A 114,421-nucleotide genomic window follows, 5' to 3' on the forward strand; every position below is an offset into this window, starting at 1 on the left:
TCTGGATGTGGCCGCCGGCAAGCCGAGCGAGTGGCCGGATGTCAGCGACGAAGCCTTGTTGGCGAATCTGGAAGACTGGCTGCAGCCCTATCTGGGCAAGGTTTCGCGCCTGAGTCATTTTGCGCAGTTGGACCTGTCCTCGATCATCCGCAACCTGCTGCCCTGGCCGTTGCCGCAACGCCTCGACGAGCATGCTCCGCAGCATCTGTCGGTGCCGTCTGGCTCGTCTGTGCGTCTAGACTACAGCGAAACGCCGCCGGTGTTGGCGGTGCGTTTGCAGGAACTGTTCGGGCTGGCGCAGACCCCAAGCGTGGCTCAGGGCCGGCAGCCGGTGCTGTTGCATCTGCTGTCCCCGGCACGGCGGCCGGTGCAGGTGACGCAGGATCTGGCGAGTTTCTGGGCCAATACCTATGAGCAGGTGAAGAAGGATTTGAAGGGCCGGTATCCGAAGCATTATTGGCCGGACGATCCGTTGGTGGCTGAGGCGACCGCGCGGATAAAACCGCGGAAATAACCGTTTGAGCTGTAGCGAGGGGGGCTTGCCCGCGAAAATAGGGCCAGCCCCTTCTGCAGGGTTGGCACGCCGAATCGGGCACCCTCAATGAGCACGGCTGACGGCCGTCGCTTATGTTCTCAGTGATCAGGTGCGGATCAGTGGAACCACCTCTGTTAACTATTTATTTATGCACCCTCTGCTTAAGATTCACGAGTCGCGGCCGATTATATTGGATTGCTGAGCTTTAATTGGCTCTGATCGTTTGGTTAAAGTCAGTGTAAATTTGGAGTTGACAAGTGAACTTGCGCATAAACTGCAAAGCTATAATTATCGCGTTGTCTTGTGTTTTTTCAGATGTGGCTATTTCTGAAAATCTCAAAGTATACAATTTTTCGCCTGTTAATCAATACAATCTCAATCTGTCAGCCAGTTTTTGGAATCCAATCATAAAGTATGTGTCCGAAAAAAGCGGAGTTAATCTTACCCTGAAATTAGGTCGAACATCCTCTGATACAACTAGTTATGTGCTCGCCCAAGAAGTTGATTTCGCCTTTACCAATCATCTGTTTAGCCCGGAGCGTGACAAAATGGGCTGGAAGGTATTTGGTCGCCGTGACGCGCCTTCCCTCGAAGGACAAATCGTGGTGCCTGCCGACTCGCCAATCCATAGCCTTTCGGAACTGGAAGGCAAGGAAGTCGTTTATCCGGGCCCAGAAGCGTTCATTGCTTATAAAGTCACAAGCTCGGAATTGGTAAAGGAAGGGATCAATACGTCTACTGTGTTTGCGGGAAACATGGATGGCGCTTTCAGCCAACTGCTCAGTGGCAAGGCCCAAGCGATGGGGGTCAACTCCCAGCTTGTAAGTGGCTACACTGAAAGAGAAGGTAAGTCTTTCCGCGTACTTTGGAATTCTTCCCCGTTCAATGATTTAGCTCTCATGGTATCACCTCGGGTTTCTGAAAAAGAGCTTGATGCAGTAGCGAACGCATTTTTTAATATGCAGTACGATACCTACGGTCGCAAAGTTCTTCATGAGGCGACCGAGTTAGTCCATGCCCCTGTACCTATTACTTTCATTCCCGCGACGGCAGCGGATTATGCTTCCTATCGTGATTTCTATAGTGGCTTGCCAGCGAATCTTAAGTAAATAATCCAACAATTAGCTGGAGAGGCTGTTAATGAATTTTTTTAAAAGCCTGCTACCCAAATCACTGACGTCGCGCATATTGGGGATGTTGTCCATTCTGATAATGGCTTTTCTGACGACTGGGCTGGGTCTGTTTTATAAAAATCAGCTGCTTCAGCATATTGAAGAGATACAAGACACCGCTAACATGTTGATCGAGGTTGCCGCACAAGCGGTAGAGGAAAGTGTAGTCATCGGCGATTACGATACGATCCAGAGAACCCTCGAAAAAACCTTGGCTCGCTCGCCGTTCAACTCGGCCATGTTTATTGACCTGTCAGGTGGAGTGATTCGCCTGCAGGCACCGAGTGCTCCTTTTGGAAGAGCCCCGGCGTGGATAGAGTCTCAAGTCGCTGCAAGATTATTCGATGTCAATCGTCCGATAACTATTGGGGGGAAAGATTATGGCGTGATGCGCCTGTCTTTCAATGCCGAGAAAATTGCTGCCGAACTCTATAATCTGGTAGTACAAGCTACGCTATTGGCAGTGTTTTTTCTAATTATAAGCTTGATGTTGATGGGGTTCATGATCAAGCGTTCGCTTGCCCATCTAGGCAAACTTCACTCTTATGAGGCGGAAATCGCGTCAGGCGCAGTGGCAGCAGAAGCTATGTTGGTCGCTGATGCTCCCATGGAAATACAAGAGGCTATAAAGGCAGTAAACCGTACTGCAGCGAGCATGCGCAATCACTTTGGTCAGCGCATCGAATCGTTGATGAATACCTTGGTGCAACATAAAAATGCCTTGGATGAGGTTTCAATCGTTTGCGAAGTTTCGGCCTCCGGCCGTATCACCTATGTTAACGAACGCTTCGTGACAAGCTCACAGCATTCGCGAGCAGAGCTTTTAGAGTTGACCATCGATGAAGTCTGGACAGGCATGTCTTCAGCTAATCAGCCGTGGCAGTGGGCACCTGAAAATGACGTGTGGAACGGTGAGGTCAGGCTCTCAGGTCGTGCCGGCACGGAACAATGGCATCGACGCACTATCATCCCCATTCTCGATGATGGGGGCGGCGTTGAAAAATATATTTGCATCGATATCGATATTACCGATCGCAAAGAGTTTGAGGTCGCGATTCTGGATAACTCCAGGAGGCAAAATTTGATCGCCTTGTTTGGCCAGCAGGCACTGACAGTAGAAAACATCAGTGCCTTAGGTAAACGAGTAGCATTAACCGCGGCGCATGGATTGAAATTAAGCACGGCGGCTTTATTGGTCGTTGACCGAGTGAGTCACGGGGTCATCCTCAGCGCTGAGGTTGGCTTGACCGACTTTGACATTCATGATGGCGATCATAATGACTTTTTGAACGGTATTGCTTCTTCTGTTGGGTTTAGCATTACTCCGGACGGGCCTGATGCTGTCTACAAGCTGCTCACTGGTGATACAGTGGACGCTTTCAATATTAGAAGTGGTATAGAGGTTGATATATCTTGTAGAGAGGTCTTCAAGGGCGTTCTTGGGGTTTATGCCTGCACCGATCACCCCTTTACAAGTGAAGATATCAGCTACATTCAAACACTGGCCAACCTGTTGGCAGCTGCCCTTGAAAGAGATGACGCAAAGAAAAAGCTGACCTATCTAGCCGAAAATGATTCTCTCACCCATCTGCCTAACCGCTGGTTTCTTAACAATTATTTACGCGATGCAATCAGTCGGGCAGCGTCCGCGTCAGATGCAATAAGCGTCATATTCATCGATTTGGACAGATTCAAAACCGTGAACGACACCATGGGGCATTCGGTAGGCGATGAATTGCTTATCCAGGCGAGTCGGCGCCTTGAAGATTGCATTGATGAGAACAGTATGGTTGCACGACTGGGAGGTGATGAATTCTCGATCGTGGTCACACACCATGTTTATTCTGAGCGTTTTATCAAATCGCTCGCGACCCGTGTCGTTGATGCGTTGGAGAAGCCGTTCAGCCTTCGCGGCCAGGATATATTCGTTTCAGCGAGTGTAGGTATCGCAAATTATCCGTTTGATGGGGGTGACGCTGGCGTTATCCTCAAGAATGCTGATACAGCCATGTATCACGCAAAAAAAAGTGGCCGCAATAATTTCAAGTTTTATAATTCCGAGATGAACGAAAGTGCAATCAAGCGCTTACAAACCGAAACGCTATTGCGCGGGGCGCTTGATCGCGATGAGTTTATTCTGCATTTTCAGCCAAAGGTAAGTCTCGAAAATGGCGGGATCAGTGGTTTGGAGGCGTTATTGCGGTGGCATCATCCAGTGCAAGGTCTGGTTTCTCCCGCTGATTTCATCCCTATGCTTGAGGACACTGGCCTGATAATTCCTGTAGGTGAATGGGTTATCCGGAAAGTCTGTGAAACCATAAAAAGCTGGGAAGAAAATAATCTAAGAGTGGTGCCGATCGCCATCAATCTGTCAGCCAGGCAGCTTCAGGTAAAGGGCTTGGCTAAAATCGTCAAGCACATTTTGGAAGAGTACGGCGTCGATCCTGCTCTTTTAGAATTCGAGCTTACCGAATCAGTGCTGATGATTGATCCCGAGTCGGCAGTGGAAATACTTCGAGATATAAAGTCATACGGTATCAGTCTTTCGGTCGACGATTTCGGCACTGGCTATTCCAGTTTAGCCTACTTGAAGCGATTTCCTATTGATACCTTGAAAATCGATAGGATGTTTATAAAAGATATAATGAGCAATCATGAGGATGCCGCCATCACCAGAGCGGTAATAGTATTGGCGCACGAGTTGGATCTTAAAGTAATTGCCGAAGGTGTAGAAACAAACGAGCAACTAGAACTGCTCGTCAAGCATGGCTGCGATCAAATACAGGGTTATCTTTTTAGCAAGCCTTTGCCCAGTGATGATTGTGCTGCCCTGATTAAATTGTCACATAGTTTGAATATGAGGTTTGCTGAAAATGGTTTCGCGTAACTTCACCCGCGCCTACCGAGGTGGCAACTGAAAGGTTGCCAACACCGGCAAATGATCGGATATCTCCAACGTATCATCCTGCCTCACCATCGCCTCCTGGCGCGTAATCCGTGGGCTATGGAACAGATAATCCACTGTCCGATCCGGGCTATCCCCCGTCTGACCGTTGGGATAATGCGTCAGCCATTGCGCGCGATCGACACTGCCGACCTCGGCATTGCTGGGGATCATCGGGTACTTGTCCCACAGCAGGTGCAGATCGGCGTCCGCTGAATAGCGTTGCTGTTGGTCGGGTGCCAGGCGTTGACGCTGGCCCAGTGGCAGCAGCTCGAAATCGCCGCCGATCAGCCAGGTTTCGCCATGGGCTTCCAGTTGATCGAGCTGCTGGCTGACGGCCTGCAGTTGACGCAGTTGCGTATCCCGCCCGGTGGCATAGCGATCGAGGCGCGTGTTGAGCACCGCCAGTTGACCACCGCTCTGGATCGGCAGGTAGACTTTGAGCAGCGCCCGTTGGGGCGCGAACGGCAGCTTGAAGGGATTGCCTTCGGTGCGTTGCGGCAGTTGCAGGCGTTCGGCGTGCTCGATGCGGTAGCGGCTCAGGGTCGCCAGCGTGCGGCCGACGCTGCCGAAGACGTGCGTACTCGGGTCGAAGTCGGCCTTCCACTCATAGGCCTGGGCGGAACAGGGATAGAGGTCGGCGAGGCGTTCACGGATCAAGGCCAGTTGATCCTGGTAATCGCTGGACTTGGCGCCCTTGTCCACGGCCTGCAGCAGGACCACGTCCGGTTGCTCGTCGCGGATGACGCGCGACACTTCATCAAGGTTATAGGCGAGGTCGGCGCTGGTGGCGCGATCATCCGGGCCGCGGTCGTCGGCCAGCTCGTACCAGAACACATAGCGCTTGCCGGCCAGGAACTGCACGTTCCAGGTCATCACCTTGAGGCCTTGGCCTGCGGCCAGTTCGGGGGCGCCAGCATGACACTGCACGGCGATGTTCTGCCGTGCCGGCGGTCGCCAGCTCACTGCGTGTATGGCCAAAAACACCAGCAGTATGGCCAGGGCAATCAGGATCAAGGTGTAGCGCAGCAGTCGGCTCATGGGCGAGGCAGGTCGGTCAAGATCATCTCCCGAGCATAACCGACGCTGGGGCCCGCTGCACACCCGTGCTTCACGCGGTGCTGTTGTCCAGGTCGGGTTCGGTGACCAGCATGAACAGGCGGAACATCACCACGCTGGTGAACAACTGCAAAAAACTGTTGAGGCTGTCGATGATCAGGTCCACCAGCGGGTTCTGGCCGGCGGGGTAGAGCATGCCGCTGGCGTCGTCCAGCAACCACAATGGGATCAGCGCCGCGAGGATGCAGGCCATGATCTGCCAGAAACGCCCGCGGCTCAGTTCCAGACTCTGCTTGATGGCAGCCAGCGGCGTCAGCCCGCGCAGCACCAGCAAGTACTCGGAAAACGCCAGCTTGGCCATCACCCACAACCCCGGCAGGATGAACAACGACATGCCGAGCATGATCAGCAGCGTGCTGATGGCGGCCAGCAAGGCGTAAGGCGGCCAGATCCGCAGGGCAACGGCCATCAGGTCGCGATGGCGCGGCGTGTCGCCATTGCTGCGCGCATCGAGAAACAGGATCAGCGCCCCGGTGTACAGCGGGTAGAACAGCAGCCCGACCATGACCTCGAACACGGGCGAGCCGTCCGGACCGACCAGATGCCCCACCAGTTGCCGGCCCAGCGATTCAAGCACCAGCAGCGGCAGGCACAGTTGGGCAATCGCCCACAGATTGCGTTGGGAGAAGTAAAGCGAGTCGCGCAGAACGCTGAGTGGATTCATGGGTCAAAAAATTCAGAGTCAAAGCAATTGCACACTGTAGACGATGCGCCAGAGCCCTCCAACCGCTGTCACCTGTGCAGTAAATAATCTTTCATGGGGCCGGGCTATTGAATCGGTGCCCATGCTGCCCCATTAATCCTCTGTACCCGGTTCACCGTGAACCCGGTCGGATCAATTCCGGCAATCTGACGAGGTCGCCATGAACAGCGATGAACAAACCCTGATCGATGGACTGTTTTCCCGGTTGCAACAAGCCGAAAAGGACTCAGGCCCGCGCGACGCACAGGCGCAGGAGCGGATCAAGGAACACGTGGCCGCCCAGCCGAACGTGGCCTATTACATGGCCCAGTCGATTCTGGTGCAGGAAGCGGCCATAAAGCGTCTCGATGAGCAGAACAAAAAGCTGCAGGCCGATCTGGCCCAGGCTCAAGCGCAGCTGCAGGCTCAGACCGCCCCGGCGACGAGCAGCGGCGGTGGTGGTTTCCTGTCGAGTATCTTCGGCAGCGGCTCTCGTGATTCGGCGCCTGCCGCTCCGGCGCCCTCGACCGGCGGATGGCGTGAGCCGGCGCCGCGTTATGCCGCGCCGCCGCCTCAAGCTCCGCAGCAGCAATATGCCCAGCCAGCGCCTGCGGCCGCGCCGGCGGGTGGCGGTTTCATGCGTGGCGCGCTGCAGACGGCGGCGGGCGTGGCCGGTGGGGTGATGCTCGCTGAAGGTATCAGCAGCCTGTTCCATCACAACTCCCAGCCTCAGGAAATTGTCGAGGTGTTGCAGGAGTCGCCTGCCCAGTCCAACGACTGGGGCGGTGGTGGCGGTGAAGAACAGCAACGCCTGAGCAATAACGACAGCTGGGGCAACAACGACCAGGATGGTATTGCCGACAGTGGTTACGATGATGGCGGCAGCGGCTTCTTCTCGGATGACGATGATAGTTTCGTCTGATTGATTGCCTTGTTGCACAGGACCGGCCTCTAGATGAGGCCGGTTTTTTGTGTGGGTATTGGTGTCAGGCATGCAGCCGTCTTCGCGGGCAAGCCTTGCTCCCACAGGCGTACACCGCACCATTGTGGGAGATGAGGCCGGTTTTTTGTGTGGGTATTGGTGTCGGGCATGCAGCCGTCTTCGCGGGCAAGCCTTGCTCCCACAGGCGTACACCGCACCATTGTGGGAGCAAGGCTTGCCCGCGATGAGGCCATAACAGGCGCCCGATAAAACTGCCGATACCCAGCAGCGAATTCACAGCAACCCTCCCCAGGCTGGCATACTGGCGCCTCTTTCGGGCATTGGTTGCAATGCTCGCCCCAGCGGTCAATGTTCACGAGGACGAGCGGTGAAGAGAATCGCGGTGTTCGCCGACGTACAGAACCTCTATTACACGGTGCGTCAGGCATACGGTTGCCATTTCAACTATGCCGCCCTGTGGGCCGATATCAGCCAGCACGGCGAGATCGTCGAGGCGTACGCCTATGCCATCGATCGTGGCGACAGCAAACAGCAACAGTTCCAGCAGATCCTGCGCAATCTGGGTTTCGTGGTGAAACTCAAGCCGTATATCCAGCGCAGCGACGGTTCCGCCAAAGGGGACTGGGATGTGGGCATCACCATCGATATCATGGACGCCGCGCCTCATGTCGACGAGGTGGTGCTGGCCTCGGGCGATGGTGATTTCGACCTGCTGCTCGAACGTATCATCGGCAAGCATGGGGTCAATGCGGTGGCCTACGGCGTGCCGGGGCTGACCGCCAATTCGCTGATTCGCGCCGCCAGCCGTTATGTGCCGATAGACGGCGGGCTGCTGCTGCGAAATTGAAAGCCTTGAAATTGATTCTGCTGGAGCTGTTGTGGACCGTATAGCCGTCATCGACTTTGAAACCACCGGGCTGTCGCCGGGTGCCTGCCGCGCCACCGAAATCGCCGTGGTGATGCTGGAGCGCGGGCAGATCGTCGAGCGCTATCAGAGCCTGATGAACGCTGGCGTGCCGATCCCGGCGTTCATTACCGGCCTGACCGGGATATCCACGGCCATGGTGCGCAAAGCCCCAGCTGCGGCGCAGGTGATGAACGAAGTTGCCGAGTTCGTCGGCGATGTTCCGTTGGTCGCGCACAACGCTTCGTTCGACCAGAAGTTCTGGGACTACGAGCTGGGCCTGGTGCGTCGTCGTCGCGCGCAATCGTTCGCCTGCTCGCTGTTGCTGGCGCGACGCTTGTTGCCGGCCGCTCCCGATCACAAGCTTGGCACGCTCACTCGCTGGGCCAACCTGCCGCACACCGGCCAGGCTCACCGGGCCATGGCTGACGCCGAGATGGCCGCCAACTTGCTGCAGCACCTGGCCACCGAACTGCGCCAGACCCACGGTTTGAGCAACGTCGGCCATGAACTGTTCTGCTCTTTGCAGAAAGTCCCCAAGGCGAAGATCGCCGAGGTGCTGCAAAGGCATCGCGGGTAAGTCAGCATTGATGCGGCGCACATGTACCCCAAGACACACGAAACGCAGCCTTACAGGTAAACTGCGCGCCATTGCTGAAATTTCTGACGGTAGACCCATGACATTCGCCTCCCTCGGCCTGATCGAACCCCTGTTGCGCGCCCTTGAAACCCTCGGTTATCAGACCCCTACGCCCGTCCAGGCGCAGGCGATACCCGCAGTGCTGGCCGGCCGCGACCTGATGGCGGCGGCGCAGACCGGCACCGGCAAGACCGCCGGTTTCGGTTTGCCGTTGCTGCAGCGCCTGACCCAGGAAGGCGCCGTGGTCGCGCCCAACTCGGTCCGCGCGCTGATCCTGGTGCCCACCCGCGAGCTCGCCGAGCAGGTCCACGCCAACATCGCCGAATACGCCGAACACCTGCCGCTGCGCACCTACGCGGTGTACGGCGGGGTCAGCATCAATCCGCAGATGATGAAGCTGCGCAAGGGTGTCGATCTGCTGGTGGCCACCCCTGGCCGTTTGCTCGACCTGTTTCGCCAGAACGCCGTCAAGTTTTCGCAACTGCAGACGCTGGTGCTGGATGAAGCCGACCGCATGCTCGACCTCGGGTTTTCCGAAGAGCTGCGCGATATCTACAAGGCGCTGCCGAAAAAACGCCAGACGCTGTTGTTTTCTGCGACGTTCTCCGAAGCCATCCGGGCGATGGCCGGGCAAACGCTCGACAACCCGCTGAGCATCGAAGTCAGCCCGCGCAACGTGGCTGCCAGTACGGTCAAGCAGTGGATCGTCACTGTGGATAAAAAGCGCAAGCCGGAGCTGTTCATCCACTTGCTCAAGCAGCAGCACTGGAAACAGGTGCTGGTGTTCGCCAAGACCCGCAAGGGCGTCGATGAACTGGTGGACCGCCTGCAAGGGCTGGGCATCAACGCTGATGGCATCCATGGTGACAAGCCGCAGGCCACTCGCCAGCGCGCGCTGGATCGGTTCAAGGCCAGTGAAGTACAGATTCTGGTGGCTACCGACGTCGCCGCCCGCGGGCTGGATATCGAAGAACTGCCGACAGTGGTCAACTTCGATCTGCCGATCGTTGCCGAAGACTATGTGCATCGCATCGGCCGAACCGGGCGCGCGGGTTTGAGTGGCGAGGCGATCTCGCTGGTCTGTGCCGATGAAGTGCAATTGCTGGCGGCCATTGAAGCGCTGACTCGTCAGACGTTGCGACGCATCCAGGAGCCGGATTTCGAACCCGACCACCGCGTGCCGGAAACCAGCGCCAGCGGTGAAGTGGTGAAAAAACCGAAGAAGCCGAAAAAGCCCAAGGCCAGCAGCGGCAAGCGCAACCTGGGCAAATGGGTGGATAGCGGTGACAGTGAGCCGGCGCCTGCGGCCAAGCCTGTGCGCAAAGTCCCGGTGTTCAATACCGGACCGCGCAAGCGCAAGCCTTGAGATGATATACAAGCAGTGCCGGCCGCTAAGAGGCCGGTACAGCCGCCACTCAATCTATGAGACTGGTCTCGTCGAAACGACTTGGCCTACTCCCTCAGCGTGACCACAAACCACCTCCTCATGATCCACCCCAATCGGGCTCTCGCCCCGGTGAGTCACGATGAACAACGTCGTTTGCGGGCTGATATGGGCAAGCAGATACTTCCACACCTGCGGCTCGGTCCGCACATCGAAAGAGTTGGTAGCCTCGTCCAGAAACAATACCCTCGGCCCGCGCAATAAACTGCGCACTATCGCCACCCACTGCCGTTCCCCAGCCGACAGATCCTCCATCGCCTGATCCAGCCCCAACGCTCGATTGCCGAAGCCATAGCGCCATTGATCCAGTACCCGCTGAACGTTTTCAGTGCCGATGTCCGGATGCTGCAGCGCGATATTGTCGAATACCGACCCCTTGATCCACTCCACTTGGGCGCTGAGATAGTGAATGCGTTGATGATCAATCTGATTGCCATCGATCAAGTGTTTATAGATCCGCCGCAGACAGGTGGACTTCCCTGCACCCGAAGCGCCCGTCAGCCGGATATGTTTGCCCATGCCGATATGCAGGCTGTCGTCTTGCACCTCGAATATAGCTACATCGCTGAGCAACACCCGTTTCCAGCGCTGCTGACCATGCATAAAGGGCTCATCGCCCGACTTGCGCAGCAGATCATCCAGCAGGTCATAGCCCGCGCGAATGGAAATCAGCCCGTGCTGGATATTGTTGATCGCCGACGACGCGCCAGTGATGGGCGCCAGCACCCGGTCCAGATAGACCACCAGCAAAAACAGCTGGCTGGCCACGATCGCCTGCTGCTGAATCAACCATCCCGCCCAGGCAAAGACAGCCGCGTAAGCGAAGCAGACCGCCAGCGAGAGATATGTGGCGCGAACATATTTTTGTGTGAGCAGTAGCTGATGTTGCTCCAGCGACGAATGAATCAATCCATCCAGTTGGGTCTTGAAGTAAGCGTCGGCGCCCATTTCGCGGTTGAGCTTGGAATTGGCCAGAATTTCACCGCAATACATCAGTACTTCATTGTCGCAACGGTAGGAAGTGCCCCCTAATTGCACTTCCCGTTCTCGTCCAAGGTGGGTGGCGATGTACAGGATGACTGCGGCTATCAAAAAATAAGCGATGAATGTCGGGCCGATGAACCAGTAGATAATGCCAAAGACGATAGCGATCTCTATGAGCGCCGGGAATATGATCACAAACAACCCATGCATGACCGACATGGAACCGACGTTCATCTTGCTGAGAATGGCGGTACGTTCAGAAACCTGAATCGCACTTTCCGCAAAACCGTTATTAGCCTTATAGGTCGCATTGATGCGCTGAACAATCGTGCCGCAGTATTGATAAGTGGCCGTGTACAGCAGCGGGTTGACCACCCGCCACCGTACATCGCTCAACGCCCTGCCCAGCAGCTTCAAGGCTATAAAGGCTGCAATATAAAAGGCCGGCTGTGAGTGCGGGTTGGCAATGCCCGAAATCACCTGTGCCATGGCAAGGGGGGCGAGTGCGGCAAAAATGACCGCACCCACGATGACAGCGATGCTGATCGACAGGGCGCCGAGATGATTGCGGGCGAAATCTTGAGTCAGGTCTTCATGGATTTTTTTAAGTAAGACTGAGTCGAGCACAATGGCCCCTTTTAATATATGACTTTTAATTAGGTGTACGGCGGGAGTCGAACGGCCTGTTCAGTCGAGCAGCGGTGCTGAACTTAACATCTGTGATTGAAGTGTCCAGTAGGGGGTTCTGGATTACATGTCTTGTATCAAAAAAATCACGGACTTGTAGGAAGTTTCTGATTTTGATGTAGGGGGGTTGGAAACAGCATGTTGTCGATCCATTCGACATTGAAATTGTCGACGTTCTCTGTAGCGAGGGGCTCGCCCCCAATACGTCGTGTCACTCGCATCTGTTCTGTCTGGCACACCGTAATCGGGGCAAGCCCCCTCGCTAGAGGGTTGTGTTGGCGCGAAGCCAGCTCAGAACACCCTGGGCCGCCCATCGCCCACTGGCGAAACACGCCGTCAGCAAATACCCCCCAGTCGGCGCCTCCCAATCCAGCATCTCTCCCGCACAGAACACCCCCGGCATGGCCTTTAGCATCAACCCCTCATCCAGCCCCGCAGCCATCACACCACCGGCGGTGCTGATCGCCTCATCCATGGGCCGCGCTTTCACCAGTGTCAGCGGCAGTGCCTTGATCGCCTGTGCCAATGCCTGCGGATCGGCAAAATTGTCCTTGCTGGTCAACTCTCGCAGCAAGGCCGCTTTGACCCCATCGATATGCACCTGCCTATGCAGATGCTTGGCCATCGAGTTCGCGCCCCGCGGCCTGCCCAGCAGGCTGGCGATTTTATCCACAGCCATACTGGGCAGCAGATCGATGTGCACAGTCGCCGCACCGTCAAGGTTGATCGCCTCGCGGATAGCCGACGACAGCGCATAAATCAGGCTGCCTTCGATACCGGTCGCGGTGATCACGCACTCGCCTAAACGCATTGAATCGCCAGCCAAGCCTATAGCGACGTTCTTCAGCGGCGCTCCGGCGAACTTGTCCACAAGCAGCGGGGTCCAGGCGACCACATCGAAGCCGCAGTTGGCGGCCTGCAAAGGGGCGACCTGTACGCCCTGGGTCTGCAACCATGGCAGCCACGCGCCGTCGGAGCCGAGCCGCGCCCAACTGCCACCACCCAGCGCCAGCACCACAGCGCGTGGCCGCAGCGCCAGCTCGCCCTGTGGATAACTGATCTGCAGCGCCCCATCGGCCGACCATCCCTGCCAGCGATGTCGGGTGTGGATAACTACTCCCGCATCGCGCAGGCGCTTGAGCCAGGCGCGCAGCAGGGGCGCGGCTTTCATGTCCGTGGGGAACACCCGGCCGGAAGTGCCGACGAAGGTCTCGATCCCCAGCCCATGAATCCAGCCCCGCACTGCATCGGCATCGAAAGCCCGCAGCCACGAAGCGACCCAATCCGACTGCCCGCCATAGCGGCCGACGAACGCCGGGTAGCTTTCGGAATGGGTAATATTCATGCCGCCCACGCCGGCCAGCAGGAACTTGCGCCCCACCGATGGCATGCCGTCGTACAGGTCGACGGGTACCCCGGCCTGGCTGAGGACTTCGGCCGCCATCAGGCCGGCGGGGCCGCCGCCGATGATGGCGACGCGAGAGGAGGACGGGGCAGAAGTCATGGCGCGCAGGTATCGGCTGGAAATAGCCGGGCATTCTACCTCAGCCATCCGGGGGAAGTGGCTGTACAAAAAACGTACAGCACTCTCTGGGCCTTGCCCTGCTTGGGCGTAGTGGCCTTGCGCTCAGGTTATCCACAGGCCGTTCCACAGCCAATGTGAGTAACTAATTGTTTTCCCAAACCCTTTTGGCGCTGTGGTGGAGGATGCCGTGGCGCCGCGCCAGCGCTTCGCGGTCCTTGCTGTAGCCGCCGCCGATTACTGCCATGACCGGAATATCGCGGCCCAGGCAGTGGCGCAGGACCCGCTCGTCGCGCGCGGCCACCCCTTCATCGGTCAGTTTCAAGTAGCCCAGGGCATCGTCCTTGTGCACATCCACACCGGCATCGTACAGCACCAGGTCCGGCTGATACAGCGGCAGCAGGTAGTTGAGCGCGTCATCGACCACCTGCAGGTACTCGGTGTCGCCCATGCCCATGGCCAAGGGGATATCCCAGTCGCTTTGCGCCTTGCGCGCGGGGAAATTTTTTTCGCAGTGCAGCGACACGGTGATGGCCTCGGGGGTGTCGGCGAGAATCCGCGCGGTGCCATCGCCCTGGTGCACGTCGCAATCGAAAATCAGCACCCTGGAGACTTTGCCTGCCGCCAGCAGGTAGCGGCTGATGACTGCCAAGTCATTGAAAATACAGAAACCCGCCGGGTAATCGTAATGCGCGTGGTGGGTGCCGCCGGCCAGGTGACAGGCCATGCCATGGGCCAGCGCTTGCTCGGCGGTCAGCAGCGAGCCGCCCACGGCGCGTACCGTTCGTCGTGCCAGCGCTTCGCTCCAAGGCAACCCGAGGCGCCGCTGGTCTTCGCGGGACAACTCGCCACTCATGTATCGCTCTATATACTCAGGCGCATGGGCGAGGGCGAGGATCTCGGCCGGGCACAACGGCGGACGCAGCAAGTCCTCATCGCGGGTCACGCCGCTGGCGATCAGGTGATCGTGCAGCAAGCGAAACTTGTCCATGGGAAAACGGTGATCGGGCGGGAAGTCCGGGCTGTAATCTTCGTGGTAAATAAGGGGCAGGTGCATGGGCGCGTCGATTGGCGAGGATGACCCATCTTGCCAGCAGCACGGCGCTCGCGACCAGCCCCGTTCGGATCAACCAGGCACCACAGGGAGGGGATGATGGCGATTACAGAGCTCGAAAGCGCGCGCCTGCTGATGCGTCAGTGGCGCGATGCCGACCTTGATACCTTTGCCGACATGTGCGCGGATGAACGGGTGATGAAGTACTTTCCCGGCACGCTCAGCCGCCTCGAAAGCGCGGGCGTGATCGGGCGTATCCGTGGACATTTCGCCGAATTCGGCTTTGGCCTGTGGGCGCTGGAGCGCAAGGATACCGGCGCCTTCATCGGCTTTACCGGGCTAAGCACCGTGAGCTTCGACGCGCATTTCACCCCGGCAGTGGAGATTGGCTGGCGCCTGGCCTACGACCATTGGGGCCTGGGGTTCGCCAGCGAAGCAGCCTGGACCGCGCTGCGTTGCGGTTTCGGCAAGCTGGAGCTGGAGGAGGTCGTCGCGTTTACCGCCGAACTCAACGTGCCATCGGAGAAAGTCATGCAGGCAATCGGCATGCGCCGCGATGCCGACGACGATTTCGACCACCCCGCGCTGGCCGAGGGGCACCCGTTGCAGCGGCAACGCTTGTACCGTATCACCCGCGAGCAGTGGCAGGCGACACTCTGAGTGTGGTTGGCCACTGCCATCGTTCACCCTGTATGATTTCCCTCTTGAATTCGCTGTTGGAGTGAGACATGAGCCATGTGCTGGAAGATCTGGTCGACATGCTGTCGCTGGAGCCTGTTGAAGAAAGCATCTTCCGTGGTCGCAGTCAGGACCTGGGGTTTCGCCAGTTGTTCGGTGGCCAGGTGCTGGGTCAATCGCTGTCGGCGGCCACTCAAACGGTAGATCCCGAGCGCCAGGTGCACTCGCTGCATGGCTACTTTCTGCGCCCCGGCGATGCTTCGCTGCCGGTGGTCTACATGACCGACAAGGTCCGTGATGGCGGCAGTTTCAGTACTCGGCGGGTGACCGCCGTGCAGAAGGGCAAGCCGATCTTCTTCTGCTCGGCGTCGTTCCAGAGCGCCGAGGAGGGCTTCAACCATCAGGCGCAGATGCCCGAGGTGGTGGGGCCGGACAACCTGCCCACCGAGCTGGACATGATGCATCAGGTCGCGCACTTGATCCCCGAGCACATGCGCGAAAAACTGCTGTGCGCCAAGCCCATCGAGGTGCGCCCGGTCACTGAGCGCGATCCCTATAACCCCAAGCCCGGCGACCCACTCAAATACGTGTGGTTCCGCGCTGATGGCGCGTTGCCGGACACCGCGGCGCTGCACAAATACATCCTCGCCTACGCCTCGGATTTCAACCTGCTGACCACCTCGTTGCTGCCCCACGGCAAATCGGTGTGGCACCGCGACATGCAGCTCGCCAGCCTCGATCATGCGCTGTGGTTCCACGGTCCGCTGCGCGCGGACGAATGGCTGCTGTATGCCATGGACAGCCCGTGGGCCGGCAATGGCCGCGGTTTCGCCCGTGGCAGCATCTATAACCAGGCGGGCCAGTTGGTGGCCTCATCCGCGCAGGAAGGCTTGATTCGTCATCGCGAGGATTGGTCATGAGTCTGGCCGATGTGCGCCACTGGGTGTTCGACATGGACGGCACCCTGACCATCGCCGTGCACGACTTCGCGGCCATTCGCCAGGCCCTGGCGATCCCTGCCGAGGACGACATTCTCACCCACCTGGCGGCGTTGCCGGCCGAAGAGGGCCGCGCCAAGCACGCCTGGTTGCTGGAGCACGAGCGCGAACTGGCCGTAGCCTCGCAACCGGCGCAGGGTGCGGTGGCACTGGTGCGCGAGCTGGCCGCGCAGGGTTGCCGGTTAGGCATTTTGACCCGCAATGCCCGCGAGTTGGCACACATCACCCTGGCGGCGATCGGCCTGGACGAATGCTTCCCGGTGGCCGATATCATCGGCCGTGACGAGGCGCTGCCCAAGCCCGATCCAGATGGCCTGTTGCAGCTGGCGAGCCACTGGGGCGTGGCACCGAGCGAGATGGTGATGGTGGGTGATTATCGCTTCGACCTGGACTGCGGTCGCGCTGCCGGCGCGCGCACGGTGCTGGTCAATGTCCCGCAAAACCCCTGGCCGGAATTGACCGACTGGCATGCTGAAGATTGCCACGCGCTGGCGCGGTTGATCTCTCGGTAGCGAGGGGCATGCCCCCTCGCTGCAGTCGGCGCTGATGCCATGTAAATAAATTAACCAGTCGGAACATTCCGTCATGTTTCGGCAATAATCATTTTCACTTCGCCCGCTTAATCCCGCCCCTCGGTGTCTCTATCATGCCGCGCACCAGAGCCCTCCCTGCGACGGCTTGTCACATGATTTGTCTAAAGAGACCTATGCCTACTTTTGCCCCTCGTTCCCTGATGCCCTCCAGTCTGGTCGCCGGCCTGTCCCTGAGCGCGCTGTTGATCAGCCCAGGTGCATCCGCTGCCGATGACGACTTTTACACCCGGCCCTACATGACCGGTGATTGGGGTGGCGAGCGTCAAAAGCTTGAAGATGAAGGCGTCAAGCTCAGCGCCGACTACGTCTCGGAAACCTTCAACAATCTGCATGGCGGTATCAAGCGCAGTACCCGCTACGCCCAGCAGGTCCGCATGGGCGCACGCTTTGACCTGAGCAAGTTGCTGGATACGCCGAACGCCGGTGTCGTACAGGTGACCATCAATGATCGCCGCGGCAACAGCGCTTCTGACGATTTGGTGGGCAACCGTCTGGCTGTACAGGAAACTGCCGGCTACAACTACACCCGTATGACCGAACTGAGCTACGCCCGCTCCTTGTTCACTCCGGACCTGGAAGCCAAAGTCGGTTATATGGCGATGGGCAACGATTTCGGCGGCATGGGCATCCTCACCAGCTTTGTCAGCGCCGGTTTCTGCGCGCACCCGTTGTCGATGTCCGGTGGTAGCGGCTGGGGCAACTACCCGAACGCGCATTGGGGCGCCGAGCTCAAGTATCAGCTGACGCCGGAGTGGATGGTGCAGGCTGCGATCTTCCAGGTCGATGCGGCCAGCAACAGCCAATCGCGCTATGCATGGACCATGAAGTCCTACGGCGCCACCGGTAATATCCTGCCGATCGAGGCGGTGTATACCTACCGCGGCGCGCTTGAAGGCCAGTACAAGTTCGGCTGGTACTACGACACGTCCAATACCACGCGTATCGGCAGCAGCCATGAAAACAGTGGCCGTAGCGGCGCCTATGTATTGGCCGACCAGACCGTGTGGCGTGACAGCGGTGATTCGACGCGCAATCTGCACGTGTTCGCTCAGGCCACGCAGACCGACAAGGCGACGTCGCCGTTCAGTCACTGGTACTCGGCCGGCGTGGTGCTGCACAAGACCTTCGCCAACCGCGAGCACGACACCCTGGGCTTCGCTTACGGCCGCGCGGTGCTGAACCCGCGGACCCGCGACGTGCAGGAGCAGCAGGCCGCCGACCTGGCCCGCGCCAACAATATCGACAACCTCGATAGCGGCGAGCAACTGCTGGAAGCCAGCTACGGCGCGCAGATCACCCCTTGGCTGCTGGTGCGCCCGGATGTGCAATACGTGATCGAACCCGGGGCGTTTTACGGCACCCATCAAGGCAACGCGCTGCTGGTGGGGTTGCAGGTCAAAGCGACGTTCTAGGTTGGGTCATTGATATCTGCGGTCGCAGGGCGGTCCTTTTCGCGGGCAAGCCTTGCTCCCACAGGTGTACGGCGCTGGAACCGTATTGTGGGAGCAAGGCTTGCCCGCGAAGAGGCCGGGAGCAACGCCGCATAACTAAGCTACAAACTCTTCGCCTTGAACGTATCGCACTGCCCGATCTGCCCCTGCGCAAACCCCGCCTTGAACCAGCGCACCCGCTGCGCCGAGGTACCGTGGGTGAACGAATCCGGCACCACGCGCCCTTGACCCTGCTGCTGCAGCCGATCATCACCAATCGCATTGGCGGCATTCAGTGCTTCTTCTATATCCCCCGGCTCCAGCCAGTTCAGACGCTGTTGAGCGTGGTTGGCCCACACCCCGGCCAGGCAGTCAGCCTGTAGCTCCTGGCGCACCAGCAAGCCACCATCGCCTTCCATCCGTTGCCCGCGTTGGCGTGCCGCATCGACCTGGGCGGACACCCCGAGCAACGTTTGCACATGATGGCCGACCTCATGGGCGATCACGTAAGCCTGAGCGAAATCCCCGGAGGCCGAGAACCGCCGAGACATTTCGTCAAAGAACGACATGTCCAGATACACCTGCTGATCGGCCGGGCAATAGAACGGGCCAGTAGCCGAGCTGGCCAGCCCGCACGCTGAGTTGACGCGCCCGCTGAAGAGCACCAGCTTGGGATCGCGGTACTGCTTGCCGGCTTGCTGGAAGATCGCCTGCCACGTGTCCTCGGTATCGCCAAGAATCGAGCGCACGAATTCGGCCTGCTGATCGTTGGCCGGCGGTGCGCTTCGTGTTTGCGGGGCTGGGGCGCTCTGCTGCTGGGTCATCTGCCCGGTCAGTTGGCCGAGGATCTGCATCGGGTCCTGCCCGGTCAACAGGCCGAAACCGACGATCAACACCACTGCGCCCAGGCTCAGGCCCTTGCCGCCCATGCGAAAGCCGCCACCACCGCTGCCGCCGCCATCGTCGCCGCGCTCGTCCACCACATTGTCGCTGCGCCGGCCTTTTTTCCAGAGCATGGCTAGATCCTTTTATTTCGGGTTATCCATAACCATACGGTTATGTATGCGAGGGTTATTTTCAGTATCGGCCCAGGATGTTTTCCCTGAGACTAGTACCAAGCCTGACCGTGGGCTTTGTATGACAGCAAAAGCTCTCAATAAATCAAATAACAGGAGATCGACATGTCTGATCAAGACACTAGTCGTTTCGTTATCCGTGACCGTAACTGGCACCCCAAAGCCTTGACCCCCGATTACAAGACTTCTGTGCCGCGTTCACCGCGCCAGGCCTTGGTCAGCATCCCGCAAACTGCCAGCGAATCCACCGGCCCCGACTTCTCGCACCTCAAGTTCGGTGAGCACGACCACGACCTGCTGCTCAACTTCAACAATGGCGGCCTGCCCATCGGCGAGCGCATCATCCTTGCCGGCCGCGTGTGCGATCAGTACGGCAAGCCGTTGCCGCACACGTTGGTCGAGATCTGGCAGGCCAATGCCGGCGGGCGTTATCGCCACAAGAACGACCGCTACCTGGCGCCGCTCGATCCTAACTTCGGCGGTGTCGGCCGCATGCTCACCGACAGCGAAGGCTATTACAACTTCCGCACCATCAAGCCGGGCCCGTACCCGTGGCGCAACGGCCCGAACGATTGGCGCCCGGCGCACATTCACGTGTCGGTGAGCGGCCCGTCGATCTCCACGCGTCTGATCACCCAGCTGTATTTCGAAGGTGATCCGCTGATCCCGATGTGCCCGATCGTCAAGTCGATCGCCAACCCTGAAGCGGTACAGAGTCTGATCGCCAGGCTCGACATGGCCCACGCCAATCCGATGGATTGCCTGGCCTATCGCTTTGATATCGTGTTGCGCGGTCAGCGCAAGACGCACTTTGAAAACCGTTGAGGGGGACACGCTCATGCCTATTCAACTGCTGAATGAAACCCCTTCGCAGACCGCCGGCCCCTACGTGCATATCGGCCTGGCCCTGGCGGTCGCCGGCCTGCCACCGCGGGAGCAGGAACTGTGGAACCGCCTGGCCAAGCCCGAGGCGCCCGGCGAACACATCCTGTTGCTGGGCAACGTCTACGACGGTAATGGCCACCTGGTGCGCGATTCGTTCCTGGAGTTCTGGCAGGCGGACCATCAAGGCCGCTATCAGCCCGAATACAACCAGGAAAACGCTTTCAACAGCTTCGGCCGCACGGCGACCACCTTCGATGCCGGTGAGTGGACGCTGAACACCATCAAGCCGGGCGTGGTCACCACCAGCGCCGGTGTACCGATGGCGCCGCACATCAACGTCAGCCTGTTCGCCCGGGGGATCAACATCCACCTGCAAACGCGCCTGTACTTCGAGGATGAAGCCGAAGCCAACGGCAAATGCCCGATCCTCAACCTGATCGAGCAACCGGCCCGCCGCGAAACGTTGATCGCCAAGCGTTGTGAAGTCGACGGCCAACTGGCCTATCGTTTCGATATTCGTATTCAGGGCGAAGGCGAGACTGTGTTTTTCGATTTTTGATCGATGATGTCGCGAGGGGGCAAGCCCCTCGCGGCAGTCAATGCTGTCAGGCATCCCACTGCGGCGCGAAATCCGGGTTCACCAGCCGCTGATTCTTCGGCAACCCTGCAATCAGCGCCCGATCCTCATCATCCAGCTGCACCTTCAACGCCTCAAGATTGTTCTGCTGGTTGGCCTGGCTGGCGGCCTTCGGAATCGCCGCCACATTCGCCTGATCCAGCAGCCACTTCAACGCCACCTGCGTCGGCAGCACCCCATGCTTGGCGGCGATCTGCTGTAGCTCGGCGATGTGCGACACCTTGTTGCGCACCAACGGGCTATACGCGGTCAGCGCCATATCGTGCTGGCGGGCGTAGTCGAGCAGCGCGGTCTGCCCCAGCGTCACGTGGTACTCCACCTGGATGGCGGCCAGCGGCGCATTCAGCTCCTCGACTACCTTTTTAAGCAGCGGCAGCGGGAAGTTGGCCACGCCGATATTGCGCGCCCTGCCGTCTTCCTTGAACGACACCAGCGTCTCGATGGTCTTGGCCAGGTCCCAGTCCTTGCCCGGCCAGTGGATCAGGAACAGATCGACGTAATCGCTGCGCAGGGCATGGAGGGTGGCCTCGAACGAAGCGCGCATGTCGGCCGGCTGCAACTTGTCCCACCACACCTTGCTGGTCACGTGGATCTGCTCGCGCGCCACCCTCGACTGCTCCAGCGCTTTGCCCACTGCGGCTTCGTTGTTGTAACCGGCGGCGGTGTCGATGTGCCGATAGCCGAGTTCCAGCGCTTGCACCACGGCATCGGTGCATTCATCGCCGAGCATGGGCCAGGTGCCGAGGCCCAGCTTGGGCATTTTCAGGTTCAGCTTGTTGGTGATGTTGTCCACGTTGATCTCCTTGTGACGGGTAACGGGCACCGGCGGCTATTCATAAGCACAAACGCCGGCGATATGGCGTGCTGCGATGTAGCCGAAGGTGAGGGCCGGGCCGAGATTGATACCGCCCGCCGGGTAGTGGCCGCCCATGACGCTGGCCATATCAGTGCCGGCGGCGTAGAGGCCGGCAATGGCCTGGCCGTCGGCATCCAGCACCTGCGCGTGCGCGTTGGTCTTGAGCCCGGCGAAGGTGCCGAAGCTGCCCGGCCGGACCTTGACTGCATAGAACGGCCCTTGCTCGATAGGCGCGACGCAGGGATTGGGTGTGTGCAACGCGTCACCCTGCTTGCGGTTATAGGCTGTGCTGCCGCGGCCGAATTCAGGGTCTTCGCCCAGCCGGGCGTGGCGGTTGAATTCACTGACCGTGGCATTCAGGCCCTCGGCATCGATACCGCAGGCGTGGGCCAGCTCGGTGATCGTGTTGCCGATCTTCAGGTAGCCGGAGCGCACATAAGGGGCCACCGGAATGGGGAAGGGCCGCGAGATACCCAGCCCATAACGGCGCTGGAACGGCTGGCTGCAGATCAGCCATGAGGCGACTTCTTCACCGGGCGCGGCCTCGACCATGGCCTTGGCGTAATCGTAGTAGCCGCCGGCTTCATTGACGAAACGCTTGCCGTTGGCCAGCACGCCGATGATCCCCGGTTTGCCACGCTCGATGATGTGCGGGAAATGCCCGACACTGCCATCGGCGTAGGGCACCGCCGAGACCGGGCACCAGGCCACGGGCGAGGCGAGGTCGGTGGCCACTTGCGCGCCGACGCTTTCGCCCAGGCGCAGGCCGTCGCCATTGGCGCCCAACGGCGGCAATGCCAAGTGTTCTGCACCGGTCGGCGTGCGGGGGAACAGTGCCTTGCGCCGCTCGATATCGTTGGCGAAGCCCCCGGTTGCAAGGACCACGGCCTTGCGCGCGCGGATCGCCACGGGGCCTTTTGGCGTATCGATGTGGGCCCCGGCGACACGGTTTTGTTCGTGGATCAGCTCGGTAACCGGCGCCGATTCCCACAGCAGCACGCCCAAGTCCTCAGCCGATTTGGCCAACCGCGCCACCAGCGCCACACCATTGACCAGATGCGTGGCCTGACCCTTGATGGCCAGGCCCAGTAGATGCCGAGTCAAGCGCTTGCCCACGTGCAGCGCCGAGCGCCACGAGCGGGTCAGGGTCAGGAAGGCGGTGAGGTCGGCGCCGGCCATGATCGGCATGCCCAGGAACGAAGTCTCGCGCATCGTGCGGCGCAGCCGTTTGAGCAGGCTGCCCAGCTGATAGGCGTTGTAGGGCGCGGCGATCACCGAGCGGCCTCCGGTGCCGGCGCCGGGCGTATCGCCATGGATGTCGGCGATACCGTTACCATCGGCGAATTGCAGCGCGGTGTGGCGCTCGAAGAACGACACCATGTGCGGCGCCGCTTGCAGAAAGGCATCGACCCGCGCGGCGTCAAAATGTTCGCCAAGCTCGTGTTCGAGATAGGTGCGAGGCGCGGCCGGGTCTTCGTTGATGCCGGCGCGTTGCGCCAGCGGATTGCGCGGCACCCACATCCAGCCACCGGACCAGGCGGTGGCGCCGCCGAACACTGGGTCTTTCTCGACCAGAATCACCTTTTGGCCATGCCAGGCGGCCGTCACGGCGCAGGCCAAGCCGGCGGCGCCGGAACCGATCACCAGCACGTCACAATCGACGGTGGCGCGTATCACTGGGCGGGCAGACATCAACATTGCTCCTCGCGCTCGGTTCGGCTTGGGGGCGGATGTTGTAGTATTGTGGAACCGAGTTCCATATTCTATGGTTGCGAGTGGCCGATCGCCAAGAGGCGGGCCGCCGCAAGTGTTCGAAGATCGCACATCACTTGCCTCTCACCTCTGCAGCGAGGGGTTATTCATCATTGACCGGACTCCGTTGAACCATGGCTGGTAGTCAAATAGAACGCGCCTTGAGCCTCCTGGAAAGCCTGACGGGTGATGCCCGCGGGCTGCCGATGCAGGCCCTCGCCGAGCAGTTGCAGATACCCAAGAGCGCCGCTCATCGCATGCTTGCCGAGCTGATCCGCCTGGGGTACGTGCGGCAGAATCCGGATAACAGCCGTTATCAGCTGTCGACCAAACTCGTGGCCCTGGGTTTTCGTTATCTGGCCAACAGCGGCGCCGACATCGTCCAGCCCATTCTCGATCGCCTGGCCCAGGAAACCTCCGAGCTGGTACGTCTGGGGGTGGTGGAGGGCGACCACCTGACCTGGATTGCCAAGTCCCAGGGCGCGCGCTCCGGCCTGCGGTACGACCCGGACATGGGGCGCGATGCGCCGCTGTTCTATACGGCGTCCGGGCACGCGTGGCTGGCGCACCTGAGCGATGCCCAAGCGCTGGCGCTGGTCGAGGCTCAGGGCATCGCCGACCCGGCGGACTTCGGCCCTCAGGCACCGCGCAACAATATCGAGCTGCTCGATCGCTTGCGCTTGGCCCGTGAGCGCGGCTATGCCTGGGTGGTCGAAAGCTCGGCGGTGGGCATGTCAGCGTTGGCGGCGGCGGTACGCCATCCGCTCAGTGGCCAGGTAGTGGGAGTGCTGAGCGTGGCGGGGCCGACTGCGCGCCTTGCGGAGGCGCGCATGCATGAGTTGTCCGCGGTGCTGGTGGGGGCGGCGGCAGAACTGTCGAATGCCAGCCCGGCGTCGGAGATGTTTGGTTGAGGTGTGAACGGGCAATAAGGCCCTCAGCAGCGACCGCTACTTCCCAGTTGCAAAAAAACTGGAACTAGGTTCTAAATAAAAAATATTCGCCGTTCGAGACTTCCATGAGCCAACGCATCATCTCCCTCGCCGCGCTCACCGTGCTCGAGCTGTCCCCTCCCGACATGATCGAAGTCGCAGCGCGGGCCGGTTACAGCCATGTCGGTCTGCGCACCGAGCCGGCGACCCTCGAAGAACATCATTTCCCTCTGCTGCGTGACGCCGAGCTGCGCCGCCAGACCCTGGCACGCCTGCGCGACACCGGTATCAAGGTGCTGGACATCGAAATCCTGCGGCTCAAGCCCGACACCCGTGTCGCCGACTTCGCGGTGCATCTGGCGGCCGGCGCGGAGTTCGGCGCTGGCGAGTTGCTCGTGGCCGGCAACGACCCCGACGAACAACGCATGACCGAGCGCTTCGCCGAACTCTGCGACCTGGCCGCGCCCTACGGCATCCATCCGCATCTGGAGTTCATGCCCTGGACCGACTGCAAGCGTTTCACCGACGCGCAACGTGTCGTCGAAAACGCCGGCCGCGAAAACGGTTGCGTGCTGATCGACGCCTTTCATTTCGATCGCTCGGGCTCGCGTCCTGAACAGATCGCTTCACTGTCGCCCTCGCGCATGCGCTATGCGCAATTATGTGATGTGATTGGCCCCAGGCCCGATGACATGGCCGAGATCCTGCGCCAGGCGCGGCAGGAGCGGCGTTTTCCGGGGGAGGGCGACTGCGACCTTGTCGGCTTGCTGCGCGCGCTGCCGCCAAGCCTGCCATTGAGCCTCGAGATCCCTACGCAACGCCTGCTGGAGCAAGGTGTCAGCGCGCTGCAACGTGCGCAAATGGCCATCTACCACACTCGCCGCGTACTGGAGCGTCTATAGCCCCATGAGTACAACCAACACGTCGTTGACCGCCACCAGCCAGCCTTTCAAGGGCATTCTGGTGATGTTGTCAGCGACTCTGCTGTTCGCTGGCCACGATGTGTTGTCCAAGTACCTGTCGGGCTTTTACCCGGTGATGCTGGTCATTTGGGTGCGTTACCTGATCCACACGCTGTTGATGATGGGCATCTTCCTGCCGCAGTCCGGCTTGCGCGTATTGCGCACCAAACGTCCGGTGCTCCAGGTGGTGCGCGCGCTGTGTCTGCTCGGCACCAGCATGCTGTTCGTCACGGCCCTGCAATACATCCCGCTGGCAGAGGCGACTGCGGTCAACTTCCTCGCGCCCTTGCTGGTGACAGCGCTGTCGGTACCGCTGCTCAAGGAGAACGTCAGCACCGGCCAATGGATCGCCGTGCTGGTGGGCTTTTGCGGGGTGATGGTGATCGTGCATCCCGGCGGAGAACTGTTCACCCCCGCGATCCTGCTGCCGTTCTGTTCGGCACTGTGTTTCAGCTTCTATCAACTGCTGACCCGGCTGGTGGCGCGGGTCGACAGCCCGACCACCAGTAATTTCTTTGCGGGCATTTTCAATACGCTGCTGATGAGCGCTATCGTGCCGTTCTACTGGCAGTGGCCGACGTTCTGGCACGGGGTGTTGATGCTGGCGCTGGGCGGCTGCGGGATGGGTGCCCATTTGTTTCTGACTCAAGCCTTCCGCCACGCGCCGCCGGCGGTATTGGCGCCCTTTGGTTATGCGCAGATCGTCTTCGCGGGAATCCTGGGGTATCTGATTTTCGACCACACGCCGAGCCTGACCGCGCAGATCGGCATTGCGGTGATCTGCGCCAGCGGTATCGCCGCGGCATGGTTGCAGCGGCGGGCATCGCGCAAGATGTGAGCGGTGTGACACGTCCTTCGCGGGCAAGCCTTGCCTCCACACGGGTACACCTGTGGCAGCAAGGCTTGCCCGCGAAGAGGCCCGCGAGACTGCCGCAGAATCAGGCCTGATCCAGCACCGGCACCTTGCGTGGCGCCATCAGGTACAGCCAGCTCAGGGCGATGAAGTACATCACCGGGATCAGCGTGAACAGCAACGCGTAGTTGTTGTTGGTCTTGGTCAGCACATAGCCGACGATCTGGGTCATGAACATCCCGCCCACTGCCGCGCACATGCTGCCGAAACCGAACACGGTGCTCATCATGTGCTTGGGCGTGTAGTCCATCACTACGCTCCAGATATTCGCGGTCCAGGCCTGATGCGCGGCGATCGCCACCGAAATGGCGGCGACGGCGACCCATAGGCTGGTGGCGCCGGCGGCGAAGATCACGCTGATGATGGTCAGGGCGAACACCAGCATCGACACCAGGCGCGCCTTCACCGGCTGCATGCCGCGGCCGATCAACCAGGAAGACAGAATCCCGCCGCCGATGCTGCCAAAGTCCGCCGCTACATAGATGATGATCAGCGGAATGCCCATCTGGGTCACGTTGATGCCCAGGTTGTATTGCTGATTGAGGAACGGCGGCAGCCAGTACAGGTAAAACCAGAACACCGGCGCCGTGCACATGAAGGCCCCGGCGAATGCCCAGGTGCCGCGCATGCGCAGGATGCGATGGAAGGGCACGCCTTGCTGATCCGGCTCGGGTTCGCCCATCACGTAGGCGCGCTCGGTTTCGCTGAGGCGCGGGTGATCTTCGGGATTGAAGTATTTCAGGCCCCACAGCACTGCCCAGAACAGCCCCAGGAAGGCAATGCACAGGAACGCCGCCTGCCAACCCCACACACTGAGGATCAGCGGCAGCATCAGCGGCGTCAGCAGGGCGCCGACGTTGGTGCCGGCGTTGAAGATACCCGTGGCGATCGCCCGCTCGCCGGCCGGGAACCACAGCCGCGTGGTCTTCACGCAGGCCGGGTAGTTGGCGGCTTCGGTCAGGCCGAGGATGAACCGGCAGACCATGAAGCCCGCCGCCGAAGTGGCCAGCCCGTGGGCGCCGGTCGCCAGGCTCCACAACAGTACGGCGCAGAAGAACACCCGTTTCACGCCGATCTTGTCGATCAACCGCCCTTGCAGCAGGAAGCCGACGGCATACCCCACCTGGAACCAGAAGTTGATGTTGGCGTAGTCCATCGCCGTCCAGCTCATTTCCTTGGCGAGGATAGGCTGCATGACGCCCAGGGCGGCACGGTCGATGTAGTTCAGGGTGGTGGCAAAGAACACCAGGGCGAGCATGCCCCAGCGGGTTTTGCCGACGGCCAGGCCACTGCGGATTTTTTCACCGATACCTGGCGTCGCGGCCTTGTCGAGTGGACGGGCTATCGCAGACATGAGCATTTACCGTTTGTTGAAATTTTTATGGGCGACTCTCAGGGTCTATGCACTGAGTAGGAGTAACCTGAGGCCCTGGCTGGCATTTAACACCTGGAAGGGCTTCACTAAGGGGGTGGATGGTGCTGATCATCAAAGGTATCGTCAATTAACAACGCGGTGGTCTGGCCGATTATCGCACACAAAACTAACCGGTTCGTACGCACTCAATTGCGCTATAGAATCGTCACCAACAGAATTCTCGCCCAAGATCGGCCCGCACTTTCAACCTGCGGGCCGGCGTGTCCGAAACCTGGCGCGCACTGGAAACAGGGCCTGCAGCAAGGCCGTTTCAGCCGCCATTTGGAGTGGAAACATGCACCGTTCGATTGCCACCGTCTCCTTGAGCGGTACCCTGCCGGAAAAACTCGAAGCCATTGCCGCTGCGGGTTTCGATGGTGTCGAGATCTTTGAAAACGACCTGCTGTATTACGACGGCAGCCCGCGTGAAGTCCGGCAGATGTGCGCCGATCTGGGCATCGACATCACCCTGTTTCAACCCTTTCGCGATTTTGAAGGTTGCCGCCGCGACAAGCTGGCGCGCAACCTGGACCGGGCCGAGCGCAAGTTCGACCTGATGCAGGAGCTCGGCACCGATCTGGTACTGGTGTGCAGCAACGCCTCCGCCGATTCGGTGGGCGACCAGCAGATTCTGGTAGACGACATGCGCCTGCTCGCCGAGCGCGCCGGCGCCCGCAATCTGCGCATCGGCTACGAAGCGCTGGCCTGGGGCCGCCATGTCAATACCTATGAGCAAGTCTGGGACATCGTCCGGCAGGCCGATCACCCGAGCCTGGGCGTATTGCTCGACAGCTTCCACACCTTGTCGCTCAAGGGCGACCCGAGCGCCATCGCCAATATCCCGGGCGACAAGATCTTCTTCGTACAAATGGCCGATGCACCAATCCTGGCCATGGACGTGCTGGAATGGAGCCGCCACTTCCGCTGCTTCCCGGGGCAGGGCGAGTTCGACCTGGCCAACTTCCTCGCGCCGATCATCAAGTCCGGCTACACCGGCCCGCTGTCGCTGGAGATCTTCAACGACGGTTTCCGCGCTGCACCGCCGCGCGCCAACGCGGCCGATGGCCTGCGTTCGCTGCTGTACCTCGAAGAGAAAACCCGCAAGGTGCTGGAGCAGGAAGCCGAGCCGGTACCGAACATCGATATCCTCTTCTCGCCGCCCGAGGCCAGCACCTACGATGGCGTCGAATTCCTCGAGTTCGCCGTCGACGAAGCGCTGGGCGCCAAGTTGGGCCACTGGTTCCAGCGCCTGGGCTTTACCGCGTCGGGCAAGCACCGCTCCAAGGCCGTCGAGCTGTATCGCCAGGGCGATATCAACCTGATCCTCAACTCCGAGCCGTACTCCTTCGCCCACAGCTTCTTCGAATCCCACGGGCCGTCGCTCTGCGCCACGGCGATCCGGGTCAAGGATAGCGCCAGCGCGCTGCAACGGGCCATCGACTACCGCGGTCAGCCTTATCGCGGCCTGGTCGGCCCCAACGAGCGCCATCTGGCTGCCGTGCGCGCCCCCGATGGCAGCCTGATCTATCTGGTCGATCAGGACGCCGACGGGCGCACCATCTACGACACCGATTTCGACATCAAGCCATTGCCGCCGAGCACCGTCGGCCTCAAACGCATCGACCACATGGCCATGGCCCTGCCGCCAGACAGCCTCGACAGCTGGGTGCTGTTCTACAAGAGCCTGCTGGACTTCAAGGCGGACGACGAGGTGGTGCTGCCTGACCCGTACGGGCTGGTCAAGAGCCGTGCGATCCGCAGCCGCTGCAGTACCATTCGACTGCCGTTGAATGTCTCGGAAAACCGCAATACGGCGATTTCCCATGCACTGTCGACCTACCGCGGTTCGGGCGTGCATCACATCGCTTTCGATTGCGACGACATCTTCGCCGCCGTCAGCAAAGCCAAGGAGTCGGGCGTGGCATTGCTCGATATCCCGCTCAACTACTACGACGACCTGGCAGCGCGCTTCGATTTCGATGACGAATTCCTCAGCGAACTGGCGTACTACAACGTGCTTTACGATCGTGACGCCAACGGCGGCGAGCTGTTTCACGTGTACACCGAACCGTTCGAAGATCGCTTCTTCTTCGAAATCATCCAGCGTCGCGGCGATTATGCTGGCTACGGTGCGGCAAACGTAGCGGTGCGCCTGGCTGCCATGGCCAAGGCCCGCGCCGGTGGCATCCGCCACGCAAAACTCTAAGTCGAAGCGACAGCCTGCGGGGCGACGTCTGATTCAGGCGCCTGCAGGCTTCCCTTACCCCGGCCACGGACTTCATAATTGGAGCTGATTCACGTCGGCCACGAGCGCCCCATGACAATAATTCAAGACCCTGGCGTCGAGCCTGCCGCGGCTCCGCGCAAATCGCGCAAGAACAACCCTGAAAAGACCCGTGAGAATATTCTGCAGGCGGCCATCACCGAGTTTGTCCTGCAAGGCTTGGCGGGCGCCCGCGTCGATGCCATCGCCGAGCGCACGCAAACCTCCAAACGCATGATCTATTACTACTTCGGCAGCAAGGAGCAGCTCTACGTCGAGGTGCTCGAGAAGCTCTACGGTGATATCCGCAACACCGAGAACGACCTGCACCTGGCCGAACTTGATCCTGTCGAAGGGATTACCCGGCTGGTGGAATTCACCTTCGATCACCACGATCGCAATGTCGATTTCGTGCGCATCGTGTGCAACGAAAACATGCACAAGGGCGAATACGTCAAACAGTCCGAGACGATCCGTTCGATGAACAAGAGCGTGTTGCTGGCGCTGGACGAGATATTGCTGCGAGGGGCCAAGCTGGGGGTCTTTCGCGGTGGTTTGCAGGCGATCGATGTACACCTGCTGATCAGTTCGTTCTGCTTCTATCGAGTGTCCAACCGCCACACCTTTGGCGAGTTGTTCCAGGTGGACTTCGGCGATGCGCAGTTGCGCCAGAGCCATCGGCAGATGATCTGCGATTCGGTGCTGCGGTATTTGCTGGTTTAGTCCGCCAATCTACGATGATGCGGCGGGCCCATGCGCGGGCAGAGCCCGCTCCCACAGGTGCACGCGATACCCTGTGGGAGCGGGTTCTGCCCGCGAAAGGGATGATCAGCCATTCATGCTATTGAAGTGCTCGACCATCCGTTGGGCATCGGGCTCGATGCCACTGAACAGCTCGAACGCCTTGACCGCCTGGAACACCGCCATGGTGCCGCCGTCGAGGGTCCGTGCACCCAGCGCCCGGGCTTCGCGCAGCAGTTCGGTTTCCAGCGGGAAGTAGACGATCTCCGCTACCCACAAGTCGGCGCGCAGCAACGCCTTGGGTACTGGCATGCCCGGCAGTTTGGCCATGCCCATGGGCGTGGTGTTGACCAGGCCGTCGGCGGCGCCGACGCTGGCGCTCAGGTCGGTGCCGAGCACCGCGCGCTGGCCGCTGAAATGCTCATTGATGTTGTCGACCAGTGCCTGGGCACGGCTGGCTTCGACGTCGAAAATCGTCAGTTGCTGCACACCTTCGGCGATCAGCGCATGAGCCACGGCCGCACCGGCGCCGCCTGCGCCCATTTGCACCACGCGTTCACGGGCGACACCGGCCATGCCGCGCTTGAAGCCTTCGCCAAAGCCGAGGCAGTCCGTGTTGTGGCCGACGCGTTTACCGTCCTTGAGCACCACGGTATTGACCGCGCCGATGCCGCGGGCTTCGGCGGACAGGTCGTCGAGCAGGGGGATGATCGCCTGCTTGCAAGGGAAGGTGATGTTCAGGCCGGTATAGCTCATGCGCTCGGCGGCGGTGAGCAGTTCTTCGAGGTGACTGGTGTCGAGTTGCAGCTTGTCGAGGTCGATCAGCCGATACAGATAGCCCAGGCCCTGGGCGGCACCTTCCTGCTCGTGCAGGGCAGGGGTACGGGACAACTGGATGCCGGCGCCGATCAGGCCGGCCAGGACGCTGGCTTTTTTATTCTGGGACATACACGAATGCCTTTGTTGGTTCCAAGTGGCCGGCCGGCGAGGGCCGTGGGAGTGCCACACGAGCGCAGACGGACGAGCGTCCACGCCATTGTTATTTTGGGTTCCTGCGGACAGGTTCACGGGCGACAAGGCGCTTGCCAGTAAATTGTACTAACCAGTTAATTTGGTCAAATGATTTCGTGTGAATTCGGAGTGGGCTTTGATGCGATTGGCTTGTTCGGCCGGTATCCATTTGGTATGACCCCGGATATCACGTTGGTCATGCAAGCCGCACCGTACGGAGTCACAACTGCCAGTCGAGTTGCCGGCGATCGGGATCGGTGTGTTCTCCGGGCCAGGTGCTACGGATGTCGATCTGCCGACCTTTGCTTGAATGCCCGCTAGGTTGAATGCGGGCAGGGGGCGGATGATGCTCGACAGGTCGTTGCTGGGTGGGCATTATTGATGTTGTTGGCGGTGAGGACCGACATGCTCAGAGTTCGCTCATTTCCAGTTATCCCATTGTGGTTTTTAATTTCAAGTGATGGAAGTGATGTCGAGTGCCGATGCGCTGCTAATCAAGAATTCCGGTCTCCGATGCCACGCACAAAGCCGTTGCTGCACCAGATAAAAATCCTGAGAGTACCTTGTTACCACACCTCCGTTATGGTTTTTTAGTCGTATAAGTCGAAACCGTACTTCCCCACTAAGTAGGTCAATATAAGGCTGAAGATCAGTCCTATACGAGTGCAGTACAGTATTTTTAATAGTCGTTTGATATGCGGCGGCAGATTCTGTAGGTCCTGATCGTTTATTTCGGCTCGGTCAACGTGCCCAGACGGGAAGGTCACGCATGCTGCTAATGTGCCGATATACCGAAAATACTTAATAATGATGTCATGTTTGGAGGGGGTATTTAATTTTATCAGTGGTGAGTTGGGAAAGTAATCGGCAAGTTCAGTGGTTCTTGTTTTGGCTATGTAGAGTGCTATTGCCAGCCAAATTAGCATGCCCAGTAGTATGATGGCGCCAATGCAAGCATGAATGAGATACGGGGTACTCATTTGGTTGTCCTATAGATGATATCACCGGTAGCGGAGCCAATTTTCTCACCAAACAAACCGAGTCCGTAAGTTGCGCCGCCTACCACTACTAGCGCGCATGCTATACCTCCCGCCGTCGCCGTAGCAGCGCCAATTCCAATACAGAGTGTGGTTGCTTCGGCTGAAATGCCTGTGGCAGCAATGACACCAGCTAGGGTACCTCCTATAAAGCCACCGGTTTCAGTAAACTTGATTCGTTCACACGCTGCGGACTCTCCAGCAGTGCAAACGGCTTGGACTTTGCTATAGGATGCGCCTGCTCCTACCGCGACGCCGATCCAGCCACCGGCCTGGATTATTTTTGTGGCAGTCGCTACTCCTTGTAGGTGCGTCGCATACCCAGGAATTTGTCCTGGGGCGCCCACCTTGGTCCAGTGATGCACCAAACTACGGGTAGAAATTCCGAGCGCAGCCTTAAGATTTTGATGCTCGGAAAATCCCGCGATGTTACGAGTGAATAACCCCAAGCGAGAATGAAGTTGTGCCATTAAAATCTTTCGCTCGGCAAAAAATGCAGAAGAGCGTAGATGACCGTCACGCAGGAATGCGTCCTGATGGAGAGTCTCAATTTTTTTGAGTAGCGCCGCAAGCTCCTGAAGATACTTGGCATACATTGCTGTGCCCGCGCTCACCGATGTCGAGCTATAACTCAAAAACGTAGCGATCTCTTCTCTGTGCTTCATCATGAAATTGGCGTCTTCCGGGCTTAGCCTTTCGAGCACCTCATTGGCACTGGCCGCCGCGCTCATCAGCACGGCCTCTTCCCGAGTACAGCGATGATTGTTGGGATCACTCAGGACTATGATCGAACCGGCCTTGACCAGATACGGCCCGGAATTAAGCGCGTTGAACTTGTCCAACACTGCCTTGCTGGGCGAGGTGAGCAGTCGCGCCCCTAATAAATGTCGGGGGATGTTGGTTTCCACAATGTGAAAGCCCGGCTCTTCGCCTGTGCCTGCGCCAGTGGCAACGGGGGGCGCGACAGTGCTGTGAGGTGTTTGGGCGTTTGCAGCGTATACCCGTGAGCCGACAGACTCGGCAACCGCAGGTGCCGCCAGCCGGACTCCCGGCGCAGCGCTGTAATCAGACTCGTAGCGAACATCCTTTGAGGGGTACAACGTCGCGCGGCATGGGCAGCCGCTGATGCTGTCGAGGTTGCCAGCCACAAGCTTGCCGCTGCTGGTCATGTAGTGTATGCCGCCCAGTATTCGGTAAACCTTGCCGTCCTTGCCGCACGAGACTTGATCGCCCTCACGGGCTCGGAGGATGCCGAACATGTTGACCAGGGAATCCCCCTCAAGAACCCGCCCACCACAGCTGGTCTTGTCGCCCACACCGATCATGAATCCGGTCGCCATGAAATCCCTCTCTCGCTTTTGGGTTTTTAGAGGGACAAGGCTAGAAAAATCTGCAGGGCGTTGATATGAGAACAATCTGATTTTTGCGGGGATTTTTCCTGTTTGTTCAGGCGATCCAGCAGGTAGACGGCTGCGCACGGCTTCCACGATCAAGCCCGCTGACCATTGATGCATCCTCGGGCCCATCGCACAGCGCTCGCCTTCACCTTTTCAATCAGCAGCTTCAGTAAGGCGAGCGGGGGCCGGTATTGGATCACTGACCGGGGTCACAGTGCCCGTATCGCTGTCGTATCCAAACGCAGAATTTATCGGTATCAACTTCGCGTCACATGGACAGCCGCTGAGGCTATGCAGCGTGCCAGCGACGTTCGTACCTGCGACCTTGATGCCGGAATAACCACCGGCGATCGGATAAGTCCTACCGTCTTTGCCACAAGAAACTGGGTCCCCCTCACGTGCCAGCGGCGCACCTTCCATCAACCAGCCGTGAAATCCATCCAGTACTCGACCGCCGCAGGTCGTCTTGTCACCTGCGCGAAGACAATGTCCCCATTCCATGATGTTTCCCTCTGATCTTTATTTATGCAGAGACCAAGGCTAGGAAAGTTGGGCAGAGATGACTATGAGAACAATCTGATTTTTGCAGCGGAAATTGACGCGGAGATATCGAGTAGAACCGGCCTGATGGGCGAATCATTTGAGCCGCAGGCCAGCGCGGATTCATGACCAGCGTTGCAGGCAACCGTTGCAAGGGCGCAGTCCTCGCAACGGCATTCGATCAACGCCTGACCAGCATCACGCCCGATTCCATATGGTGGGTATACGGAAACTGGTCAAACAACGCACAGCGCTCGATCCGATGGGTGTCGTGCAGTTGCGCGATATTCTGCGCCAGGGTCTCCGGGTTGCAGGAGATGTACAGGATGTTGTCGAAGCGCCGGGTCAGCTCGCAGGTGTCCGGATCCATGCCGGCGCGGGGCGGGTCGACGAATACGCTGGCGAAGTTGTAGCTCTTGAGGTCCACGCCTTCGAGACGGCGGAACGGCCGCACTTCATTCAGTGCTTGGGTCAGTTCTTCGGCGGACAGGCGTACCAGGGTGACGTTATCCACGCCATTGTCAGCCAGGTTGTGCAGCGCGGCGTTCACGGACGTCTTGCTGATTTCGGTGGCCAGCACTTTACCCACTCGGGTCGCCAGGGGCAGGGTGAAGTTGCCGTTGCCACAGTACAGCTCCAGCAGGTCATCCTGGCGCTCGCCCAAGGCATCGAAGGCCCAGCTCAGCATCTTCTGGTTGACCGTGCCGTTGGGCTGGGTGAACGCGCCTTCGGGCTGGCGGTAACGGAAGGTGCGACCACCGACCTGCAGCTCCTCGACCGCGTAATCGCGGCCGATCACCACACGTTTGCCTTTGGAGCGGCCAATGATGCTGACGTCCAGTTCCTGCGCGAGTTGCTCGGCGGCGGCGTGCCAGTGCTCGTCGAGCGGGCGGTGATAGCACAGCGTGACCATGGCATCGCCGGCCAGTGTAGTGAGGAACTCGACCTGAAACAGTTTGTTGCTCAGCGCTGCATTGCCCTGCCAGGCCGCCTTGAGGCGCGGCATCAAGTCGTTGATGCGCAGGCTGGCGATGGGGAACTGTTCGAAAAAGATCGGCGTGTTTTTGTCGCCCGGCGCGAACATCGCGTACAGGCGCTGGCCGTCTTCGCGCCACAGGCGAAACTCGGCGCGCAGCCGATAGTGCTCGCGCGGCGAGTCGTACACGCTCGGCTCGGGGGCATCGAAAGGCGCCAGCAGTTCACGCAGGCGCGCGACCTTGGCCTGCAGTTGGGCGTCGTAGCTCGAGGGATCGAAGACAGCACTCATGCGTTGTACCAGCCCAGCTTGATGACGAACAGAATGGAGAGAATGATCAGCGCCGGGTTGAGGTCCTGGCGACGGCCCGACAGCAGCTTGATCGCCGTCCAGGTGATGAAGCCGAAGGCGATGCCGTTGGCGATCGAGTAGGTGAACGGCATCGCCAGCGCGGTGACCACGACGGGTGCGGCTTCGGTAATGTCATCCCAATTGATCTCGGCCAGGCCAGAGCACATCAGCACTGCTACGAACAGTAGCGCCGGTGCCGTGGCGTAGGCCGGCACGCTGCCTGCCAGCGGGGCGAAGAACAGTGCCAGCAGGAACAGGATCGCTACCACCACCGCAGTCAGCCCGGTACGGCCACCGGCGCTCACGCCTGCTGCCGATTCGATATAGCTGGTGGTGGTCGATGTGCCGAGCAACGAGCCGGCCATGGCCGCCGTGCTGTCAGCGATCAATGCGCGGCCCATCTTCGGCATGTGGCCGTCCTTGCCCATCAGGCCGGCGCGTTTGGCGACGCCAATGAGGGTGCCGGAGTTGTCGAACAGGTCAACGAACAGGAAGGCGAAAATCACGCTGACCAGGCCGATATCCAGCGCGCCCTTGATATCCAGTTGCAGGAAGGTCGGCAGCAGCGACGGCGGCATGGAGACGATACCGCCGAACGGGCTGAAGCCCCCGACGATCGAGACGATGGTCACCGCCAGAATGCCGATCAGCACCGCGCCACGCACCTTCAGCGCTTCAAGGCCGACGATCAGGAAGAAGCCCAGAATCGCCAGCACCGGCCCAGGCGCCCTGAGGTCACCGATCCCGACCATGGTCGCCGGGTTGCCGACCACGATCCCGGCCTCATGCATGCCGATCAATGCCAGAAACAAACCAATGCCGGCGGCAATCCCCGAGCGCAGCGGAAGCGGGATGCTGTTGACGATCCACTCGCGGATGCGAAAGATCGACAGCAAGAAGAAGCACACCGCCGAAATGAACACCGCCCCCAGCGCCACCTGCCAGGTATGGCCCATGTGCAGGACCACGGTGTAGGTAAAGAAGGCGTTGAGGCCCATGCCCGGCGCCAGGGCGATCGGGTAGTTGGCGATCAGGCCCATCACGGTGGAGCCGATGGCGGCGGCCAGGCAGGTGGCGACGAACACCGCGCCCTTGTCCATGCCGGTCTCGCCGAGGATGCTCGGGTTGACGAAGAGGATGTAGGCCATGGCCAGGAACGTGGTCACGCCCGCCAGGATTTCGGTGCGCACAGTGGTGTTGTGCGCCTTGAGTTGAAACAGCCTTTCCAGCATGCCTGCCCCCGCAATGGATGTAACGACCCGTAGAGCACAGCACAGCCTGCGCCAGGTCGCAAAAAAGCCGGGCATGATACCAGTACCGGCCCGAAAACAAGAGCCCGTTCAGCCCCCTTGCCTATCCCTGTGGGAGTAGGCTGTGGCCGCGAAGCTTTTCCAGGCGCCGCCTGCGCAGCAACAGTCAAGAACTTCGCGGGCAGAGCCCACTCCCACGGGGCGATTGAGTGGATTTACTGTTACTGATTCTGCAACACAGTTCCCATCGGGTGAGGCAATTGGCCACGCGGCAATAGACCACGCGGTCCGTCGCAGGGAATGGGTCTACTCTTTTACAGATCATTGATCCAGGTCAACGCTTGCAGCCTGCAAGCGGGTCGTGGCCATTGCTCGCAATCCCTGCGTATTCAGACCCTGAAATTGCCGTGCTCCCTATGCGCAGGGGCCGTTGGCCTGGTTAGCCGCCAGTCCGCATTACCCTGATAGAGGAAGCTATATGTTCGGTTTAGAGGCAATAGATCTCGCCCGAATGCAGTTTGCGTTTACGGTTTCGTTCCACATTCTCTTCCCTGCCATCACCATCGGTCTGGCCAGTTTTCTGGCAGTGCTCGAAGGTCTCTGGCTGAAGACCCATGACGACACCTACCGCGATCTGTATCACTTCTGGTCGAAGATTTTCGCCGTCAACTTCGGCATGGGCGTGGTCTCGGGCCTGGTCATGGCGTACGAGTTCGGTACCAACTGGAGCGGATTCTCCGACTTCGCCGGTGCCATCAGCGGTCCGCTGCTGACCTATGAAGTACTCACCGCATTCTTCCTCGAAGCAGGGTTCCTCGGCGTCATGCTGTTCGGCTGGAACCGCGTCGGCCGTGGTCTGCACTTTTTCGCGACCGTCATGGTGGCGATCGGTACGCTGATCTCGACGTTCTGGATCCTGGCCTCCAACAGCTGGATGCAGACCCCGCAGGGCTACGAAATCGTCGATGGCCGTGCGGTGCCCGCCGACTGGCTGGCGGTCATCTTCAACCCGTCGTTCCCGTTCCGCCTGGCGCACATGTCGATCGCCGCGTTCGTCGCTACCGCGTTCTTCGTCGGTGCTTCGGCGGCCTGGCACTTGCTGCGTGGTCGCCGTACTCCGGCCATCAAGCGCATGTTCTCCATGGCCATGTGGATGGCGCTGATCGTCGCGCCGATCCAGGCCTTCGTCGGTGATGCCCACGGTCTGAACACCCTGGAACATCAGCCCGCGAAAATCGCTGCCATCGAAGGCCACTGGGAAAACGTCGGCAACGAGCCGACCCCGCTGGTGTTGTTCGGCTGGCCGGACATGAAAGCCGAGACCACGCGCTTCAAAGTCGAAGTGCCGTACCTGGGCAGCCTGATCCTGACCCACAGCCTGGACAAGCAGATCCCGGCGCTCAAGTCCTTCCCGCCTGAAGACCGCCCTAACTCGACGATCATCTTCTGGTCGTTCCGGGTCATGGCTGGCCTGGGCATGCTGATGATTTTCGTCGGCCTGTGGAGCCTCTGGCTGCGCAAGCGCGACGCGCTCTACACCTGCCGTCCGTTCCTGTACCTGACCCTGTGGATGGGCCCATCGGGCCTGATCGCGCTGCTGGCGGGCTGGTTCACAACCGAGGTCGGTCGTCAGCCGTGGGTCGTGTATGGCCTGCTGCGCACCGTCAATGCGGTGTCCAATCACAGCGTCACGCAGATGACCATCACCCTGGTGACCTTCGTCGTCGTGTACTTCTCGCTGTTCGGCGTGGGCCTGGGCTACATGATGCGCCTGGTGCGCAAAGGGCCTAAAGCTCACCACGATGACCAGCCGCACGGTGGCCCTGGCCAGCAGCGTACACCGGCACGTCCACTGTCCGCCGCCGATACTGGCGAGCACAGCGGCCACGACAGCTTGAGCAAGGGGAACTGAGTCATGGGTATTGATCTTCCACTGATCTGGGCCGTGATCATCATCTTCGGCGTCATGATGTACGTGGTCATGGACGGCTTCGACCTGGGGATTGGCATTCTTTTCCCCTTCTTCAAGGACAGCAAAGACCGTGACGTGGCGATGAACACCGTCGCGCCGGTCTGGGATGGTAACGAGACCTGGCTGGTACTGGGTGGCGCAGGGTTGTTCGGCGCCTTCCCGCTGGCCTACTCAGTGGTGCTCGAGGCGCTGTATCTGCCGCTGATCTTCATGCTCGTGGGCTTGATCTTCCGCGGTGTGGCGTTCGAGTTCCGCTTCAAGGCCACACCCGCCAAGCAACACATCTGGGACAAGGCCTTCATCGGCGGTTCGCTGGTCGCGACCTTCTTCCAAGGCGTAGCGCTGGGCGCGTTCATCGACGGTATTCCGGTGGTCGGGCGCAAGTTCGCCGGCGGCGGCCTGGATTGGCTGACCCCGTTCAGCGTGTTCTGCGGCCTGGCACTGATCGTCGCTTACGCACTGCTGGGTTGCACCTGGCTGATCATGAAAACCGAAGGCGGGCTGCAGCAGACCATGCACAAGCTGGCGCGGCCGTTGACCCTGTTGCTGCTGGCGGTGACGGGTGCGGTGAGTATCTGGACGCCGCTTGCGCATCCGGACATCCACGAGCGCTGGTTCAGCACCCCGAACCTGTTCTGGTTCCTGCCGGTGCCGATCCTGGTGCTGGTTGCGGTGTACGGCCTGCTGCGCGCTGTAGCGCGTAAAGCGCATTACACGCCGTTCCTGCTGACCTTGCTGCTGGTGTTTCTGGGCTACACCGGATTGGGTATCAGCCTGTGGCCGCACATCGTGCCGCCCTCGCTGACCATCTGGGATGCCGCCTCGCCGGCGAAAAGCCAGGGCTTCATTCTGGTCGGCACCTTGTTCATCCTGCCGTTCATCCTGGGCTACACCTTCTGGAGCTACTACGTGTTCCGCGGCAAGGTGACACCTGAGGATGGTTACCACTAGTCGTCTGTCAGGCGCCCGGGTCCTTGAGGTCCGGGCGTCCTTCTAGGAGATGAGTCATGGTTCACAAAGACGTTGTTACGAATGAACAAGCCGGCGAGACAGTACAGTCGCCGTGGTACAAACGCGTTGGCTGGCTGGTGTTGATCTATGTCGGCAGCGTCGTGGCCTTGGGGTTGTTCGCCATGCTGATCCGTCTGTTCATGACGGCGGCGGGGATGAAGTCTCACTGATATCTGTGTCGACTGAGCTGGCCTCTTCGCCGCCGAAGAGGCCAGTACTGACACGCTGGAATTTGATCCTTACTTGCGCGCCTTGAGCACCACGAACTTGGGCGTCGCCGCCACCTGCTCCACCCCTCTGAACAACCGCGCCAGCTTGCTGTGATAGCCCAGGTGCCGGTTGCCGACGATATACAACGCCCCGCCCACCACCAGCGCCTCGCGCGCCTGCTGGAACATTCGCCACGCCAGGAAATCCCCCACCACCTGTTGCTGGTGAAACGGCGGATTGCACAGCACCACGTCCAGTGAGTCCGCCGGCTGCGTCGCCAGGCCGTCATCGGCGCGCGTGGTCACCGGGCGATCGCCCAGCGCTACCTGCCAATTCTCGGCCGCCGATTGCACCGCCATGTAGGACTCGTCCACCAGGCTGTACTGCGCCTGCGGGTTGGCCAGCGCACTGGCGATGGCCAGCACGCCGTTGCCGCAGCCCAGGTCTGCCACCCGAGCATCCCCAAGGTTGCCCGGCAAGTGCGGGAGAAAGGCGCGGGTGCCGATGTCCAGGCCTTCGCGGCAGAACACATTGGCGTGGTTGAGCAGCTCGATGGCCGGCGCATCGAGGTGGTAGCGCGTCGGGTAGGGCGAGATGGCAATCGGCCGCGGCTGCGCCGTGGCAATCAGCAAGCGGGCCTTCTTGACCGCCAGCGACGCCTGCATCGTGCCGATATAACGCTCCAGCAGATCACCGGCGGCCCGTGGCAAGTGCTTGACCATGGCGGCGGCGATCACCTGAGCGCCCGGCGCCAAGTGGCCCTGCAACCGAATCAGTTGTTCTTCGAGCAGGGCGAGGGTCTTGGGCACGCGGATCAGCACGCGGTCGAACGGGCCCTGCCATGGCCTGCTGGCCGGCACAAAGGTAACCGAGTCGAACGGCTGGTGATTGCGCGTCAGGTTCTTTTCCAGGGCCAGGTGGCCCAGGTACGAGTCGCCGCTGCTGATCAATTGGCACTGCCCGCTAAGGCTCACCGCCAAGGCGCCGAAGCTGTCGTTGAGCACCAGTACCCGGGTGCTAGCCGGCAGTTGCTGTTCGGCCAGATGATTGAGCAGGTATTCATCGGCGGCGTCGAACGCCTGCAGCGGTTCGTCCGGCTGGTCTGGCTGGCGGATCAGGTCGAGCTGGGCGTAGGCGGTTTTGAGCAGGGGCATGGCAAGCGGACACGAGAGCGGCGGAGGCGGGTGATTCTACGGGGTTTTTGTAGGGCCTGCTGGGGATGACATTACAAACCGGCGGTGTTTATCTGCTGCCGTTTGCGGGAAACTGTCGCCATCAGTTCAATGGAGCGCGTCATGTCCGCCAGCGCAGAAAAATTTACCCGTCAGACCATCACCCATGTCGAACCGCTGACCCCCAGCCTGTTTATCCTGCGTACCACCCGCGATGCCGGGTTTCGTTTCGTGGCCGGGCAGTTCGCGCGCCTGGGGGTGACCAAGGCCGACGGCACGGTGGTATGGCGGGCGTATTCGATGGTGTCGTCGCCCCATGACGAGTTTCTCGAGTTCCTCTCCATCGTGGTGCCGGGCGGTGAATTCACCAGCGAGCTCAGTCGCCTGAAGGTGGGTGATGAATTGTTGGTGGAGCGCCAGGCGACGGGCTACCTGACCCTCGATCGTTTCGTCGATGGCCGCGACCTGTGGATGCTGTCGACCGGTACCGGCGTGGCGCCGTTTCTGTCGATCCTGCAGGATTTCGAGGTGTGGGAGAAATTCGAGCGCATCGTCCTGGTGTACAGCGTGCGCGAAGGGCGCGAGTTGGCGTATCAGGAGCTGATCGCCGGCCTGGAGTCGCGTGAATATCTAGCGGACTACAAAGGCAAGCTGACCTTTATCGGTACGGTAAGCCGTGAGGATTACCCCGATACCCTGCGGGGCAGGATCACTGGGCTGATCGACAACGGCGAGTTGGAGGCCAAGGCCGGTGTGGCGCTGACGCCGGAGCATTCGCGGGTGATGATCTGTGGCAATCCAGAGATGATCGACGACACCCGCAAGTTGCTCAAGGCGCGCGACATGCAGCTAAGCCTCAGCCGCCGACCGGGGCAGGTGGCGGTGGAGAATTATTGGTAAGCGGTGGTTTGATCTTGCGCACGCTTGCCCGCGAAAGGGCCGGCAGCCCGATCGCGAATCCAGCAGGCTCAAACCAGCCGATCAGGCGCCGCTACAGTCGGAACCGCTTTGGCATTCTGATCCTTGAGCAAATCGCGGATCTCGCCCAGCAGCACTTCTTCCTTGCTCGGGGTCGGTGGCAGGGTTGGAGCCTTGGCTTCTTCGCGCTTGAGGCGGTTGATGGCCTTGACGCCCATGAAGATGGCGAACGCGACGATGATGAAATCGATGACCGTCTGGATGAATTTGCCGTAGGCCAATACCACGGCCGGGGCGTTGCCTTCCGCTGCCCGGAGGGTGATCGCGAGGTCGCTGAAATCAACGCCACCAATCAATAACCCCAGAGGCGGCATGATCACATCGCCGACAAAGGAGGAGACAATCTTGCCGAATGCAGCGCCGATGATGATACCAACGGCCATGTCGACTACATTGCCCTTGACCGCAAAGGCCTTGAATTCACTTAGCACGCTCATTTAGATATTCCTTGTTACAGATGAGGTTGGTCGACGCAGTGTAATTCAGCCTTGTTTCATGCTCTACGCCCGTTTTTAGTGACACGGTTATTAGCGAGAAGTTTTGTCGAATTTGAGCCTAGCCCTATTCGCGCGCCGCGCCGCAAAGTTTCATCCAGCCATTGCTCACCTTGTAGAGAGGGGGCTTGCCCCGGATTGCATGGGGTCGGAAAAACACATGGGTGCCTGGTCCACCGCATTGAGGAGAAGCCCCCTCACCACAGGTAAGTGTCTGGCCACGGGCGGCGGCAGGCGCGGTATCATGGCGACTTTTGCCCCAGGAGTTTCCATGGCCAAGGCCAAGCGCATGTACGGCTGCACCGAGTGCGGCGCCACCTTCCCTAAATGGGCCGGGCAGTGCGGCGAGTGCGGTGCGTGGAACACCTTGGTGGAAACCGTGCTCGACCAGACCTCCGCCGCACCGCCCAGCGGGCGCACCGGCTGGACGGGCCAGCAGGCGCAGATCCGGACCTTGGCAGAAGTCAGCGTCGAGGAAATCCCGCGTTTCTCCACCGCGTCCGCCGAGCTGGATCGCGTCCTGGGGGGTGGCCTGGTCGATGGGTCGGTGGTGCTGATCGGTGGCGACCCCGGTATCGGCAAATCGACCATCCTGTTGCAGACGCTGTGCAATATCGCCACGCGCATGCCGGCGCTGTACGTCACCGGCGAAGAATCCCAGCAACAGGTCGCCATGCGTGCGCGGCGCCTGGGGTTGCCCCAGGACAAGCTGCGGGTCATGACCGAGACCTGCATCGAGGTCATCATCGCCACGGCCAAGGTCGAGCAGCCCAAGGTGATGGTGATCGACTCCATCCAGACCATCTTCACCGAGCAGTTGCAGTCCGCTCCCGGCGGCGTGTCCCAGGTCCGCGAGAGTGCGGCGCTGCTGGTGCGCTACGCCAAGCAGAGCGGCACGGCGATCTTCCTGGTCGGCCACGTCACCAAAGAAGGCGCGTTGGCGGGGCCGCGGGTGCTGGAGCACATGGTCGATACCGTGCTGTATTTCGAAGGCGAATCCGATGGCCGCTTGCGCTTGCTGCGCGCGGTGAAGAACCGCTTCGGCGCCGTCAACGAGCTGGGCGTGTTCGGCATGACCGATCGTGGCCTCAAGGAAGTCTCCAATCCGTCGGCGATTTTTCTGACTCGTGCGCAGGAAGAAGTGCCCGGCAGCGTGGTCATGGCCACGTGGGAAGGCACCCGGCCCATGCTGGTCGAAGTGCAGGCGCTGGTGGACGACAGTCATCTGGCCAACCCGCGCCGCGTCACCCTCGGCCTCGACCAGAATCGCCTCGCCATGTTGCTGGCGGTGCTGCATCGCCATGGCGGCATCCCCACCCACGACCAGGACGTGTTCCTCAATGTGGTGGGCGGCGTGAAGGTGCTCGAGACCGCGTCGGACCTGGCCTTGCTGGCGGCGATCATGTCGAGCCTGCGTAACCGGCCCCTGGCCAACGACCTGCTGGTGTTCGGCGAGGTCGGGTTGTCTGGCGAAGTACGCCCGGTGCCCAGCGGCCAGGAGCGCCTCAAGGAGGCCGCCAAGCACGGCTTCAAACGCGCCATCGTGCCCAAGGCCAACGCGCCGAAGGAGAATCCGCCTGGATTGCAGGTCATTGCGGTGACGCGGCTGGAACAGGCGCTGGATGCATTGTTCGAGTAAACCGATGCTGACCCTTGTCGACAACCGCGCCGATAATGGCGAGGAGCGCTGGGTTGGCATTGGCTGGAGGGTTTGCGGGTGGGTGTAGTGGTTTTCACCAGGTCGACAGGAAATGTCATACGCTTCATTTCGGCCCGCAGGGCCACACGTGAAGTTACTGCGCCATTACCTACAGGCGCATCAAGGCAGATCGCTGTGCCAGCAGGGCAGCGCCAATCTGTGCTAGGTTGTTGCGATCAATTATCAGCTGAGGGCGTATCCCATGAGCTCGACACCTTTGAATGCAGTCGCTGAAGGCTACGGGCCGGTCAAGGCAGTGATCTTCGACATGGACGGGCTGCTGCTCGACACCGAGGGCGTGTACACCGAAGTCACGCAGATCATCGCTGATCGCTACGGTCGCACCTTTGACTGGAGCATCAAGCAGAACACCATCGGTCTTGGGGCCGGTGACCTGTCGAAGTACATCGTCAGCGCACTGGACTTGCCACTCAGCCCCGAGGAGTTCATGGAGGCTCGTGCGCCTTTGATGTACGAGCGTTTCCCCAAGGCCGGCGCTATGCCGGGTGCGGAGGCGCTGGTGCGGCACCTCAAGGCCCACGGTATCCCGGTAGCGGTAGGCACCAGCTCTTCGCTGCACTATTTCGATCTGAAGATCACCCGCCATCGTGAGTGGTTCGCGCTGTTCGATACCATCGTCACGGCGGACGACCCGCAGGTAGGCGCGGCCAAACCCGCGCCGGACATCTTTCTGGTCGCCGCCGAGCGCCTGGGCGTGGACCCGGCCGATTGTCTGGTGTTCGAGGATTCACCCTTCGGCATCACCGCCGCCAAGGCCGCTGGCATGTTCGCCCTTGCCGTACCCGACTCGGCGATGCCTGCCAGCAAATACACCCACGCCGACGGCTTGTTGCCCAGCCTCGAGGCATTTGTGCCGCAAGCTTGGGGGTTGCCGGCGCGTTGACGAGAAACGTCAGGCCTGGCGTTCATCCCTTGCAGTCACACCGCCAGCAACGCCGCCAGCTCTCGCTCCAGCTCCGCCTCATCGCCCAGGTTAAGCTCGATCAAGCGCCGCAGGTGGCTGATTGAATCCACGTCGATATGGCTGCAGTGAAAGCCCAGCTGGTTGTGGTCGTCGTGTACCAACTCGACTTCCATGACGACGGGGGTGTCGTCGTTCAGGTGGATGTTGGCGGTAAACGCCTGCTGGGGGTCACCTTCCCAAGGCTGCGGCTTTTCTATCAGCAGCCCTTTGAGGGACAGGTCCAGCAGTTTCACCGACCAACTGTGGCCGGCCTGGCTCAGTTCGGTCTTGGCGTCGAATGCAATGCGTACGAAGCGCCGACGTTCGGCGTGGGTGTCAGTCATGATCGATCTCTCCTGGGTTGCCTGACTATAGCTCAGCGCGCCGAAGGCGATGGCGAACCGGTCGACAATCCGCACCTGCGACCCATAAAAATATCCATGCCACGCCTCTAGGACGAACGTGGGGGTGCTCTTTGGCGTAACTCTGGCTAAACTCGAATGGCTGGTTTCCGTATCCCCTAGCTGGAACTAAAACATGAAAAATAATAATAGTCTGCTACGCCATCTGCCATGGCTCGTAGTGGCAGTCATAGGAGCGGGCGCATTGGGTGTCGTTGCCCTGCGCCGAGGTGAACCGATCAACGCTTTATGGATCGTGGTGGCATCTGTCGCGATCTACCTGATCGCTTACCGTTACTACAGCCTGTTCATCGCCACCAAGGTGATGCAGCTCGACCCTAACCGCGCCACGCCGGCGGTGGTCAACAATGATGGACTCGATTACGTCCCGACCAACAAACACATCCTGTTCGGCCATCACTTCGCCGCGATCGCGGGTGCAGGCCCGTTGGTCGGCCCGGTACTGGCGGCGCAAATGGGCTATCTGCCCGGCACGCTGTGGCTGATCGCCGGCGTGGTGCTCGCGGGGGCGGTGCAGGACTTCATGGTCCTGTTCCTCTCCACCCGTCGCGACGGCCGCTCGCTGGGCGACATGGTGCGTGAGGAAATGGGCCGCATCCCTGGCACCATCGCGCTGTTTGGCTGCTTCCTGATCATGATCATCATCCTCGCGGTACTCGCGCTGATCGTGGTCAAGGCGCTGGCCGAGAGCCCTTGGGGCATCTTCACGGTCATGGCGACCATCCCGATCGCGATGTTCATGGGCGTTTACATGCGCTACATCCGCCCTGGCCGCATCGGCGAAATTTCCCTGATTGGCGTGGTGCTGCTGCTGGCGTCCATCTGGGCTGGTGGCCAGATCGCCGCAGATCCGGTGTGGGCCAAGGCTTTCTCGTTCACCGGTATCCAGATCACCTGGATGCTCATCGGCTATGGTTTCGTCGCCGCCGTGCTGCCGGTATGGCTGATCCTCGCGCCACGGGACTACCTGTCGACCTTCCTGAAAATCGGCACCATCATCGCCCTGGCGATCGGCATTCTGGTGACCATGCCCGAGCTCAAAATGCCGGCGCTCACCCAGTTCACCGACGGCACCGGGCCGGTGTGGAAAGGCACGCTGTTCCCCTTCCTGTTCATCACCATCGCCTGTGGCGCGGTATCGGGCTTTCACGCGCTGATCTCGTCGGGTACTACGCCCAAGTTGCTGGATAACGAAGTCAACGCACGTTACATCGGTTACGGCGGCATGCTCATGGAGTCGTTCGTGGCGATCATGGCCATGGTCGCGGCTTCGGTGATCGAGCCTGGCGTGTATTTCGCCATGAACAGCCCAGCCGCCGTGGTGGGTGGTGATGTGGTTGCCGTGGCGACGGCAGTCAGCAACTGGGGCTTCGCCATTACCCCTGAAGCGCTGACGGCGGTCGCCCATGACATTGGCGAAACCACCATTCTGGCCCGCGCCGGTGGCGCGCCGACACTGGCGGTCGGTATCGCGCAGATCCTTCATCAGGTGCTGCCCGGCCAGAACACCATGGCGTTCTGGTACCACTTCGCGATTCTGTTCGAGGCGCTGTTCATCCTGACCGCCGTCGATGCCGGTACCCGTGCCGGGCGCTTCATGCTGCAGGATCTGCTCGGCTCGTTCGTGCCCGCACTCAAGCGTACCGAGTCGTGGGGCGCCAACGTGCTCGCCACTGCCATTTGCGTGGCTTTGTGGGGCTACCTGTTGTATCAAGGCGTGATCGATCCACTGGGCGGCATCAACACCTTGTGGCCGCTGTTCGGTATCTCCAACCAGATGCTGGCCGGTATCGCCCTGATGCTCGGCGCGGTGGTGCTGGTGAAGATGAAGCGTCAGCGCTATGTGTGGGTGCCGCTGGTGCCTGCGGTGTGGCTGTTGATTTGCACCACCACGGCGGGCTTCATCAAACTGTTCGATGCCAGCCCGGCGGTGGGCTTCCTGGCGCTGGCCAAGAAGTACAGCGACGCCCTGGCGGCCGGTCAGGTGATCGCGCCGGCCAAGAGCGTCGAGCAAATGCAGCACGTGATCTTCAACGCGTACACCAACGCGACGTTGACCGGGTTGTTCCTGTTCGTGGTCTTCGCGATTCTGTTCTTCGCGATCAAGGTCGGCGTTGCGGCCTGGGGCAAGAAGGAACGCACCGACAAGGAGGCGCCATTCCAGGCGCAGCCCAATGTGTGATCAACCGAGGGTAGCGCCATGTTCAACGACCTGAGCCGGCTGGGCAAATACCTGGGCCAGGCTGCGCGCCTGATGGTCGGAATGCCTGACTACGACAATTATGTCGAGCACATGCAGACCGAACACCCGGACAAGCCGATGATGAGCTACGAGGCGTTCTTCCGAGAGCGCCAAGAGGCGCGTTACGGCGGCAAGGGCGGGCCCAAGTGCTGTTGACGCGCCGCTAATCCTGTAGCGAGGGGGGGCTTGCCCCCGATTGCGGACTTTCAGTCATCTCAATCTGGCTGATACACCGTCATCGGGGGCAAGCCCCCTCGCTACATACGAGACACACATTTTTGAAGTTGGAGGCAACGTTTGACCCTTCCCATTCCCGTCACCGTCCTCAGCGGCTTCCTCGGCGCCGGCAAGACCACCTTGCTGCGCTACCTGCTACGCGCCGAACACGGGCTGAAAATCGCCGTGATTGAAAACGAATTCAGTGAAACCAGCATCGACACCCACCTGCTGGGCGACGAGCCGGTGCAGGTCATGACCCTCGCAAACGGCTGTGTGTGCTGTACCATCCACACCGACCTGACCAAGGCCCTGTACCTGCTGCTCGAACGACTGGATAACGGCACCATTACCTTTGATCGCCTGGTCATCGAGTGTACTGGTCTGGCCGATCCCGCCCCGGTGGCGCAGACGTTCTTCATCGACGAAGAGCTGCGCGAGCGCTACATCCTCGACGGCATCATCACCTTGGTCGATGCCGCCAACGCCGATACCCATCTGGCCCAGACCATCGCCCAGGCGCAGGTCGGTTTTGCCGACCGCCTGTTGCTGAGCAAGACCGATCTGGTTGCAGCCGATGTCGTCGATGCGCTGAGCGCGCGCCTGACCCGCATCAACCGGCGTGCACCGATCCGTATCGCTCAGCAGGGCGAGATCGACCTCGCCGAGTTGCTGGATGTGCGTGGCTTCAACCTCAATGCCGACCTGGGCGGTGGTCTGAGTCTGCGGCCTGTCGTCGGTACCTCGGCGGACCGTATCTCGAGCCTGGTGCTGCGCACCGAGAAGCCACTGCACATCGATCGCCTCAGCGACTTCATGAACGGCCTCCTGGAAACCTACGGCAAGCAATTGCTGCGCTACAAGGGCGTGCTGAACATCGAAGGGGAATCGCGGCGGCTGGTGTTCCAAGGTGTACTGAAGCTGTATGGCTTCGACTGGGATACCGAGTGGGGTGAAGATGAATCCCGTGAAAGCGTGATGGTGTTCATTGCCGATGAGCTGCCCGAAGCGCATATCCGCCGCTCGTTTGAGGACATGCTCGATGAGATTGAGAGCGAGCCCTGAAGCCTGACGCGATGATTATGTAATGACTGGCAAGTGCCTGGCGCTCCTAGAGTCTTGGTTCATCCAAAGACAAGGTACTCGCCATGAATCTGCATCGTTACCGGGCTGCTATCGGGCTGTCACTGACACTGACTCTCACTGCACCGGCCGTAATTGCCGACCCTCCAGCGCCACGCTTTCTGGATAATGCCGACGGTCTGAATACGCTCTGGAATGGAGTCGGTAAGCTGGAAACTTCCGCCAGTGGGTGTACGGCGTTCCTCATCGATACGCGCAGTGCCGACCACGCTCAAACGCCTGCCTACATACTCACCGCTGGCCACTGCGTCGACAAGTCTCCCTCTAGTGTCATCCTTGATCAGCCCATTGAGGGTACGGTGGTGTTCAATTATTTCAAGGACACCGCTGAAACCCGGACCAGTGTTGCGCTAAGCCAGGTCAAGTGGTCGGCGATGCACGGGGCCGACCTGGCCATTATCGAACTCGACAGCACGCTGGACCAGTTGACCGAGGCGGGGATCAATCCGTTGGCGCTTACGACCAAGCCTGTCGACGGAAGTGAAATGGTAATACTCGGTATCCCTGGTGCAGAAACCCTGCAGTGGGCTGGCTGCAAGTCGGAATGGGCCGGCACCCTTATCGAGGCACCCTGGGTTTGGCGGCACCAGGTCAAGAACAACTGCCGTGGCGTGACCCAAGGGGTGTCTGGTGCCCCTGCTATCGATCCTGCGGGAAACCGCGTGTTCGCCGTGATTGGCACCACCACCGGTGGCAGTTCGGCAGACAGTCGTCAGAACGCGCCCTTTGAGGTTGTGGACGGCGTCGCGCACTGGCGCGACGTCACCAACTACGGCTCGACCGTAGAGCATCTACCCGCCTGCTTTGCCGAAGGGCGCTTTGACAGCACCCGTCAGGGCTGCGGCTTGCAGCCCAGCTTCTCGGTGATTCCCGACGCCGATCAGCCACCTTTGCAGGATATGAAAATGCGTCGGGATGAGCGCGGAGAGCTGATTGCACCCAGCTGGAATTATCGGTTCAGCATCAGCACACCCCATTATCGTTACAAGGCGGTTGGCGACGCCCAGGAGTGCGAAAGCGCAGTGGGCTACAGCCAAGCGCTGGACGCTCAGGACGCGGTGATCGACGATATCCTGCCGGCGCAGACAGGTGTGCACGCGCTGTGTATTTTGGGGGTAGAGTCCGACCAGCAGCGATCCTGGCCAGGCCTGCTACGCAACAGTGTGACGCACGCGGTACAGCTCCACGATCCCAGCCCAGCTCGCTCGCCCCGCATAAGCCATGAGTGGAGCGATGACGGCAAGCTGTTGGTTCTCACTTATGTCTCCCAGCCACACACCACCACCTTGAAACTCAAACGCGGTCTGGCGGGCGAAGTCGACTGCAGTGATGAGGAGGGTTACGTCTTCTTTGATCACAATATAGCGATGGTCCGAGGGTTGGACGAACCACCGCTGCAGTTGTGTGCCTACGGCCTCGATAGCAATGGGGCGCTTTCGGAGCTCAAGGTGCACTCGATTCCGGAGGCCTGACTCGATAACGGATGCATTTTCAATCAGTAACAAAAAGCCCGGCTCACTGAGCCGGGCTTTTCATGTCACATCAACGCGATCAGCCATAAACCGGCAGCTTGGCGCAGATGGCCTTGACCTTCTCGCGCACGGCGTCGATCACCGCTTCGTTACCCAGGTCAGCCAGGATGTCGCAGATCCAGCCGGCCAATTCCTTGCACTCAGCCTCTTTGAAGCCACGGGTGGTGACGGCCGGGGTGCCGAAACGCAGGCCCGAGGTCACGAACGGCGAGCGTGGATCGTTCGGTACGGAGTTCTTGTTGACGGTGATGAAGGCGCGACCCAGGGCGGCGTCGGCATCTTTACCAGAGATGTCCTGCTTGATCAGCGAAAGCAGGAACAGGTGGTTTTGCGTACCGCCCGACACTACGTCGAAGCCGCGCTCGATGAACACGCCAGCCATGGCCTGGGCATTTTTCACCACTTGCTGCTGGTATTCCTTGAACTCAGGCTGCAGCGCCTCTTTGAAGCAGATCGCCTTGGCCGCGATCACGTGCTCCAGCGGGCCGCCCTGGGAGCCAGGGAAAACGGCCGAGTTGAGTTTTTTCTCGATGTCGGCGTTGGCACGGGCCAGGATCAGGCCGCCACGTGGACCGCGCAGGGTCTTGTGGGTAGTGGTGGTCACGACATCGGCGAACGGCACCGGGTTCGGGTACACGCCTGCCGCGACCAGACCAGCCACGTGGGCCATGTCGACGAACAGGTAGGCACCGACCTTGTCGGCGATTTCGCGGAAGCGCGGGAAGTCGAGGATCTGCGAGTAGGCAGAGAAGCCGGCCACGATCATTTTAGGCTTGTGTTCGACCGCCAGGCGCTCGACTTCGTCGTAGTCGATCAGACCATTGCCGTCGATACCGTACTGAATGGCGTTGTACAGCTTGCCCGACGAGCTGACGCTGGCGCCGTGGGTCAGGTGACCGCCGTGGGCCAGACTCATGCCCAGGATGGTATCGCCCGCCTGCAGCAGGGCCAGGTAGACCGCCGAGTTGGCTTGGGAGCCGGCGTGTGGCTGGACGTTGGCGTAATCGGCACCGAACAGTTGCTTGGCGCGATCGATGGCCAGTTGCTCGACCACGTCGACGAACTCGCAGCCGCCGTAATAACGCTTGCCTGGATAGCCTTCAGCGTACTTGTTGGTCAGCACCGAGCCTTGGGCTTCCATGACAGCCGGGCTGGTGTAGTTTTCGGAAGCGATCAGCTCGATGTGCTCTTCCTGGCGCTGGGCTTCTTGCTCCATGGCGGCAAAGAGATCGGCGTCGTACTTGGCAATAGTCAAATCACGGCGGAACATGGCGGTCCTCGAGGATCGGTCAGAAAAGGGGGGCATTCTAACCCATCAAAAGTTATCTGGCATATGAATGCCAATCATCGCTTGGACGAGCGGGATTCATATGGGCTGCATCAGACGACAGATTGGCGGCGCGCCGTTCGCGAGCAAGCTTCGCTCCCACAGTGCCAGCGTTGCGGCGGCGTCCACCCGTGATTCCCAGAGTGCTGACAGATCCGGCGGCGTCCACCTGTGGGAGCGAGGCTTGCCCGCGAAGAGGCCCGCAAGATCACCGCACTCAATCGAACATGAACAACGCATCGTTGCTGAACTGCGCCTCGAACCGATTAGCCGGCATCGGCCTCCCGAACAGATAACCCTGCACCTCATCACAGCCGTGCTCACGCAGGAACTCCAGCTGCTCGTGAGTCTCGACGCCCTCGGCGATCACTGCCAGGTTCAGGCTGTGGGCCATGGCGATGATCGCCCGAGCGATCTGCGCGTCCTGCTCGCCCGACGGCAGGCCATCGACGAACGAACGGTCGATCTTCAGCACGTCGATGGGGAACTGCTTGAGGTAGTTGAGCGACGAATACCCCGTGCCGAAGTCGTCCACCGCAATGCTCAGGCCGAGAAACTTCAAGCTGTCTAGGATCAACATGGCCTCGTTGACCTCGCGCATCAGGATGCTTTCGGTCAGTTCCAGCTCCAGGCAGGCGGGCGGCAGGCCGGTTTCCTTGAGAATAGTGGCGATCCGCGTCCCCAGTTGGCCGTCCGAGAACTGCCGGGCGGAGATATTCACCGAGACCTTTGGCACGCGTACCTTGGCCGCGTGCCAGGCCTTGAGCTGGCGACAGGCTTCGGTGATGACCCAGTCGCCGACATCCACCACCAGGCCAAGCTCTTCGAGCACCGGGATGAAATCCCCGGGTGGCACCAGCCCGCGCCGTGGATGGCGCCAGCGCAGCAGCGCCTCGGCACCGGTCAGGCGCTTGCCGTCGCCGCTGAACTGCGGCTGGTAATACAGCACGAATTCTTCTTGCTCCAGCGCGTGGCGCAGGTCGCTTTCCAGCTCCAGGCGCTCGAGCGCCGTGGCGTTCATGTCGGCCTGGTAGAACTGGAAGTTGTTCTTGCCGCGCTCCTTGGCGTGATACATCGCCGTGTCGGCATTCTTCATCAACTGGCTCAGCTCGTTGCCGTCCTGCGGGCTGAGGGCGATGCCGATACTGGCGGTCACGAAGAACTCGCGGCCTTCGAGCACGAACGGCTTCACCAGGCTGCCGAGGATCTGCTCGGCTACATGAATGGCGCGATTGAGGGCGATTTCGCGGCTGGCGCCGGGTTGCAGCAGCAGGGTGAATTCGTCGCCGCCCATGCGGGCCACGGTATCGTCGTCATCGACGCAGCCCAGCAGGCGCGTGGCCATCTCCTTGAGCATGCGGTCGCCGGCGGCGTGGCCCAAGGAGTCGTTGATCGGCTTGAAACGGTCGAGGTCGAGGAACATCAACACCACCCACGACTTCTGCCGCTCCGCCGATTGCAGGGCGGTGTGCAGGCGGTCCTGGAACAGCGTGCGGTTGGGCAGGTGGGTGAGGGCGTCGTAATAGGCCAGGCGATGAATGCGTTGCTCGCTGGCCTTGCGCTCGCTGATGTCGCTGAAAAAGCACACGTAGCTGGCCAAGTCGCCTTCGTCATCCACCACCGCAGTGATGCCGACCCAGGCGGGGTAATGCTCGCCGCTGCGGCGCTTGAGCCAGACTTCACCCTCCCAACTGCTGCGCTCGTGCAACTGCTTGATGATGTAGGACAGGTGGGCTTCCTGTTGGTCCACCACGGTGAGCATCTTGGGCAATTCGTCGAGGACCTGCGACACCTCGTAGCCGCTCACGCGGGTGAAAGCGTCGTTGGCCTGGACGATATAGCCGGCAGGGTCGGTGATGAGGATCGCCGAGGTCGAGTGCTCGAACACCGTGGCGGCCATGCGCACGTCTTTTTCGGCGCGACGCTGCTGACTGATATCGCGGCCGACGCCCAGGATGCCCTCGAATTGATCGTTTTCGTCCCACACCAGTACCAGGCGCAGTTCGATCGGTATCTTGCGCCCGTCGGCGCGCAGGCAGTCGAACAGGAACAGCTGAGTATGCAGCGTGCGCCGCAGCTCGGCCATCGCCTCGGTCGTCTCGAGCGCGCGATAGAGACGCTCGATCAGCGCTTCGAGGTTCCCCAGCTGCGCCGGGTTGGCGATGATCGCCTGCCAGCCCTGATCGAAGATCGATGCCACGTCGTAGCCGAGCACGGTCTGCACCGACGGGCTGACATAGTTGAGTTGCAGGCGGCTATCGGTGGAGAAGATCACGTCGCTGATGCTTTCGGCCAGCATCCGATAGCGTTTTTCGCTGTCGCGCAGAGACTCGCTGGCCGCCAGTTGCTCGGTGATGTCCTTGGCCACCCCGATGATCCGCGTCACCCGCCCGTTAGCGTCGCGCGCCAGAGTTTGTTCACGAATGTCGAAGCGCCGCCAGCCGCCGTCCAGATGCTGAAAGCGGTATTGCACCTGTAAGGGATTGGCATAGCCCGTATCGCGCTGGTGCTGGCGCAGATTGTGATAGTGGGCAGCGTCATCGGGGTGCAGCAGGGTTTCCCAGAACTGCTCGCCTTTTTCTTCCAGCTCGCCTTTGCGGTAGCCCAGGATCTCGCCCAGGTGGTTGTTGCTGTAGATCTGCGACCGGCTGAGCACGTCGCCCACGTACAGGTGGTCCGGCACGGTGCTGACCACGTTGGACCAGAACCGCTCGCGCTCCACCAGCGAGAGCTCGATCTGCTTGCGGCGGGTATTGTCGCTGAGGCTGAGGATGACCGCGTGGTAGTCGTCGGACTGTTCGGGGAAGCGCACCATGACCCACACGTGTCGATCGGGCCCGTTGGCATCGGTCAGGCGCACTTCGATCTCGACTTCGTGCTGGCGATCGAGCAGCGCTTCGACCACCTGATAGCCCACGCCACGTGAGCTGTCCGATCCCTCCAGCAATTGCCGCCATTGGCCCTGGTTGATATCAGGGCCCAGCAGGCTCACGGCTACCTGGTTGATTTCGGTAATACGCAGCTGTTTCATCAGCAACGGCAGGCGGTCAGGGTGGATGCTCAACCAGCGATCGAGTTCTTCGCGGCGCTTGATGGCAATACCGTGCAAAAAATGCTGGACGTCGCTGAGATCGAGCACGCACAGGGCCACGCCGGTGCCTTCGAAAATATCCTGATAACGCCGGCGCCCGGCCTGCAGCTCGCGCTGGCGGCGGCGCAGGTTGAGCAGAGCGACGCCCGGCAGCAGCGACAGCAGAATCCCTAACAGGCATTTGGCCAGCAACGCCGGTATCAGCGCCCGGCGCGCCTGAGTCTCGTCATACAGGGTGCGCAGCTGCCAGTCGCTGTTGCTCAGCCGCGACATCATCAGGCTCTGCTCATGCTCCTGGGGGGTGAGCTGCGTAGCGGTATGCGGGGTATTGTCCTCGCGACGAATGACCTGGCCGCTCAGGTGATTTTCCAGCAGCCAGTGCTCGGTGCTGGCGCGGCCGGCCTGATGCGTGAGGGTTTCATAGACGCCCGGTTGCAGGCGCAGCAGCCAGCGCGCGCCGTCGTGGCTGGCAGGCTGATTGAGCAGCAGGTAGATCCAGTCACCGTTGGCACTGTTGCTGTAGAAGTAGCTCTGGCCGGCGGTGCGCGCGGCGATGCGGCGGATCTCGTCCTGATCGCCGCTTTGCGCCACGCTGTCGGCGATCACCCGCCCGGCATCGTCGAGCCAGGCCACGCTGTGCAGATCGGGCAGCGCCTGGCGCAGATTGTCGAGCAGAGTGGCCTTGTCGGTAGAGGTCGCCCAGGACGGGTTGCTGAGCATCTGGTTGAGGCCGATCTGGGCATACAGCGCCATGCCGCCATCAACCTGCGCGGTGAGGTCGGTGCTGTAGTCCAGCGCGCGCTGGCGCTGTTCGGCCTGGGTGCGCTGGAATTGGTCGATCAGTTGCCAGAACAACAGCGCCAGCAGCAGCAAGGCGAGCAACGCCAGCGCGCTTTTTATGGAGCCGTGCAGAGATGTGCCAGTTTCCTGGCCTTTGAGGCGCGACGGCGACGGCTGCGGGAACTGGGTCAAGCTGGGTCATCCTGCGATAGGGCGGACTGGGCAGGTGGGGGTCGCACGGGCAAAACTGGCGCCTGCGTGCCACTCACAGATTTTACTATAGGCCGCACGCGCTAATGCCGCCTAGCTTGCCTTGAATTGTGGCAAAGGGCCAGACCCGATGACCGTCAGTTCGTGGCGATTGCGCCATTCTTGACGCAAAGCAGCGTTGCGCAGAGTTTTATAGTGGGGTCAGCATGTTCATCACGGTGTCCAGGGCGTTACGCGTATCGTCCAGTTGCACCAGCGAAGCATGCCGAGCCCCCAGCGCGTCACGGTTCTTGATGGCGGTGAGGATGGCCTTGTGCCGTGGCAAGGTGAGTTCTTGCACGTTGGGCCGCTGGTTAGTGACATTGATCGACTCACGCAGGGGCAGCGAGAGCATGTTGCACATATAAGCGAGCAGATCATTGTGAGTGGCGTCGGCGATGGCGCGATGGAAATCCAGGTCGGCCTGCAGACGCACTTCGTGGGTTTGCGCGCCTTCCATGCGCTGATACGCCTGGGTGATGGTGTCGATATCCGCCTCGGTGGCGGTGTTCGCGGCCATGGCGGCGATTTCCGGTTCGAGCACCCGGCGTACCCCGGCCAAGGTGTTGAAGAACTCGCTGTGGGGCGTCGACTGCATCAGCCAGAACAGCACGTCCGGATCCAGCAGATGCCATTCCGCGCGGGGCCGCACCACGGTGCCGACCCGCGGCTTGGAAGACACCAGGCCCTTGGCGCTGAGCACCCGCGTGGCCTCGCGCAGCACCGGCCGGCTGACCTGGTATTCCTCGCACAGGCTCGACTCCAGCGGCAGCTTGTGTTCAGGCTTGAAGCGCCCGGAAACAATGTGCATGCCTAGCTCCTGGACGATCTGGGCATGCATGCTCTTGCGCGGTTTTGGAGCCTGATAATCCATAGCGAGGGGAGTGTCTCTGGCGAAATACCGGGCATCATAGCATCGCCGTCGGAGGGGATTTCGACGAAAACGCGGCACCCTGTGGGAGCGAGCGCTGCTCGCGAAGGGCGTTTTACTGTGTAAGGGCCGGCCTCTTCGCTCGCAACGTTCGCTCCCACAGGGTTTGATGTGCCTCAGTGAGAATGCCGCGGCACCGCCGAGCCGCGGCACCCGACCAGGAAGTCGAAGTCGCAACCCTGATCGGCCTGCAGCACATGATCGACGTACAAGCGTGCGTAGCCGCTGGAGAAGATGTTGGCGCTGGTGTCCGGTTGCAAATCGCTGAGGCGTGCGGCCAGCTCCGCGTCGCTGATATCCAGATGCAGGCGGCCACCGGCGCAATCGAGCTCGATGAAATCGCCATTGCGCACGGCTGCCAACGGGCCACCGGCGGCTGCTTCCGGGGCGACGTGCAACACCACGGTGCCATAGGCGGTGCCGCTCATGCGCGCATCCGAGATGCGCACCATGTCGCTCACGCCTTTGGCCAGCACCTTGGGCGGCAGGCCCATGTTGCCGACTTCGGCCATACCGGGGTAACCCTTGGGGCCGGCATTCTTGAGCACCAGCACGCAGGTTTCATCGACATCCAGGTCGGGGTCGGCGATGCGGGCCTTGTAGTCGTCGAAATTCTCGAACACCACCGCGCGGCCGCGATGCTGCATCAGTGCCGGGGTCGCCGCCGAGGGCTTGAGCACCGCGCCCCGTGGCGACAGGTTGCCGCGCAGGATACACAGGCCACCGTCGGCGACCAGCGGCTTGTCGAGGGGGCGGATCACTTCGTCGTTGTACTGCGGCGACGCCTGGCAGTTCTTCCACAGGCTCTGACCGTTGGCGGTCAGCGCCTCGGGGTTGGGCAACAGGCCGGCCTCGCCGAGACGACGGATCACCGCCGGCAGGCCGCCCGCGTAGTAGAACTCCTCCATCAAAAAGCGCCCCGAGGGCTGCAGATCGACGATGGTCGGTGTGCCGCGGCCGATGCGGGTCCAGTCTTCGAGGTCGAGCTCGACGCCAATGCGCCCGGCAATGGCCTTGAGGTGGATGACGGCGTTGGTCGAGCCACCGATGGCGGCGTTGATGCGGATAGCGTTCTCGAAGGCCGCCTTGGTGAGGATTTTCGACAGGCGCAGATCTTCGCGGACCATGTCGACGATACGCATGCCCGACAGGTGCGCAAGCACATAGCGGCGCGAGTCCACGGCGGGGATGGCCGCGTTGTGCGGCAACGAGGTGCCCAGCGCTTCGGCCATGCAGGCCATGGTCGAGGCGGTGCCCATGGTGTTGCAGGTGCCGGCCGAGCGCGACATGCCGGCTTCGGCAGAGAGGAACTCGTCCAGGCTGATCTGCCCGCCTTTATAGGCTTCGTGCATTTGCCAGACCACCGTGCCGGAGCCGATGTCCTTGCCGTGGTGCTTGCCGTTGAGCATCGGCCCGCCGGTGACCACGATGGCTGGCACGTCGCAGCTGGCAGCGCCCATCAGCAGGGCAGGGGTGGTCTTGTCGCAACCAGTGAGCAGCACCACGCCGTCGATCGGGTTGCCGCGGATGGCTTCTTCGACATCCATACTGGCGAGGTTGCGGGTGAGCATGGCGGTCGGGCGCAAGTTCGATTCTCCGCTGGAGAACACCGGGAACTCCACCGGAAAGCCGCCGGCCTCGAGCACGCCTTTCTTCACGTGTTCGGCGATCTTGCGGAAGTGGGCGTTGCAGGGGGTCAGCTCTGACCAGGTGTTGCAGATGCCGATGATGGGTTTGCCCTGGAATTCGTGGTCAGGGATCCCTTGGTTTTTCATCCAGCTGCGGTACATGAAGCCGTTCTTGTCGGCGGTACCGAACCATTGCGCGGAGCGAAGCGGAGTCTTTTTGTCGGTCATGGCACGGATCACTCTTATTGTATGACTATATTGGAGAGCTATAGGGTGACTTTACCGGATAAAAAACCGTTTTGAAATGATTGCGGGCTAAATAGTAATACTATATTATCTTTGCACTTGACCCGTGTCGTTGCGGTACGGGTGATGGCCTCTTCGCCGCCGCATGCAAGCTCGCTCCACAGGTTTGACTTAATACCGTGGCTTGGCTTTCGCGCGAATGAGGCCCGTGCTGCCTGACCAGAGTCATGAAGCCTCGCGCAGATCGGCACTGCGAGCGGTCGGTAAAACGCTTCCATCCATTACAAAAATAATTATGGAGAAGACTATGCATCCGGAAGCTCGGATCATTCGCACGCTCACGCTCAGGTTGATCCCCTTCCTGGTGCTGCTATACCTCGTCGCCTACGTCGACCGCTCGGCGGTGGGCTTCGCCAAGCTGCACATGAATACCGATCTCGGTATCAGCGATATCGCCTACGGTTTCGGCGCGGGGCTGTTCTTCATCGGCTATTTCCTTTTCGAAGTCCCCAGCAATCTGTTGCTGGAGCGCTTTGGCGCGCGCCGCTGGTTCGCGCGGATCCTCATCACCTGGGGCGCGATCACGGTAGGGATGGCCTTCGTCCAAGGCTCGCAGAGCTTCTATGTCATGCGGTTTCTGCTGGGCGCGGCAGAGGCGGGATTCTTCCCCGGGGTGCTGTACTACATCACCCGCTGGTTCCCAGTGCGCAACCGCGGCAAGGTGCTGGGGTTCTTCATTCTGTCGCAGCCCCTCGCGCTGCTGGTGACCGGGCCCTTGGCGGGCGGCTTGCTGGGGCTCGATGGGGTGCAAGGGCTGGCCGGTTGGCAGTGGCTGTTCATCGCCATCGGTGCACCGGCCATCGTGCTGGCCTGGCCAACCTTGAAGTTTCTACCTGATACGCCGAAGGATGCACGTTGGCTGCCAGAGGCGGATCGCCAATGGTTGCTGGCTGAACTGGAGAGCGATCGCAAGCAGTACGGTCAGACCGAGCACAGCAACCCGCTGCGCGCGCTGACCGATCGCCGGGTGCTGATCCTGGCGCTGTTGTACCTGCCGGGCACGCTCAGCATCTATGGCTTGAGCATGTGGTTGCCGACTCTGGTGCATCAGTTTGGCGGCAGCGACCTGACCACCGGCTTCGTCTCGGCCATTCCCTATCTGTTCGGCGTGATCGGCTTGTTGCTCGTGCCGCGCAGCTCCGACCGCTTGAACGACCGTTACGGTCACCTCACCGTGCTGTATATGCTGGGCGCACTAGGGCTGTTTCTGAGTGCCTGGTTCGCCTTGCCGAGCCTGCAACTGGCAGCGCTGTGCCTGGCGGCGTTCAGCCTGTTCTCGGTGACGGCGATTTTCTGGATTCTGCCAGGGCGTTTTCTGTCCGGTGCCTCAGCCGCTGCGGGTATCGCCTTGATCAATTCGTTTGGCAACCTGGGCGGCTATATCGGCCCGTTCGGGATCGGCGCCTTGAAGGAGTACACCGGGAGCTTGTCGTCGGGGCTGTATTTTCTGTCGGCGGTAATGCTCAGCGGCGTGGTGCTGACCTGGATCGTCTATGCGCGGCTGGAGAAAAAGGCCGTAGCACCTGTAGCGGCGGGGCTCGCCCCCGATCCGGCCCCCCAGACACCTCGATAGGACAGTATTTCTCGGCGGCGAGCCGCCTCGCAACTTGGTGTTAGACTCAGACGGCGTCCCGCCTGCGGGGCGCCGTTCGTCGTTTATGCCGAGAGCAGTTTTGGCCTATAAAGGCGGCTGACTACCCTAGAGTCAGTTAAAAGCGTTTGTTTCCCCTCATCGCGAATAGTCGCCCCTGTGCTTTTGTCTTATGCTTCGCGCCTATTTTCACCGTTCCAGCGAGGTCCAGATTTTGGCTCAATACGTTTACACCATGCATCGGCTGAGCAAAGTTGTTCCGCCGAAGCGGGAAATCCTCAAGAACATCTCCCTGTCCTTTTTCCCAGGCGCCAAGATCGGCGTGCTGGGCCTCAACGGTTCGGGCAAGTCCACGCTGCTGAAGATCATGGCCGGCGTCGACAAGGAGTTCGACGGCGAAGCCCGGCCGATGCCTGAGCTGAACGTCGGCTACCTGCCGCAGGAACCGCAGCTGGACCCGAGCAAGACCGTGCGTGAAGTGGTCGAAGAGGCCGTCGCAGTGATCAAGAACGCCCAGGCACGCCTGGACGAAGTCTACGCCGCCTACGCTGACGAAGACGCCGATTTCGACAAGCTGGCCGCCGAGCAGGCCAAGCTTGAAGCCATCTTGCAGGCCAGCGATGGTCACAACCTGGAGCGCCAGCTGGAAGTCGCCGCCGATGCGCTGCGCCTGCCAGCCTGGGATGCAAAGATCGAGCACCTGTCCGGTGGTGAAAAGCGCCGTGTGGCCCTGTGCCGCCTGCTGCTGTCGGCTCCGGACATGCTGCTGCTCGACGAACCGACCAACCACCTGGACGCCGACTCCGTTGCCTGGCTGGAGCACTTCCTGCACGACTTCCCGGGTACTGTGGTCGCGATCACGCACGACCGTTACTTCCTCGACAACGTCGCCGGCTGGATCCTGGAGCTCGACCGCGGCGCCGGTATCCCGTACGAAGGCAACTATTCGGGCTGGCTCGAAGCCAAGTCGGATCGTCTGGCCCAGGAATCCAAGCAGCAATCGGCCCATGAAAAGGCCATGAAGGAAGAACTGGAGTGGGTGCGCCAAGGCGCCAAGGCCCGCCAGTCGAAATCCAAGGCACGTCTGCAGCGCTTCGAAGAGATGCAGTCGCAGGAATTCCAGAAGCGCAGCGAAACCAATGAGATCTACATCCCGGCCGGGCCGCGTCTGGGCGACAAGGTCATCGAGTTCAAGAACGTCAGCAAGGGCTACGGTGACCGCGTATTGATCGACAACCTGTCGTTCGTGATGCCCAAGGGCGCAATCGTCGGCGTGATCGGCGGTAACGGTGCCGGTAAATCGACCCTGTTCCGCATGCTGATGGGCAAGGAACAGCCGGATTCGGGTTCCATCGAAGTGGGCGAAACCGTGCAGCTGGCCTGTGTGGATCAAAGCCGCGACGATCTGGACGGCAGCAAGACGGTGTTCCAGCAGATTTCCGACGGCTCCGATCAGATCCGCATCGGCAACTACGAAATCCCTTCGCGCACCTACGTGGGCCGTTTCAACTTCAAGGGCGGCGACCAGCAGAAGTTCGTCAAGGACCTTTCCGGTGGTGAGCGTGGACGCCTGCATCTGGCGCTGACACTGAAGGAGGGTGGTAACGTCCTGCTGCTCGACGAACCGTCAAACGACCTTGACGTTGAGACCCTGCGTTCGTTGGAAGAAGCGCTGCTGGACTTCCCAGGCGCCGCCATTGTGATCTCTCACGATCGCTGGTTCCTGGACCGCGTGGCGACTCACATTCTGGCTTACGAGGACGACTCGCAGGCGGTGTTCTTCGAAGGTAACTACACCGAGTACGAGGCCGATCGCAAGAAGCGCCTCGGTGAAGCTGCGGCGCAACCGCACCGCGTGCGTCACAAGAAGCTGGCGTAACACCAGCTGGCGGCGGTACGCATACCGCCGCCTTCGCCAGCGAGCTGTGCTGCCACAGTGCAAACAGATCCAGAGTCGTACGCCTGTGGGAGCAAGGCTTGCCTGAGAAGGGGCTCGACCAGGCGCTACGAATTCAAGGTGTGACCGAAATCTCGGTCACTTCCAGAGTCACGTTCCCCGCGGGACGTTCCCACAGCACCTCATCACCTACCGCTGCACCCAGTAGCGCTCGCCCCAGCGGCGACGCCCAGTTGATCAACCCCAACGCGACATCGGCCTGATCCTCGCCCACCAGGCATACCTGCTGCTGCGCGCCGGTTTCATCGACGAAGGTCGCCCAGCTGCCAATCTGAATGGTTTCGGTGCAGGTCACCGGCGGTACCAGCTGCGCGCTCTGCATCCGCTGCTGGAAGTAGCGCAGGTCGCGCTCGAGTTCGGCAACCAATTGCTGGTCGGCCTTGTCGCCGCAGGTTGCCTGTTCGGCGTGCAGCTCCTGCACTTCATCCACTCGGGCGCGCAATTGCGCCATCCCGCTCTCGGTCACGTAATTGGGTTGCATGCTGATCGGTCGTTCCACCGGAGGGCTGGCGTGCGCGGTGGCGTGATCTTCGTTGACGAATGCGCGGCTCATGGCAAGTCTCCAAGTCGAGTTTGGTCGATGCCTGTGGTGTATGGCGCTCCTGCCCGCAGGAGATTCCATGGTGCTTAGGCAACCTTGTAGCGTGGGGGATGGCCCCCATGGCAGCACGTCAGCCGGGCAAATGAAGCAGGCTGACCGCAATGGCATGCTTGCCCCTCGCGATGGGGCCGACGTGCCGAAAAACCATAATTGCTTGTAACTTTTTTGGCGCATTGAACGCCGGTTACATAAACTTGGGCAGGCGAAACGATCAATAAGTTGCATCCAGATACGTGTTATCTATCAGTGTGACCGATAGGCTCTGGCTTCGCCCTGGGCTTTCTGCTGGTCCCAGTTGCGATCTCGATCACTCCAGAAGTGCTGGTCGAACTGCTGTTTGTCGCTATTGGTCAACTGCGCCTGGCATTGCCGGAAGCCATCGTCCCAACCGCCGCTATAAAAGGTTTCGCTGGTATAGCGCGGTACGTCCTTGTTGAAAGTGGCCATCGCCCCCGCTGCCTGCCGTCCACTGCCGCAGCCGTCCTTGTAGCCATCGGCATAGGCGGGCGGGTAGCCACGAGACAACAAATCATCATGGGTCGATTGGCACCCTGCCAGTACGGCCAGCACCGTCAAGACTCCAGCTAGCGACAACAACGCGACTTTACTACTGTGCCGGCGCATGTTTGATGCTCCCGATAGACCACAGCCAGTGCAGCGCCGAAAAGCACTGCACCTGTGGTTGATTATAGACGGCGGGAGTGTGGCGGCGGATCTGGCGACAGTCGGTCAAGTAATTGTCAAAAAACTGTATTGAAGATTGCCCTGGCGAGGGGGCGAGCCCCCTTGCATAGAGTTCGCCGTGGGTTTAGTAGTGATACCACTTGAGCGATACCATTACCTCGTTCTGCGCCGAGGTCAGCCCGCTGAACTGGCGTTGGGCGCTCAGGCGCAGGCCCAGGTTGCGGCTCAATTCCCACTGCTGATTCAGGCTCAGGGTGCGGCGCACCTCGCCGTTGAGGAAGTAATCCCCTTGCGCTTCGACGCTGAAGTTGCCCAGCGGGTTGCGCCACAGCAAGCCAGTATCGAACCCCGCCGCAGGGCTGATGAAGGCGTCGAAATCGGCATTGTGCTCGACCCTCACGGTGCCCAGCGCGAAGCCCAGCGTTTGCTCGCTCAGCTGCCAGGTACCGCCCGCGCCACCGTTGACATGGCTGACCAGGGTTTCGTCGCCGTGCTTGCTCAGCACCCGCTCCAGCCCGCTGCTCACCTGCCAGGACAGCGGCTGGAGCATTTGATTACGCGGCGTCAGCGAGCGAATGGTGGCCAGATCCAGACGCTGCAGCTGCCATTGGTTGCCCTCGTACTGGCGCACCTTGAGCCCGAGAATCTCGATCTGCGCGCCCAAGGGGAAACCATAGGCGTTGTCGTTGAGGTCGTGATAAGCCATGCGCAGGCCATATTCGGCGTAAGCACGGTCGTCGCGGCTGCCCGCGCCAAGTTCCCAAGTTCGCGAGTCGTGGCCGTTTTCCGGCAGGCCTGGGCGGTCCAGGGTGAGCGGTGGTGGCGGATTCTGGTTGATGGCGCGCAGCAGTTCGAAGCTGCGCCGGGTGCGCGCCGGATCGCGATCCTGCCCGGTCGCTCGGTAGCGTTCGAGGCGAAACGCGGTGTCCTGGATCAACGCTTGGCGCGCCTTGGGCAACGCAACAAACGCCGGGTTTTGCAGTTGGCCGGTCTCTTCGCTGAGCGCAAGTGCCTGCGCTTGCTCCGCGCTGCTCAGCGGCTTGGCGCGCCCCAGCAGTTCGCGTTCGCGAGACGGGCGGTAATTGATCTTGTCGACCAGGCCAGCGTCTTTGACCGCCTTGACCGTATCGGTGGGGATCGCCGTCAGCGGGAATTGATCGGTCAGGTGCAGCCCCGGTCGCGCTACTTGCAGCAACTCCAGCAAGCGGTACGAGCAGTTTTCGTCGAAGAAGAAGTAGTCGAAGCGTACCTGCTGCAGCTCCCAGACATGCTCGACCATGCGCGCGGTTTCGGTCGGCGTCAGGTTAAGTCGGTATTCCCACAGATCGCGGTTTTCAAGGCGGCTGTATTCGGCGAGTTTCTGCTGATAGGGCACCATCGAGAACAGGCCGGGATAGCCGCCTGCCAAGCCTTTCCAGGCATAGAGGATGCTGTTGTCACTGCCCTCGATATAAGCGCCGAAGTTGATCGCGTAGCTGAGCAGCGCGGTCTTGTCGGTTTCGACATCGGCCTGATCGACCCGCAGCAGGGTATGGCCGAACATCGACGACGGGCTGTTGAGGTAGGCCGCCGGGAAAATCAGCACCGTGCTGTGCGGCGAGACATCCTTGAACCAATCGTTGAAGCCCTTGCAGTCGACCGACGGCAGGTCAGTGAGATGCAGTTGGTCGCGCAGCCAGCGAGTGCGGGCCGGATACACGCATTGCGCCTGCTTGTCGCCCAGCGTCGGTGAATCGTAGAGCGCTTGCAGCGTGGCTTGCAGCTCTTGATCTGGATGATGGGCGCCGTCAGCGGCGAGGAAGAATTTGGCATCGTCGACATAGCTGCGCCAGCCGCCGAACTTGCCGGGGGTGTAATGCCCCAAGGCAATCCAGTACGGATCTTTGGCCAGTTGCTGAAGATGGGTAGAGTCCACCGCCGTGGCGGCATGCAGAGGGGCACAGGCACAGAGCGCCAGATAGGCGAGGCGTTTGAGCATGGAGGTGGCGGCGTCCGGAAATCGAAAGTCTATTATGCGGATTCAAATGTAGCGAGGGGGCTTGCCCCCGAATACGGCCCATCAGTCACTAATATGTTGGCTGGCGGGTCGCAATCGGGGGGCAAGCCCCCTCGCTACAGATGTTTCAATTACGCTTGGGTAGCGTATTTGGCCAGGCGTGGATCGCCTTTGATCACGGCCAAGGTGTTGTTGTGTACATCTTCGGCAGTCGCTTCGCTGCTGGTGAAGATCTGCTGGAAGTGCTGGTGAGTGACGGATTCGAAGTAAGTGCGATCTTCCGGCGCAACACCCATGACCACTGCATAGGTGGTCAGCGCTTCGCCTTGACCCTTGGCCATGTCTTCGGAAAGCTCATCCATCATGCCGTTCATGGCCAGCCACGATTTGCCGCCGTAGGTCAGTGGCGCATTGGTGGAGCAGCCGTTGGTGCCGGAGGTCATGCCGAAGGTGGCGTTGCCCGAGGAACCGTTGGTGGTGGAGGCCAGGAAGTGCGCAGGGGTGCCGCGCTGGCCCTCGAACAGCAAGTTGCCCCAGCCGCAATCCGGACCGCCTGGCGCTTGGGCCATGGCATTGAGAGAGGCGGCGGCTAACAGAGTACCCAGAAGAATCCGTTTCATAGCGTTTATCTCTTTGTGTGTTGATCAAGGTCGGTTGGCCAGTACAGCTGCAGGCCCAGGGCTGGTTATCGATCCAGCCGCGAAGGTTGGAGTTTAGGCACGATCTTCAGGTTCCGCGTTTAATTGCAAATTATTGCTAGAATTTTTCGGGTTAAAGCCAATCTCTACCTTGACGCGGATATGTTTCAAAACTGTGCGATGTGCCTTGCCAGCCGTTGCCGAGCGGCGCCAGAATGCCGTCATCTGCCCCGCCGAAGTAAGGAAGCCCGATGCCTGATCCTGTAGCTGCCAGCCTGCGTCTTGCGCCCGAGGCGCTGACGCGCCCGTTCTCCGCTGAACAGTTCAGCTTCTCTACCACCAATGATCTGGAGCCTTTTCGCGGTGTACTGGGGCAGGAGCGCGCTGTCGAAGCCCTGCAATTCGGGGTGGCCATGCCGCGCCCTGGTTACAACGTATTCGTCATGGGGGAGCCGGGCACCGGCCGTTTCTCGTTCGTCAAACGCTACCTCAAGGCCGAGGGCAAGCGCCTGCAAACCCCATCGGACTGGGTGTACGTCAACCATTTCGACGAGCCCCGCGAGCCTCGCGCCCTGGAGTTGCCACCCGGCACTGCGGCGGATTTCATCGCCGACATCGGCGTGCTGATCGATAACCTGGTATCGACGTTCCCCGCAGTGTTCGAGCACCCGTCGTTCCAGCAGCGCAAGAGCGCCATCGATCGCGCCTTCAATCAGCGTTACGACCGGGCGTTGGACGTTATTGAACGCTTGTCGCTGGAAAAAGACGTCGCCCTGTATCGCGACAGCAGCAACATCGCGTTCACGCCGATGCTCGACGGCAAGGCCTTGGACGAGGCCGAATTCGCGCAACTGCCCGAGGCCGATCGCGACCGTTTCCATAAGGACATCTCCGACCTCGAAGAGCGTCTCAACGAGGAGCTGGCCAGCCTGCCGCAATGGAAGCGCGAGTCGGGCAATCAGTTGCGCGAGCTAAACGAAGAAACCATCACCCTGGCGCTGCAGCCATTGCTCTCGCCGTTGTCGGAAAAGTACGCCGAAAACGCCGGGGTCTGTGCGTATCTGCAGGCCATGCAGGTATACCTGCTCAAGACTGTGGTCGAGCAGCTGGTCGACGACAGCAAGATCGACGCCCAGGCGCGCAAGCTGCTCGAAGAGCAGTACAGCCCCAGCCTGGTGGTCGGCCATCACTTCAGCGGCGGCGCGCCAGTGGTGTTCGAGCCGCACCCGACCTACGACAACCTGTTCGGCCGTATCGAGTACAGCACCGACCAGGGCGCGCTCTATACCACCTATCGGCAGCTGCGCCCCGGCGCACTGCACCGCGCCAATGGCGGTTTCCTGATTCTGGAAGCCGAGAAAATGCTTGGCGAGCCGTTCGTGTGGGATGCGCTCAAGCGCGCCCTGCAATCGCGCAAGCTGAAGATGGAATCGCCACTGGGCGAGTACGGTCGCCTCGCCACCGTGACCCTGACGCCGCAGCACATTCCGTTGCAGGTGAAGGTGATCATCATCGGTTCGCGCCAGCTGTACTACGCGCTGCAGGATCACGATTCGGACTTCCAGGAGATGTTCCGGGTGCTGGTGGATTTCGATGAAGACATCGCCATGCACGACGACAGCCTCGAGCAGTTCGCGCAGTTGCTCAAGACCCGTACTTCGGAAGAGGGCATGGCGCCGCTGACGGCTGATGCGGTGGCGCGCCTGGCCACCTACAGTGCACGCCTGGCCGAGCACCAGGGGCGTTTGTCGGCGCGTATCGGCGATCTGTTCCAATTGGTCAGCGAAGCGGATTTCATTCGCCATCTGGCCAACGACGAAATGACCGACGCCGGCCATATCGAGCGCGCGCTCAAGGCCAAGGCCACACGCACCGGGCGGGTATCGGCGCGCATTCTCGATGACATGCTGGCGGGGATCATTCTGATCGACACCGCGGGCGCGGCGGTGGGCAAGTGCAATGGCCTGACTGTGCTTGAAGTCGGTGACTCGGCGTTTGGCGTGCCGGCGCGGATCTCGGCGACGGTGTACCCCGGCGGCAGCGGCATCGTCGATATCGAGCGCGAGGTCAACCTGGGGCAGCCGATCCATTCCAAGGGGGTGATGATCCTCACCGGGTATCTGGGCAGTCGGTATGCCCAGGAGTTTCCGCTGGCGATTTCGGCCAGTATCGCGCTTGAACAGTCTTACGGTTACGTGGACGGCGACAGTGCGTCGCTGGGCGAGGCGTGCACACTGATTTCGGCGCTGTCGAAGACGCCGCTCAAGCAGTGCTTCGCCATCACCGGCTCGATCAATCAGTTCGGTGAAGTGCAGGCGGTGGGTGGGGTCAACGAGAAAATCGAAGGCTTCTTCCGCCTTTGCGAAGCCCGCGGCCTGACCGGCGAGCAAGGGGCGATCATTCCCCAGGCCAACGTCGCCACGTTGATGCTTGACGAGCGGGTGTTGCAGGCCGTACGTGCAGGCCAATTCCATGTATATGCGGTGCGCCAGGCCGATGAAGCCCTGAGCCTGCTGGTGGGCGAGCCTGCCGGTGAGCCGAACGCCGAGGGGGAATTCCCGGAAGGCAGCGTCAATGCCAGGGTAGTGGAGCGCCTGCGGGCGATTGCCGAGATGATCAGCGAGGAGGACCTCAAGGAGGCCGAAAAGGAAGCCGCTGTGGAGGCGTTGGTGGAGGTCAAACCAACGCTGTAGAAGCAATGCTTGTTGGCGAAGACGTCAGCTGCACCCGCGAATGGCCGGCGATTTGCGCCGGCCTTGACGGCCTCTTCGCGAGCAAGCTTCACTCCCACAGGTGTACGATTCAGGACCAGTCCACTCTGAGGGAGCGAAGCTTGCCCGCGAAGGGGCCAGTCTTCTGGAGCAAATCCATAGAGTCTTCCTGAGAGGCGAGGCTTGAGCATTTCAAGCGTCAGTCTTTCGCTGCCCGACCATTCGGCGCCCGCCGATGCCATGCATTGGCCATCCTCGAAATTCTCCTCTATTCTGCAAGGAGATCTCCACTGGTCGTCGGAGCGAACCGACCTTTGCCGCGAACGCGTTGAAGGTTGAAAGCAGGCCCTCCCGAGGAACGACGCCATGCCGCGCAACCTCTGCCTCACTCGCCAATGCCTGGGTCTGGTGACCCGCATTGAATGCAGTATCCGCCCGCTGACGGGCGAAAACGGTTTGTGGACCTTGCTGTTTGCCGCTGGCATGACCGGCGAGCAACCCACTGCACTGAAATCCCAGGGCCCCTTTAACGGTCCGCAAGCTGCCGAGTCGGTACTGACAGCTATCGTCGACAGCCTGACGCTGCATGGTTATTGCGTTGAGGAACAGGCGCCGCCGATCTGGTCGCTGCACCTGCAAGCGCAATGGCGCAAGGTGTGTGGCGGCCACACGGGCGGCCTGTCGCTGGGCTAGCGATGCCTTGAGGGGCGGGAAACAATTGGTGACAGTTTGATACTGCCTCGCCCAGAGCTGCGGCGATCGCGCCGGCCCACGTATCTTGGGCTGATGGCGTGTTGGCTGCAGTATTGCGGCTGTGACTACAGGTCGCACCTGTTTGAAACATCCATCGTTATAATCGGGGCCATTTTCAATCGCTCTGTGAGTTGCAATGGAACGTTTTGTCGAAAAAACCATGTACGCCTCGCGCTGGTTGCTGGCGCCGATCTATCTGGGGCTGTCGCTGGGCCTGCTGGCGCTGGCGGTCAAGTTTTTCCAGGAAATCATTCATGTCATGCCGCTGTTGCTGGAAACCTCCGAGGCTGACCTGATTCTGCTGCTGTTGTCGTTGATCGACATGGCACTGGTCGGCGGCCTGCTGGTGATGGTGATGATCAGCGGCTATGAGAACTTCGTCTCGCAACTCGATATCGATGACGACGCCGAGAAGCTCAGTTGGCTCGGCAAGATGGACTCGACCTCGCTGAAAGCCAAGGTTGCAGCGTCGATCGTGGCCATTTCGTCGATTCATCTGTTGCGGGTGTTCATGGACGCCGCCAACCTCGAAGTGGAACATTTGAAGTGGTACGTGATCATCCATATGACGTTTGTGGTGTCGGCGTTCGCCATGGGCTACCTGGACAAGCTGACCAAGCATTGATCCAGTCATTTATCGGGTGACGAGGGGGCGGGATGAATCTGCAGGAATTGACTGAGCACGTCCACGCTGGCCATGTTGATGAGTTGAACCTCATCTCCATCGAAGGCGGTATCTATTTGCTGGAGGTGCGCCATGGTGGGCGCGCCCATCCCCTCAACGACGCCAAGGGCAGGGCAATACGGCTCCGCTCGGTGGAGCATGCGCGGACGTTTTTGGAGAGCGTGCCAGTGGTGCCCTTTCATCTGGTGCACGCCAGTGCTCATGATGAGATGTGCGGACTGGGCAGTCGCGCCGACGAGCCGTTGAAGGTGCCTATCTCTTTGCGTTCGGCGCTGTATCGCTGAAACGCCCGAGTGAGTAGGCAGGCGGGTTACAGGCGCTGGTGCTGAATCCTGGTGGCGCTCTGTGCTAGTCTGCTCGCCCTTTTGATCAAGGGCGCAGCGGCTGCTGACCAGCCAATTGCGACCCTTCTGCGGAGCGAAGACATGTCCGAAGTAAACCTGTCGACCGACGAAACCCGTGTCAGCTACGGCATCGGCCGTCAGCTGGGTGACCAGCTGCGCGACAACCCGCCACCGGGTGTTGCCCTGGACGCCATCCTGGCCGGTCTGACCGACGCCTTCAACGCGCTGCCGAGCCGTGTCAGCCAGGAAGACCTGTCCGCCAGCTTCAAGGTGATCCGCGAAATCATGCAGGCCGAGGCTGCCGTCAAGGCCGAAGCCGCCGCAGGTGAAGGCCTGGCGTTCCTGGCTGAAAACGCCAAGCGCGATGGCATCACCACTCTCGCCTCGGGCCTGCAGTTCGAAGTGCTGACCGCCGGTGAGGGCGCCAAGCCAAGCCGTGACGACAGCGTGCGCACCCACTACCACGGCACCCTGATCGACGGCACCGTGTTCGACAGCTCTTACGATCGCGGCCAGCCGGCTGAATTCCCGGTCAGTGGTGTGATCGCAGGTTGGACCGAAGCCCTGCAACTGATGAACGCAGGCAGCAAATGGCGCCTGTACGTGCCGAGCGAGCTGGCTTACGGCGCCCAAGGCGTCGGCAGCATTCCGCCGCACAGCGTGCTGGTGTTCGATGTAGAGCTGCTGGACGTTCTGTAAGTAGAACCTGGCCAGTTCGGCTGGCCTCTGCGCCGCCGAACGCGCTTCCTTGCTCCCACAATGTTAGCCGAACCGGCGACGCGCCCCTGTGGGAACAAGGCTTGCCCGCGAAGGCGTCGGCAGCCCTGACAACAATGCCAGGGTCATGCTGATGGCCTGTTCGCGAGCAAGCTCTCACAGCCTTTCGCTTCAGAAATAATGCTGTGCCTTGGCCGGGAACCCTGCGCCAATCGGGCGCAAGGCCCGCGCATAGCAGAAGAGGAACAGGTTGCGCACCAGCTCCTTGAGGACTACCGGTTCGCTTGAATTCAGCCCGGTCAGGTCCAGATCACCCTGATCACGCAGTTCGTCCAAGGCTTCCTCTTCCAGCACCGCACACACTTCACCGGTTTCGCGATGAAGAATGCGCAAATAGGGGTGTGGGCGATCCAGCCAGGCGTCGATCAAATAAGTCATGTCTTTCTCCGTGGGAACTTCCTGAAGCACCCAATGAGAATAATTCTTATTCAAATAATGGCAAGTCGCATTTGCAGATTTCTTGCTTCAGATCATTACCGCCTGACGGATGGGATCACACCTTGCGTACGAATTCGGACTTGAGCTTCATGGCCCCGATGCCATCGATCTTGCAATCGATGTCGTGATCGCCATCGCACAGGCGGATGTTCTTGACCTTGGTGCCAACCTTGACCACCAGGGAAGAGCCTTTGACCTTGAGGTCCTTGATGACCGTGACGGTGTCGCCGTCCTGCAGCACGTTGCCTACCGAATCCTTTTTCACCTCGTCGCTACCGGCCGCTTCGCTCTCACCTTGGGCAGACCATTCGTGGGCGCATTCGGGGCAGATCAGCTGGGCACCGTCTTCGTAGGTGTATTCGGAATTGCAGTTAGGGCAGGGTGGCAAAGTGCTCACAGGTATCCTCGACAAGGCGGCGCAAATAAAGGCGCGCATTGTATAGGGTTTTTGCTGTGGCTGCAGGACGGCATATAGCACTGTGGGAGCGAGCTCTGCTCGCGAAGCTTTTAACGGCTTCACGAGCAGAACTCGCTCCCACAGGGAAAAGACCGGGGCCTTTAGTGCGTGCGTGCGACCGCGAACTCGCTGAGCTCGACCAGAGCGTCGCGGTACTCGCTGGCGGGCAGGGCGTCGAGGCAGGCGATGGCGCGTGCCACGTAATCACGGGCCAGTTGCGCGGTGTAATCCAGCGCCCCTGAGGTTTCGACGGCTTCGCGAATGCTTTCGAGGTCCTCGATGCCGCCTTTCTGGATCGCCCGACGTACCAGCGCTGCCTGTTCGGCAGTGCCTTCACGCATGGTGTAGATCAGCGGCAAGGTCGGCTTGCCCTCGGCCAGGTCGTCGCCCACGTTCTTGCCCAGGGTCTCGGCATCGCCGCGGTAATCGAGCAGGTCGTCGACCAGCTGGAAGGCCACGCCCAGATGATCGCCAAAGGTACGCAGGGCTTCACGCTGGACTTCGCTGGCATCGGCCAGGGCAGCGGCGCTGTGGGTCGAGGCCTCGAATAGCATCGCCGTCTTGCCGCGGATGACCTCCATGTAAATCTCTTCCGTGGTGCTGGCGTCACGCACCTTGGACAGCTGCAGCACTTCGCCTTCGGCGATGATGCGCGTGGCCTTGGACAGGATGCGCATGACCGGCATCGAGCCTAGCTCGACCATCATTTCGAACGAGCGCGAATAAAGGAAGTCGCCCACCAGTACGCTTGGCGCGTTGCCCCACATGGCGTTGGCGGTCGAACGGCCGCGGCGCATGCCGGACATGTCGACCACATCGTCGTGCAGCAGTGTGGCGGTGTGCAGGAACTCGATGGTGGCCGCCAGCAGATTCAGGTCCGGGCCTTGATGGCCAAGCGCCTTGCCGCACAGCAACACCAGCAGCGGGCGCAGGCGTTTGCCCCCGGCCGAGGTGATGTAATCGCCGATTTTCGACACCAGCGGCACGCGCGACGTCAGCTGCTTCTTGATGATTTCGTCAACGGCGATAAAATCATCCGCCACCGCGCGGTAGAAAGCTTGGGGTTGCATCAGCGAAAGGCGCTCCAGAAGGGTTGCGCGGCATGCTAGGTCGGGGGCGGGAGCCTGTCAAGGCGACACTTTCGACCTCTTGCGCCGCAGGCAAAGCTTACGTACAATCGCGCACCCTGAACTTCCTGGGCATCACCTGCCTTACGCAATTGCATTTGGGCCGTTCCAGCCCCGTGCAGCCATGCCAGCCGACACTCTACTTATAAAGAGCTGGGTGAGCAGGATTATCGGAGAAATACCATGTCTTATGCAGTAATCGTTACTGGCGGCAAGCAGTACAAAGTCGCCCCAGGTGAATACCTGAAGATCGAAAAACTGGAAATCGCCACTGGCGAATCCGTAACTTTTGATCGCGTTCTGTTGGTTGCCAACGGCGACGACGTGAATATCGGTGCTCCAGTCGTTGCTGGCGCTACCGTTGTGGCTGAAGTGATCTCCCAAGGTCGTCACGATAAAGTCCGCATCATCAAGTTCCGTCGTCGTAAGCACCACATGAAGCGTATGGGCCACCGCCAGTGGTACACCGAGATCAAAATCACCGGTATCCAGGCTTAATTCAGCCTCGACACCCTCTACTGGAGTATTGAACTCATGGCACACAAAAAAGCTGGTGGTAGTACCCGTAACGGTCGCGACTCAGAAGCCAAACGCCTTGGCGTGAAGATGTATGGCGGCCAGGCTATCATCCCAGGCAACATCATCGTGCGTCAGCGCGGTACCCAGTTCCACGCCGGTTACGGCGTTGGCATGGGTAAAGATCACACCCTGTTCGCTAAAATCGGCGGCGTGATCAAGTTCGAAGTAAAAGGCGCCTTCGGTCGTCGTTACGTGAGTGTTGTCGCGGCCTGATCGCGTTGACGCTGGAGAAGCCCTGTCTCGCGACGGGGCTTTTTCGTTTGTGGGGTGAGTCTCTTGCAAAGCTGTTTGTATGGGCTGCCGGCGCTGGATTCTACGGTCGTTGACGGGGGCCGCCGCGCTCATCTTTGCAAGAGCCTTATGTCTTTAAGTTTTTCAGCTCGCCCATGTGGCGAGGGGCGTGTCTATGAAGTTTGTTGATGAAGTGTCCATCCGCGTCAAGGCGGGTGATGGTGGTAACGGTTGCATGAGCTTCCGTCGGGAAAAGTTCATCGAGAACGGCGGCCCGAACGGCGGTGATGGCGGTGATGGCGGTTCGATCTACCTGGTGGCTGACGAAAACCTCAACACCCTGGTCGACTATCGCTATACCCGTCACTTCGACGCGGAGCGTGGCTCCAACGGCGGCAGCACTGACTGCACCGGTAAAAAAGGTGATGATCTGCTGCTGCGCGTGCCGGTCGGCACCACGGTGATCGATGCTGGCACCCAGGAAGTCATCGGCGACCTGGTCAAGGCCGGTCAGCGTTTGATGGTGGTGCAGGGTGGCTGGCACGGGCTGGGCAACACCCGCTTCAAGTCCAGTACCAACCGGGCGCCGCGCCAGACATCACCAGGCAAGCCGGGTGAGCAGCGTGACCTCAAGCTGGAGATGAAAGTGCTGGCCGACGTGGGCCTGCTGGGCTTGCCGAACGCCGGTAAGAGTACCTTCATTCGTTCGGTGTCCGCCGCCAAGCCGAAAGTGGCCGATTATCCGTTCACTACCCTGGTGCCGAACCTGGGCGTGGTCAGTGTCGACCGCTGGAAGAGCTTCGTCGTAGCCGACATTCCAGGCTTGATCGAAGGCGCTTCCGATGGTGCGGGCCTGGGGATTCGTTTCCTCAAGCACTTGGCCCGTACGCGCATCCTGCTGCACCTCGTCGACATGGCGCCGCTGGATGACACCAGTGCAGCTGACGCGGCTGAAGTGATCGTCAACGAGTTGCAGAAATTCAGCCCGGCATTGGCTGATCGCGAGCGTTGGCTGGTGCTGAACAAGGCTGACCAGTTGCTCGAAGAGGAGCATGAGGAGCGCATCAAGGAGATCGTCGATCGCCTGGAGTGGGAAGGTCCGGTCTACGTGATTTCGGCGATTTCCAAGCAGGGCACCGAGAAGCTCAGCCAGGACATCATGCGCTTCCTCGAGGATCGTGCTGACCGCCTCGCCAATGACCCGGCGTACGCTGCTGAATTGGCTGACCTGGATCAGCAGATCGAAGACGAAGCCCGTGCGCAGTTGCAAGCGCTGGACGACAAGCGTGCGCTGCGCCGCAGTGGCGTCAAGAGCGTGCACGACTTCGGCGAAGACGATAGCGACGATTGGGATGAAGAAGACGCCGAAGACGGTCCGGAAATCATCTACGTGCGCGACTGATTTTGATGTTGTGGGGTGGCTGATGGCCTCTTCGCGAGCAAGCTTTGCTCCCGCCTATGGGGGCAAGGCTTGCCCACGAAGGCATCGGTACTGCTGGCGTCGTCTAACTGACGCACCGCAGTCACCCAGACCCGTAGTAAACTACAACGCCGCTCACTCGAGCGGCGTTTTGGTTTCTACGATTTCTACCGGGTAAAGGTTGGAAGATGATGCGGAGCAAGGTGACGGGTGCGCAACGCTGGGTCGTGAAGATCGGCAGCGCTCTGCTGACGGCAGACGGCAAGGGCCTGGATCGCGCGGCGATGAGCGTCTGGGTCGAGCAGATGGTGGCCCTGCGTGAGGCGGGTGTCGAGTTGGTGCTGGTTTCCTCGGGGGCGGTCGCTGCAGGCATGAGTCGGCTCGGCTGGACTGTACGACCGAGCGCCATGCACGAGCTGCAAGCCGCCGCCGCCATCGGCCAGATGGGGCTGGTGCAGGCCTGGGAGTCGAGCTTCGCCGAGCACGGTCGCCATACCGCGCAGATCCTGCTGACCCACGACGACCTCTCCGACCGCAAGCGCTACCTCAATGCCCGTAGCACCTTGCGGGCGCTGGTGGAGTTGGGCGTGGTGCCGGTGATCAACGAAAACGACACCGTGGTCACCGACGAGATCCGCTTTGGCGACAACGACACCCTCGCGGCGCTGGTCGCCAATCTGGTGGAGGCTGACCTGCTGGTGATCCTCACCGATCGCGATGGCATGTTCGACGCCGATCCGCGCAACAATCCCGATGCCCAGTTGATCTACGAGGCCCGCGCCGATGATCCGGCCCTGGATGCGGTCGCCGGTGGCACCGGCGGTGCGCTCGGTCGTGGCGGTATGCAGACCAAATTGCGCGCAGCGCGTCTGGCGGCCCGTTCCGGGGCGCACACCATCATCGTCGGTGGTCGCCTGGAACGTGTTCTGGATCGCCTCAAGGCGGGTGAGCGCCTCGGCACGCTGCTGTCGCCCGAGCGGGAGATGCTGGCGGCACGCAAGCAGTGGCTGGCAGGGCATCTGCAGACTCGTGGCACGCTGGTGCTCGATGATGGCGCGGTCAAGGCATTGAGTCAGGATCACAAGAGCCTGCTGGCCGTCGGGGTCAAGACCGTACAGGGTAGTTTCCGCCGTGGCGAGATGGTGGTGTGCGTGGCGGCGGACGGTCGTGAAATCGCCCGCGGCCTGACGAACTACAGCGCGCTTGAGGCGCAGAAAATCATCGGTCTGCCGTCGGACGCCATTGAAGGCGTGCTGGGCTATATGGCCGAGCCGGAGTTGCTGCATCGCGACAATCTGATTCTTGTCTGAGGGGAAAGCCGTCATGCGATTGATTCATGGAGTACTGGGCGCGCTATTGGCGTTGCCACTGCTGGCGTCGGCCGAGGAAATCGGGCAGGTGTCGACGGTGTTCAAGTTTGTCGGGCCCAATGACCGGATCGTCGTCGAGGCCTTCGATGATCCCAAAGTGCCAGGGGTGACCTGTTACCTGTCGCGCGCCAAGACGGGTGGCGTCAAAGGTGGGCTAGGTCTGGCGGAGGATCGCGCCGAGGCGTCGATTGCCTGCCGTCAGGTCGGGCCTATCCAGCTGCCGGCCGATCTCAAGGATGGCGAAGAAGTGTTCAAGGAGCGCACCTCACTGGTATTCAAGACCATGCAAGTGGTGCGTTTCTATGACCAGAAGCGCAATACGCTGGTGTACCTGGTGTACAGCGACAAGGTGATCGAGGGCAGTCCGCAGAATGCGGTGACGGCGATTCCGATCATGCCGTGGCCCCATCAGCAATAAGTCCGTGTATCAAACGCAGCTAACTAATCAGCTGAAAGTTTAAATTCAAGTTTGCCCTGTATGAATTAATGCAGGGCTTTGAAGTTGTGGTTGTTATCGCCATTAAGTATAAGTGGGATAGGTTGTTTTTTTGGATCGCCTGCTAGGCTGGTTTTGAACTGTGCACCTGGATCAATAATAAGGTGCCGCTTAAATAACCAGTGGAGGCCTGTTGTGTCCGGCGATCATGAAAAAAAATCCCTTGGCATGGATGAGCTGAAAAATAAATATCACCCCGAAGACGTTGCCGAGCTGCAGCGATTAACCGAGTTCTTTCCTGATTATATGAACATGGTGGTCGAATTCGGTTTGGGTGAGATTTGGCAGCGTGCTGGTTTATCTGCTCGAGAAAAAGAGTTGGTTGTGCTCTCCAGCCTGATATCGCAGGGAGACGCCGAGCGCGCGCTAAGGCAGCATGTATATACCTCTTCTCAGCGGCAATTGCCCCTTGAGGATATTCTCGAGTGCGTGCTGCTACTGTCCCTGTATCTGGGTATTCCGCGCACATACAACGCCTTGGAGATTATCCGTTCGGCCAGTGAGGCGCGGCCATGATCGTCGCGGCAGCGGTGCTCGATGTCATGAGTCAAGAAGGGGCGTCCCATATTTTCTGTGTGCCTGGGCAGTCCATCGATTGCTTCCTTGAGCGCCTAAGCGAAAGCCACAAACTGGTGACGATAGTCGCTGCGCATGAGGCGGGTGCTGCATACATGGCCGACGGCTACAGTCGCGCCAGCGGGCGGTTTGGTGTCTGCCTGACGATTGGTGGGCCCGGCGTCACCAATACCGTTACGGCAATGGCGACGGCTCGCACCGATCGATCGGCGGTATTCTTGATCACGGGCGAAACCGGCACCGAAGTGCAAGGCTGCGGCGGGCTTCAGGATTCCAGTAGCGCGGGTATCGATGCTTCGGCGATCCTCTCGCCGCTATTGGTCGCTCAGCGGGAGGCGGTATCCGCGCAGATTTATCGCCAGTTGGCTTATCTGTTTCGCAGGATGCTAAGTCCTGATTCTCGGGGGCCTGTGCGTCTGTCAGTGCCGATGGATGTGCAGGTGTCGGATGTTGCTGGTCAGTGGAAGACCTTGCCTGGGGCGTTGTACTGTCCGCGATTCATCGATGTTGAGGCGTGTCGCTCATTCTGGAGTCAGGTAGGAAGCAGTCCCAGGATTGCGATTCTGGCGGGCTCGGGTTGCGTTCAATCGGCTGCGGATGGCGAGCTGCTTCGTTTCGCCGAACGCTTCAGTATCCCGGTCGCAACTACGTTGGCGGCCAAGGGTATATTTCCTGAGAATCATCCTTTGAGCATGGGTGTTTTTGGTTGGTATGGCAATGACCCCGCTATTAGAGCGCTGGGTACGCAGGCGCTGGATGTCCTGATAGTCATCGGCTCTCGGCTGAACATGCTCAGTACTTTGCACTGGGTAAAGGAGTTTCAGCCAGTAGCGGCGTTAATAGTCAACGATATAAATGTCAGCGCGGTGTTCAATAATTTTTCTATTGATCTGGCAGTGCTCGGCGATGCACGCACTTTTCTCGCGACTTTAAATTCGGTGGGTGAGGATGAATGCTCGGCATGTTTAAAAAGTGCGTCCCAGCGAAGAGTGTGGTGGTCGGACCTGACGAATGTTACCCCTCGCTATAAGCCGATAATGCCTGAAGACCAGGATCAGGTACTGATTCATCCCGTACGAATAGTGACTGCTTTACAACAGGTTATGCCGAGCAACGGCATGGTGTTTTCCGATAGCGGCGCCCATGCGTTTTTCGTTGGCCATTATTTTTGTAGTTGCAATCCGGGAGGGTGGTATTCATCGATCAAGTATATGGGGGCGATGGGTTGGGCAGTTCCTGCCGCTATTGGCGCGCTCCTGGCTCGGCCAGATAAGCCTTGTGTGGTCGTGACCGGTGATGGCTGCATGTTGATGCACGGTATTGAAGTGCAGACGGCGGCCCGATACGGCATCCCATTGATTTGTATTGTCATGAACAATGCTGCCTTGGGCAATCCTAAGCTTCGTGCTGAGCGGATCAGTCCGGCGATGGGTAAACTTCATGAGTTGCCCCGGCACGATTGGGCGGGCTTCGCTCGGGCTTTGGGTGTGGAGGGGGTGACTGTCACTGAGGCATCCGGGCTGTTGCCTGCACTGGCCCTGGCGTTTAGCGCAAAGAAGGCCATCGTGATCGACGTGCTCTGCGAGAACTCTCCCGCCCCCACTGATCGATTCGATGCGGTGGGGCGTGGGGAGTCGCTGCATTTTGAGTAAGACGTCAGTGTCGCGCTACTCGCGCGCACAAAAAAGCCGACCCTGGGGTCGGCTTTTTGTACATCAAACGACTAATCAGGCAGCAGCCTGGCTCAGTGCTTTGATGTGGCCGTTCAGGCGGCTCTTGTGGCGAGCAGCCTTGTTCTTGTGGATGATGCCCTTGTCGGCCATACGGTCGATGACAGGCACAGCCAGAACGTAAGCAGCTTGTGCTTTTTCGGCGTCTTTTGTGTCGATGGCTTTGACTACATTCTTGATGTAGGTGCGAACCATGGAACGCAGGCTGGCGTTGTGGCTGCGACGCTTCTCAGCCTGTTTTGCACGTTTTTTGGCAGAAGGTGAGTTGGCCACCGTCGAGCTCCTCGAAAGACTTGGTAAATATAGCGAACAAAATAGGCCGCGAATAATGCCGATGCACTGACGCGTTGTCAAGAGCATGGCGGACGTTCCGCTGAGCGGTCAACGTTGCCAGTGAAGTGATTCACTTATTGCCCGCGACCTGTAAACTCGCGGATCTTTAGGCTCTGCCTGCTTTAGCGGCGCGCAGTATTGCACAACTGGGCGCTGCACGGGCCTGCTCTTTGTCCATAGGCGCAAAAAACTTTCGATGAACCTCCTCAAATCCTTGGCTGCAGTCAGCTCCATCACCATGGTTTCGCGGGTCCTGGGCTTCGTGCGCGATACATTGGTCGCGCGAATTTTCGGTGCCGGCATGGCCACCGATGCCTTCTTTATTGCCTTCAAGTTGCCCAATCTGTTGCGCCGCGTGTTCGCCGAGGGCGCGTTCTCCCAGGCGTTCGTGCCGATTCTGGCCGAATACAAGAACCAGCAAGGCGAGGAGGCGACGCGCACGTTCATCGCCTATGTCGCCGGCCTGCTGACCTTGATGCTGGCCGTCGTGACGCTGATCGGCGTGCTCGCCGCACCGGTGGTGATCTGGATCACGGCCCCCGGTTTTGCCGATACGCCCGAGAAATTCAAGCTCACCAGCGATCTGCTCAGGGTTACATTTCCTTATATATTGCTGATCTCACTGTCGTCCTTCGTTGGCGCGATCCTCAACACCTGGAACCGTTTTTCGGTGCCGGCCTTCACGCCAACGCTGCTCAATGTCAGCCAGATCATCTTTGCGCTGTTCCTCACGCCGTATTTCAATCCGCCGATCATGGTGCTGGCCTGGGGCGTCCTGGCCGGCGGCCTGGCGCAATTGTTGTATCAACTGCCGCATCTGAAAAAGATCGGCATGCTGGTGCTGCCGCGTCTCGATCTGCGCAACAGCGGTGCCTTGCGGGTCATGAAGCAGATGGGGCCGGCGATCCTCGGGGTCTCGGTCAGCCAGATCTCGTTGATCATCAATACTATCTTTGCCTCGTTCCTGGCGGCGGGCTCGGTGTCGTGGATGTACTACGCCGATCGCCTGATGGAGTTGCCCTCCGGCGTGCTGGGCGTGGCCCTGGGCACCATTTTGCTGCCGACTCTGGCCAAGACTTACGCCAACAAGGACCGCCACGAGTATTCGCGGATCCTCGATTGGGGCCTGCGCCTGTGTTTCGTGCTGGTACTACCGTGTTCGCTGGCCCTGGCGCTGTTGGCCGAGCCGCTGACCGTGTCGCTGTTCCAGTACGGCAAGTTCGGTGCCTTCGATGCGGCCATGACCCAGCGCGCGCTGGTGGCCTATGCCGTAGGTCTGCTGGGGATCATTCTTATCAAGGTGCTGGCGCCCGGGTTCTATGCGCAGCAGAACATCCGCACGCCGGTGAAGATCGCTATTTTCACCTTGGTGGCCACTCAGGTGCTGAACCTGCTGTTCATCAGTCATCTGCAGCACGCCGGCCTGGCGTTGGCGATCAGCGGCGGCGCCTGCATGAACGCCGGTCTGCTGTTCTGGCAATTGCGCAAACAGAACATGTTCGAGCCGCAGCCGGGCTGGGCGGTGTTCCTGGGCAAGCTGGTGGTCGCCGTGCTGGCGATGTCGGCCGCGCTGCTGGGGCTGATGCACTACATGCCGGCCTGGAGTGACGGCACTATGCCTGAGCGTTTCCTGCGCCTGGGGCTGCTGGTGGGCACCGGGGTGGTGGTGTATTTCGGCATGTTGCTGCTGCTCGGCTTTCGTCTCAAGGACTTCGCCCGCAGAGGGTTGAGCTGAGGTTCAATTGCCATCCCTGTGGCGAGGGGGCTTGCTCCCGATACGGTTCGTCAGTCATGGATGAGGTGACTGACAAACCGTATCGGGAGCAAGCCCCCTCGCCACAGGGTACTGAGTGCACTCATAAACCTTCGGCCAAACGTCGGTTTCTCGATTTCAAGGTGAAAGCATGCTTGTGTCGCCTGTCGTCGCGGCCCGGGTGTGGTTATAATCGACCACTTTATGAGCAAGAAGCGTGTTATGCAGCTGGTTCGAGGTCTCCACAACCTGCGGCCCCAGCATCGGGGCTGTGTCGCCACCATTGGCAATTTCGACGGCGTTCATCGCGGTCACCAGGCTATCCTGGTGCGGCTGCGCGAGCGTGCCGTGGAGTTGGGCGTGCCCAGCTGTGTGGTGATTTTCGAGCCTCAACCGCGCGAGTATTTTGCGCCCGAGAGCGCACCGGCCCGTTTGGCCCGCTTGCGCGACAAGCTCGAGCTGCTAGCCGCCGAGGGCGTCGATCAGGTGCTTTGCCTGGCGTTCAACCAGCGCCTGAGCAAACTGAGTGCCGCTGAATTCGTCGATACCATTCTGGTCGACGGCCTGGGCGTCAAGCACCTCGAAGTCGGCGATGATTTTCGCTTCGGCTGCGACCGCCTGGGGGATTTCGACTTCCTCACTCAGGTCGGCAGTGCCAACGGCTTCACCGTCGAGGCCGCCCGTACCGTCGAGATGCAAGGCGTTCGCGTCAGCAGCACCCAGGTGCGCAAAGCGCTGGCCGTCGCCGATTTCAAGCTGGCCGAGGCTTTGCTCGGGCGGCCGTTCCAGATCACGGGGCGAGTGCTGCATGGCCAGAAGCTCGCCCGACAGCTGGGCTGGCCTACTGCCAACGTCCAGCTCAAGCGCCGTCGCGTGCCGTTTACCGGGGTGTACCTGGTGAGCGTCGAGATCGATGGCAAGCAATGGCCGGGAGTCGCCAACATAGGCGTGCGGCCAACCGTTGCAGGTGATGGCAAAGCCCACCTGGAAGTGCACCTGCTGGATTTTGCCGGCAATCTTTACGACCGGCGTTTGACGGTGGCTTTCCACCACAAGCTGCGCGATGAGCAGCGTTTCGCCTCCCTGGAGGCGCTGAAGTCGGCGATCGATGCGGATGTTGCCGCCGCACGAGCCCACCGCCCTTAACTGAAAGCAGCGGCCAGCCGCTATTGAAGAGCCTGAAATGACCGACTACAAAGCCACGCTAAACCTTCCGGACACCGCCTTCCCCATGAAGGCCGGCCTGCCCCAGCGCGAGCCGCAAACGCTTGAGCGCTGGAACAGCATCGACCTGTACCGCAAGCTTCGCGAAATTGGCAAGGATCGTCCGAAATTCGTCCTGCACGATGGTCCTCCTTACGCCAACGGCACTATTCACATCGGTCACGCGCTCAACAAGATTCTCAAGGACATGATCACGCGCTCCAAGACCCTCTCGGGTTTCGACGCGCCTTATGTCCCAGGTTGGGACTGCCACGGCCTGCCGATCGAGCACAAGGTCGAGGTCACGCACGGCAAAAATCTGCCCGCGGACAAGACTCGCGAGCTCTGCCGTGCCTACGCCACCGAGCAGATCGAAGGGCAAAAAGCCGAGTTCATCCGTCTGGGCGTGCTGGGTGACTGGTCCAATCCCTACAAGACCATGAACTTCACCAACGAAGCCGGCGAGATCCGTGCCCTGGCGGAAATGGTCAAGGGCGGCTTCGTGTTCAAGGGCCTCAAGCCCGTCAACTGGTGTTTTGATTGCGGTTCGGCCCTGGCCGAGGCCGAGGTCGAGTACGCCGACAAGAAATCGCCGACCATCGACGTCGCCTTCCCGATCGCCGACCAGCAAGCCCTGGCTGACGCCTTCGGCCTGCCAGGCTTGAGCAAGCCGGCGGCGATCGTCATCTGGACCACTACCCCGTGGACCATTCCGGCCAACCAGGCGCTCAACGTGCACCCGGAATTCCAGTACGCCCTAGTCGATATCGGCGACCGCCTGCTGGTGCTGGCCGAAGAGCTGGTCGAATCCTCGCTGGCCCGGTTCGGCCTGCAAGGCAGCGTTGTGGCGCTGACCGAAGGCGCCAAGCTTGAGCTGATCAACTTCCGTCACCCGTTCTACGACCGTCTGTCGCCGGTGTACCTGGCCAACTACGTCGAGCTGGGTGCTGGTACCGGCGTGGTCCACTGCTCGCCTGCCTATGGCGTCGACGACTTCAATATCTGCAAGCAGTACGGCCTGAGCAACGATGACATCATTGGCCCGGTGCAGAGCAACGGCGTTTATGTCGATTCGCTGGAGTTCTTCGGTGGCCAGTTCATCTTCAAGGCCAACCAGAACATCGTCGACAAGCTGGCCGAAGTCGGCGCGTTGATGCACACCGAAGTCGTCAGCCACAGCTACATGCACTGCTGGCGCCACAAGACCCCGCTCATCTACCGCGCCACCGCGCAGTGGTTCGTGGGCATGGACAAGCAACCGGAAACCGGCGACACCCTGCGTGTGCGTGCGGTCAAGGCCATCGAAGAAACCAAGTTCGTCCCGGCCTGGGGCCAGGCGCGCCTGCACTCGATGATCGCCAACCGCCCGGACTGGTGCATCTCGCGTCAGCGTAACTGGGGCGTACCGATTCCGTTCTTCCTGCACAAGGCCACCGGCGAGTTGCACCCGCGCACCGTCGAACTGATGGAGCAGGTTGCACAACGCGTCGAACAAGAGGGCATCGAGGCCTGGTTCAAGCTCGACGCCGCCGAACTGCTGGGCGATGAAGCCAACCAGTACGACAAGATCAGCGACACTCTGGACGTGTGGTTTGACTCCGGTACCACCCACTGGCACGTGCTGCGCGGTTCGCACCCGATGGGCCACGAGACCGGCCCACGTGCCGACCTGTACCTCGAGGGTTCCGACCAGCACCGCGGCTGGTTCCACTCCTCGTTGCTGACCGGTTGCGCCATCGATAACCACGCCCCGTACCGCGAACTGCTCACCCACGGCTTCACGGTCGACGAGAACGGCCGCAAGATGTCCAAGTCGCTGGGCAACGTTATCGCGCCGCAAAAGGTCAACGACACCCTGGGTGCCGACATCATGCGTCTGTGGGTTGCCTCCACCGACTATTCCGGCGAAATCGCCGTGTCGGAAACCATCCTGCAGCGCAGCGCCGACGCCTATCGGCGGATCCGCAACACCGCGCGCTTCCTGCTCTCCAACCTGAGCGGTTTCAACCCGGCCACCGACCTGCTGCCCGCCGATGAAATGATCGCCCTGGACCGCTGGGCCGTCGACCGCACCCTGCTGCTGCAGCGCGAGCTCGAAGAGCACTACGGCGAATACCGTTTCTGGAACGTCTATTCCAAGGTACACAACTTCTGTGTGCAGGAGCTGGGCGGTTTCTACCTGGACATCATCAAGGACCGCCAGTACACCACCGGCGCCGACAGCATCCCGCGGCGTTCCTGCCAGACCGCGCTGTACCACATCAGCGAAGCGTTGGTGCGCTGGATCGCGCCGATCCTGGCGTTCACCGCCGACGAGCTGTGGCAGTACCTGCCGGGCGAGCGCAACGAATCCGTCATGCTCAACACCTGGTACGAAGGCTTGACCGAGCTGCCGCAAGGCTTCGAGATGGGCCGCGAGTACTGGGAGCGGATCATGGCGGTCAAGGTCGCGGTCAACAAGGAAATGGAAAACCTGCGCGCGGCCAAGGTCATTGGCGGCAACCTGCAGGCCGAAGTGACCCTGTATGGCGACGAAGCCCTGAGTGCCGACCTGAACAAACTTGGCGACGAGCTACGTTTCGTGCTGATCACCTCCAAGGCCGCCGTAGCGCCGTTCGTGCAGGCACCGGCCGACGCCGTGGTCACCGAAGTGCCTGGCCTCAAGCTGCAAGTGGTCAAGTCCGGTGGAGTCAAGTGCGCTCGTTGCTGGCACTTCCGCGAAGACGTCGGCGTGAATCCCGAGCATCCGGAGATCTGCGGTCGCTGCGTCGACAACATCAGCGGTGCCGGCGAGGTGCGTCACTATGCCTAACTCTGCGGGGCGCTTCGGGCGCCTTGGCTGGCTGTGGATCAGTGTGCTGGTGTTCATCGTCGATCAGACCAGCAAGTACTACTTCGAGCACAGCCTGGATCTGTACCAGCAGATCGTGGTCATCCCCAACTACTTCAGTTGGATGCTGGCCTACAACACCGGTGCGGCCTTCAGCTTTTTGGCGGACGGCGGCGGCTGGCAGCGTTGGCTATTCGCGATGATCGCGGTGGTGGTCAGCGCCGTGCTGATCGTCTGGCTCAAGCGCTTGGGGCGCAACGACACTTGGCTCGCCGTCGCCCTGGCGCTGGTGCTGGGTGGCGCGCTGGGCAACCTGTACGACCGCATCATGCTCGGCCATGTGATCGATTTCATCTTCGTGCACTGGCACGAGCATGGCTTCCCGGCCTTCAACGTCGCTGACAGCGGCATTACCGTGGGCGCCATCATGCTGGCCCTGGATATGTTCAAAACCAAGAAGTCGGGAGCGCCTGTCCGTGACTGAACAACGTATTTCGCAGAACACTGAAGTGACTCTGCACTTCGCTCTGCACCTGGAAAACGGTGACACTGTCGACAGCACGTTCGACAAGTCGCCGGCGACCTTCAAGGTCGGCGACGGCAACCTGCTGCCCGGCTTCGAGGCCGCGCTGTTCGGCTTCAAGGCCGGCGACAAGCGCACAGTGACCGTGCTGCCAGAAAACGCCTTTGGCCAACCGAACCCGCAGAACGTGCAGATCATGCCGCGTTCGCAGTTCGAGGGCATGGAGCTGTCCGAAGGCCTGTTGGTGATTTTCAACGACGCCGCCAACACCGAGCTGCCGGGCGTGGTCAAAGCCTTTGACGCCGCCCAGGTGACAGTCGACTTCAACCACCCGCTGGCGGGCAAGACCTTGAGTTTCGAGGTTGAAATCCTTTCGGTCACGGCCCTTTAAGGGCCCCGAGGCAAGCATGCACATCAAACTCGCCAACCCCCGTGGCTTCTGCGCTGGCGTGGACCGGGCGATCGAAATCGTCAACCGCGCCCTTGAAGTCTTCGGCCCACCGATCTACGTGCGCCACGAAGTGGTCCACAACAAGTTCGTGGTCGAAGACCTGCGCAATCGTGGCGCGATCTTCGTCGAAGAACTCGACCAGGTACCGGACGACGTCATCGTCATCTTCAGCGCCCACGGCGTCTCCCAGGCCGTGCGCCAGGAAGCGGCAGGGCGCGGCCTCAAAGTCTTCGACGCCACCTGCCCGCTGGTCACCAAGGTGCACATCGAGGTTGCCCGCTACAGCCGTGACGGCCGCGAGTGCATCCTCATCGGCCATGCCGGTCACCCGGAAGTCGAAGGCACCATGGGCCAGTACGACGGCAGCAATGGCGGCGCAATCTACCTGGTCGAAGACGAGCAGGATGTCGCCAACCTGCAGGTGCGCAACCCAGAAGCCCTGGCGTTCGTGACCCAGACCACCTTGTCGATGGACGACACCGGCCGCGTCATCGACGCCCTGCGCGCGCGCTTCCCCAACATCGGCGGCCCGCGCAAGGACGACATCTGCTACGCCACCCAGAACCGCCAGGACGCGGTCAAGCAACTGGCCGACGAGTGCGACGTGGTCCTGGTGGTCGGCAGCCCCAACAGTTCCAACTCCAACCGTCTGCGCGAACTGGCTGAACGGTTGGCGACGCCGGCCTACCTGATCGACGGCGCCGAAGACATGCAACGCAGCTGGTTCGATGGCATCGAACGCATTGGCGTTACGGCCGGGGCGTCGGCGCCTGAGGTGCTGGTGCGCGGCGTGATCGAGCAGTTGCAGGCCTGGGGCGCTACCGGGGCTGATGAGCTGGCCGGGCGGCCGGAGAACATTACGTTTTCGATGCCTAAGGAGTTACGCGTCAAGACCATTGGCTGACGCTGCACGGCTCGGTATTGTCCGGGCCCGCGAGCAGTTGTACCCGCCCGGGAACGTTTATCACGACCCGGGAGTGGGTCAGCCCGGTACCCTCATCGCAGATGAAGAGGGTGCCATTGCCGGGTGATGCGCCGGCGTAAGACGGTGTCCCCATGCCGTTGAAGCGAACCCATTTCTCCAGTCGGTAATTACCGACGATCCGCACCTTGCCGCCACTCTGGCGTACCGCCAGCACTGGATTGTCCGGATCGCTCAGGCCCTTGCCGCTCACATCCGCAATCATCCTCCAGCCGAACGCCCAGTCGCCCTCGAGCGGCTGAATGATCACCGACTGATTTCGCAGGACCGCTTCCGTACGGGCGGAACGCACAGCGTTCAGCAACTCGTTCGCAGCGACTTGTTGCCGATTGCTGTTGATCAACTGGCGAAACGACGGCATCGCCAGGTGCAGCAAAATGGCGAGGATAGTCACGGTAGCGAGCAGTTCGATCAGGGTGAGGCCGCGTTGATGCATGGGAGATACCGTCCTTGGAATGAGAATTGCTGGGGCAGGGGATAGGTGTCAAAAGCCCGGCGGGAATTGAATCAACATGTTCCATCACGCTGATCCGGCCGGAACAACCGTATATTCTGATGTGCGCTTGCCAAGCGGCACAGTTGGCTTATAGTCGCCGGGTCTCGGGGAGTATCGCAATGCGGGATCGTAACAAGGGGTTTTCATTGATCGAGTTGATGGTGACGGTGGCCGTCATCGCTATCGGCGCGAGCATTGCGATCCCGTCGTTCAGCACGCTCATTCGTAACAACCGGGCCGATTCGGATACCGGCGACTTTTATCGGGCGCTCAACTATGCGCGCCTTGAAGCGATCAATCGTGGCGTCAATGTGCGGATTACCCCCGCCACTACCGGGGCAACCTGGGTCACCAGTCTCAACGTGCAAACTACCAGTAGCCCTCCTTCTGTGCTGCGGGTCATCGCCCCCATGTCGCCCGGTTCAGCGTTGGCCCCTTCGGTCACGGCGACCTATATCGAATTCAATAACCTCGGGGCCTTGGCGTACCCGGCGACTGCGCTGACGATGGTCTACACCAACGGCTCGACCAGCCGTAATGTCGGCATTTGCCTCAACGGCCGGGTCATCCTCAACGGAGCCTGCCCATGAGCGCGCGCCAGTCAGGGTTCAGCCTGATCGAAGTGCTGGTGGCCTTGCTGGTCATGTGCATTGGCCTGCTCGGGGCTGCAGCCATTCAGTTGAATGCCCTGAAATACACCGACAGCTCCTCGATGAGCAGCCAGGCGAGCTTTATCGCTTACGACATGATGGACCGCATTCGCGCCAATACCGACAACGCCAGCCAGTATGCGCTGGCGAATCTTGCTGCGGCTCCCACCACGGCCGGCAGTACCGCCGCGGTGAGCCAGGATTTGAGTGATTTCGGCAACAACATCAGGGCCATGAATGGTACCGAGGCGAGCATCGTGCTCAAAGGCTATGTGGTGACCATCACTATCAAATGGGACGACACACGGGCTGGCAAGCTGGTGCGGGCCGATAACAGTGTCGACGCCAATTCACCGATCCGCAGTTTTGTCTTGGTCAGCCGAGTAGCAGCCGATGGGACGGCTTATCCATGAAGACGACAGCCAAGGGTTACGGCCTGGTCGAGCTGATGGTCGCCATGGCGATCGGCTTGATCATCGTGTTGGGGGTGACGCAGATTTTTATCTCCGCGAAAAACACCTTCATGTCGCAAAATGCTGCCTCGACCATGCAAGAAGACGCCCGTTACGTGCTCAGCCGCATGGTGCAGGAACTGCGCATGGTCGGCATGCAGGGGTGTATCGCACAAGGCACCACTTCGTTCACCGATGCGAGTAACGGACTGTCCTTCACCGCGGCGACCATAAACCCGATCATCTACACCTCGGTGACCAGCGGTGGCGCTACCAGCAACGTCCTCACGCTGGTGACGGGCGATGTGGGCGCCAACGGCGGTGTGCCGACCTGGACCATCGTGTCCGATTGCCTGACCACCGCTAAGGCCTACACCGGTACGGCTGCTGCGAACGCCTCCGCTGGCGAGTTAGCCTTCCCCATCCGCAAAGTGATCTACACCTTTGCCAACAGCCAACTGTCCACCACGGTGAATGGCACCACCTCGGTGCTGATCAACGGCGTCAAGACCTTCAACGTAAGCTTCGGGATGGCCACGGCGGCTTCGCCCTATGCCGTGCAGTCTTATACGGCCGCACCTGCGCTGGCGGACTACGGCAATATCCGTAGCGTGCGCATCAGCATGATCCTCACCGACCCTAATAGTCGCGTCCGTGATCAGCCCTTCAATGTCGTGGCCTCGCTGCGTAATCGGTTGCGCTAGGGATGAGAGATATGAAGAGGCGATCCTCTGGTTTTGATTCCTCCGCGCGGCAACGCGGCATGGCATTGCTGATCAGCCTGATCATGCTGCTGCTGCTGACCATGATTGGCATCTCGTCGATGCAGAACGCGACGATGCAGGAGAAGATGAGCGGTAGCGTGATGAACCGCAACCAGTCGTTTCAGGTGGCCGAGGCATCATTGCGGGTGGGCGAAAATGTTGTGTCCGCCTCGGCGTACGCACAGGTGAAGTGTGCTTCCGTGGCGGCCTGTGCACCGCCTACGGACGCCACTAGTGTGGAAAACGCAGGCGCGGGTGCCAACGGCAACACTTGGGTCGCAGCCGCCACCGGGTTCTATGCCATCCAGAACATCGGCAGCAACGGCGCGCCGGTCAATATGCCATCGGGTTGCAGCTCCTCATCCGCCATCACCCTGTATCGAATCACCGGTGTCGCGCTGGTCGGCAGCAGTCGCTCAATTGTGGAGAGTATTTATGCCAAATGCAGCGGCTGAGGGCAGGTCGTACTGGCGACGTTTGAAGGCGGCGTTGCTGGGTAGTGCGCTGGCCATGTATCTCGCTGCTCCGGCCATGGCGGCGTTCACGCCGTCTTCGGCACCTTTGCTCAGCACCGCCGCGGTCACGCCGAACGTGATGCTGCTGGTGGATGACTCCGGCAGTATGAACAACTTGATTCGTGCTACCGCCTTCGACCAGTCCGTCGACCGGGCGCAGGTTTACAACTGCAGTAGTGATTTAAGTTGCAATAGAATTACCGCACTGGATATGGACAGTGAAAACCTGTTCATCGGCGATCTCAACCGTGGTGGCTGCAGTAACCTCTATTACGGTTTCTACCGTTATTCGAACAACACGGTGTTGTGCCTGAAGCTCCCAGACCCGGTGGGTAGCGGGAATACCCGCTATTCGAGCAAATACATCGCGTACTTGATCGGCCTGGTTTCAAACTCGGTGAACTCAAAGGACTACACCGACGGCAGTATCCCCAACGACTACCGCATCAATGTAGCCCGCTCCGTGTCCAGCGCGCTGGTCACCGCCAACCGCGCGTTGCGTATGGGGCTGGCCACCTTCAACCCGCCGGCGTTTGGCGACTCCGGGCCCGGTGGCTACATCGCCCGCACCGTCGCCGACCTGCAGGCAACAAACAACACGACGACAGCCCAGGCGACCACCAACTACAACAACCTGATCTCGTCGATCAATGGCTTGGGCGCCGTGGCCAACACGCCGTTGGCGGAAACCTACTACGAGATATCCCGTTACTTCCGGGGAATGTCCTCTTATTACAACTCGGGTGTTTCTTACACGAGCCCTATCCAATATCGCTGCCAGAAGAACTACGGCATCGTCATCACCGATGGCTTGCCCACCTACGACCGCACTTTCCCCACGGCGGTCAGCAGCGTTGAACCCAACAACACCGCCACTATCAAACTGCCGAACTGGGATAACAAGGCCAATGACGGCGACAACCTCAATGGCGATGGTGAAGGGGACACCTTGTATCTCGATGACCTGGCCAAATTTGCCTACGACATCGATATGCGCTCGACGGGTAACGATGCCGCTGGCAAGAGCTGGGATGCGACCGACTTTCCCAAACAAAATTTGCTGACCTACACCGTAGGTTTTACCGCCGCCAACCAGATGCTATCGGATGCAGCGACCTATGGGCAGGGCAAGTACTACCAAGCCACGGACAGCGCTTCGTTGACCACAGCCCTGACGGCTGCACTCAATGCGATCAGCTCGACCGCCGGATCCGGGGGTGGTGGGGCGGCCAACAGCACCACCCTGACCAGCAATACCTTTTTCTATCAGACGGCCTACGATCCGACCGACTGGCGCGGCACGATAGGTGCCTATGCGATCAGCACCGCAGGGGTCATCAGCGATACGCCAACCTGGAGTACGGATATCAAGGTGGCGGTGGGTACCACTACCCCGACCTACGAGTCATTCAATACCACGACCAACCTTCCTATCGCTCTGGCGTTCGCCAACTTTTCGGCCACCCAGCAAGCCACCCTGAACACCTCGGCCACCTCCAATTTCGGCGCTACGTCCGGTATCACTGGCGCCAACCTGGTGGACTGGTCGAAGGGCATCAACAAGACCGGCCTCAAGCAGCGCACTGTGTTGCTCGGCGACATCATCAATTCGCCGCTGGTGCTTGCCTTGCCAAGTACCCAAACGTCGTCGTCGGCCGATAGCGGCTATTCCGACTACCTGACGGCCAAAGCGGCGGCGATGGTGCCGAGTCTGGTGGTCAATTCCAACGACGGCATGACCAGCGTCATCAACGCCAACACTGGCGCTCGACTCTATGCCTACATGCCTTCGAGTGCAGTGCCGAACCTGTACGCGGTAGCCGACCCCGCCTATATCAACGGTACATCGCACAAATTTCTCGACGACGGCCAGATCACGGTTTCTGACGCCAAGACCAACAGTTCCTGGAAGACTCTGGCAGTAGGCGGCACCGGGGCCGGGGGCAAAACGTTCTTTGCCCTGCAGCTCTACAACCAGGGCAGTGGCAGTGCGCCAAAGGCACTTTGGGAAATCAGCGCACCGGCGACGGCTTCCACAACCGCCACTTTCAATGACCTCGGTTACGCCTATGCCAAACCCGAGATTGCTCAACTGGCCGACGGTACCTGGGCTGCGTTCATCGCCAACGGCTATGGCAGCAACTCGGGCGTCGCCGCGCTTTATGTGGTGAGCCTCACCGATGGGTCGCTGATCAAGAAGATCGTCGTCGACAGCACCGAGACCACTAACGGCTTGTCCTCGGTCAAACTCACGGTCAACGCCTCCAACGTCGTGCAAGCGGCCTATGGTGGTGACCTTAAGGGCCGCATGTGGAAGTTCGATTTAAGCGCTGCGTCGCCTACCAGTTGGGGGGTGGCATTCTCGAACAAGCCGTTGTTCACGACCCCAGGCGCAGCGACGCAACCCATCACTGCCCAGCCGCTGCTGGTGGCCTACCCCACCACCGGCTATATGGTGTATTTCGGTACGGGCAAGTTCAACGAGGTGACGGACAAAGCCACCACTGACCCGCAAGGTTTCTACGCGGTCTGGGATGCCGGCACCGGCGCCGTGGGCAACTACACCACCGCTAATCTGCGTGCCCAGGCCGTGGTCAGCACGTTCGCCGGCACTGGGGGACAGTACGTCACCAGCTCCGCCAATACGGTCGATTACACCACCCAGAAGGGCTGGTACCTGCCCTTGGTGTACGGCACCACCATGGTCGGTGAACGGGTGATTTACCAGGCCCAGATCAAGTTGGGCCGGATACTGTTCACCACCGCCAAGGTCGACTCTACCGACCCGTGCGCCAGTAGCGGCTCCGGGGAGTTCTTCGAGCTGGACGCGTTGTCAGGGGGGATGCTGAGTTATCAGGTCATCGATACCAGCGGTGATGGGTTGATCAACGCCAGTGACACCGTCACTTCCGGGTTGATCATCTCTACGGGTATTCCGACGTTGAGCGCAATCATCGACAAGCCGACGACCACGACGAACTCGGACGGCTCGGTTAGGATGGTATCCAGCGCGACAGACCCCAGCGAGAAGGTCATCATCGATTCCAAAGGCAACCGGATCATCATCGATGAAAAAGGCGGGGCTGGTAGTGGCGCTGGCCGCATCATGTGGCGACAAATTCAATGAGGACTAGAGACATGGCAGCCAGAAGCAGAGGTTTTTCATTGATTGAACTGATGATCGTTGTGGCGATCATCGGTATTATCGCCGCTATTGCTTACCCCAGCTACACCAAATATGTCCAGCGCAGCCATCGGGCGGAAATTGCCGAGGTGCTGGCGGAGAGCGCGCAGACGTTCGAGCGTGTTTATTCGCGGCTTGGTACCTATGTCGATGCGACTACGCCCAATCCAGCGAGTAATAACTGGTACACGGTGGCGACGACTCGCAACGCTCAAGACTTCACTATCGTAGCAACGCCAGTTGCGGGTGGGCTGATGTCGTCCGACGCCTGTGGCGCGTTCACGATCACCCAGACGGGGGCCCGTACGGTATCAGGCACGACCATAACCGCCGCTACTTGCTGGGGGCGCTGAGCCCGATATGCCGAATATCCCTCAGGCCGCTCGGTTTCAACATTGGATTCTGCATGTCTGATTCAAGTCATATTCTAATCATCGGCGGCGGCGCCATCGGCCTGCTCACGGCCCTGAATCTCGCCCCCCACGTTGGCTCGATCACCATCCTCGACCGCAGCGAAGCTGGACGTGAATCCTCATGGGCAGGCGGCGGCATCGTCTCGCCGCTGTATCCCTGGCGGTATAGCGCCGGTGTAACCGCCTTGGCCCACTGGTCCCAGGACTTTTATCCACAGCTGGCTGACGAGCTGTTCAGCCGCACCGGCATCGATCCTGAGGTGAACGTGACCGGCCTGTACTGGCTGGATCTGGATGACGAAGCCGACGCATTGACCTGGGCGCAGCGTCTGCAGCGGCCGTTGAGTGCAGTGAACATCAATTCCGTTTACCAGAAGGTGCCGGTACTGGGCGCAGGCTATGAGCGCGCGGTGTACATGGCTGACGTCGCCAACGTGCGCAATCCTCGCCTGGTCAAATCGCTGAAGGCGGCGCTGCGTGCTCTGCCGAATGTGGACATTCGCGAACACTGTGCGGTTACCGCCTTTCTCCGTGGTGGCGACCGTATCGTCGGTGTGCAGACCGAGCAGGGTGATCTACTGGCCGATCAGGTGGTCCTGACGGCAGGCGCCTGGAGCGGTGATTTGCTGAAGACCCTGGGCATTGACTTGCCTGTGGAGCCGGTGAAAGGCCAGATGATCCTGTTCAAATGCGCCGATGATTTCCTGCCCAGCATGGTCCTGGCCAAGGGCCGTTATGCGATCCCGCGGCGCGACGGGCATATTCTGGTAGGCAGCACCCTGGAGCATGAGGGCTTCGACAAGACGCCTACGGTACCCGCGTTGGAGAGTTTGAAGGCTTCGGCAATCGAGCTATTGCCGGCGCTTAGGGATGCCGAGGTGGTCGGCCATTGGGCAGGGTTGCGGCCAGGCTCGCCGGACGGGATTCCGTTTATCGGGCCGGTGGCAGGGCAGGAGGGGTTGTGGCTGAACTGTGGGCATTACCGTAACGGACTGGTGTTGGCGCCTGCATCCTGCCAATTGTTCGCGGATTTGTTGTTGGGGCGTAAGCCGATTATCGATCCGGTGCCTTATGCGCCGGCAATTCGCCTGGCTTGATAACGGTATCGTTTATGCGTGCCTCTTCGCGGGCAAGCCTTGCTCCCACAGGTGTACAACTCAGCAACTGTCGAATCTGTGGGAGCAAGGCTTGCCCGCGAAGAGGCCATAAAAATCACTACAAAACGCTTCAATCGAGACCTAGCTTCTTCAGCCGATAGCGCATCGACCGAAACGACATATTCAACCGCTGCGCCGCCGCCGTGCGGTTCCAGCGGGTTTCTTCGAGGGCTTGGAGGATCAGTTTGCGCTCCACGCTCTCCAGGTAGTCCTCGAGATTATCCACCTCCGCCAAGCTTGGCTCCCCGGCCTCGACACTGGCGGTCTGATCGGTCACCCGCAAGTCACCGGCATCGATCCGGTCGTCCTCGCACAGGGTATAAGCCCGCTCGAGCATGTTCTCCAGTTCCCGCACGTTCCCCGGAAATCGGTAGTTTTTCAGGGTGTCCATCGCCCCTGGCGTCAGTATCGCGGGTGGCAATCCGCTGGCGGATGCGAGGCGCTTGAGCACGGCATCCGCCAACTGCGCGATGTCTTCGCGGCGCTCGCGCAGTGCCGGTACGCGCAATTCGATGACGTTGAGCCGATAGTACAGATCCTGACGAAAGCGCCCGGCAGCCACTTCGGCGGCCAGGTCCTTGTGGGTAGCGCACAGAATCCGCACATCCACCACCACCTCGGCTTGCCCGCCGACGCTGCGGATGGCCTTCTCCTGAATGGCGCGCAGCAGCTTGACCTGCATGGCCAGCGGCAGGTCGGCGACTTCATCGAGGAACAGCGAGCCACCGTTGGCGGCCTGGAACAGTCCGGGTTTGTCTTCGGTGGCGCCGCTGAAGCTGCCTTTGCGATGGCCGAAGAACTCGCTTTCCATCAACTCCGACGGAATGGCGCCGCAGTTGACGGGTACAAAGGTGCCTTCGGAGCGTGGGCCTTGTTCGTGGATCGAGCGGGCCACCAGCTCCTTGCCGCTGCCGGATTCGCCGCTGATATACACCGGCGCCTGGCTGCGGGCGAGGCGGGCGATCTGTTTGCGCAGCGCGGCCATGGGCGGGGACTCGCCCAGCAGGCGGCCGTCGATGGGCGCCGCGGCAACGGCGGGCCCTTGCAGGCGCAGGGCGGTGCTGACCAGTTCGCGCAGGCGGATAAGGTCTACGGGCTTGCTCAAGAAGTCGAATGCGCCGGCCTTCAACGCAGCGATAGCGGTATCGACGCTGCCAAACGCGGTGATCATCGCCACCGGCACCTGTGAATAGCGCTGCTGAATGTGCTGCACGAGCTCAAGGCCCGTGCCATCGGGCAGGCGCATGTCGGTCAGGCACAGGTCGAAGGGTTCACGGGCCAGCCAGTCACGGGCTTCCTTGACGTTGCGGGCGCTGCGCGTGTCGAGCTTCATCCGGCCCAGGGTGATTTCCAGGAGTTCGCGGATGTCCGGCTCGTCGTCGACAATCAGGATCTTTTGCCGTGGGCTCATGTTCGACTCTGCTTTTTGGCGTGGGCGAAGGTAATGCGCATGCAGCTGCCGCCTTGTTCACGTGGCTTGTAGTCTAGGTGCGCCTGGTTGCTTTCGCACAGCTCTTTGGAGATATACAGGCCCAGCCCCGTTCCCTTGGCCTCGGTGGTGAAGAAGGGCTCGAAAATGTGCTGCAGGCGGTCCGCCGGGAAGCCGGGACCGTCATCGAGCACGTCGAGGATCGGCAGGCCGTTGGTCGGTTCGATGAACAGGTTCAGCCACACTTGCGCTTGGCCGTGTTGCTGGCCGCTGTAGCGCAGGCCGTTCTGTACCAGATTGTTGAGTACCTGATGCAGCTGGCTGGGGTCCATGCGCGTTTCGATCGGGTCGTCCGCCAGATAGATGTACAACTGCTCGCTGGGCTTGGCGATTTCGCGGAATTCCGTGACGTACTGCTGCAGCCATTGGCTGAGGTTGATGACTTCAGGCTCGGCCTCGCGTCGGCGGGAGAGCTGCAGCACGTTCTCGATCACCAGGTTCATGCGCCGGGACTGGTCGATGATGATCTGCGTCAGGCGTCTGTCGGCATCGGGCAGCTCTTCGGATTCCTGCAACAGCTGGCCGGCGTGGCTGATGGCGCCCAGGGGGTTGCGGATTTCATGGGCGATGCCGGCGGTCAGGCGGCCGAGCGCGGCCAGCTTGAGTTGCTGCGCTTGCTGGATGATTTGCGACAGGTCCTCGAGAAACACCAGCGTTTGCTGCTCTTCGCGGCGGTTAAGGGCGATGAAGTTGACCTGCACCGAAGGGCCGGTGGAGGTCAAGCGCAGGCTCTTGATGCGCAGGCTCGGGTTGACCTGCCATTGCAACAGCCGCTCGATCAGGTCCGGGGCGAAGTGGCTGATGTCTTCACCGATCAACTGGTCGCGCTTGAGCAGGGTCAGCGCGCCTTGGTTGGCGAGCAGCACCCGTTGCTGGGCGTCGAGCACCAGAATGCCGGTGCGCATGCGTTGCAGGATCAAGGCATTGAGGGCTTCGAGATTGGTCAGGTCCCCCGCGCGTTTTTCCGCCAGGGTTTCGCTGGTCCGCAGCAGATGGCTCAGGCCCTGCACGATCAGGGCTACGGCGAAGCACAACACCCCCAGGGTGCTGGCCTGCAGGTAGTCGTTGGCTGCGGTAGGGCGAGTGAAACTCAGGTAGAAGGTCAGGTAGATGATGCCGCTGGACGCCACCGCCGCAATCAGCAGGCCGAGGCGGTTACGTAGCAGCAGGTTGCCCATGGCTACCGAGGCGATCATCAGGTTGCCAATGCCGCTGGGCGTGCCACCGCCCGCGTAGAACACCGCGCTGAGCAGGACTATGTCGGCCATGGTCAGCGCGAAGACCTTGGCGGGATGGCGCAGGTTGCCGAAAAACAGCACCGTGGCGATGTTGAGTATCAGGTAAAACCAGCTGCAGGCGCGGAACAGGTGGACGTTGGCCAGTTCCAGCAGGCTGCTGTCCATGTTGCTGGAGATCAGCGCCACCAGGCAGATGCCGATCAGCAGCCGATACAGGTGGTACAGCCGCAGCATGCGCTGCGCTTGGGTGTGGCCGGCAGTCAGTGACTCAGCGAGCACGCGGGCGTGGGCCTTCTTGCAGATGTGGCTGGGTGCAATACCAGTCGCCGTCCTGCTGCAGAGCGCGGGTTTGCAGGAGGTGCACGCCGCAATTGGCGCAGCGAACCATGGGTGGCGCGTGCTCGTCGGGGTTGCTGCGCGGTTGGGCAGATTGCCGAGCCGGCGCCTTGAAGCGTCGCCAGGCCCAGAAGGCGATGTAGATCAGGGCAGCCCAGAAAACGATGCGGATCATGTTGGCCAGCTTCAGCGGAGAGAGTTCGCCAGTTTAGCTGTGGGCGGGGGCGTGGGACAGGGGCTATCGGGTAATAAAATCTGTACGTTTCGTGTTGGTGCTGCCGGCCTCTTCGCGGGCAAGCCTTGCTCCCGCAATGGTAAGTCCTAACCTGTGAGAGCAAGGCTTGCCCGCGAAGAGGCCATCAGCACCCCGACAAAATCCCGACAAAAAAAGAGGCCCTGTTCACAGAGGGCCTCTTTTTCATCGCAGCATCAGATCAGTCAAACAGACCAAAGGTCGCATAACTGAACCACGAGCGGCTTTTCTTCACTGGCTCGCCAGGTACCTGGTCTTCCAGGTTGCCGCCTTCGTCCTTGGGCAGCAGCTCTTTAGGAATGGATTCCTTGTAGTCGCGATACTGCTTGGTCAGCTCTTCGTTGGCGCGGGTTTCACCCGGTGGCAGCGGCGGGGTGCTGCCGATCCAGCCCAGTGTTGCCTTGGACAGCCATGAACGGTTGTCGGCCTCTTGCTGCTGCGGCACGAACTTGCCGTCCTTGAGGCTCGGGTGGGTCGGGTAGTTGAGCTTCAGGGTCTCGAGGCTGGTGGCGGCCAGGTCGTCCAGGTGCAGACGCTGGTAGGCCTCGGTCATCACTGCCAGGCCGTCGCCGACCGACGGGGTCTCCTGGAAGTTTTCCACCACATAACGGCCACGGTTGGCGGCGGCAACGTAAGCCTGACGGGTCAGGTAGTAGTCGGCAACGTGAATCTCGTAGGCGGCCAGCAGGTTGCGCAGGTAGATCATGCGCTGCTTGGCGTCCGGCGCGTAGCGGCTGTTGGGGTAGCGGCTGGTGAGCTGCGCAAACTCGTTGTACGAGTCGCGGGCAGCGCCAGGGTCACGCTTGGTCATGTCCAGCGGCAGGAAGCGGGCGACGATGCCCCGATCCTGGTCGAACGAGGTCAGGCCTTTCAGATAATAGGCGTAGTCGACGTTCGGGTGCTGGGGGTGCAGGCGGATGAAACGTTCGGCAGCGGACTTCGCGGCCTCGGGCTCCGAGTCCTTGTAGTTCGCATAGATCAGCTCGAGCTGCGCCTGATCGGCGTAGCGACCGAACGGATAGCGCGAGTCCAGGGCCTTGAGCTTGGCCACGGCGCTGGTATAGCTATGGTTGTCCAGGTCGGCCTGCGCCTGCTGGTACAACTCGACCTCGCTGAGGTTTTCGTCGACGACTTCCTTCTTCGACGAGCAGGCAGCGGTGAGTCCGAGGATGGCGATCAGCAGCAGGTGTTTCACTTGCATGGCGGCTTGCGTCCCTATGACGGCCGCTGTCTCGGGCGTGGCCGTCCTGTTATGATGTGCACCCCGAGCAACCCTCGGGACAAAAGACGCCGTATTTAACCACAAGCGTGCAGCTGAAACCAAAGGCTGTGCCCGCCGCCTAGTCCGAGCATGTCCGATATAATCAAACTCAGCGCCGAGGTGACCTCCGAAATGGGCGGTCAGCGCCTCGATCAAGTCGCCGCACTACTCTTCGCAGAGCACTCACGCTCGCGCCTTTCCGCCTGGATCAAGGAGGGCCGCCTGACCGTGGACGGTGCGGTGTTGCGTCCGCGCGACATCGTGCACGGCGGCGCCCTGCTGGAGCTCGAAGCCGAGCAGGAGGCCCAGGGTGAGTGGGTCGCTCAGGACATCGCGCTCGATATCGTCTATGAAGATGACCAGCTGATGGTCATCAACAAGCCGGCCGGCCTGGTGGTCCATCCGGCTGCCGGTCACGCCGATGGCACGCTGCTCAATGCCTTGCTGCACCACGTACCGGACATCGTCAATGTGCCGCGTGCGGGCATCGTTCACCGTCTGGACAAGGACACCACTGGTCTGATGGTAGTGGCCAAGACCATTCAGGCGCAGACCGCCCTGGTGACGCAGCTGCAGAATCGCTCGGTCAGTCGCATTTATGAATGCATCGTGATCGGCGTGGTGACCGCCGGCGGCAAGATCAACGCGCCCATCGGTCGCCATGGCCAGCAGCGCCAGCGCATGGCGGTGATGGAAGGCGGCAAGCCGGCCGTCAGCCACTATCGCGTACTGGAACGCTTCCGCTCGCACACCCACGTGCGGGTCAAGCTCGAGACCGGTCGCACCCACCAGATTCGCGTACACATGTCGCACATCAACTTCCCGTTGGTGGGTGATCCGGCCTACGGAGGGCGTTTCCGCATTCCGCCAGCGGCCAGCGCGACCATGGTCGATGCCCTCAAGACCTTCCCGCGTCAGGCCCTGCACGCGCGCTTCCTGGAGCTGGAACACCCGGTGACCGGCGAGCGCATGAGTTGGGAATCGCCGCTGCCGGATGATTTCGTCTGGTTGCTGTCGCTGCTCAAGCAGGATCGCGAGGCGTTTATCGGATGAGTGGCTTCGCGCAGACCCTGCTGATCCCCGACTGGCCCGCGCCGGCATCGGTGCAGGCCTGCGTGACCACACGCGCTGGCGGTGTCAGCGCGTCGCCCTATGACAGTCTCAATCTGGGCGACCATGTGGGCGATGCGCCTGAGGCCGTGGCGATCAACCGCCGACGTCTGACCGAGCATTTCGACATCCAGCCCGCGTGGTTGAGCCAAGTGCATGGTGTAGTCGTCGCCGAGGCGGATCCGGCTCGAATCGTCGAAGCCGATGGCAGCTGGACCGCGACGCCGGGCATCGCCTGCACCGTTATGACCGCCGATTGCCTGCCCGCGCTGTTCTGCGACCGGGCTGGCAGCCGTGTCGCGGCGGCTCATGCCGGGTGGCGCGGATTGGCCAATGGCGTGCTGGAAGCCACGGTCGAAGGCATGGCCGTGGCGCCCGAGGAGATCCTCGTGTGGTTGGGCCCGGCCATCGGGCCACGCAACTTCGAGGTCGGCGGCGAGGTGCGTGAAGCCTTCGTCAGTCGCCATCCGCACGCGGCGGAGGCCTTCGCGCCCGGTGCCGCGCCGGGCAAGTACCTGGCGGATATCTACCAGCTGGCGCGGGTGCGGCTGGCGGCAGCAGGGGTGACGGCGGTGTATGGCGGTGGCTTATGCACCATCGACGACACCCGCTTCTTCTCCTACCGCCGCGCCAACCCCACCGGCCGCTTTGCTTCCTTGATCTGGCTAAACACGCCTGACGCATAAACACATAACCCTGTGGGAACACGCAAGTTCGCTCCCACGGGTGCCAAGTGCTGCTTTAGTTGACCTGCATCAGCAAATCTTCCCCTGCCGCTTGAATCTCCCCCAATCCCCCCCATCTAACTGATCATCTCAGGCAGGTTTTCTTCATCAGGTGTGTCCATCGCTCCGGCCTGCCCTTTCAGGAAGGTGACTCATGCGTATTGACCGTTTGACCAGCAAGTTGCAATTGGCCTTATCCGATTCTCAATCCTTGGCGGTGGGCCTCGACCATCCGGCCATCGAGCCCGCGCACCTGATGCAGGCGCTGCTCGACCAGCAAGGCGGCTCGATCCGCCCACTGTTGATGCAGGTGGGCTTCGATGTCCCCAGCCTGCGTCGCGAGCTGACCAAGGAGCTCGACCAACTGCCGAAAATCCAGAACCCGACGGGCGACGTCAACATGTCCCAGGATCTGGCGCGCCTGCTCAATCAGGCCGATCGCCTGGCGCAGCAAAAAAGCGATCAGTTCATCTCCAGCGAGCTGGTGCTGCTTGCAGCCATGGATGAGAACAGCAAGCTCGGCAAATTGTTGCTGGGCCAGGGCGTGACCAAAAAGGCCCTGGAAAACGCCATCCTCAACCTGCGCGGCGGCGATGCGGTCAACGACCCCAATGCCGAGGAATCACGCAAGGCGCTGGAAAAATACACCGTCGACCTGACCAAGCGCGCCGAAGAGGGCAAGCTCGACCCGGTGATCGGCCGCGACGACGAAATTCGCCGCACTATTCAGGTCCTGCAGCGCCGCACCAAGAACAACCCGGTGCTGATCGGTGAGCCCGGCGTCGGCAAGACCGCCATCGCCGAAGGCCTGGCCCAGCGCATCATCAATGGTGAGGTGCCGGATGGCCTCAAGGGCAAGCGCCTGCTGTCGCTGGACATGGGAGCGCTGATTGCCGGTGCCAAGTTCCGCGGCGAGTTCGAGGAGCGCCTCAAAGGCCTGCTCAACGAGCTGTCCAAGCAAGATGGGCAGATCATCCTGTTCATCGATGAGCTGCACACCATGGTCGGCGCCGGCAAGGGCGAAGGCTCCATGGACGCGGGCAATATGCTCAAGCCGGCCCTGGCCCGCGGCGAGCTGCATTGCGTCGGTGCCACCACGCTCAACGAGTACCGGCAATATATAGAGAAGGACGCTGCCCTTGAGCGGCGCTTCCAGAAGGTCCTGGTGGAGGAGCCGAGCGAAGAAGACACCATCGCCATCCTCCGTGGCCTCAAGGAGCGCTATGAAGTGCACCACAAGGTCGCTATCACCGATGGCGCGATCATCGCCGCAGCCAAGCTGAGCCATCGCTACATCACCGATCGCCAGTTGCCGGACAAGGCCATCGACCTGATCGACGAAGCCGCGAGCCGTATCCGTATGGAAATCGACTCCAAGCCCGAAGTGCTCGATCGCCTGGAGCGCCGCCTGATCCAGCTCAAGGTCGAGGCTCAGGCCCTTAAGAAGGAAGACGACGAAGCGGCGATCAAACGCCTGGAAAAACTGAAGGAAGAAATTACCCGGCTGGAGCGCGAGTACGCCGATCTCGAAGAGATCTGGACCTCGGAAAAAGCCGAAGTGCAGGGCTCGGCGCAGATCCAGCAGAAAATCGAACAAGCCCGCCAAGAGCTGGAAGCTGCGCGGCGCAAGGGTGATCTGAGCCGCATGGCCGAGTTGCAGTACGGGGTCATTCCCGATCTGGAGCGCAGCCTGCAGATGGTCGACCAGCACGGCAAGCCTGAAAACCAGCTGTTGCGCAGCAAGGTCACCGAGGAAGAAATCGCCGAAGTAGTCTCCAAGTGGACTGGCATCCCGGTCGCCAAGATGCTCGAAGGCGAGCGCGACAAGCTGCTGAAGATGGAAAGCCTGCTGCACCAGCGCGTGATCGGTCAGCACGAGGCGGTGGTGGCGGTTTCCAACGCCGTGCGCCGTTCCCGCGCGGGGCTGTCGGATCCGGACCGCCCGAGCGGCTCGTTCATGTTCCTCGGCCCTACCGGCGTGGGCAAGACCGAGCTGTGCAAGGCCTTGGCGGAGTTCTTGTTCGATACTGAAGAGGCCATGATACGCATCGATATGTCCGAGTTCATGGAGAAGCATTCCGTGGCGCGGCTGATCGGTGCCCCGCCTGGCTATGTGGGCTACGAGGAGGGCGGTTACCTGACCGAGGCGGTGCGTCGCAAGCCGTATTCGGTGGTGCTGCTGGATGAGGTCGAGAAGGCTCACCCTGACGTGTTCAACGTGTTGCTGCAGGTGCTGGAAGATGGCCGCCTGACTGACAGCCACGGGCGTACGGTGGATTTCCGCAATACCGTGATCGTGATGACCTCCAACCTGGGGTCTGCGCGGATTCAGGAGCTGGTGGGTGATCCCGATGCGCAGCGTGCGGCGGTAATGGACGCGCTGGGTTCGCACTTCCGGCCGGAGTTCATCAACCGTGTGGATGAAGTGGTGATCTTCGAGCCGCTGGCCCGCGATCAGATTGCCGGCATCACGCAGATCCAGTTGGCGCGCCTGCGCAGTCGGCTGACCGAGCGCGAGCTGACCCTGGAGCTGAGTCCCGAGGCGTTGGACAAGTTGATCGCCGTGGGGTACGACCCGGTCTATGGTGCGCGGCCACTCAAGCGCGCGATTCAGCGCTGGATCGAGAATCCGTTGGCGCAGTTGATTCTGTCGGGGCAGTTTCTGCCTGGCACGTCAGTGACCGCTACGCTCGACAACGACGAGATCGTCTTCGCCTGACGCATAGGCCCCTCCAAACCCCTGTGGGAGCGGGCTCTGCCCGCGAAGCTTCAAAGGCTTCGCCGGCAGAGCCTGCTCCCACCGGAACGGCGGTGTAGGCTCAGTTGAATATTTTCCTTTGCATTTTCGCTTCGCTGCTTCTAAAATGCGCCCCGCTGTACGGTCACCTGCAGAAACACCGGCTCTGTCGGAATTCTGAAAAAAGTTGCAAATTCAGTGTCTTGAAAGCGATTTAAGGGTTGACAGAGGTTTTGAAACTTGTAAAATAGCGCGCCTCAGAGGCACTAACGTAGCGATACGGAAGGGTCGAAGAGTTCAAGGCGGTAGTGATACAGCTTTTGAAATTGCAGTAATGAAGTTGCAGTAACTGAAATTGATAGTTCCGTGATAGCTCAGTCGGTAGAGCAAATGACTGTTAATCATTGGGTCCCAGGTTCGAGTCCTGGTCACGGAGCCAAATTTCATATCGGGGTATAGCGCAGTCCGGTAGCGCGCCTGCTTTGGGAGCAGGATGTCAGGAGTTCGAATCCCCTTACCCCGACCATTTTTGGGTCGTTAGCTCAGTTGGTAGAGCAGTTGGCTTTTAACCAATTGGTCGTAGGTTCGAATCCCACACGACCCACCATTTTTGATTCCGGTTCGCTGGGTCAGATCTTAAAAAGTCCTTTGATGTAACAGTTCAAGGCATCAGAAAAGGCGCCTTATGGGTGCCTTTTTTGTACCGGGGTATAGCGCAGTCCGGTAGCGCGCCTGCTTTGGGAGCAGGATGTCAGGAGTTCGAATCCCCTTACCCCGACCATATTCAGCAAAAAGGCGTCCTGCAAAGGACGCCTTTTTTGTTGCGCTTAAAATGTGCTGGCAGTGCCCACGCCTTCGCGGTCTAGCCTTGCTCCCACAGGTGTACATCGAGGGCTCTGTCTGCATTGTGGGAGCAAGGCTTCTGATTCAGCCATCCCGCTGTGCGCCGTTAACGGCCATCCGGCTGCCCAGCCGATACCGCGACGACGGGTGCACCAGGCGCACATAGGTCACCACCTTGCCGCTGTTCCAGGTGCGGCGCATCAGCACCAGGCAGGGCTCCGTAGCCTCCACCTGCAAATGCCGGCTTTCATCGCTGGAAGGATGCGCCGCCTCGACGATGTGTTCCATTTCATCCGGGCTGATCACCTGCAGCAAGTACCGCGCCGGCTGCAGTTGCCCGCCGAACTGCTGTTGCAGGAACTCCGGCACCAGCTCCGGGCTGACGTAGCGGTCTTCGAGCTGCACCGGTACGCCTTCTTCAAGGTGCACGCACACCAGGTGGAACACCGAGGCGCCCGTGGGCAGCGCCAGCGCTGCCGCGACCGTCATCGACGCGGCCTCGCGGGACAGCTGCAGCACCTGGCAATCGTAGCGATGGCCGCGGGCGGTGATCTCGTCGGCGATATTGGTGATTGTCAGCAGATTGGACTTGGGCTTGCTCTCGGCCACAAAGGTGCCGACGCCGGAGACCCGCAGCAGCAGGCCTTCTTCGGTGAGTTCGCGCAGCGCACGGTTGACCGTCATCCGCGACATGCCCAATTCCACCACCAAGCGGTTTTCCGACGGGATCAGGTCGCCGGTCTTCCATTCGCCGGCGCGCAGTTTGCTCTGCACGTAATCCTTGGCCCGTTGGTACAGCGCTTGTGGAGGATTTTTCATCGGCCCGTGTTCCCGGTCATGGCCGCAAGCGCGGCAAAAGGCGTCGCAAGGTACCGCAAATGCGGGGCGCAGGGAACCGCTTCAAGGGACGATCTCATGGTACGGCGGCATCCTTGCCGTCCTGCCAGAACGCATTGCGATCCAGATAATTCTGTAGAAACTGCTGCAGGCGTGGGTGCTCGGCCTGATGGAAAATCTGCTGCGGCGTGCCGCGTGCGACCACCTCACCCTTGTCGAGGAAAATCACCGAGTCGGCGACCTGCGCGGCAAAGCCCATCTCATGGGTGACCACGACCATGGTCATGCCTTCCCTGGCCAGGTCCTTCATCACCTGCAACACTTCGCCGACCAGCTCGGGGTCGAGGGCCGAAGTCGGTTCGTCGAACAGCATGATGTGCGGCTCCATGGCCAGCGCCCGGGCGATTGCCACGCGCTGCTGCTGGCCGCCGGACAACTGCACCGGCCAGGCCGCGGCCTTGTGCGCCAGGCCGACCTTGTCGAGCATCGCCAGAGCGCGCTCGCGGGCTTGCGCCTTGCTCTGTTTGCGCACCTGTTGCAGCGCTTCACAGACGTTACCGAGCACGGTCATGTGTGGCCACAGGTTGAACTGCTGGAACACCATGCCGACGTTCTGGCGCACCTGGTTGATCTTCGATTGCGCCGCCCGTTTGCGCGCGGGGCCCTCGACATCGGCGTTCTGCCAGCCAAGCAGCTGGCCTTCGATATGGATCTGCCCCTCGTCGTACTCCTCGAGGAACGCCATGCTGCGCAGCAGCGTGCTCTTGCCGGAGCCGGAAGGGCCGATCAGGCACACCACTTCGCTGTGATGGATGGTCAGGTCGATGCCCTTGAGCACCCGCAGTGGCCCGAAATGCTTGCCGACGTTGCGCAGCTGCACCATGGCCTTGCGGCTGTCGGGAGCATTGCTGGCGGAGTGCTTGTCGGGCGCCAGCGTAAGGGAAGCGTTGCTTTGATTCATCGAGGTTGCCTCTGCATAAAGCGTCCGACCCGCGTTTCCAGGAGCATGCCCAGGCGCGAGCAGGCTTCGACCAGTATCAGGTAGCCGATGCACAACGCCAGCAGGGTTTCGACGAAGGCGAACGTCTGCGAGCCGATGCCGGTCAGTACCATGGTCAGTTCGGGGATTGTGATGATCGACAGCACGGCGGTTTCCTTGCACAGCACGGTCACCAGATTGACCAGCGCCGGCAGGATGATCACCAGCATCTGCGGCAACTGGATGCGCAGGATGCAGCGCAGTCGGCCGATGCCCAAGCAGTCTGCCGCCTCCAGTTGCCCGCGCGGGATGGACTCGAAGCCGCCCCGAAAGATTTCCGCGAAGTACACGCTGCCATACACCGCCAGGCCGAGAATGCCGGCGGGGATCGGGTCCAGCTCGAGGCCGAACGACGGGCCGCCGTAGTACAGCAGAAACAACTGCACCAGAAACGGCGTGCTGCGGATGATCTCGATGAATACCCGCAGCGGGGCGCGCACCAGGCCGTTACCGAATACCTGGGCCAGGGCAATCAGCAGCCCCAGCAGGAGGCCGAGCACTACGCCGCTGCTCCAGGTGGCAAGGGTCATCAAAAAGCCGTTGCCGATGTCATCCAGATGATCGGTGAGGATGTGCGGATCGAAATTCATGCGCCGCGCTCCTTCAAGCGTTTTTCCAGGCGCCCGCCGGCGTAGGCCAGGGGGATGTTGATCAGGCAGTAGAACGCCGCCAGCATCAGGTAGTCCTGGACGAACATGTAGTCACTGGCGGCGAGATTCTGGGCGGTGCGGGTGAGGTCGGCCAGGCCCACCACCGAGACCAGTGACGAGGCCTTGATCAGCAGGATCATTTCGTTGATCAGGCCCGGGAGGGTCAAGCGTACGGCCTGGGGCACGCGGATGCGCACCAGCATCTGCCGGCTGTTGAGGCCTAGCAGCCCGGCGGCTTCCAACTGCCCGCCGGGGATGGCGAGCAAGCCGCCGCGCAGGATTTCGGCGATATAGGCCGCGCAGCACAGCGCCAGGCTGATGATCGCTGCCGCCATTGGCGACATGTTCGGCAGGCCGGCGCGAGGCAGGAAGTAATAGATGAACAGCAATTGGACCAGCAGCGGGATGCCGCGGAACACGAAGATATAGGCGCCGCCGAGACGTCGCAGAATGGGTTTGGGCGACAGGCGCATGGCTGCCACGCCGATGCCGATGAAAAAGCCGATGAACAGCGCGGCGGCGGACACCTCGGCGGTGGTCCGCAGCGCGCCGAGCAGTAGCGGGAAATTCTGTTGGAGCAGTGGCCAGTCGAACATCGTTTATTCGTCCATCAATGCACGGTACCGGGATCTGTGGCGGTCATTCTGGCCTCTTCGCGAGCAAGCCTTGCTCCCACAGGTGTGCGCACTGGCATTGGCGAACACCTATCAGAGCAAGCTTTGCTTCCACAGTGCGAGCCGGTCCAGCGCCGTACAGTTGTGGGAGCAAGGCTTGCCCGCGAAGAGGCCAGCACGTTCACTCGCATGCCAGCGCCCTGCGCGCACCCAAATATCACCAGCTCGGGGTGAAGTCCGCCTTCGGCACATCCATCTCGGCACCCAGCCACTGTTTCTGCAACGCGGCCAAGCGGCCATCGGCATGCATTTTCAGCAAGGCGGCGTCGAGCGCTGCGATCAGGCTGTCGGCATCGGCGTCCTTGCGACCCAGAAAGGCGAAGTAGGACTTCTTGCCGAACGGTGGCTGCACCACTTTGTACAGATTGCTCTTCTGCGCGGCCACGTAGGAGATGTTCGGCAGCGAGTTGGCCACCGCCGACAGGCGATGGGCCGCGAGGTCGGCGTACGCCTGGTTGTTGTCGACGTATTCGCGGATGGTGACCTTCTCCGGCAGCGTCGCCGCATAGGCCTTGAGCTCTTCAAGCTGCGCCGAGCCCTTGCCGGCACCGACCGTTTTGCCGGCGATATCGGCAGGTTTGGTCAGCTTGTCATCCTTGGCGCCGGCCATCAGCGATACCGTGGCCTCGGCGATCGGCAGCATGAAGTGGTAGCGCTCCTGGCGCGCCTTGGTCTCGATGATCGGCCCGGCGACCACGTCGAATTTTTTCGCCTCAAGACCTGGCAGCACGCTAGGCCATGGCAGGTCGATGAACTTGACCTTGACCCCCAATTCCTTGCCCAGCTCGGCAAAGAGTGCCTTGTTGAGGCCGTCCTGCTCGCCCTTGGTAAGAAAGTCGAACGGCGCAAACTGCATCTCGGTACCGACCACCAACTCGCCGGCCTGTTTCACGTCGGCCAATTGATCGGCCTGCGCTGCCATGGAGCCCATTGCCATCGCCATGGCCAGACACAGGCCGCCTGCGGTTTTGCTGAACTTGCTGTACTGGGAATCGAGTTGCATGGATCACTCCTTCATCAGACGGTCAGTCGTGTGGCGTTCGAGATGGATGAGTGCCTGCAGTTCGCGTGCCATACCGGTATATACAAGTGGTGTGCGGGGCGCGGATCGGTCAGCGGGCCAGGGGTGATCAGGAATGAGTCACCAGCTAAACGGCTAGCACCGTTTCAGGTCATTCCCCCGCTCTCACAGGGGATGGCGTATGGCCGCTCTTAGTCATACAAACGAGCGAATGCCAGCCATTGCGCAAACTTGCCATCCTCTACCCAGGCCCGAGCTGCCGCGATATCCGGGGCGAAATAACGGTCTTCATCGTAATGCGCGACATCAGCGCGAATCATCGCCAACACCTCTACCAAAATCGGCGAGGTTTTCAGCGGTGCATGCAGATCGACACCCTGAGCCGCGCCGAGCAACTCGATGGCCACCACCGCGCTGCTGTTGCCGGCCATGTCCAGCAGGCGGCGGGCGGCGAAGGTCGCCATCGACACGTGGTCTTCCTGGTTGGCCGAGGTCGGCAGGCTGTCGATCGATGCGGGGTGGGCGAGGGTCTTGTTCTCCGAGGCGAGTGCGGCGGCGGTCACCTGGGCGATCATGAATCCGGAGTTGAGGCCGCCTTCCAGCACCAGAAACGCCGGCAGGCCGGACAGGGCCGGGTCCACCAGTTGGGCGATGCGCCGTTCCGACAGCGCGCCGATTTCCGAGATAGCCAAGGCCAGCACGTCAGAGGCCATGGCCACCGGTTCGGCGTGGAAGTTGCCGCCCGACAGCACGTCACCGTCGGCACTGAACACCAGTGGGTTGTCCGATACCGCGTTGGCTTCACGCAGGAACACCCCGGCGGCAAAGCGCAGGTGGTCCAGGCAGGCGCCCATCACCTGTGGCTGGCAACGCAGCGAGTACGGGTCTTGTACGCGGGCGCAGTTGACGTGGGATTCGCTGATCTCGCTGGTGGCCAGCAACTCGCGGTAAAAGGCCGCCACGGCGATCTGCCCCGGTTGACCGCGCACTGCCTGAATACGTGGGTCGAATGGCACGCGCGAGCCCTTGAGCGCCTCGACGCTGAGGCTGCCGGCGACCACGGCGGCGCTGAACAGTTTTTCCGTGGCGAACAGGCCGCGCAATGCCAGCGCGGTGGACACCTGAGTGCCGTTGATCAGCGCCAGGCCTTCTTTCGGCCCCAGCTCCATCGGCTCCAGGCCGGCCAGCGCCAAGCCTTCGACCGCATCCATCTCGCGACCCTGATGACGCACGCGGCCGACGCCGATCAGCACCGCCGACATATGCGCCAGCGGGGCCAGGTCGCCGGAAGCGCCCACCGAACCTTGCGACGGAATGCATGGGAACACCTTGTGTGTGTACAGCGCGTTCAACGCTTCGATCAGCTCCCAGCGTACCCCCGAGAAACCTCGGGCCAAGGACGCGACCTTGAGCGCCATGATCAGGCCGACACTGGCATCATCCAGCAGTGGCCCGGTGCCGGTGCAGTGGGACAGCAGCAGATTGCGCTGCAGTTTGGCCAGCGACTGGTCCGGGATCGACGTGCGTGCCAGCAGCCCGAAGCCGGTGTTGATGCCGTACACGGTGCGTTTGTTTTCGATGATCTGCGTCACGGTGCGCGCCGCCTCGTCCACCACCGTGCGCGCGGCCGGATCGAGGCTGAAGTCGACCTGCTGCTGGTAGATAGCACGCAATTGGTCGAGGTCGAAGTGGCCGGGCTGGATGACGAGGGGCGCTGGCATGGCGATGTCCTGGATGAGGTGAAAAGAGGTGGCTATCTAAACCTGTATATACAGGTAAGGCAAGATGCAGGCCAGAAATCTTTCTCACTAGCCTAGACCAGGCAAGGCGGGGGCAAGGCGGGATACGGACGGAGTGTCAAAGGGGAAGGATGTCACCGAAAGTTGCACCGTGGCGGTACCTGACGCACCGCAGCAGTGCCCGAGTAACGTGCAACCTGTGGAAGCGGCCGCTGTCCGCGAATGGGCCAGCAGGGTAACGGAGCATTGTTCGAAGGGATTTTAGCTGTGTGGTGCCTACTCCGACGCGTCTCTGGCTGCGCCCAGGCCCACGCTGACTGCAGTCGGCTCAGGATCCTCGCTGTATATACCGGTAACCACCCCCTCTAAAGTGAGCGGGCTTGCCCCCGATACGGAGTGTCAGACACGAATGCGTAATCTGATACACCGCGATCGCAGGCAAGCCGCCTCGCTACAGGGGCAGACGATATCAGTGCAGTTTGAGCCGTGGCTCGGTCCCGCGGCCGATCCGGCTACCGAGCATCAACATGGCCGTGCGGAATATCCCGAACAGCGCCATCTGGTGCATGCGGTAAAGCGACACATAGAACATCCGCGCCAACCAGCCTTCGAGCATCACGCTGCCGGTCAGGTTGCCCATCAAGTTGCCCACCGCCGAGAAGCGCGACAGCGAGATCAGCGAGCCGTAATCCTTGTAGGTGAATTCCGGCAGGCTGCTGCCACCCTCGATGCGCAGCTTCAGCGACTTCACCAGCATCGACGACTGCTGGTGCGCGGCCTGGGCACGCGGCGGTACGTTGCGGTCGGTGCCGGCTTGCGGGCAGGCGGCGCAGTCACCGAAGGCGAAGATATTCTCGTCGCGGGTGGTCTGCAGGGTCGGCAGCACCTGCAGTTGGTTGATGCGGTTGGTCTCCAGGCCGTCGATGTCCTTGAGAAAGCCCGGCGCGCGGATGCCCGCCGCCCAGACTTTCAACGCCGCGGGGATTTCCTTGCCGTCGGCGGTGCGCAGGCCATCGGCCGTCACCTCGCTCACGGACGCGCCAGTCAGGACCGTCACGCCGAGTTTTTCCAGGGTCTTGTGCACCGGCGCGCCGATACGCTCCGGCAACGCTGGCAATACCCGTGGGCTGGCTTCGATCAGGGTGATGTGCATGTTCTCGGGCTTGATCCGCCCCAGGCCATAGGCCGCCAGTTCCTGGGCGGCGTTATGCAACTCGGCGGCCAGCTCGACCCCCGTAGCACCGGCGCCGACGATGGCGACGCTGATCGAGGCGATCTGATCCTCGTCACCGGCGTGGGCGCGCAGGTAGTGGTTGAGCAACTGCTGGTGAAAGCGCTCGGCCTGCTTGCGGGTGTCGAGGAACAGGCAGTGCTCGGCCGCGCCCAGGGTGCCGAAGTCGTTGGTGGTGCTGCCAACGGCCATGACCAGGGTGTCGTAGTTCAGCGAGCGCGCGGGCACCAGTTCGGCGCCATTCTCGTCGAGGGTGGCTTCGAGGTGAATGCGCTTGGCGGCGCGATCGAGCCCGCCCATGCGGCCCATCTGGAAGGTGAAGTGGTTCCACTTGGCCTGGGCGACATAGTTGAGCTCGTCTTCAGACGAGTTCAAGGAGCCGGCCGCGACTTCGTGCAGCAGCGGTTTCCAGATGTGCGTGAGGTTGGCATCCACCAGCACGACGCTGGCCTTGCCCTTCTTGCCCAGGCTGTTACCCAGGCGGGTCGCCAGTTCCAGGCCGCCGGCGCCGCCGCCGACAATCACGATACGATGAGTCATAGGGATATCTCATAAGGTTTACGGAATTCGGCCGAGTCCCCTGGGCGAGCGCGAAGCAGCTCACAGCGCCAGGGAGATCGGGGCAGGCTTGGCTGCGACCGGCCGGACCACAACGACGATCGCCCGGGGCAGGAGCATAGGCTCG

At 60.8% G+C, this 114,421-nt stretch carries 99 protein-coding genes and 4 tRNA genes (1 of these 103 cut by a window edge); 62 read left to right on the forward strand and 41 right to left on the reverse strand.

Annotated features, from left to right (window positions below):
- From hrpB to LIX93_RS22860, 3 genes are all read left to right on the forward strand, one after another.
- On the forward strand, positions 1-514 hold the end of the coding sequence (gene hrpB / locus LIX93_RS22850) for an ATP-dependent helicase HrpB (RefSeq protein WP_226506338.1). It extends 2,015 nt beyond the left edge of the window; 514 of the gene's 2,529 nt are visible here — the last part of the coding sequence; its start codon lies off the left edge, out of view; it ends in the stop codon at positions 512-514.
- Between the two features lie 278 nt (positions 515-792).
- Positions 793-1,644, forward strand: a complete 852-nt coding sequence (locus tag LIX93_RS22855; protein ID WP_226506339.1) for a phosphate/phosphite/phosphonate ABC transporter substrate-binding protein — start codon at positions 793-795, stop codon at positions 1,642-1,644.
- A 31-nt stretch (positions 1,645-1,675) separates the two neighbouring features.
- The gene (locus LIX93_RS22860) at positions 1,676-4,594 is read left to right on the forward strand and encodes an EAL domain-containing protein (RefSeq protein ID WP_226506340.1); all 2,919 of its coding nucleotides are present in this window, start codon (positions 1,676-1,678) and stop codon (positions 4,592-4,594) included.
- Between the two features lie 12 nt (positions 4,595-4,606).
- On the opposite strand, the gene LIX93_RS22865 is transcribed toward LIX93_RS22860, so the two are convergent.
- Together LIX93_RS22865 and LIX93_RS22870 are read right to left on the reverse strand one after the other, a co-directional pair.
- Positions 4,607-5,692: an endonuclease/exonuclease/phosphatase family protein gene (locus LIX93_RS22865; RefSeq protein ID WP_226506341.1), complete on the reverse strand. Its 1,086-nt coding sequence runs from the start codon at positions 5,690-5,692 to the stop codon at positions 4,607-4,609.
- Between the two features lie 70 nt (positions 5,693-5,762).
- The gene (locus LIX93_RS22870; RefSeq protein WP_226506342.1) at positions 5,763-6,434 is read right to left on the reverse strand and encodes a YciC family protein; all 672 of its coding nucleotides are present in this window, start codon (positions 6,432-6,434) and stop codon (positions 5,763-5,765) included.
- A 199-nt stretch (positions 6,435-6,633) separates the two neighbouring features.
- Between LIX93_RS22870 and LIX93_RS22875 the strand changes: the two genes are divergently transcribed.
- The 4 genes from LIX93_RS22875 (at position 6,634) to LIX93_RS22890 (ending at position 10,305) form a co-directional block, all read left to right on the forward strand.
- Positions 6,634-7,374 carry a DUF2076 domain-containing protein gene (locus LIX93_RS22875; protein WP_226506343.1) on the forward strand — a complete coding sequence of 247 codons (741 nt, stop codon included), beginning with the start codon at positions 6,634-6,636 and terminating at the stop codon, positions 7,372-7,374.
- 388 nt (positions 7,375-7,762) lie between these two features.
- On the forward strand, positions 7,763-8,242 hold the full coding sequence (locus tag LIX93_RS22880) for an NYN domain-containing protein (RefSeq protein WP_226506344.1): 480 nt from the start codon (positions 7,763-7,765) through the stop codon (positions 8,240-8,242).
- 31 nt (positions 8,243-8,273) lie between these two features.
- The gene (locus tag LIX93_RS22885) at positions 8,274-8,879 is read left to right on the forward strand and encodes a 3'-5' exonuclease (RefSeq protein WP_226506345.1); all 606 of its coding nucleotides are present in this window, start codon (positions 8,274-8,276) and stop codon (positions 8,877-8,879) included.
- Between the two features lie 97 nt (positions 8,880-8,976).
- Positions 8,977-10,305, forward strand: a complete 1,329-nt coding sequence (locus LIX93_RS22890; RefSeq protein ID WP_226506346.1) for a DEAD/DEAH box helicase — start codon at positions 8,977-8,979, stop codon at positions 10,303-10,305.
- A 54-nt stretch (positions 10,306-10,359) separates the two neighbouring features.
- Here LIX93_RS22890 and LIX93_RS29755 read toward each other — a convergent pair whose 3' ends face one another.
- The 3 genes from LIX93_RS29755 to LIX93_RS22905 all read right to left on the reverse strand — a co-directional run bounded on the left by LIX93_RS29755 (position 10,360) and on the right by LIX93_RS22905 (position 14,633).
- The gene (locus LIX93_RS29755; RefSeq protein ID WP_226506347.1) at positions 10,360-11,994 is read right to left on the reverse strand and encodes an ATP-binding cassette domain-containing protein; all 1,635 of its coding nucleotides are present in this window, start codon (positions 11,992-11,994) and stop codon (positions 10,360-10,362) included.
- A 322-nt stretch (positions 11,995-12,316) separates the two neighbouring features.
- Positions 12,317-13,558, reverse strand: coding sequence for a TIGR03862 family flavoprotein (locus LIX93_RS22900; RefSeq protein WP_226506348.1), 1,242 nt, complete (start codon positions 13,556-13,558; stop codon positions 12,317-12,319).
- A gap of 163 nt (positions 13,559-13,721) precedes the next feature.
- Positions 13,722-14,633 carry a histone deacetylase gene (locus LIX93_RS22905; RefSeq protein ID WP_226506349.1) on the reverse strand — a complete coding sequence of 304 codons (912 nt, stop codon included), beginning with the start codon at positions 14,631-14,633 and terminating at the stop codon, positions 13,722-13,724.
- Between the two features lie 93 nt (positions 14,634-14,726).
- On the opposite strand from LIX93_RS22905, the gene LIX93_RS22910 reads away from it, so the two are divergent.
- The 4 genes from LIX93_RS22910 to LIX93_RS22925 all read left to right on the forward strand — a co-directional run bounded on the left by LIX93_RS22910 (position 14,727) and on the right by LIX93_RS22925 (position 18,311).
- Positions 14,727-15,290 (forward strand): GNAT family N-acetyltransferase, encoded by a 564-nt coding sequence (locus tag LIX93_RS22910; protein WP_226506350.1) that lies wholly within the window; start codon positions 14,727-14,729, stop codon positions 15,288-15,290.
- Between the two features lie 68 nt (positions 15,291-15,358).
- Complete coding sequence (gene tesB / locus LIX93_RS22915; RefSeq protein ID WP_226506351.1) at positions 15,359-16,228, forward strand: acyl-CoA thioesterase II; 870 nt, start codon at positions 15,359-15,361, stop codon at positions 16,226-16,228.
- Complete coding sequence (locus LIX93_RS22920) at positions 16,225-16,818, forward strand: HAD family hydrolase (protein WP_226506352.1); 594 nt, start codon at positions 16,225-16,227, stop codon at positions 16,816-16,818. Before tesB ends, LIX93_RS22920 begins: the two co-directional genes overlap by 4 nt.
- Positions 16,819-17,039: 221 nt before the next feature.
- On the forward strand, positions 17,040-18,311 hold the full coding sequence (locus tag LIX93_RS22925; RefSeq protein WP_226506477.1) for a carbohydrate porin: 1,272 nt from the start codon (positions 17,040-17,042) through the stop codon (positions 18,309-18,311).
- A 140-nt stretch (positions 18,312-18,451) separates the two neighbouring features.
- On the opposite strand, the gene LIX93_RS22930 is transcribed toward LIX93_RS22925, so the two are convergent.
- Positions 18,452-19,345 carry a neutral zinc metallopeptidase gene (locus tag LIX93_RS22930; RefSeq protein WP_226506353.1) on the reverse strand — a complete coding sequence of 298 codons (894 nt, stop codon included), beginning with the start codon at positions 19,343-19,345 and terminating at the stop codon, positions 18,452-18,454.
- Positions 19,346-19,510: 165 nt separating this feature from the next.
- On the opposite strand from LIX93_RS22930, the gene pcaH reads away from it, so the two are divergent.
- Positions 19,511-20,230, forward strand: a complete 720-nt coding sequence (gene pcaH, locus LIX93_RS22935; RefSeq protein ID WP_226506354.1) for a protocatechuate 3,4-dioxygenase subunit beta — start codon at positions 19,511-19,513, stop codon at positions 20,228-20,230.
- Between the two features lie 13 nt (positions 20,231-20,243).
- Complete coding sequence (pcaG, locus tag LIX93_RS22940) at positions 20,244-20,849, forward strand: protocatechuate 3,4-dioxygenase subunit alpha (RefSeq protein WP_226506355.1); 606 nt, start codon at positions 20,244-20,246, stop codon at positions 20,847-20,849.
- A 46-nt stretch (positions 20,850-20,895) separates the two neighbouring features.
- Here pcaG and LIX93_RS22945 read toward each other — a convergent pair whose 3' ends face one another.
- Both LIX93_RS22945 and LIX93_RS22950 read right to left on the reverse strand, forming a co-directional pair.
- Positions 20,896-21,687, reverse strand: coding sequence for an aldo/keto reductase (locus LIX93_RS22945; RefSeq protein ID WP_226506478.1), 792 nt, complete (start codon positions 21,685-21,687; stop codon positions 20,896-20,898).
- A 69-nt stretch (positions 21,688-21,756) separates the two neighbouring features.
- The gene (locus LIX93_RS22950) at positions 21,757-23,475 is read right to left on the reverse strand and encodes an FAD-dependent oxidoreductase (protein ID WP_226506356.1); all 1,719 of its coding nucleotides are present in this window, start codon (positions 23,473-23,475) and stop codon (positions 21,757-21,759) included.
- 194 nt (positions 23,476-23,669) lie between these two features.
- On the opposite strand from LIX93_RS22950, the gene LIX93_RS22955 reads away from it, so the two are divergent.
- From LIX93_RS22955 to LIX93_RS22965, 3 genes are all read left to right on the forward strand, one after another.
- The gene (locus tag LIX93_RS22955) at positions 23,670-24,446 is read left to right on the forward strand and encodes an IclR family transcriptional regulator (protein WP_226506357.1); all 777 of its coding nucleotides are present in this window, start codon (positions 23,670-23,672) and stop codon (positions 24,444-24,446) included.
- 104 nt (positions 24,447-24,550) lie between these two features.
- Positions 24,551-25,366, forward strand: coding sequence for a sugar phosphate isomerase/epimerase (locus LIX93_RS22960; RefSeq protein WP_226506358.1), 816 nt, complete (start codon positions 24,551-24,553; stop codon positions 25,364-25,366).
- A gap of 4 nt (positions 25,367-25,370) precedes the next feature.
- Positions 25,371-26,264, forward strand: a complete 894-nt coding sequence (locus LIX93_RS22965) for a DMT family transporter (RefSeq protein WP_226506359.1) — start codon at positions 25,371-25,373, stop codon at positions 26,262-26,264.
- A gap of 100 nt (positions 26,265-26,364) precedes the next feature.
- Here the strand turns inward: LIX93_RS22965 and LIX93_RS22970 are convergent, their stop codons facing one another.
- Positions 26,365-27,699 (reverse strand): MFS transporter, encoded by a 1,335-nt coding sequence (locus tag LIX93_RS22970; protein ID WP_226506360.1) that lies wholly within the window; start codon positions 27,697-27,699, stop codon positions 26,365-26,367.
- 349 nt (positions 27,700-28,048) lie between these two features.
- Here LIX93_RS22970 and quiC point away from each other — a divergent pair, with 349 nt between their 5' ends.
- A complete protein-coding gene (gene quiC / locus LIX93_RS22975; protein ID WP_226506361.1) occupies positions 28,049-29,959 on the forward strand; it encodes a 3-dehydroshikimate dehydratase QuiC in 1,911 nt (636 codons plus the stop codon).
- Positions 29,960-30,070: 111 nt separating this feature from the next.
- Positions 30,071-30,739 carry a TetR/AcrR family transcriptional regulator gene (locus LIX93_RS22980; RefSeq protein ID WP_226506362.1) on the forward strand — a complete coding sequence of 223 codons (669 nt, stop codon included), beginning with the start codon at positions 30,071-30,073 and terminating at the stop codon, positions 30,737-30,739.
- 105 nt (positions 30,740-30,844) lie between these two features.
- On the opposite strand, the gene LIX93_RS22985 is transcribed toward LIX93_RS22980, so the two are convergent.
- The 5 genes from LIX93_RS22985 to LIX93_RS23005 form a co-directional block, all read right to left on the reverse strand.
- A complete protein-coding gene (locus LIX93_RS22985) occupies positions 30,845-31,705 on the reverse strand; it encodes a shikimate dehydrogenase (RefSeq protein WP_226506363.1) in 861 nt (286 codons plus the stop codon).
- Positions 31,706-32,744: 1,039 nt separating this feature from the next.
- Positions 32,745-34,292 carry a PAAR domain-containing protein gene (locus LIX93_RS22990; protein ID WP_226506479.1) on the reverse strand — a complete coding sequence of 516 codons (1,548 nt, stop codon included), beginning with the start codon at positions 34,290-34,292 and terminating at the stop codon, positions 32,745-32,747.
- A gap of 63 nt (positions 34,293-34,355) precedes the next feature.
- A complete protein-coding gene (locus tag LIX93_RS22995) occupies positions 34,356-34,703 on the reverse strand; it encodes a PAAR domain-containing protein (RefSeq protein WP_226506364.1) in 348 nt (115 codons plus the stop codon).
- A gap of 220 nt (positions 34,704-34,923) precedes the next feature.
- Positions 34,924-36,009: a tRNA (uridine(54)-C5)-methyltransferase TrmA gene (gene trmA / locus LIX93_RS23000; RefSeq protein ID WP_226506365.1), complete on the reverse strand. Its 1,086-nt coding sequence runs from the start codon at positions 36,007-36,009 to the stop codon at positions 34,924-34,926.
- Positions 36,006-37,301, reverse strand: a complete 1,296-nt coding sequence (locus tag LIX93_RS23005) for an NCS2 family permease (RefSeq protein ID WP_226506366.1) — start codon at positions 37,299-37,301, stop codon at positions 36,006-36,008. Before LIX93_RS23005 ends, trmA begins: the two co-directional genes overlap by 4 nt.
- 496 nt (positions 37,302-37,797) lie before the next feature.
- Between LIX93_RS23005 and LIX93_RS23010 the strand changes: the two genes are divergently transcribed.
- The 3 genes from LIX93_RS23010 to LIX93_RS23020 are packed head-to-tail and all read left to right on the forward strand — an operon-like array spanning position 37,798 to position 40,472.
- A complete protein-coding gene (locus LIX93_RS23010; RefSeq protein ID WP_226506367.1) occupies positions 37,798-39,231 on the forward strand; it encodes a cytochrome ubiquinol oxidase subunit I in 1,434 nt (477 codons plus the stop codon).
- A gap of 3 nt (positions 39,232-39,234) precedes the next feature.
- Positions 39,235-40,242, forward strand: a complete 1,008-nt coding sequence (gene cydB, locus LIX93_RS23015) for a cytochrome d ubiquinol oxidase subunit II (RefSeq protein WP_226506368.1) — start codon at positions 39,235-39,237, stop codon at positions 40,240-40,242.
- A 56-nt stretch (positions 40,243-40,298) separates the two neighbouring features.
- Positions 40,299-40,472 (forward strand): DUF2474 domain-containing protein, encoded by a 174-nt coding sequence (locus LIX93_RS23020; RefSeq protein ID WP_226506369.1) that lies wholly within the window; start codon positions 40,299-40,301, stop codon positions 40,470-40,472.
- A gap of 69 nt (positions 40,473-40,541) precedes the next feature.
- Here LIX93_RS23020 and LIX93_RS23025 read toward each other — a convergent pair whose 3' ends face one another.
- Entirely contained in the window at positions 40,542-41,666 is a 1,125-nt protein-coding gene (locus LIX93_RS23025) for a methyltransferase (protein WP_226506370.1), read from the reverse strand.
- Between the two features lie 141 nt (positions 41,667-41,807).
- Between LIX93_RS23025 and LIX93_RS23030 the strand changes: the two genes are divergently transcribed.
- Positions 41,808-42,584 carry a ferredoxin--NADP reductase gene (locus tag LIX93_RS23030; protein WP_226506371.1) on the forward strand — a complete coding sequence of 259 codons (777 nt, stop codon included), beginning with the start codon at positions 41,808-41,810 and terminating at the stop codon, positions 42,582-42,584.
- 68 nt (positions 42,585-42,652) lie between these two features.
- Here LIX93_RS23030 and mscL read toward each other — a convergent pair whose 3' ends face one another.
- Positions 42,653-43,099: a large-conductance mechanosensitive channel protein MscL gene (gene mscL / locus LIX93_RS23035; RefSeq protein ID WP_226506372.1), complete on the reverse strand. Its 447-nt coding sequence runs from the start codon at positions 43,097-43,099 to the stop codon at positions 42,653-42,655.
- Between the two features lie 328 nt (positions 43,100-43,427).
- On the opposite strand from mscL, the gene radA reads away from it, so the two are divergent.
- Positions 43,428-44,795, forward strand: coding sequence for a DNA repair protein RadA (gene radA, locus LIX93_RS23040; RefSeq protein WP_226506480.1), 1,368 nt, complete (start codon positions 43,428-43,430; stop codon positions 44,793-44,795).
- Positions 44,796-45,057: 262 nt separating this feature from the next.
- Positions 45,058-45,759 carry an HAD-IA family hydrolase gene (locus LIX93_RS23045; RefSeq protein WP_226506373.1) on the forward strand — a complete coding sequence of 234 codons (702 nt, stop codon included), beginning with the start codon at positions 45,058-45,060 and terminating at the stop codon, positions 45,757-45,759.
- Positions 45,760-45,794: 35 nt separating this feature from the next.
- On the opposite strand, the gene LIX93_RS23050 is transcribed toward LIX93_RS23045, so the two are convergent.
- Positions 45,795-46,163 carry a PilZ domain-containing protein gene (locus tag LIX93_RS23050; RefSeq protein ID WP_226506374.1) on the reverse strand — a complete coding sequence of 123 codons (369 nt, stop codon included), beginning with the start codon at positions 46,161-46,163 and terminating at the stop codon, positions 45,795-45,797.
- A gap of 193 nt (positions 46,164-46,356) precedes the next feature.
- Between LIX93_RS23050 and LIX93_RS23055 the strand changes: the two genes are divergently transcribed.
- From LIX93_RS23055 to LIX93_RS23070, 4 genes are all read left to right on the forward strand, one after another.
- A complete protein-coding gene (locus tag LIX93_RS23055; RefSeq protein WP_226506375.1) occupies positions 46,357-48,423 on the forward strand; it encodes a carbon starvation CstA family protein in 2,067 nt (688 codons plus the stop codon).
- An 18-nt stretch (positions 48,424-48,441) separates the two neighbouring features.
- On the forward strand, positions 48,442-48,639 hold the full coding sequence (locus tag LIX93_RS23060) for a YbdD/YjiX family protein (protein ID WP_226506376.1): 198 nt from the start codon (positions 48,442-48,444) through the stop codon (positions 48,637-48,639).
- Positions 48,640-48,780: 141 nt separating this feature from the next.
- Positions 48,781-49,764: a GTPase gene (gene yjiA, locus LIX93_RS23065; protein WP_226506377.1), complete on the forward strand. Its 984-nt coding sequence runs from the start codon at positions 48,781-48,783 to the stop codon at positions 49,762-49,764.
- 83 nt (positions 49,765-49,847) lie between these two features.
- Entirely contained in the window at positions 49,848-51,314 is a 1,467-nt protein-coding gene (locus tag LIX93_RS23070; RefSeq protein WP_226506378.1) for a trypsin-like peptidase domain-containing protein, read from the forward strand.
- A gap of 79 nt (positions 51,315-51,393) precedes the next feature.
- Here LIX93_RS23070 and glyA read toward each other — a convergent pair whose 3' ends face one another.
- The 4 genes from glyA to LIX93_RS23090 all read right to left on the reverse strand — a co-directional run bounded on the left by glyA (position 51,394) and on the right by LIX93_RS23090 (position 59,608).
- On the reverse strand, positions 51,394-52,644 hold the full coding sequence (glyA, locus tag LIX93_RS23075; RefSeq protein ID WP_226506379.1) for a serine hydroxymethyltransferase: 1,251 nt from the start codon (positions 52,642-52,644) through the stop codon (positions 51,394-51,396).
- A 274-nt stretch (positions 52,645-52,918) separates the two neighbouring features.
- Complete coding sequence (locus tag LIX93_RS23080; RefSeq protein WP_226506380.1) at positions 52,919-56,764, reverse strand: EAL domain-containing protein; 3,846 nt, start codon at positions 56,762-56,764, stop codon at positions 52,919-52,921.
- 208 nt (positions 56,765-56,972) lie between these two features.
- Positions 56,973-57,695, reverse strand: coding sequence for a FadR/GntR family transcriptional regulator (locus tag LIX93_RS23085; RefSeq protein WP_226506381.1), 723 nt, complete (start codon positions 57,693-57,695; stop codon positions 56,973-56,975).
- Positions 57,696-57,868: 173 nt separating this feature from the next.
- The gene (locus LIX93_RS23090; RefSeq protein WP_226506382.1) at positions 57,869-59,608 is read right to left on the reverse strand and encodes an IlvD/Edd family dehydratase; all 1,740 of its coding nucleotides are present in this window, start codon (positions 59,606-59,608) and stop codon (positions 57,869-57,871) included.
- A gap of 325 nt (positions 59,609-59,933) precedes the next feature.
- On the opposite strand from LIX93_RS23090, the gene LIX93_RS23095 reads away from it, so the two are divergent.
- Positions 59,934-61,259, forward strand: a complete 1,326-nt coding sequence (locus LIX93_RS23095; RefSeq protein ID WP_226506383.1) for an MFS transporter — start codon at positions 59,934-59,936, stop codon at positions 61,257-61,259.
- A gap of 232 nt (positions 61,260-61,491) precedes the next feature.
- Positions 61,492-63,156 (forward strand): energy-dependent translational throttle protein EttA, encoded by a 1,665-nt coding sequence (ettA, locus tag LIX93_RS23100; protein ID WP_226506384.1) that lies wholly within the window; start codon positions 61,492-61,494, stop codon positions 63,154-63,156.
- Between the two features lie 133 nt (positions 63,157-63,289).
- Here ettA and LIX93_RS23105 read toward each other — a convergent pair whose 3' ends face one another.
- From LIX93_RS23105 to LIX93_RS23120, 4 genes are all read right to left on the reverse strand, one after another.
- A complete protein-coding gene (locus tag LIX93_RS23105) occupies positions 63,290-63,787 on the reverse strand; it encodes a GreA/GreB family elongation factor (protein WP_226506385.1) in 498 nt (165 codons plus the stop codon).
- A 291-nt stretch (positions 63,788-64,078) separates the two neighbouring features.
- Positions 64,079-64,459, reverse strand: coding sequence for a hypothetical protein (locus LIX93_RS23110; protein ID WP_226506386.1), 381 nt, complete (start codon positions 64,457-64,459; stop codon positions 64,079-64,081).
- 184 nt (positions 64,460-64,643) lie between these two features.
- Positions 64,644-66,497: a DUF4105 domain-containing protein gene (locus LIX93_RS23115; protein ID WP_226506387.1), complete on the reverse strand. Its 1,854-nt coding sequence runs from the start codon at positions 66,495-66,497 to the stop codon at positions 64,644-64,646.
- A gap of 149 nt (positions 66,498-66,646) precedes the next feature.
- Positions 66,647-67,135, reverse strand: a complete 489-nt coding sequence (locus LIX93_RS23120) for a DUF3015 domain-containing protein (RefSeq protein ID WP_226506388.1) — start codon at positions 67,133-67,135, stop codon at positions 66,647-66,649.
- Positions 67,136-67,404: 269 nt separating this feature from the next.
- On the opposite strand from LIX93_RS23120, the gene LIX93_RS23125 reads away from it, so the two are divergent.
- From LIX93_RS23125 to LIX93_RS23145, 5 genes are all read left to right on the forward strand, one after another.
- Positions 67,405-69,846 (forward strand): ATP-binding protein, encoded by a 2,442-nt coding sequence (locus LIX93_RS23125; protein WP_226506389.1) that lies wholly within the window; start codon positions 67,405-67,407, stop codon positions 69,844-69,846.
- A gap of 384 nt (positions 69,847-70,230) precedes the next feature.
- Positions 70,231-70,557, forward strand: a complete 327-nt coding sequence (locus tag LIX93_RS23130; RefSeq protein WP_226506390.1) for a hypothetical protein — start codon at positions 70,231-70,233, stop codon at positions 70,555-70,557.
- Between the two features lie 196 nt (positions 70,558-70,753).
- Complete coding sequence (locus tag LIX93_RS23135; RefSeq protein ID WP_226506391.1) at positions 70,754-71,242, forward strand: TIGR00645 family protein; 489 nt, start codon at positions 70,754-70,756, stop codon at positions 71,240-71,242.
- A gap of 32 nt (positions 71,243-71,274) precedes the next feature.
- A complete protein-coding gene (locus tag LIX93_RS23140; protein ID WP_226506392.1) occupies positions 71,275-71,586 on the forward strand; it encodes a DUF6482 family protein in 312 nt (103 codons plus the stop codon).
- Positions 71,587-71,727: 141 nt separating this feature from the next.
- Entirely contained in the window at positions 71,728-72,345 is a 618-nt protein-coding gene (locus LIX93_RS23145; RefSeq protein ID WP_226506393.1) for an FKBP-type peptidyl-prolyl cis-trans isomerase, read from the forward strand.
- Positions 72,346-72,534: 189 nt separating this feature from the next.
- On the opposite strand, the gene LIX93_RS23150 is transcribed toward LIX93_RS23145, so the two are convergent.
- The 3 genes from LIX93_RS23150 to LIX93_RS23160 all read right to left on the reverse strand — a co-directional run bounded on the left by LIX93_RS23150 (position 72,535) and on the right by LIX93_RS23160 (position 74,388).
- A complete protein-coding gene (locus LIX93_RS23150) occupies positions 72,535-72,801 on the reverse strand; it encodes a hypothetical protein (protein WP_226506394.1) in 267 nt (88 codons plus the stop codon).
- A 115-nt stretch (positions 72,802-72,916) separates the two neighbouring features.
- Positions 72,917-73,258: a zinc ribbon domain-containing protein YjdM gene (locus LIX93_RS23155; RefSeq protein WP_226506395.1), complete on the reverse strand. Its 342-nt coding sequence runs from the start codon at positions 73,256-73,258 to the stop codon at positions 72,917-72,919.
- Positions 73,259-73,419: 161 nt separating this feature from the next.
- The gene (locus tag LIX93_RS23160; protein ID WP_226506396.1) at positions 73,420-74,388 is read right to left on the reverse strand and encodes a polyprenyl synthetase family protein; all 969 of its coding nucleotides are present in this window, start codon (positions 74,386-74,388) and stop codon (positions 73,420-73,422) included.
- Between the two features lie 240 nt (positions 74,389-74,628).
- Here LIX93_RS23160 and rplU point away from each other — a divergent pair, with 240 nt between their 5' ends.
- The 7 genes from rplU to LIX93_RS23195 all read left to right on the forward strand — a co-directional run bounded on the left by rplU (position 74,629) and on the right by LIX93_RS23195 (position 80,769).
- Positions 74,629-74,943: a 50S ribosomal protein L21 gene (rplU, locus tag LIX93_RS23165; RefSeq protein ID WP_003176051.1), complete on the forward strand. Its 315-nt coding sequence runs from the start codon at positions 74,629-74,631 to the stop codon at positions 74,941-74,943.
- 36 nt (positions 74,944-74,979) lie between these two features.
- Positions 74,980-75,237 carry a 50S ribosomal protein L27 gene (gene rpmA, locus LIX93_RS23170; protein WP_226506397.1) on the forward strand — a complete coding sequence of 86 codons (258 nt, stop codon included), beginning with the start codon at positions 74,980-74,982 and terminating at the stop codon, positions 75,235-75,237.
- A 193-nt stretch (positions 75,238-75,430) separates the two neighbouring features.
- Positions 75,431-76,657 carry an Obg family GTPase CgtA gene (gene cgtA / locus LIX93_RS23175; protein WP_226506398.1) on the forward strand — a complete coding sequence of 409 codons (1,227 nt, stop codon included), beginning with the start codon at positions 75,431-75,433 and terminating at the stop codon, positions 76,655-76,657.
- Positions 76,658-76,866: 209 nt separating this feature from the next.
- Entirely contained in the window at positions 76,867-77,985 is a 1,119-nt protein-coding gene (proB, locus tag LIX93_RS23180; RefSeq protein WP_226506481.1) for a glutamate 5-kinase, read from the forward strand.
- Between the two features lie 13 nt (positions 77,986-77,998).
- Positions 77,999-78,463: a CreA family protein gene (locus LIX93_RS23185; RefSeq protein ID WP_226506399.1), complete on the forward strand. Its 465-nt coding sequence runs from the start codon at positions 77,999-78,001 to the stop codon at positions 78,461-78,463.
- Positions 78,464-78,676: 213 nt separating this feature from the next.
- Complete coding sequence (locus LIX93_RS23190; protein WP_226506400.1) at positions 78,677-79,057, forward strand: carboxymuconolactone decarboxylase family protein; 381 nt, start codon at positions 78,677-78,679, stop codon at positions 79,055-79,057.
- A complete protein-coding gene (locus LIX93_RS23195; RefSeq protein ID WP_226506401.1) occupies positions 79,054-80,769 on the forward strand; it encodes a thiamine pyrophosphate-binding protein in 1,716 nt (571 codons plus the stop codon). The genes LIX93_RS23190 and LIX93_RS23195 overlap by 4 nt, the downstream gene beginning before the upstream one ends.
- 75 nt (positions 80,770-80,844) lie before the next feature.
- On the opposite strand, the gene rpsT is transcribed toward LIX93_RS23195, so the two are convergent.
- On the reverse strand, positions 80,845-81,120 hold the full coding sequence (gene rpsT / locus LIX93_RS23200) for a 30S ribosomal protein S20 (protein WP_226506402.1): 276 nt from the start codon (positions 81,118-81,120) through the stop codon (positions 80,845-80,847).
- A 256-nt stretch (positions 81,121-81,376) separates the two neighbouring features.
- On the opposite strand from rpsT, the gene murJ reads away from it, so the two are divergent.
- The 6 genes from murJ to ispH all read left to right on the forward strand — a co-directional run bounded on the left by murJ (position 81,377) and on the right by ispH (position 88,844).
- Positions 81,377-82,915, forward strand: a complete 1,539-nt coding sequence (gene murJ / locus LIX93_RS23205) for a murein biosynthesis integral membrane protein MurJ (RefSeq protein ID WP_226506403.1) — start codon at positions 81,377-81,379, stop codon at positions 82,913-82,915.
- A gap of 240 nt (positions 82,916-83,155) precedes the next feature.
- Positions 83,156-84,079 carry a bifunctional riboflavin kinase/FAD synthetase gene (gene ribF, locus LIX93_RS23210; RefSeq protein ID WP_226506404.1) on the forward strand — a complete coding sequence of 308 codons (924 nt, stop codon included), beginning with the start codon at positions 83,156-83,158 and terminating at the stop codon, positions 84,077-84,079.
- A 37-nt stretch (positions 84,080-84,116) separates the two neighbouring features.
- On the forward strand, positions 84,117-86,948 hold the full coding sequence (gene ileS / locus LIX93_RS23215) for an isoleucine--tRNA ligase (protein WP_226506405.1): 2,832 nt from the start codon (positions 84,117-84,119) through the stop codon (positions 86,946-86,948).
- The gene (gene lspA / locus LIX93_RS23220; RefSeq protein WP_226506406.1) at positions 86,941-87,450 is read left to right on the forward strand and encodes a signal peptidase II; all 510 of its coding nucleotides are present in this window, start codon (positions 86,941-86,943) and stop codon (positions 87,448-87,450) included. The genes ileS and lspA overlap by 8 nt, the downstream gene beginning before the upstream one ends.
- On the forward strand, positions 87,443-87,880 hold the full coding sequence (locus LIX93_RS23225; protein ID WP_226506407.1) for a peptidylprolyl isomerase: 438 nt from the start codon (positions 87,443-87,445) through the stop codon (positions 87,878-87,880). Before lspA ends, LIX93_RS23225 begins: the two co-directional genes overlap by 8 nt.
- Before the next feature lie 16 nt (positions 87,881-87,896).
- Positions 87,897-88,844, forward strand: a complete 948-nt coding sequence (gene ispH, locus LIX93_RS23230) for a 4-hydroxy-3-methylbut-2-enyl diphosphate reductase (RefSeq protein WP_226506408.1) — start codon at positions 87,897-87,899, stop codon at positions 88,842-88,844.
- Here the strand turns inward: ispH and LIX93_RS23235 are convergent.
- On the reverse strand, positions 88,828-89,358 hold the full coding sequence (locus LIX93_RS23235) for a GspH/FimT family pseudopilin (protein WP_226506409.1): 531 nt from the start codon (positions 89,356-89,358) through the stop codon (positions 88,828-88,830). The genes ispH and LIX93_RS23235 overlap by 17 nt on opposite strands.
- A gap of 179 nt (positions 89,359-89,537) precedes the next feature.
- Here LIX93_RS23235 and LIX93_RS23240 point away from each other — a divergent pair, with 179 nt between their 5' ends.
- The 7 genes from LIX93_RS23240 to thiO are packed head-to-tail and all read left to right on the forward strand — an operon-like array spanning position 89,538 to position 96,493.
- Complete coding sequence (locus tag LIX93_RS23240; RefSeq protein WP_226506410.1) at positions 89,538-90,008, forward strand: GspH/FimT family pseudopilin; 471 nt, start codon at positions 89,538-89,540, stop codon at positions 90,006-90,008.
- Complete coding sequence (pilV, locus tag LIX93_RS23245) at positions 90,005-90,481, forward strand: type IV pilus modification protein PilV (protein ID WP_226506411.1); 477 nt, start codon at positions 90,005-90,007, stop codon at positions 90,479-90,481. Before LIX93_RS23240 ends, pilV begins: the two co-directional genes overlap by 4 nt.
- Complete coding sequence (locus tag LIX93_RS23250) at positions 90,478-91,224, forward strand: PilW family protein (protein WP_226506412.1); 747 nt, start codon at positions 90,478-90,480, stop codon at positions 91,222-91,224. Before pilV ends, LIX93_RS23250 begins: the two co-directional genes overlap by 4 nt.
- 59 nt (positions 91,225-91,283) lie before the next feature.
- Positions 91,284-91,739 (forward strand): PilX N-terminal domain-containing pilus assembly protein, encoded by a 456-nt coding sequence (locus LIX93_RS23255; protein WP_260524887.1) that lies wholly within the window; start codon positions 91,284-91,286, stop codon positions 91,737-91,739.
- Positions 91,720-94,926, forward strand: a complete 3,207-nt coding sequence (locus LIX93_RS23260) for a PilC/PilY family type IV pilus protein (RefSeq protein ID WP_226506414.1) — start codon at positions 91,720-91,722, stop codon at positions 94,924-94,926. The genes LIX93_RS23255 and LIX93_RS23260 overlap by 20 nt, the downstream gene beginning before the upstream one ends.
- A gap of 11 nt (positions 94,927-94,937) precedes the next feature.
- Complete coding sequence (locus tag LIX93_RS23265; RefSeq protein WP_226506415.1) at positions 94,938-95,336, forward strand: type IV pilin protein; 399 nt, start codon at positions 94,938-94,940, stop codon at positions 95,334-95,336.
- Between the two features lie 53 nt (positions 95,337-95,389).
- Positions 95,390-96,493 carry a glycine oxidase ThiO gene (gene thiO / locus LIX93_RS23270; protein WP_226506416.1) on the forward strand — a complete coding sequence of 368 codons (1,104 nt, stop codon included), beginning with the start codon at positions 95,390-95,392 and terminating at the stop codon, positions 96,491-96,493.
- A gap of 130 nt (positions 96,494-96,623) precedes the next feature.
- Here thiO and LIX93_RS23275 read toward each other — a convergent pair whose 3' ends face one another.
- The 4 genes from LIX93_RS23275 to LIX93_RS23290 all read right to left on the reverse strand — a co-directional run bounded on the left by LIX93_RS23275 (position 96,624) and on the right by LIX93_RS23290 (position 101,070).
- Entirely contained in the window at positions 96,624-97,964 is a 1,341-nt protein-coding gene (locus LIX93_RS23275; RefSeq protein ID WP_226506417.1) for a sigma-54 dependent transcriptional regulator, read from the reverse strand.
- Complete coding sequence (locus tag LIX93_RS23280; RefSeq protein ID WP_346015238.1) at positions 97,961-99,559, reverse strand: ATP-binding protein; 1,599 nt, start codon at positions 99,557-99,559, stop codon at positions 97,961-97,963. The genes LIX93_RS23275 and LIX93_RS23280 overlap by 4 nt, the downstream gene beginning before the upstream one ends.
- On the reverse strand, positions 99,549-99,791 hold the full coding sequence (locus LIX93_RS23285) for a PP0621 family protein (RefSeq protein ID WP_226506418.1): 243 nt from the start codon (positions 99,789-99,791) through the stop codon (positions 99,549-99,551). Before LIX93_RS23285 ends, LIX93_RS23280 begins: the two co-directional genes overlap by 11 nt.
- Positions 99,792-100,050: 259 nt before the next feature.
- Positions 100,051-101,070 (reverse strand): outer membrane protein assembly factor BamD, encoded by a 1,020-nt coding sequence (locus LIX93_RS23290; RefSeq protein ID WP_226506419.1) that lies wholly within the window; start codon positions 101,068-101,070, stop codon positions 100,051-100,053.
- 150 nt (positions 101,071-101,220) lie between these two features.
- On the opposite strand from LIX93_RS23290, the gene rluD reads away from it, so the two are divergent.
- The 7 genes from rluD to LIX93_RS23325 all read left to right on the forward strand — a co-directional run bounded on the left by rluD (position 101,221) and on the right by LIX93_RS23325 (position 106,483).
- A complete protein-coding gene (gene rluD / locus LIX93_RS23295) occupies positions 101,221-102,183 on the forward strand; it encodes a 23S rRNA pseudouridine(1911/1915/1917) synthase RluD (RefSeq protein ID WP_226506420.1) in 963 nt (320 codons plus the stop codon).
- Positions 102,180-102,926 (forward strand): peptidoglycan editing factor PgeF, encoded by a 747-nt coding sequence (pgeF, locus tag LIX93_RS23300; RefSeq protein WP_226506421.1) that lies wholly within the window; start codon positions 102,180-102,182, stop codon positions 102,924-102,926. Before rluD ends, pgeF begins: the two co-directional genes overlap by 4 nt.
- A 193-nt stretch (positions 102,927-103,119) precedes the next feature.
- The gene (clpB, locus tag LIX93_RS23305; protein ID WP_226506422.1) at positions 103,120-105,684 is read left to right on the forward strand and encodes an ATP-dependent chaperone ClpB; all 2,565 of its coding nucleotides are present in this window, start codon (positions 103,120-103,122) and stop codon (positions 105,682-105,684) included.
- 381 nt (positions 105,685-106,065) lie between these two features.
- Positions 106,066-106,141: transfer RNA gene (locus LIX93_RS23310), tRNA-Asn, on the forward strand.
- 10 nt (positions 106,142-106,151) lie between these two features.
- Positions 106,152-106,228, forward strand: a tRNA-Pro gene (locus LIX93_RS23315).
- Positions 106,229-106,233: 5 nt separating this feature from the next.
- Positions 106,234-106,309: transfer RNA gene (locus LIX93_RS23320), tRNA-Lys, on the forward strand.
- Positions 106,310-106,406: 97 nt separating this feature from the next.
- Positions 106,407-106,483, forward strand: a tRNA-Pro gene (locus LIX93_RS23325).
- Positions 106,484-106,629: 146 nt separating this feature from the next.
- On the opposite strand, the gene hutC is transcribed toward LIX93_RS23325, so the two are convergent.
- The 7 genes from hutC to LIX93_RS23360 form a co-directional block, all read right to left on the reverse strand.
- On the reverse strand, positions 106,630-107,364 hold the full coding sequence (gene hutC / locus LIX93_RS23330; RefSeq protein ID WP_226506423.1) for a histidine utilization repressor: 735 nt from the start codon (positions 107,362-107,364) through the stop codon (positions 106,630-106,632).
- Between the two features lie 94 nt (positions 107,365-107,458).
- A complete protein-coding gene (locus tag LIX93_RS23335; RefSeq protein WP_226506483.1) occupies positions 107,459-108,265 on the reverse strand; it encodes an amino acid ABC transporter ATP-binding protein in 807 nt (268 codons plus the stop codon).
- Positions 108,266-108,339: 74 nt separating this feature from the next.
- On the reverse strand, positions 108,340-109,011 hold the full coding sequence (locus LIX93_RS23340; RefSeq protein ID WP_226506424.1) for an amino acid ABC transporter permease: 672 nt from the start codon (positions 109,009-109,011) through the stop codon (positions 108,340-108,342).
- On the reverse strand, positions 109,008-109,667 hold the full coding sequence (locus LIX93_RS23345) for an amino acid ABC transporter permease (protein ID WP_226506425.1): 660 nt from the start codon (positions 109,665-109,667) through the stop codon (positions 109,008-109,010). The genes LIX93_RS23340 and LIX93_RS23345 overlap by 4 nt, the downstream gene beginning before the upstream one ends.
- Positions 109,668-109,902: 235 nt before the next feature.
- Positions 109,903-110,748: a transporter substrate-binding domain-containing protein gene (locus tag LIX93_RS23350; RefSeq protein ID WP_226506426.1), complete on the reverse strand. Its 846-nt coding sequence runs from the start codon at positions 110,746-110,748 to the stop codon at positions 109,903-109,905.
- Positions 110,749-110,957: 209 nt separating this feature from the next.
- On the reverse strand, positions 110,958-112,487 hold the full coding sequence (gene hutH, locus LIX93_RS23355) for a histidine ammonia-lyase (protein ID WP_226506427.1): 1,530 nt from the start codon (positions 112,485-112,487) through the stop codon (positions 110,958-110,960).
- 487 nt (positions 112,488-112,974) lie between these two features.
- Positions 112,975-114,276, reverse strand: a complete 1,302-nt coding sequence (locus LIX93_RS23360) for an NAD(P)/FAD-dependent oxidoreductase (RefSeq protein ID WP_226506428.1) — start codon at positions 114,274-114,276, stop codon at positions 112,975-112,977.
- Between the last annotated feature and the right edge of the window lie 145 nt (positions 114,277-114,421).

It is taken from the genome of Pseudomonas sp. MWU16-30317 (genome assembly GCF_020515695.1).
Lineage (GTDB): Bacteria > Pseudomonadota > Gammaproteobacteria > Pseudomonadales > Pseudomonadaceae > Aquipseudomonas.

What these genes read in the sequence shown, in the direction of transcription:
- LIX93_RS22860 (WP_226506340.1), top strand. Translation starts at nt 1,676, where the DNA reads ATGAATTTTTTTAAAAGCCTGCTACCCAAATCACTGACGTCGCGCATA.
- LIX93_RS22865 (WP_226506341.1), bottom strand. Translation starts at nt 5,692, where the DNA reads ATGAGCCGACTGCTGCGCTACACCTTGATCCTGATTGCCCTGGCCATA.
- LIX93_RS22870 (WP_226506342.1), bottom strand. Translation starts at nt 6,434, where the DNA reads ATGAATCCACTCAGCGTTCTGCGCGACTCGCTTTACTTCTCCCAACGC.
- LIX93_RS22875 (WP_226506343.1), top strand. Translation starts at nt 6,634, where the DNA reads ATGAACAGCGATGAACAAACCCTGATCGATGGACTGTTTTCCCGGTTG.
- LIX93_RS22890 (WP_226506346.1), top strand. Translation starts at nt 8,977, where the DNA reads ATGACATTCGCCTCCCTCGGCCTGATCGAACCCCTGTTGCGCGCCCTT.
- LIX93_RS22900 (WP_226506348.1), bottom strand. Translation starts at nt 13,558, where the DNA reads ATGACTTCTGCCCCGTCCTCCTCTCGCGTCGCCATCATCGGCGGCGGC.
- LIX93_RS22905 (WP_226506349.1), bottom strand. Translation starts at nt 14,633, where the DNA reads ATGCACCTGCCCCTTATTTACCACGAAGATTACAGCCCGGACTTCCCG.
- LIX93_RS22910 (WP_226506350.1), top strand. Translation starts at nt 14,727, where the DNA reads ATGATGGCGATTACAGAGCTCGAAAGCGCGCGCCTGCTGATGCGTCAG.
- tesB (WP_226506351.1), top strand. Translation starts at nt 15,359, where the DNA reads ATGAGCCATGTGCTGGAAGATCTGGTCGACATGCTGTCGCTGGAGCCT.
- LIX93_RS22920 (WP_226506352.1), top strand. Translation starts at nt 16,225, where the DNA reads ATGAGTCTGGCCGATGTGCGCCACTGGGTGTTCGACATGGACGGCACC.
- LIX93_RS22925 (WP_226506477.1), top strand. Translation starts at nt 17,040, where the DNA reads ATGCCCTCCAGTCTGGTCGCCGGCCTGTCCCTGAGCGCGCTGTTGATC.
- LIX93_RS22930 (WP_226506353.1), bottom strand. Translation starts at nt 19,345, where the DNA reads ATGCTCTGGAAAAAAGGCCGGCGCAGCGACAATGTGGTGGACGAGCGC.
- pcaH (WP_226506354.1), top strand. Translation starts at nt 19,511, where the DNA reads ATGTCTGATCAAGACACTAGTCGTTTCGTTATCCGTGACCGTAACTGG.
- pcaG (WP_226506355.1), top strand. Translation starts at nt 20,244, where the DNA reads ATGCCTATTCAACTGCTGAATGAAACCCCTTCGCAGACCGCCGGCCCC.
- LIX93_RS22945 (WP_226506478.1), bottom strand. Translation starts at nt 21,687, where the DNA reads ATGCCCAAGCTGGGCCTCGGCACCTGGCCCATGCTCGGCGATGAATGC.
- LIX93_RS22950 (WP_226506356.1), bottom strand. Translation starts at nt 23,475, where the DNA reads ATGTCTGCCCGCCCAGTGATACGCGCCACCGTCGATTGTGACGTGCTG.
- LIX93_RS22955 (WP_226506357.1), top strand. Translation starts at nt 23,670, where the DNA reads ATGGCTGGTAGTCAAATAGAACGCGCCTTGAGCCTCCTGGAAAGCCTG.
- LIX93_RS22960 (WP_226506358.1), top strand. Translation starts at nt 24,551, where the DNA reads ATGAGCCAACGCATCATCTCCCTCGCCGCGCTCACCGTGCTCGAGCTG.
- LIX93_RS22965 (WP_226506359.1), top strand. Translation starts at nt 25,371, where the DNA reads ATGAGTACAACCAACACGTCGTTGACCGCCACCAGCCAGCCTTTCAAG.
- LIX93_RS22970 (WP_226506360.1), bottom strand. Translation starts at nt 27,699, where the DNA reads ATGCTCATGTCTGCGATAGCCCGTCCACTCGACAAGGCCGCGACGCCA.
- quiC (WP_226506361.1), top strand. Translation starts at nt 28,049, where the DNA reads ATGCACCGTTCGATTGCCACCGTCTCCTTGAGCGGTACCCTGCCGGAA.
- LIX93_RS22980 (WP_226506362.1), top strand. Translation starts at nt 30,071, where the DNA reads ATGACAATAATTCAAGACCCTGGCGTCGAGCCTGCCGCGGCTCCGCGC.
- LIX93_RS22985 (WP_226506363.1), bottom strand. Translation starts at nt 31,705, where the DNA reads ATGTCCCAGAATAAAAAAGCCAGCGTCCTGGCCGGCCTGATCGGCGCC.
- LIX93_RS22995 (WP_226506364.1), bottom strand. Translation starts at nt 34,703, where the DNA reads ATGGAATGGGGACATTGTCTTCGCGCAGGTGACAAGACGACCTGCGGC.
- trmA (WP_226506365.1), bottom strand. Translation starts at nt 36,009, where the DNA reads ATGAGTGCTGTCTTCGATCCCTCGAGCTACGACGCCCAACTGCAGGCC.
- LIX93_RS23005 (WP_226506366.1), bottom strand. Translation starts at nt 37,301, where the DNA reads ATGCTGGAAAGGCTGTTTCAACTCAAGGCGCACAACACCACTGTGCGC.
- LIX93_RS23010 (WP_226506367.1), top strand. Translation starts at nt 37,798, where the DNA reads ATGTTCGGTTTAGAGGCAATAGATCTCGCCCGAATGCAGTTTGCGTTT.
- cydB (WP_226506368.1), top strand. Translation starts at nt 39,235, where the DNA reads ATGGGTATTGATCTTCCACTGATCTGGGCCGTGATCATCATCTTCGGC.
- LIX93_RS23020 (WP_226506369.1), top strand. Translation starts at nt 40,299, where the DNA reads ATGGTTCACAAAGACGTTGTTACGAATGAACAAGCCGGCGAGACAGTA.
- LIX93_RS23025 (WP_226506370.1), bottom strand. Translation starts at nt 41,666, where the DNA reads ATGCCCCTGCTCAAAACCGCCTACGCCCAGCTCGACCTGATCCGCCAG.
- LIX93_RS23030 (WP_226506371.1), top strand. Translation starts at nt 41,808, where the DNA reads ATGTCCGCCAGCGCAGAAAAATTTACCCGTCAGACCATCACCCATGTC.
- mscL (WP_226506372.1), bottom strand. Translation starts at nt 43,099, where the DNA reads ATGAGCGTGCTAAGTGAATTCAAGGCCTTTGCGGTCAAGGGCAATGTA.
- radA (WP_226506480.1), top strand. Translation starts at nt 43,428, where the DNA reads ATGGCCAAGGCCAAGCGCATGTACGGCTGCACCGAGTGCGGCGCCACC.
- LIX93_RS23045 (WP_226506373.1), top strand. Translation starts at nt 45,058, where the DNA reads ATGAGCTCGACACCTTTGAATGCAGTCGCTGAAGGCTACGGGCCGGTC.
- LIX93_RS23050 (WP_226506374.1), bottom strand. Translation starts at nt 46,163, where the DNA reads ATGACTGACACCCACGCCGAACGTCGGCGCTTCGTACGCATTGCATTC.
- LIX93_RS23055 (WP_226506375.1), top strand. Translation starts at nt 46,357, where the DNA reads ATGAAAAATAATAATAGTCTGCTACGCCATCTGCCATGGCTCGTAGTG.
- LIX93_RS23060 (WP_226506376.1), top strand. Translation starts at nt 48,442, where the DNA reads ATGTTCAACGACCTGAGCCGGCTGGGCAAATACCTGGGCCAGGCTGCG.
- LIX93_RS23070 (WP_226506378.1), top strand. Translation starts at nt 49,848, where the DNA reads ATGAATCTGCATCGTTACCGGGCTGCTATCGGGCTGTCACTGACACTG.
- glyA (WP_226506379.1), bottom strand. Translation starts at nt 52,644, where the DNA reads ATGTTCCGCCGTGATTTGACTATTGCCAAGTACGACGCCGATCTCTTT.
- LIX93_RS23085 (WP_226506381.1), bottom strand. Translation starts at nt 57,695, where the DNA reads ATGGATTATCAGGCTCCAAAACCGCGCAAGAGCATGCATGCCCAGATC.
- LIX93_RS23090 (WP_226506382.1), bottom strand. Translation starts at nt 59,608, where the DNA reads ATGACCGACAAAAAGACTCCGCTTCGCTCCGCGCAATGGTTCGGTACC.
- LIX93_RS23095 (WP_226506383.1), top strand. Translation starts at nt 59,934, where the DNA reads ATGCATCCGGAAGCTCGGATCATTCGCACGCTCACGCTCAGGTTGATC.
- LIX93_RS23105 (WP_226506385.1), bottom strand. Translation starts at nt 63,787, where the DNA reads ATGAGCCGCGCATTCGTCAACGAAGATCACGCCACCGCGCACGCCAGC.
- LIX93_RS23110 (WP_226506386.1), bottom strand. Translation starts at nt 64,459, where the DNA reads ATGCGCCGGCACAGTAGTAAAGTCGCGTTGTTGTCGCTAGCTGGAGTC.
- LIX93_RS23115 (WP_226506387.1), bottom strand. Translation starts at nt 66,497, where the DNA reads ATGCTCAAACGCCTCGCCTATCTGGCGCTCTGTGCCTGTGCCCCTCTG.
- LIX93_RS23120 (WP_226506388.1), bottom strand. Translation starts at nt 67,135, where the DNA reads ATGAAACGGATTCTTCTGGGTACTCTGTTAGCCGCCGCCTCTCTCAAT.
- LIX93_RS23125 (WP_226506389.1), top strand. Translation starts at nt 67,405, where the DNA reads ATGCCTGATCCTGTAGCTGCCAGCCTGCGTCTTGCGCCCGAGGCGCTG.
- LIX93_RS23130 (WP_226506390.1), top strand. Translation starts at nt 70,231, where the DNA reads ATGCCGCGCAACCTCTGCCTCACTCGCCAATGCCTGGGTCTGGTGACC.
- LIX93_RS23135 (WP_226506391.1), top strand. Translation starts at nt 70,754, where the DNA reads ATGGAACGTTTTGTCGAAAAAACCATGTACGCCTCGCGCTGGTTGCTG.
- LIX93_RS23140 (WP_226506392.1), top strand. Translation starts at nt 71,275, where the DNA reads ATGAATCTGCAGGAATTGACTGAGCACGTCCACGCTGGCCATGTTGAT.
- LIX93_RS23145 (WP_226506393.1), top strand. Translation starts at nt 71,728, where the DNA reads ATGTCCGAAGTAAACCTGTCGACCGACGAAACCCGTGTCAGCTACGGC.
- LIX93_RS23150 (WP_226506394.1), bottom strand. Translation starts at nt 72,801, where the DNA reads ATGACTTATTTGATCGACGCCTGGCTGGATCGCCCACACCCCTATTTG.
- LIX93_RS23160 (WP_226506396.1), bottom strand. Translation starts at nt 74,388, where the DNA reads ATGCAACCCCAAGCTTTCTACCGCGCGGTGGCGGATGATTTTATCGCC.
- rplU (WP_003176051.1), top strand. Translation starts at nt 74,629, where the DNA reads ATGTCTTATGCAGTAATCGTTACTGGCGGCAAGCAGTACAAAGTCGCC.
- rpmA (WP_226506397.1), top strand. Translation starts at nt 74,980, where the DNA reads ATGGCACACAAAAAAGCTGGTGGTAGTACCCGTAACGGTCGCGACTCA.
- cgtA (WP_226506398.1), top strand. Translation starts at nt 75,431, where the DNA reads ATGAAGTTTGTTGATGAAGTGTCCATCCGCGTCAAGGCGGGTGATGGT.
- proB (WP_226506481.1), top strand. Translation starts at nt 76,867, where the DNA reads ATGCGGAGCAAGGTGACGGGTGCGCAACGCTGGGTCGTGAAGATCGGC.
- LIX93_RS23185 (WP_226506399.1), top strand. Translation starts at nt 77,999, where the DNA reads ATGCGATTGATTCATGGAGTACTGGGCGCGCTATTGGCGTTGCCACTG.
- LIX93_RS23195 (WP_226506401.1), top strand. Translation starts at nt 79,054, where the DNA reads ATGATCGTCGCGGCAGCGGTGCTCGATGTCATGAGTCAAGAAGGGGCG.
- murJ (WP_226506403.1), top strand. Translation starts at nt 81,377, where the DNA reads ATGAACCTCCTCAAATCCTTGGCTGCAGTCAGCTCCATCACCATGGTT.
- ribF (WP_226506404.1), top strand. Translation starts at nt 83,156, where the DNA reads ATGCAGCTGGTTCGAGGTCTCCACAACCTGCGGCCCCAGCATCGGGGC.
- ileS (WP_226506405.1), top strand. Translation starts at nt 84,117, where the DNA reads ATGACCGACTACAAAGCCACGCTAAACCTTCCGGACACCGCCTTCCCC.
- lspA (WP_226506406.1), top strand. Translation starts at nt 86,941, where the DNA reads ATGCCTAACTCTGCGGGGCGCTTCGGGCGCCTTGGCTGGCTGTGGATC.
- ispH (WP_226506408.1), top strand. Translation starts at nt 87,897, where the DNA reads ATGCACATCAAACTCGCCAACCCCCGTGGCTTCTGCGCTGGCGTGGAC.
- LIX93_RS23235 (WP_226506409.1), bottom strand. Translation starts at nt 89,358, where the DNA reads ATGCATCAACGCGGCCTCACCCTGATCGAACTGCTCGCTACCGTGACT.
- LIX93_RS23240 (WP_226506410.1), top strand. Translation starts at nt 89,538, where the DNA reads ATGCGGGATCGTAACAAGGGGTTTTCATTGATCGAGTTGATGGTGACG.
- pilV (WP_226506411.1), top strand. Translation starts at nt 90,005, where the DNA reads ATGAGCGCGCGCCAGTCAGGGTTCAGCCTGATCGAAGTGCTGGTGGCC.
- LIX93_RS23250 (WP_226506412.1), top strand. Translation starts at nt 90,478, where the DNA reads ATGAAGACGACAGCCAAGGGTTACGGCCTGGTCGAGCTGATGGTCGCC.
- LIX93_RS23255 (WP_260524887.1), top strand. Translation starts at nt 91,284, where the DNA reads ATGGCATTGCTGATCAGCCTGATCATGCTGCTGCTGCTGACCATGATT.
- LIX93_RS23260 (WP_226506414.1), top strand. Translation starts at nt 91,720, where the DNA reads ATGCCAAATGCAGCGGCTGAGGGCAGGTCGTACTGGCGACGTTTGAAG.
- LIX93_RS23265 (WP_226506415.1), top strand. Translation starts at nt 94,938, where the DNA reads ATGGCAGCCAGAAGCAGAGGTTTTTCATTGATTGAACTGATGATCGTT.
- thiO (WP_226506416.1), top strand. Translation starts at nt 95,390, where the DNA reads ATGTCTGATTCAAGTCATATTCTAATCATCGGCGGCGGCGCCATCGGC.
- LIX93_RS23275 (WP_226506417.1), bottom strand. Translation starts at nt 97,964, where the DNA reads ATGAGCCCACGGCAAAAGATCCTGATTGTCGACGACGAGCCGGACATC.
- LIX93_RS23285 (WP_226506418.1), bottom strand. Translation starts at nt 99,791, where the DNA reads ATGATCCGCATCGTTTTCTGGGCTGCCCTGATCTACATCGCCTTCTGG.
- LIX93_RS23290 (WP_226506419.1), bottom strand. Translation starts at nt 101,070, where the DNA reads ATGCAAGTGAAACACCTGCTGCTGATCGCCATCCTCGGACTCACCGCT.
- rluD (WP_226506420.1), top strand. Translation starts at nt 101,221, where the DNA reads ATGTCCGATATAATCAAACTCAGCGCCGAGGTGACCTCCGAAATGGGC.
- pgeF (WP_226506421.1), top strand. Translation starts at nt 102,180, where the DNA reads ATGAGTGGCTTCGCGCAGACCCTGCTGATCCCCGACTGGCCCGCGCCG.
- clpB (WP_226506422.1), top strand. Translation starts at nt 103,120, where the DNA reads ATGCGTATTGACCGTTTGACCAGCAAGTTGCAATTGGCCTTATCCGAT.
- hutC (WP_226506423.1), bottom strand. Translation starts at nt 107,364, where the DNA reads ATGAAAAATCCTCCACAAGCGCTGTACCAACGGGCCAAGGATTACGTG.
- LIX93_RS23335 (WP_226506483.1), bottom strand. Translation starts at nt 108,265, where the DNA reads ATGGTGCAGCTGCGCAACGTCGGCAAGCATTTCGGGCCACTGCGGGTG.
- LIX93_RS23340 (WP_226506424.1), bottom strand. Translation starts at nt 109,011, where the DNA reads ATGAATTTCGATCCGCACATCCTCACCGATCATCTGGATGACATCGGC.
- LIX93_RS23345 (WP_226506425.1), bottom strand. Translation starts at nt 109,667, where the DNA reads ATGTTCGACTGGCCACTGCTCCAACAGAATTTCCCGCTACTGCTCGGC.
- LIX93_RS23350 (WP_226506426.1), bottom strand. Translation starts at nt 110,748, where the DNA reads ATGCAACTCGATTCCCAGTACAGCAAGTTCAGCAAAACCGCAGGCGGC.
- hutH (WP_226506427.1), bottom strand. Translation starts at nt 112,487, where the DNA reads ATGCCAGCGCCCCTCGTCATCCAGCCCGGCCACTTCGACCTCGACCAA.
- LIX93_RS23360 (WP_226506428.1), bottom strand. Translation starts at nt 114,276, where the DNA reads ATGACTCATCGTATCGTGATTGTCGGCGGCGGCGCCGGCGGCCTGGAA.